General features: G+C 72.5%; 109 protein-coding genes and 1 pseudogene (1 of these 110 only partly in view). 60 read left to right on the top strand and 50 right to left on the bottom strand.

Annotation, left to right across the window (positions count from 1 at the left end; translation table 11 throughout):
- Positions 1 to 2248, top strand: partial view of a right-handed parallel beta-helix repeat-containing protein gene (locus OF819_RS11695; RefSeq protein WP_267243380.1) — the 3' portion only. Its footprint begins 221 nt before the window's first position; the window shows 2248 of its 2469 coding nt (coding positions 222-2469); its start codon lies beyond the left edge, outside the window; the stop codon is at positions 2246 to 2248.
- Positions 2249 to 2701: 453 nt separating this feature from the next.
- Here OF819_RS11695 and OF819_RS11690 read toward each other — a convergent pair whose 3' ends face one another.
- Positions 2702 to 5128 carry a hypothetical protein gene (locus OF819_RS11690; RefSeq protein ID WP_267243379.1) on the bottom strand — a complete coding sequence of 809 codons (2427 nt, stop codon included), beginning with the start codon at positions 5126 to 5128 and terminating at the stop codon, positions 2702 to 2704.
- Positions 5129 to 5269: 141 nt separating this feature from the next.
- On the opposite strand from OF819_RS11690, the gene OF819_RS11685 reads away from it, so the two are divergent.
- Positions 5270 to 5770: an SRPBCC family protein gene (locus OF819_RS11685; protein ID WP_267243378.1), complete on the top strand. Its 501-nt coding sequence runs from the start codon at positions 5270 to 5272 to the stop codon at positions 5768 to 5770.
- Between the two features lie 58 nt (positions 5771 to 5828).
- Positions 5829 to 6320 (top strand): SRPBCC family protein, encoded by a 492-nt coding sequence (locus OF819_RS11680; protein WP_267243377.1) that lies wholly within the window; start codon positions 5829 to 5831, stop codon positions 6318 to 6320.
- A gap of 67 nt (positions 6321 to 6387) precedes the next feature.
- On the opposite strand, the gene OF819_RS11675 is transcribed toward OF819_RS11680, so the two are convergent.
- The gene (locus tag OF819_RS11675; RefSeq protein ID WP_267243376.1) at positions 6388 to 7521 is read right to left on the bottom strand and encodes a PLP-dependent cysteine synthase family protein; all 1134 of its coding nucleotides are present in this window, start codon (positions 7519 to 7521) and stop codon (positions 6388 to 6390) included.
- A gap of 185 nt (positions 7522 to 7706) precedes the next feature.
- Here OF819_RS11675 and OF819_RS11670 point away from each other — a divergent pair, with 185 nt between their 5' ends.
- Positions 7707 to 8024, top strand: coding sequence for a hypothetical protein (locus tag OF819_RS11670; RefSeq protein ID WP_267243375.1), 318 nt, complete (start codon positions 7707 to 7709; stop codon positions 8022 to 8024).
- A 110-nt stretch (positions 8025 to 8134) separates the two neighbouring features.
- The gene (locus OF819_RS11665; protein WP_267243374.1) at positions 8135 to 8764 is read left to right on the top strand and encodes an ATP-binding protein; all 630 of its coding nucleotides are present in this window, start codon (positions 8135 to 8137) and stop codon (positions 8762 to 8764) included.
- A gap of 39 nt (positions 8765 to 8803) precedes the next feature.
- Here the strand turns inward: OF819_RS11665 and OF819_RS11660 are convergent, their stop codons facing one another.
- A complete protein-coding gene (locus tag OF819_RS11660; RefSeq protein WP_267243373.1) occupies positions 8804 to 9652 on the bottom strand; it encodes a YhjD/YihY/BrkB family envelope integrity protein in 849 nt (282 codons plus the stop codon).
- A gap of 155 nt (positions 9653 to 9807) precedes the next feature.
- Entirely contained in the window at positions 9808 to 11022 is a 1215-nt protein-coding gene (locus tag OF819_RS11655; RefSeq protein WP_267243372.1) for an ROK family protein, read from the bottom strand.
- Between the two features lie 624 nt (positions 11023 to 11646).
- Here OF819_RS11655 and OF819_RS11645 point away from each other — a divergent pair.
- The 3 genes from OF819_RS11645 to OF819_RS11635 are packed head-to-tail and all read left to right on the top strand — an operon-like array spanning position 11647 to position 14188.
- Positions 11647 to 13071, top strand: coding sequence for an MFS transporter (locus OF819_RS11645; protein ID WP_267243371.1), 1425 nt, complete (start codon positions 11647 to 11649; stop codon positions 13069 to 13071).
- Positions 13058 to 13801 (top strand): maleylpyruvate isomerase family mycothiol-dependent enzyme, encoded by a 744-nt coding sequence (locus tag OF819_RS11640; RefSeq protein ID WP_267243370.1) that lies wholly within the window; start codon positions 13058 to 13060, stop codon positions 13799 to 13801. The genes OF819_RS11645 and OF819_RS11640 overlap by 14 nt, the downstream gene beginning before the upstream one ends.
- Before the next feature lie 45 nt (positions 13802 to 13846).
- Positions 13847 to 14188 carry a DUF6332 family protein gene (locus OF819_RS11635; RefSeq protein ID WP_267243369.1) on the top strand — a complete coding sequence of 114 codons (342 nt, stop codon included), beginning with the start codon at positions 13847 to 13849 and terminating at the stop codon, positions 14186 to 14188.
- Between the two features lie 52 nt (positions 14189 to 14240).
- Here OF819_RS11635 and OF819_RS11630 read toward each other — a convergent pair whose 3' ends face one another.
- Entirely contained in the window at positions 14241 to 14942 is a 702-nt protein-coding gene (locus tag OF819_RS11630; RefSeq protein ID WP_267243368.1) for a TetR/AcrR family transcriptional regulator, read from the bottom strand.
- A 137-nt stretch (positions 14943 to 15079) separates the two neighbouring features.
- On the opposite strand from OF819_RS11630, the gene OF819_RS11625 reads away from it, so the two are divergent.
- Complete coding sequence (locus OF819_RS11625; RefSeq protein ID WP_267243367.1) at positions 15080 to 15529, top strand: nitroreductase family deazaflavin-dependent oxidoreductase; 450 nt, start codon at positions 15080 to 15082, stop codon at positions 15527 to 15529.
- Between the two features lie 162 nt (positions 15530 to 15691).
- Here the strand turns inward: OF819_RS11625 and OF819_RS11620 are convergent, their stop codons facing one another.
- Entirely contained in the window at positions 15692 to 16933 is a 1242-nt protein-coding gene (locus tag OF819_RS11620) for a geranylgeranyl reductase family protein (RefSeq protein ID WP_323748918.1), read from the bottom strand.
- A gap of 149 nt (positions 16934 to 17082) precedes the next feature.
- Between OF819_RS11620 and OF819_RS11615 the strand changes: the two genes are divergently transcribed.
- Positions 17083 to 18450 carry a dipeptidase gene (locus tag OF819_RS11615; protein WP_267243365.1) on the top strand — a complete coding sequence of 456 codons (1368 nt, stop codon included), beginning with the start codon at positions 17083 to 17085 and terminating at the stop codon, positions 18448 to 18450.
- Between the two features lie 425 nt (positions 18451 to 18875).
- Here the strand turns inward: OF819_RS11615 and OF819_RS11610 are convergent, their stop codons facing one another.
- Together OF819_RS11610 and OF819_RS11605 are read right to left on the bottom strand one after the other, a co-directional pair.
- Positions 18876 to 19916, bottom strand: coding sequence for an NUDIX hydrolase (locus OF819_RS11610; protein WP_267243364.1), 1041 nt, complete (start codon positions 19914 to 19916; stop codon positions 18876 to 18878).
- Between the two features lie 297 nt (positions 19917 to 20213).
- On the bottom strand, positions 20214 to 21188 hold the full coding sequence (locus OF819_RS11605; RefSeq protein ID WP_267243363.1) for an ROK family protein: 975 nt from the start codon (positions 21186 to 21188) through the stop codon (positions 20214 to 20216).
- A 297-nt stretch (positions 21189 to 21485) separates the two neighbouring features.
- Between OF819_RS11605 and OF819_RS11600 the strand changes: the two genes are divergently transcribed.
- Positions 21486 to 22472: a LacI family DNA-binding transcriptional regulator gene (locus OF819_RS11600; RefSeq protein WP_267243484.1), complete on the top strand. Its 987-nt coding sequence runs from the start codon at positions 21486 to 21488 to the stop codon at positions 22470 to 22472.
- Between the two features lie 192 nt (positions 22473 to 22664).
- Here OF819_RS11600 and OF819_RS11595 read toward each other — a convergent pair whose 3' ends face one another.
- From OF819_RS11595 to OF819_RS11575, 5 genes are all read right to left on the bottom strand, one after another.
- The gene (locus OF819_RS11595) at positions 22665 to 23954 is read right to left on the bottom strand and encodes a DUF6986 family protein (protein ID WP_267243362.1); all 1290 of its coding nucleotides are present in this window, start codon (positions 23952 to 23954) and stop codon (positions 22665 to 22667) included.
- Positions 23955 to 24120: 166 nt separating this feature from the next.
- On the bottom strand, positions 24121 to 25083 hold the full coding sequence (locus OF819_RS11590; RefSeq protein WP_267243361.1) for an electron transfer flavoprotein subunit alpha/FixB family protein: 963 nt from the start codon (positions 25081 to 25083) through the stop codon (positions 24121 to 24123).
- A gap of 55 nt (positions 25084 to 25138) precedes the next feature.
- Positions 25139 to 25933, bottom strand: coding sequence for an electron transfer flavoprotein subunit beta/FixA family protein (locus tag OF819_RS11585; protein ID WP_267243360.1), 795 nt, complete (start codon positions 25931 to 25933; stop codon positions 25139 to 25141).
- Positions 25934 to 26177: 244 nt separating this feature from the next.
- Positions 26178 to 26777 carry a flavin reductase family protein gene (locus tag OF819_RS11580; RefSeq protein WP_267243359.1) on the bottom strand — a complete coding sequence of 200 codons (600 nt, stop codon included), beginning with the start codon at positions 26775 to 26777 and terminating at the stop codon, positions 26178 to 26180.
- The gene (locus tag OF819_RS11575; protein WP_416370510.1) at positions 26774 to 27145 is read right to left on the bottom strand and encodes a TlpA family protein disulfide reductase; all 372 of its coding nucleotides are present in this window, start codon (positions 27143 to 27145) and stop codon (positions 26774 to 26776) included. The genes OF819_RS11580 and OF819_RS11575 overlap by 4 nt, the downstream gene beginning before the upstream one ends.
- A gap of 208 nt (positions 27146 to 27353) precedes the next feature.
- Between OF819_RS11575 and OF819_RS11570 the strand changes: the two genes are divergently transcribed.
- Entirely contained in the window at positions 27354 to 28070 is a 717-nt protein-coding gene (locus OF819_RS11570; protein WP_267243357.1) for a lysophospholipid acyltransferase family protein, read from the top strand.
- A 110-nt stretch (positions 28071 to 28180) separates the two neighbouring features.
- Here OF819_RS11570 and OF819_RS11565 read toward each other — a convergent pair whose 3' ends face one another.
- From OF819_RS11565 to OF819_RS11555, 3 genes are read right to left on the bottom strand one after another with little or no spacing between them, the layout of a single operon-like run.
- Positions 28181 to 29242: a threonine aldolase family protein gene (locus tag OF819_RS11565; protein WP_267243483.1), complete on the bottom strand. Its 1062-nt coding sequence runs from the start codon at positions 29240 to 29242 to the stop codon at positions 28181 to 28183.
- 23 nt (positions 29243 to 29265) lie between these two features.
- On the bottom strand, positions 29266 to 30024 hold the full coding sequence (locus OF819_RS11560) for an SDR family NAD(P)-dependent oxidoreductase (RefSeq protein WP_267243356.1): 759 nt from the start codon (positions 30022 to 30024) through the stop codon (positions 29266 to 29268).
- Positions 30025 to 30059: 35 nt separating this feature from the next.
- The gene (locus OF819_RS11555; RefSeq protein ID WP_267243355.1) at positions 30060 to 31520 is read right to left on the bottom strand and encodes a DUF6421 family protein; all 1461 of its coding nucleotides are present in this window, start codon (positions 31518 to 31520) and stop codon (positions 30060 to 30062) included.
- 384 nt (positions 31521 to 31904) lie between these two features.
- On the opposite strand from OF819_RS11555, the gene OF819_RS11550 reads away from it, so the two are divergent.
- Positions 31905 to 32588 carry a glycerophosphodiester phosphodiesterase gene (locus OF819_RS11550; protein ID WP_267243354.1) on the top strand — a complete coding sequence of 228 codons (684 nt, stop codon included), beginning with the start codon at positions 31905 to 31907 and terminating at the stop codon, positions 32586 to 32588.
- A 78-nt stretch (positions 32589 to 32666) separates the two neighbouring features.
- On the opposite strand, the gene OF819_RS11545 is transcribed toward OF819_RS11550, so the two are convergent.
- Positions 32667 to 33218, bottom strand: coding sequence for a GNAT family N-acetyltransferase (locus OF819_RS11545; protein ID WP_267243353.1), 552 nt, complete (start codon positions 33216 to 33218; stop codon positions 32667 to 32669).
- Between the two features lie 77 nt (positions 33219 to 33295).
- Between OF819_RS11545 and OF819_RS11540 the strand changes: the two genes are divergently transcribed.
- From OF819_RS11540 to OF819_RS11515, 6 genes are all read left to right on the top strand, one after another.
- Complete coding sequence (locus OF819_RS11540) at positions 33296 to 33694, top strand: VOC family protein (protein WP_267243352.1); 399 nt, start codon at positions 33296 to 33298, stop codon at positions 33692 to 33694.
- 271 nt (positions 33695 to 33965) lie between these two features.
- Positions 33966 to 34535 (top strand): DUF5134 domain-containing protein, encoded by a 570-nt coding sequence (locus OF819_RS11535; RefSeq protein WP_267243351.1) that lies wholly within the window; start codon positions 33966 to 33968, stop codon positions 34533 to 34535.
- Positions 34536 to 34627: 92 nt separating this feature from the next.
- Positions 34628 to 35581, top strand: a complete 954-nt coding sequence (locus OF819_RS11530) for a M56 family metallopeptidase (protein WP_267243350.1) — start codon at positions 34628 to 34630, stop codon at positions 35579 to 35581.
- 433 nt (positions 35582 to 36014) lie between these two features.
- Entirely contained in the window at positions 36015 to 36734 is a 720-nt protein-coding gene (locus tag OF819_RS11525) for a phosphatase PAP2 family protein (protein ID WP_267243349.1), read from the top strand.
- Positions 36731 to 37462: an HAD family hydrolase gene (locus OF819_RS11520; protein ID WP_267243348.1), complete on the top strand. Its 732-nt coding sequence runs from the start codon at positions 36731 to 36733 to the stop codon at positions 37460 to 37462. The genes OF819_RS11525 and OF819_RS11520 overlap by 4 nt, the downstream gene beginning before the upstream one ends.
- 182 nt (positions 37463 to 37644) lie before the next feature.
- Positions 37645 to 38280, top strand: a complete 636-nt coding sequence (locus tag OF819_RS11515; RefSeq protein WP_267243347.1) for a TetR/AcrR family transcriptional regulator — start codon at positions 37645 to 37647, stop codon at positions 38278 to 38280.
- Positions 38281 to 38335: 55 nt separating this feature from the next.
- Here OF819_RS11515 and OF819_RS11510 read toward each other — a convergent pair whose 3' ends face one another.
- A complete protein-coding gene (locus OF819_RS11510) occupies positions 38336 to 39856 on the bottom strand; it encodes an LVIVD repeat-containing protein (RefSeq protein WP_267243346.1) in 1521 nt (506 codons plus the stop codon).
- 178 nt (positions 39857 to 40034) lie between these two features.
- Here OF819_RS11510 and OF819_RS11505 point away from each other — a divergent pair, with 178 nt between their 5' ends.
- Both OF819_RS11505 and OF819_RS11500 read left to right on the top strand, forming a co-directional pair.
- A complete protein-coding gene (locus OF819_RS11505; protein ID WP_416370509.1) occupies positions 40035 to 40721 on the top strand; it encodes a DUF305 domain-containing protein in 687 nt (228 codons plus the stop codon).
- 110 nt (positions 40722 to 40831) lie between these two features.
- Positions 40832 to 42205: an FAD-dependent oxidoreductase gene (locus OF819_RS11500; RefSeq protein WP_267243345.1), complete on the top strand. Its 1374-nt coding sequence runs from the start codon at positions 40832 to 40834 to the stop codon at positions 42203 to 42205.
- Positions 42206 to 42719: 514 nt separating this feature from the next.
- Here the strand turns inward: OF819_RS11500 and OF819_RS11495 are convergent.
- Both OF819_RS11495 and OF819_RS11490 read right to left on the bottom strand, forming a co-directional pair.
- The gene (locus OF819_RS11495; RefSeq protein ID WP_267243344.1) at positions 42720 to 43070 is read right to left on the bottom strand and encodes an ArsR/SmtB family transcription factor; all 351 of its coding nucleotides are present in this window, start codon (positions 43068 to 43070) and stop codon (positions 42720 to 42722) included.
- A 151-nt stretch (positions 43071 to 43221) separates the two neighbouring features.
- Positions 43222 to 44301 carry an NADH:flavin oxidoreductase/NADH oxidase gene (locus tag OF819_RS11490; protein ID WP_267243343.1) on the bottom strand — a complete coding sequence of 360 codons (1080 nt, stop codon included), beginning with the start codon at positions 44299 to 44301 and terminating at the stop codon, positions 43222 to 43224.
- 269 nt (positions 44302 to 44570) lie between these two features.
- On the opposite strand from OF819_RS11490, the gene OF819_RS11485 reads away from it, so the two are divergent.
- The 4 genes from OF819_RS11485 to OF819_RS11470 all read left to right on the top strand — a co-directional run bounded on the left by OF819_RS11485 (position 44571) and on the right by OF819_RS11470 (position 48527).
- The gene (locus OF819_RS11485) at positions 44571 to 45656 is read left to right on the top strand and encodes a WD40/YVTN/BNR-like repeat-containing protein (RefSeq protein ID WP_267243342.1); all 1086 of its coding nucleotides are present in this window, start codon (positions 44571 to 44573) and stop codon (positions 45654 to 45656) included.
- A 107-nt stretch (positions 45657 to 45763) separates the two neighbouring features.
- Positions 45764 to 46441: a uracil-DNA glycosylase gene (locus OF819_RS11480; RefSeq protein WP_267243341.1), complete on the top strand. Its 678-nt coding sequence runs from the start codon at positions 45764 to 45766 to the stop codon at positions 46439 to 46441.
- Positions 46438 to 47454 (top strand): N-acetylglucosamine kinase, encoded by a 1017-nt coding sequence (locus OF819_RS11475; RefSeq protein WP_267243340.1) that lies wholly within the window; start codon positions 46438 to 46440, stop codon positions 47452 to 47454. The genes OF819_RS11480 and OF819_RS11475 overlap by 4 nt, the downstream gene beginning before the upstream one ends.
- Positions 47455 to 47594: 140 nt before the next feature.
- Positions 47595 to 48527: a sirohydrochlorin chelatase gene (locus OF819_RS11470; protein ID WP_267243339.1), complete on the top strand. Its 933-nt coding sequence runs from the start codon at positions 47595 to 47597 to the stop codon at positions 48525 to 48527.
- A gap of 95 nt (positions 48528 to 48622) precedes the next feature.
- Here OF819_RS11470 and OF819_RS11465 read toward each other — a convergent pair whose 3' ends face one another.
- Both OF819_RS11465 and OF819_RS11460 read right to left on the bottom strand, forming a co-directional pair.
- Entirely contained in the window at positions 48623 to 49708 is a 1086-nt protein-coding gene (locus tag OF819_RS11465; protein WP_267243338.1) for a lactonase family protein, read from the bottom strand.
- A gap of 87 nt (positions 49709 to 49795) precedes the next feature.
- Positions 49796 to 51304 carry an FUSC family protein gene (locus OF819_RS11460; RefSeq protein WP_267243481.1) on the bottom strand — a complete coding sequence of 503 codons (1509 nt, stop codon included), beginning with the start codon at positions 51302 to 51304 and terminating at the stop codon, positions 49796 to 49798.
- Positions 51305 to 51575: 271 nt separating this feature from the next.
- Here OF819_RS11460 and OF819_RS11455 point away from each other — a divergent pair, with 271 nt between their 5' ends.
- Together OF819_RS11455 and OF819_RS11450 are read left to right on the top strand one after the other, a co-directional pair.
- The gene (locus tag OF819_RS11455; RefSeq protein WP_267243337.1) at positions 51576 to 52058 is read left to right on the top strand and encodes an Lrp/AsnC family transcriptional regulator; all 483 of its coding nucleotides are present in this window, start codon (positions 51576 to 51578) and stop codon (positions 52056 to 52058) included.
- A 46-nt stretch (positions 52059 to 52104) separates the two neighbouring features.
- The gene (locus OF819_RS11450) at positions 52105 to 52824 is read left to right on the top strand and encodes an HAD family hydrolase (RefSeq protein WP_267243336.1); all 720 of its coding nucleotides are present in this window, start codon (positions 52105 to 52107) and stop codon (positions 52822 to 52824) included.
- Between the two features lie 309 nt (positions 52825 to 53133).
- Here OF819_RS11450 and OF819_RS11445 read toward each other — a convergent pair whose 3' ends face one another.
- Both OF819_RS11445 and OF819_RS11440 read right to left on the bottom strand, forming a co-directional pair.
- Positions 53134 to 53733, bottom strand: a complete 600-nt coding sequence (locus OF819_RS11445; RefSeq protein ID WP_267243335.1) for a DUF998 domain-containing protein — start codon at positions 53731 to 53733, stop codon at positions 53134 to 53136.
- 22 nt (positions 53734 to 53755) lie between these two features.
- Positions 53756 to 54178, bottom strand: a complete 423-nt coding sequence (locus OF819_RS11440) for a secondary thiamine-phosphate synthase enzyme YjbQ (protein ID WP_267243334.1) — start codon at positions 54176 to 54178, stop codon at positions 53756 to 53758.
- 118 nt (positions 54179 to 54296) lie between these two features.
- Here OF819_RS11440 and OF819_RS11435 point away from each other — a divergent pair, with 118 nt between their 5' ends.
- From OF819_RS11435 to OF819_RS11425, 3 genes are read left to right on the top strand one after another with little or no spacing between them, the layout of a single operon-like run.
- Positions 54297 to 55481, top strand: a complete 1185-nt coding sequence (locus OF819_RS11435) for an NAD(P)/FAD-dependent oxidoreductase (protein WP_267243333.1) — start codon at positions 54297 to 54299, stop codon at positions 55479 to 55481.
- Between the two features lie 18 nt (positions 55482 to 55499).
- Positions 55500 to 56939 carry a 2-oxoadipate dioxygenase/decarboxylase family protein gene (locus OF819_RS11430; RefSeq protein WP_416370517.1) on the top strand — a complete coding sequence of 480 codons (1440 nt, stop codon included), beginning with the start codon at positions 55500 to 55502 and terminating at the stop codon, positions 56937 to 56939.
- Positions 56936 to 58477, top strand: a complete 1542-nt coding sequence (locus tag OF819_RS11425; protein ID WP_267243331.1) for an aldehyde dehydrogenase family protein — start codon at positions 56936 to 56938, stop codon at positions 58475 to 58477. Before OF819_RS11430 ends, OF819_RS11425 begins: the two co-directional genes overlap by 4 nt.
- Before the next feature lie 86 nt (positions 58478 to 58563).
- Here the strand turns inward: OF819_RS11425 and mltG are convergent, their stop codons facing one another.
- Both mltG and OF819_RS11415 read right to left on the bottom strand, forming a co-directional pair.
- Positions 58564 to 59436, bottom strand: a complete 873-nt coding sequence (gene mltG, locus OF819_RS11420) for an endolytic transglycosylase MltG (RefSeq protein ID WP_267243330.1) — start codon at positions 59434 to 59436, stop codon at positions 58564 to 58566.
- Positions 59437 to 59500: 64 nt separating this feature from the next.
- Positions 59501 to 61330, bottom strand: coding sequence for an ABC transporter ATP-binding protein (locus OF819_RS11415; RefSeq protein WP_267243329.1), 1830 nt, complete (start codon positions 61328 to 61330; stop codon positions 59501 to 59503).
- 119 nt (positions 61331 to 61449) lie between these two features.
- On the opposite strand from OF819_RS11415, the gene OF819_RS11410 reads away from it, so the two are divergent.
- On the top strand, positions 61450 to 61908 hold the full coding sequence (locus OF819_RS11410) for a MarR family winged helix-turn-helix transcriptional regulator (RefSeq protein ID WP_267243328.1): 459 nt from the start codon (positions 61450 to 61452) through the stop codon (positions 61906 to 61908).
- A gap of 159 nt (positions 61909 to 62067) precedes the next feature.
- Complete coding sequence (locus OF819_RS11405; protein ID WP_416370508.1) at positions 62068 to 63582, top strand: Gfo/Idh/MocA family protein; 1515 nt, start codon at positions 62068 to 62070, stop codon at positions 63580 to 63582.
- Here OF819_RS11405 and OF819_RS11400 read toward each other — a convergent pair.
- A complete protein-coding gene (locus OF819_RS11400; RefSeq protein WP_267243327.1) occupies positions 63579 to 64370 on the bottom strand; it encodes a metal-dependent hydrolase in 792 nt (263 codons plus the stop codon). The genes OF819_RS11405 and OF819_RS11400 overlap by 4 nt on opposite strands.
- A 125-nt stretch (positions 64371 to 64495) precedes the next feature.
- Between OF819_RS11400 and OF819_RS11395 the strand changes: the two genes are divergently transcribed.
- Positions 64496 to 67018 (top strand): DEAD/DEAH box helicase, encoded by a 2523-nt coding sequence (locus OF819_RS11395; RefSeq protein ID WP_267243326.1) that lies wholly within the window; start codon positions 64496 to 64498, stop codon positions 67016 to 67018.
- Positions 67019 to 67158: 140 nt separating this feature from the next.
- Here the strand turns inward: OF819_RS11395 and OF819_RS11390 are convergent, their stop codons facing one another.
- Positions 67159 to 68385 carry an acyl-CoA dehydrogenase family protein gene (locus tag OF819_RS11390; protein ID WP_267243325.1) on the bottom strand — a complete coding sequence of 409 codons (1227 nt, stop codon included), beginning with the start codon at positions 68383 to 68385 and terminating at the stop codon, positions 67159 to 67161.
- 156 nt (positions 68386 to 68541) lie between these two features.
- Here OF819_RS11390 and OF819_RS11385 point away from each other — a divergent pair, with 156 nt between their 5' ends.
- Positions 68542 to 69213, top strand: a complete 672-nt coding sequence (locus OF819_RS11385; RefSeq protein ID WP_267243324.1) for a TetR family transcriptional regulator — start codon at positions 68542 to 68544, stop codon at positions 69211 to 69213.
- Positions 69214 to 69581: 368 nt separating this feature from the next.
- Here the strand turns inward: OF819_RS11385 and def are convergent, their stop codons facing one another.
- The gene (def, locus tag OF819_RS11380) at positions 69582 to 70157 is read right to left on the bottom strand and encodes a peptide deformylase (RefSeq protein ID WP_267243323.1); all 576 of its coding nucleotides are present in this window, start codon (positions 70155 to 70157) and stop codon (positions 69582 to 69584) included.
- 105 nt (positions 70158 to 70262) lie between these two features.
- On the opposite strand from def, the gene OF819_RS11375 reads away from it, so the two are divergent.
- The 5 genes from OF819_RS11375 to OF819_RS11355 all read left to right on the top strand — a co-directional run bounded on the left by OF819_RS11375 (position 70263) and on the right by OF819_RS11355 (position 74776).
- Complete coding sequence (locus OF819_RS11375) at positions 70263 to 71501, top strand: Mur ligase family protein (RefSeq protein WP_267243322.1); 1239 nt, start codon at positions 70263 to 70265, stop codon at positions 71499 to 71501.
- 28 nt (positions 71502 to 71529) lie between these two features.
- On the top strand, positions 71530 to 72258 hold the full coding sequence (locus OF819_RS11370; protein ID WP_267243321.1) for a type 1 glutamine amidotransferase: 729 nt from the start codon (positions 71530 to 71532) through the stop codon (positions 72256 to 72258).
- A gap of 139 nt (positions 72259 to 72397) precedes the next feature.
- A complete protein-coding gene (locus tag OF819_RS11365) occupies positions 72398 to 73423 on the top strand; it encodes a 6-phosphofructokinase (RefSeq protein ID WP_267243320.1) in 1026 nt (341 codons plus the stop codon).
- 162 nt (positions 73424 to 73585) lie between these two features.
- Positions 73586 to 74536: a cytochrome c oxidase assembly protein gene (locus tag OF819_RS11360; protein WP_267243319.1), complete on the top strand. Its 951-nt coding sequence runs from the start codon at positions 73586 to 73588 to the stop codon at positions 74534 to 74536.
- Positions 74537 to 74614: 78 nt separating this feature from the next.
- A complete protein-coding gene (locus tag OF819_RS11355) occupies positions 74615 to 74776 on the top strand; it encodes a hypothetical protein (protein ID WP_267243318.1) in 162 nt (53 codons plus the stop codon).
- Positions 74777 to 74779: 3 nt separating this feature from the next.
- On the opposite strand, the gene OF819_RS11350 is transcribed toward OF819_RS11355, so the two are convergent.
- Together OF819_RS11350 and OF819_RS11345 are read right to left on the bottom strand one after the other, a co-directional pair.
- The gene (locus OF819_RS11350; RefSeq protein ID WP_267243317.1) at positions 74780 to 75187 is read right to left on the bottom strand and encodes a subtilase-type protease inhibitor; all 408 of its coding nucleotides are present in this window, start codon (positions 75185 to 75187) and stop codon (positions 74780 to 74782) included.
- A gap of 165 nt (positions 75188 to 75352) precedes the next feature.
- Positions 75353 to 75877 carry a DUF6328 family protein gene (locus OF819_RS11345; RefSeq protein ID WP_267243316.1) on the bottom strand — a complete coding sequence of 175 codons (525 nt, stop codon included), beginning with the start codon at positions 75875 to 75877 and terminating at the stop codon, positions 75353 to 75355.
- A gap of 101 nt (positions 75878 to 75978) precedes the next feature.
- On the opposite strand from OF819_RS11345, the gene OF819_RS11340 reads away from it, so the two are divergent.
- On the top strand, positions 75979 to 76440 hold the full coding sequence (locus tag OF819_RS11340; RefSeq protein ID WP_267243315.1) for a DUF6479 family protein: 462 nt from the start codon (positions 75979 to 75981) through the stop codon (positions 76438 to 76440).
- On the opposite strand, the gene OF819_RS11335 is transcribed toward OF819_RS11340, so the two are convergent.
- Positions 76398 to 76622 carry a DUF5133 domain-containing protein gene (locus OF819_RS11335; protein WP_267243314.1) on the bottom strand — a complete coding sequence of 75 codons (225 nt, stop codon included), beginning with the start codon at positions 76620 to 76622 and terminating at the stop codon, positions 76398 to 76400. The two genes, OF819_RS11340 and OF819_RS11335, sit on opposite strands and share 43 nt — an antisense overlap.
- 274 nt (positions 76623 to 76896) lie before the next feature.
- On the opposite strand from OF819_RS11335, the gene OF819_RS11330 reads away from it, so the two are divergent.
- Positions 76897 to 77118, top strand: coding sequence for a DUF6381 family protein (locus tag OF819_RS11330; protein ID WP_267243313.1), 222 nt, complete (start codon positions 76897 to 76899; stop codon positions 77116 to 77118).
- A 137-nt stretch (positions 77119 to 77255) separates the two neighbouring features.
- Positions 77256 to 78212, top strand: coding sequence for a SigB/SigF/SigG family RNA polymerase sigma factor (locus OF819_RS11325; protein WP_267243312.1), 957 nt, complete (start codon positions 77256 to 77258; stop codon positions 78210 to 78212).
- Positions 78213 to 78261: 49 nt separating this feature from the next.
- Here the strand turns inward: OF819_RS11325 and OF819_RS11320 are convergent, their stop codons facing one another.
- Positions 78262 to 79662 (bottom strand): NADP-dependent succinic semialdehyde dehydrogenase, encoded by a 1401-nt coding sequence (locus OF819_RS11320; protein ID WP_267243311.1) that lies wholly within the window; start codon positions 79660 to 79662, stop codon positions 78262 to 78264.
- A gap of 135 nt (positions 79663 to 79797) precedes the next feature.
- Positions 79798 to 81678: a transketolase gene (locus tag OF819_RS11315; RefSeq protein ID WP_267243310.1), complete on the bottom strand. Its 1881-nt coding sequence runs from the start codon at positions 81676 to 81678 to the stop codon at positions 79798 to 79800.
- A 253-nt stretch (positions 81679 to 81931) separates the two neighbouring features.
- On the opposite strand from OF819_RS11315, the gene OF819_RS11310 reads away from it, so the two are divergent.
- Positions 81932 to 82321 carry a hypothetical protein gene (locus tag OF819_RS11310; protein ID WP_267243309.1) on the top strand — a complete coding sequence of 130 codons (390 nt, stop codon included), beginning with the start codon at positions 81932 to 81934 and terminating at the stop codon, positions 82319 to 82321.
- A 51-nt stretch (positions 82322 to 82372) separates the two neighbouring features.
- Here the strand turns inward: OF819_RS11310 and OF819_RS11305 are convergent, their stop codons facing one another.
- Both OF819_RS11305 and OF819_RS11300 read right to left on the bottom strand, forming a co-directional pair.
- On the bottom strand, positions 82373 to 82753 hold the full coding sequence (locus OF819_RS11305; protein WP_267243308.1) for a DUF2795 domain-containing protein: 381 nt from the start codon (positions 82751 to 82753) through the stop codon (positions 82373 to 82375).
- Positions 82754 to 82871: 118 nt separating this feature from the next.
- Positions 82872 to 83558 (bottom strand): HD domain-containing protein, encoded by a 687-nt coding sequence (locus tag OF819_RS11300; protein ID WP_267243307.1) that lies wholly within the window; start codon positions 83556 to 83558, stop codon positions 82872 to 82874.
- 101 nt (positions 83559 to 83659) lie between these two features.
- Between OF819_RS11300 and OF819_RS11295 the strand changes: the two genes are divergently transcribed.
- Positions 83660 to 84616 (top strand): GlxA family transcriptional regulator, encoded by a 957-nt coding sequence (locus OF819_RS11295; protein WP_267243306.1) that lies wholly within the window; start codon positions 83660 to 83662, stop codon positions 84614 to 84616.
- Between the two features lie 120 nt (positions 84617 to 84736).
- Entirely contained in the window at positions 84737 to 85444 is a 708-nt protein-coding gene (locus OF819_RS11290; RefSeq protein ID WP_267243305.1) for a lysophospholipid acyltransferase family protein, read from the top strand.
- Positions 85445 to 85465: 21 nt separating this feature from the next.
- Here OF819_RS11290 and OF819_RS11285 read toward each other — a convergent pair whose 3' ends face one another.
- From OF819_RS11285 to OF819_RS11250, 8 genes and pseudogenes are all read right to left on the bottom strand, one after another.
- The gene (locus OF819_RS11285; RefSeq protein WP_267243304.1) at positions 85466 to 86248 is read right to left on the bottom strand and encodes an urease accessory protein UreD; all 783 of its coding nucleotides are present in this window, start codon (positions 86246 to 86248) and stop codon (positions 85466 to 85468) included.
- Positions 86245 to 86922: an urease accessory protein UreG gene (ureG, locus tag OF819_RS11280; RefSeq protein ID WP_267243303.1), complete on the bottom strand. Its 678-nt coding sequence runs from the start codon at positions 86920 to 86922 to the stop codon at positions 86245 to 86247. Before ureG ends, OF819_RS11285 begins: the two co-directional genes overlap by 4 nt.
- Positions 86923 to 86954: 32 nt before the next feature.
- The gene (locus tag OF819_RS11275) at positions 86955 to 87617 is read right to left on the bottom strand and encodes an urease accessory protein UreF (RefSeq protein ID WP_267243302.1); all 663 of its coding nucleotides are present in this window, start codon (positions 87615 to 87617) and stop codon (positions 86955 to 86957) included.
- Between the two features lie 13 nt (positions 87618 to 87630).
- Positions 87631 to 89352: an urease subunit alpha gene (locus OF819_RS11270; protein ID WP_267243301.1), complete on the bottom strand. Its 1722-nt coding sequence runs from the start codon at positions 89350 to 89352 to the stop codon at positions 87631 to 87633.
- Entirely contained in the window at positions 89345 to 89656 is a 312-nt protein-coding gene (locus tag OF819_RS11265; RefSeq protein WP_267243300.1) for an urease subunit beta, read from the bottom strand. The genes OF819_RS11270 and OF819_RS11265 overlap by 8 nt, the downstream gene beginning before the upstream one ends.
- A 12-nt stretch (positions 89657 to 89668) precedes the next feature.
- Positions 89669 to 89971 carry an urease subunit gamma gene (locus OF819_RS11260; protein WP_267243299.1) on the bottom strand — a complete coding sequence of 101 codons (303 nt, stop codon included), beginning with the start codon at positions 89969 to 89971 and terminating at the stop codon, positions 89669 to 89671.
- Between the two features lie 197 nt (positions 89972 to 90168).
- Positions 90169 to 90451, bottom strand: a pseudogene (locus tag OF819_RS11255) (type II toxin-antitoxin system Phd/YefM family antitoxin).
- A 133-nt stretch (positions 90452 to 90584) separates the two neighbouring features.
- Positions 90585 to 91025: an ATP-binding protein gene (locus OF819_RS11250; RefSeq protein WP_267243298.1), complete on the bottom strand. Its 441-nt coding sequence runs from the start codon at positions 91023 to 91025 to the stop codon at positions 90585 to 90587.
- Positions 91026 to 91325: 300 nt separating this feature from the next.
- Between OF819_RS11250 and OF819_RS11245 the strand changes: the two genes are divergently transcribed.
- Together OF819_RS11245 and OF819_RS11240 are read left to right on the top strand one after the other, a co-directional pair.
- Positions 91326 to 92186, top strand: a complete 861-nt coding sequence (locus OF819_RS11245) for a helix-turn-helix domain-containing protein (protein ID WP_267243297.1) — start codon at positions 91326 to 91328, stop codon at positions 92184 to 92186.
- A gap of 103 nt (positions 92187 to 92289) precedes the next feature.
- On the top strand, positions 92290 to 92511 hold the full coding sequence (locus tag OF819_RS11240; protein WP_267243296.1) for a DUF397 domain-containing protein: 222 nt from the start codon (positions 92290 to 92292) through the stop codon (positions 92509 to 92511).
- On the opposite strand, the gene OF819_RS11235 is transcribed toward OF819_RS11240, so the two are convergent.
- Complete coding sequence (locus OF819_RS11235; RefSeq protein ID WP_267243295.1) at positions 92504 to 93649, bottom strand: 8-amino-7-oxononanoate synthase; 1146 nt, start codon at positions 93647 to 93649, stop codon at positions 92504 to 92506. The genes OF819_RS11240 and OF819_RS11235 overlap by 8 nt on opposite strands.
- 145 nt (positions 93650 to 93794) lie before the next feature.
- Here OF819_RS11235 and bioB point away from each other — a divergent pair, with 145 nt between their 5' ends.
- The 5 genes from bioB (at position 93795) to OF819_RS11210 (ending at position 98812) form a co-directional block, all read left to right on the top strand.
- Complete coding sequence (gene bioB / locus OF819_RS11230; protein WP_267243294.1) at positions 93795 to 94946, top strand: biotin synthase BioB; 1152 nt, start codon at positions 93795 to 93797, stop codon at positions 94944 to 94946.
- Complete coding sequence (locus tag OF819_RS11225) at positions 94939 to 96249, top strand: adenosylmethionine--8-amino-7-oxononanoate transaminase (protein WP_267243293.1); 1311 nt, start codon at positions 94939 to 94941, stop codon at positions 96247 to 96249. Before bioB ends, OF819_RS11225 begins: the two co-directional genes overlap by 8 nt.
- A 728-nt stretch (positions 96250 to 96977) precedes the next feature.
- Positions 96978 to 97697: a dethiobiotin synthase gene (gene bioD / locus OF819_RS11220; protein ID WP_267243292.1), complete on the top strand. Its 720-nt coding sequence runs from the start codon at positions 96978 to 96980 to the stop codon at positions 97695 to 97697.
- Between the two features lie 4 nt (positions 97698 to 97701).
- Entirely contained in the window at positions 97702 to 98067 is a 366-nt protein-coding gene (locus OF819_RS11215) for a VOC family protein (protein ID WP_267243291.1), read from the top strand.
- 61 nt (positions 98068 to 98128) lie between these two features.
- Positions 98129 to 98812, top strand: a complete 684-nt coding sequence (locus tag OF819_RS11210) for a class I SAM-dependent methyltransferase (protein ID WP_267243290.1) — start codon at positions 98129 to 98131, stop codon at positions 98810 to 98812.
- A gap of 43 nt (positions 98813 to 98855) precedes the next feature.
- On the opposite strand, the gene OF819_RS11205 is transcribed toward OF819_RS11210, so the two are convergent.
- The gene (locus OF819_RS11205; RefSeq protein WP_267243289.1) at positions 98856 to 99227 is read right to left on the bottom strand and encodes a fic family toxin-antitoxin system, toxin component; all 372 of its coding nucleotides are present in this window, start codon (positions 99225 to 99227) and stop codon (positions 98856 to 98858) included.
- Positions 99224 to 99481: a toxin-antitoxin system HicB family antitoxin gene (locus OF819_RS11200; protein ID WP_267243288.1), complete on the bottom strand. Its 258-nt coding sequence runs from the start codon at positions 99479 to 99481 to the stop codon at positions 99224 to 99226. The genes OF819_RS11205 and OF819_RS11200 overlap by 4 nt, the downstream gene beginning before the upstream one ends.
- Positions 99482 to 99597: 116 nt before the next feature.
- On the opposite strand from OF819_RS11200, the gene OF819_RS11195 reads away from it, so the two are divergent.
- The 6 genes from OF819_RS11195 (at position 99598) to mug (ending at position 105947) form a co-directional block, all read left to right on the top strand.
- The gene (locus OF819_RS11195; RefSeq protein WP_267243287.1) at positions 99598 to 100476 is read left to right on the top strand and encodes a TIGR03621 family F420-dependent LLM class oxidoreductase; all 879 of its coding nucleotides are present in this window, start codon (positions 99598 to 99600) and stop codon (positions 100474 to 100476) included.
- 75 nt (positions 100477 to 100551) lie between these two features.
- A complete protein-coding gene (locus tag OF819_RS11190; RefSeq protein WP_267243286.1) occupies positions 100552 to 101922 on the top strand; it encodes a hemolysin family protein in 1371 nt (456 codons plus the stop codon).
- A complete protein-coding gene (locus OF819_RS11185; protein ID WP_267243479.1) occupies positions 101919 to 102932 on the top strand; it encodes a hemolysin family protein in 1014 nt (337 codons plus the stop codon). The genes OF819_RS11190 and OF819_RS11185 overlap by 4 nt, the downstream gene beginning before the upstream one ends.
- Positions 102933 to 103008: 76 nt before the next feature.
- Positions 103009 to 103812, top strand: a complete 804-nt coding sequence (locus OF819_RS11180; RefSeq protein ID WP_416370516.1) for an SGNH/GDSL hydrolase family protein — start codon at positions 103009 to 103011, stop codon at positions 103810 to 103812.
- A 96-nt stretch (positions 103813 to 103908) separates the two neighbouring features.
- Positions 103909 to 105351: an adenylosuccinate lyase gene (gene purB / locus OF819_RS11175; RefSeq protein WP_267243284.1), complete on the top strand. Its 1443-nt coding sequence runs from the start codon at positions 103909 to 103911 to the stop codon at positions 105349 to 105351.
- Positions 105352 to 105383: 32 nt separating this feature from the next.
- The gene (mug, locus tag OF819_RS11170; RefSeq protein WP_267243478.1) at positions 105384 to 105947 is read left to right on the top strand and encodes a G/U mismatch-specific DNA glycosylase; all 564 of its coding nucleotides are present in this window, start codon (positions 105384 to 105386) and stop codon (positions 105945 to 105947) included.
- A 308-nt stretch (positions 105948 to 106255) separates the two neighbouring features.
- Here mug and OF819_RS11165 read toward each other — a convergent pair whose 3' ends face one another.
- Complete coding sequence (locus OF819_RS11165; RefSeq protein ID WP_267243283.1) at positions 106256 to 106669, bottom strand: hypothetical protein; 414 nt, start codon at positions 106667 to 106669, stop codon at positions 106256 to 106258.
- 176 nt (positions 106670 to 106845) lie between these two features.
- On the opposite strand from OF819_RS11165, the gene OF819_RS11160 reads away from it, so the two are divergent.
- Positions 106846 to 108003, top strand: a complete 1158-nt coding sequence (locus OF819_RS11160) for an ROK family transcriptional regulator (protein WP_267243477.1) — start codon at positions 106846 to 106848, stop codon at positions 108001 to 108003.
- A 25-nt stretch (positions 108004 to 108028) separates the two neighbouring features.
- On the opposite strand, the gene OF819_RS11155 is transcribed toward OF819_RS11160, so the two are convergent.
- Positions 108029 to 108796, bottom strand: coding sequence for a GntR family transcriptional regulator (locus tag OF819_RS11155; protein WP_267243282.1), 768 nt, complete (start codon positions 108794 to 108796; stop codon positions 108029 to 108031).
- A gap of 262 nt (positions 108797 to 109058) precedes the next feature.
- Entirely contained in the window at positions 109059 to 109943 is an 885-nt protein-coding gene (locus OF819_RS11150; RefSeq protein WP_267243281.1) for an RNA polymerase sigma-70 factor, read from the bottom strand.
- A gap of 170 nt (positions 109944 to 110113) precedes the next feature.
- Between OF819_RS11150 and OF819_RS11145 the strand changes: the two genes are divergently transcribed.
- On the top strand, positions 110114 to 110944 hold the full coding sequence (locus OF819_RS11145) for an alpha/beta fold hydrolase (RefSeq protein ID WP_267243280.1): 831 nt from the start codon (positions 110114 to 110116) through the stop codon (positions 110942 to 110944).
- Positions 110945 to 111084: the final 140 nt, after the last annotated feature.

Below are 111084 nucleotides of genomic sequence, written 5' to 3'. Positions count from 1 at the left end.
CGGGGTGCCGCTGACCGTCCGCGCCTCCGCCACCGTGCGGGATCTCCATGTGGAGGGCCAGGACACGGCCGCCCCGGCGCTGCTGGTCGAGGACGGCACCCCTGAGCTGATCGCACTGCGCATCGTCACCCGATCCGCCTCCGGTCTTGAGGTCCGCGGCGCCGCCCGGCCGACGGTGCGCCGCTGCACCGTCGACAATCCGGCGGGCGTGGGCATCGGCGTACTCGACGGCGCCGGCGGACTGTTCGAGGAGTGCGAGGTCGTCTCGGCCGGCCAGTCCGGCGTCTTCGTCCGCGACGGTGCGCACCCCCGCCTGGAGAACTGCCGTATCCACCACGCCGGCGGCGCTGGCCTGGCAGCCTCCGGGGAAGGCAGCGGCTTTGAGGCGATCGGCTGCGAGGTGTACGAGATCAAGGGCGCGGGCGTGCGGATCGGCGCGCGCGCCGGGGCGCATCTGACCGATTCGACCGTGCACCGCACCACGGCCGACGGCGTCACGCTCGACACGGACGCGGTGCTGACGCTGTCCGACTGCGATATCCACGACGTCCCGGAGAACGGGATCGATCTGCGCTCCCGGTCGGTCCTCACCCTCACCCGCTCCACTGTGCGCCGCTTCGGCCGCAACGGCCTGTCCGTGTGGGATCCGGGCACCCGCGTGGACGCCAACCAGTGCGAGATCCATGACAGCACCGGCGACTACCCGGCGGTGTGGGTCAGCGACGGCGCGAGCGCGGTCCTCGAATCGTGCCGGGTGCACGATGTGCCGGACGCCCTGTTCGTGCTGGACCGCGGCTCCCGGGTCGACGTCGTCGACAGCGATCTCAGCCAGGTCCGCAACACCGCGGTGTCGGTGAGCGACGGGGCGACGGCCCAGCTCGACGACTGCCGGATCAGCCAGGCGTCCACCGGGGCCTGGTTCCGCGACCACGGCAGCGGCGGCACGCTCAGCGCCTGCACCCTGGACTCCGTGCAGACCGGAGTGATCGTCACCAAGGGGGCGGATCCGGTCATCGAACGCTGCACCGTCACCTCGCCCGTGGAAGCGGGCTTCTATGTGTCGGCCGGGGGGCGCGGGACCTTCCGCGGCTGCCGGGTCACCGGCAGCTCCGGCTATGGATTCCATGTGATGGACGGCTGCCGTACGGCGCTGAGCCGGTGCCGCACCGAGCGGTGTGCGCGCGGCGGCTACGAACTGGGCGAGGACGGGGCGGCCTCCGTCGACGACTGCGCGAGCGACGAGAGCGCCATGCGGCACGCCCCGGCCGGGCCGCCGGGCGCCGGGGCGACCGGGCAGACCACGGCCGTGCTCACCGCGCAGCAGTCCCCCGGGCTGCTCTCGGCGGTGCCGGACCAGCGGCCGGCGGACGCCGCCCCGTCCGCTCCCGGGCCCTCCGGCGAACCCGCGCCCGGCTCCGCGCGCGACTCCGCCGCCGTGCTCGGCGAACTGGACGCGCTGGTCGGCCTGGACAGCGTCAAGCGGGAAGTCCGTTCCCTCACCAATATGATCGAGGTGGGCAGACGCCGGCAGGAGGCCGGCCTGAAGGCCGCCTCCGTCCGCCGCCACCTGGTCTTCACCGGCTCCCCCGGCACGGGCAAGACGACCGTGGCCCGGCTGTACGGCGAGATCCTCGCATCCCTCGGGGTGCTGGAACGCGGCCATCTGGTCGAGGTCTCCCGCGTCGACCTCGTCGGCGAGCACATCGGCTCCACCGCGATCCGCACCCAGGAGGCCTTCGACCGGGCCCGCGGCGGGGTGCTGTTCATCGACGAGGCGTATGCGCTGTCGCCGGAGGACTCCGGCAGGGACTTCGGCAAGGAGGCCATCGACACGCTGGTGAAGCTGATGGAGGACCACCGTGACGCGGTCGTGGTCATCGTCGCCGGGTACACGGACGAGATGGAACGCTTCCTGTCCGTCAACCCCGGTGTGGCCTCCCGCTTCTCACGGACCATCACCTTCCGCGACTACGCTCCCGAGGAACTGCTGCGGATCGTGCAGCAGCAGGCCGAGGAGCACGAGTACCGGCTGGCCGAAGGCACGGCCGAGGAGCTGCTGACGTACTTCACCCGGCTCCCCAAAGGCCCCGCCTTCGGCAACGGCCGCACCGCGCGCCAGACGTTCGAGTCGATGGTCGAGAAGCACGCGGGGCGCGTGGCGGCCCTCACGGAAGCGGACACGGACGCGCTGACGCTGCTGTATCCGGATGACCTGCCGGACCTGCCGGACCTGCCGGACCTGGGCTGAGCGGGGGTTAGCGGGCGGCCAGCAGGGCTTTCCCCCACCCCGCCCCTTCCCGAACCGGGGCTCCGCCCCAGCCCCCGTGCGGGGGCTCTGCCCCCGGAACCCCCGCGCCTCAAGCGCCGGCGGGGCTGAGTTTCTGGCCCCTTGCGCCTCAAGCGCCGGCGAGGCTGGATTGTGCAGCCCCCCGTGCCTCAGGCGTCGGCGGGCTGGGAATTGGCGCAGCCGAAATCAGCCCGTTGGGGGCACCTCCGTGGGGGCCCCCGGACGGAGTCTGGGGGAGGTAGCTGGGGGAGATTGAGGACACGGCCGAAGGCCGTACCGGGCTGGCGGCGCGAAGCTGCCGCCCTTGGGAGCGCGGGGCACCAGCCCCGCAGCTCCTCCCCCCCGGGGGGGTCTGGGGGCTCGCCCCCAGTTACGGGAAGGGGCGGGGTGGGGGAAAGCCCCGGCAGGCACCGCCTAGTGCGGCGACTGCCGCGGAACCGGCGGTGACAGCCGCTCCAGGAGCCAGGCGCGTTCGACCGCGAAGGCCGGGTCCGCCTGGTAGTCGGAGTGGCCGAGAACCGGCTCCGGCAGCGGATGGCGGTCGGAACGCCCATACGCGACCGGGTCCTTGAGCGCCTCGCGGTCCACCGTCCGCCGCCCGGTCCCGTCCGGCGGGATGAGCACCGGTCCGCCGATGGGGTCGGTGTGCCTGAAGAGGTTGCGCCAGACGTGCAGTTCGGAGCTCAGCCCCCGAAGCGCCGCCGGGCCGAAGTACGCGGGGAACCAGCGGCCGTACAGCCGCTCCAGCGGCGAGCCGTAGGTGAGCAGGGCGACCCGCCGCCGGGTGGCGGCGGGAAGCTGCCAGACGGCGGCGGCGGCCAGCACACTGCCCTGGGAGTGGCCGGAGATGACGAGCCGTCCGCCGGTGCGCGCGGTCCAGGTGCGCATGCGCCAGGTCAGGTCAGGGACCGCCCGCTCCGCGTAGCACGGCGGCGCGAAGGGGTGCGCGGCCCGCGGCCAGAATGTGCCCACGTCCCACAGGATGCCGATGGTGCGCCGCGCGGAGGCGTCCCGGTAGGCGCGGCGGCCCCAGGTGACGAAGAGCAGAAAGCCCACGCCGATCAGCCAGGAGCCCAGCGCCTGCACTGTGGTGGCCAGCGACTCGGTGAACGGGTGCGCATGGGCGAAGGCCCGTCCCGGCGCCTGCCCGCTGATCCACGCGCCGAAGACCGCGCCCGTCCCGAGCAGCAGCGTCGCCGCGGACACGGTGCCGACGATCCAGGGCGCGGCGTCGGTGAGGGCGGCCCGGGCGCGGACGCCGGCGATCCGCCGGGTGCGTACGGAGTCATATCGGCCGTCCCCGTTCTCACCGGCGGCGTCGCCCTCCGCGCCGTACTCCCCCTCCACGGTCCCGCGCAGTCGCCGGGCGGTCAGCCAGGTCCGCACGGCGAGCACGGCGGCGGGCACGAGCAGGACGAACAGCAGCACGGGGATCACCGACGCCTGCCAGCTCAGCAGCACCGGCGGGCCGGTGATGTCGCCTTCGTCGCCCATGCCGGGGGCGCCCGCGCCGTCCAGATAGTCGCCGACCCACTGGGCGAGTCCCCCGGTCATCACCCCGCCCAGCGCGCAGGACACCATCGCGACGGCCGGTCCGGCGAGCCCGTGCATAACGGTGCGGGGGTGGCGGGCCCGGCGGTGCAGGGCGAGTGCGGCGACCGCCAGGGCGACGACCAGGGCGCCCTGGGCCAGGGCGATCACACGGAATGCGACATCGCCGGGGAGCGTGCCCGCGGAGACCCACTCCGGGCGGGACCAGGAGGCGTACCCGGCGGACAGGACAAGGAGTGCGACGGCCGCGCCGGGCAGCGCCCGGACGGCGGCGCGGTCCAGGCGGGCGTCGATGCGGCGCTCACTGCGCCCGCGGCGCAGCACCACCCACACCACGGCCGCGCCCGCGATGGCGAGCGCTCCTTCCAGCAGCCGTCCGGCGGCGTCCAGTGCGGCGCTGTCCGCGCCGCGGTCGTGCCGGGCCGCGGCCCCCGCGACCGCGGCGGCGATCGTGAGCAGGCCGGCCGCCGTGTGCGCGGCGCGCAGCCGGGCGACCAGCCGCCGCCCGTACCAGAAGCCGGGCCTGCCGAGCACGGGCCGCACCGCTGGGCCGCCGTCGGCCGGCTCCCCTGCCCCCGCGTCGGCGTCGGCGTCGGCGTCGGCGTCGTCCGTGGGCGAGGCGTCCGGCTCTCCGGCAGGCGGGCGCTGGGACTCGTACGCACTCCAGGTGCGGTTGGAGAGGAACCACAGCAGGGCGACCAGCGCGGCGGGCACGACCGCGGCGACGGCCAGCCGGCGGCCCGGCTGCGCCCACCAGCTTCCCTGCGCACCGGAGAGAAAACCGAGCCAGGTCCGGCCCTCGCTGCAGCGGACCGAGCCCGCGCACTGCCAGGCGAACAGATCGAGCGTTACCTCGCAGGCGGCCGCGGTGAGCAGCACGGTGAGGCTGAGGGCGACAAGCCGCACCAGGGCCCCGTACAGCCGGGTGGTGCGATGGAGCCCTGCGGCGCGGGGGCGCATCCAGTGGGCGAGGTTGACCACCATGAAGGGCAGGAGCAGCAGCCACAGTGCGCGTGCGCCGTTGCCCGATGTGAGGTTGGACCAGCAGTACGCCTCCGGGATGGGGCGGTCACGGTACCGCTCGGGGTGCCGCTCCGCCTCCGCGTCGGCGACGCGCCGGAAGACGGCGGCGCGTTCGTCGCCGCTGATCCGGACGGTGCGCGGGTCGTCGAGCATCCCCTGCGGGGTGGCGCCGCCGACGCCGTGGACCAGTAACTCCAGTGCGGGCCCCTCGCCCTGTGGGCCGGAGGCGGGAAGGGAGGTCGGGCGCGTGGGAGACGCTGGCGGCACGGTCGACTCGCTCTCTGCGGGACGGTGAGGCGCAAGGTGCGGGGGCGGCACGGTCAGGATCCCGGACCGGGCTGCCGGGCACACGGGTATCACGGAATCTCCCCGCGTCCGGACGCCCGCCCCACATGCGACGATGCTGATGTGACGAGGAGTGTCTTCCGGCTTACGCGTGCCACGGCGCTGTCCGCGGAGACGGTCTGGCGGCGGGTCACCGACTGGCGGGCGCATGCCGCTCAAGTGCCGTTGACGTCCGTCACCGCGGTCATTTCCGGCGGTGCGGCCGCCGGGCGGCCGCCCACGGCGCGGGGCACGGCGCAGGGCACGGTGTTCACGGTGCGTACGGGTGTGGGGTGCGTGGGCGTCGACGACCCTATGGAGGTCGTCTGCTGGACGCCGCCCGCACAGGGACGTCCGGGGCGCTGCCGGCTGGTGAAGCGCGGAAGCGTCGTCAAGGGCTGGGCGGAGATCGAGGTGGTGCCGTCGCGGTCCGGGCCGGACGGCGGCTGTGTGGTCGTGTGGACGGAGGAGCTGTCCCTCCGTCCGCTGCCGCGGCTGCTGGACCCGCTGGTGGCACGGGTGGGGCGGCTGGTGTTCGGCCGGGCCCTCGACGGGGTGCTGCGCGGGCCCGGCGACGACATCTGACGGGTCGCCAGTTATGGTGAGCGGGCCCATCCGATCCCTCCCGGAGGAGGTACGGTCCATGGCTCGCCCACTCCGCGCTCTGCGCCCTGTGGAGCTTGACTTCCTCGCCACCGCGCCGGTGCGGCTGGTGTTCGCCGACGAGATCGCGGCCGCGCCCGACGCGGTGTACCGGGCGCTCGCGGACGATGTGGCCGGCTGGCCGCGCTGGTTCACGGCCGTCGTCGCCGCGCGGTCCACGCACCAGGGGGCGGGCCGCGAGATCCGCCTCAAGGGCGGCGTCGTCTTCGGCGAGACGATCCTGGCGGCTCAGCCCGGCGCGCGGTACGCGTACCGGGTGGACCAGACCAACGCGCCCGGCCCGCGGGCGCTGCTGGAGGAGTGGCGGCTCACTCCCGCCCCCGGAGGCTGCCGCGTGCAGTGGACCATGGCCGCCGACGGTCCGGCGCCGCTGCGGATCGCGATGCGCCTGGGGCGCCGGGGGCCGGGACGGGCCTTCACCACGGCGGTGCGCGGTCTTGAGCGCCTGCTCGCCCGTTCGCCCGCTCCCTGACCGGGGCCGGCACTCGCCCCGGGCAGTCCGGCCAGTCCGGTCGATCAGATCAGTCCTGTCGATCAGATCAGTCCGGCCACTTTCCGGTGGTGAGGAACTGCTCGACGGCCGCCGTGTACGGCGCGATGTCCAGGCCCTGCTCCGCCAGCCAGTCGTCGGAGTAGTACTTGTCGAGGTAGCGGTCGCCGGGGTCGCAGATCAGGGTGACGACGCTGCCCCGCTCCCCTCGCTGCACCATCTCGGCGACGATCTTGAGCGCGCTCCACAGCCCGGTGCCGGTGGAGCCGCCCGCCTTGCGGCCGATGACACGCTCCAGCGCCCGTACGGCCGCCACGGTGGCCGCGTCCGGCACCTTCATCATCCGGTCGATGGCCCCGGGCACAAAGCTGGGCTCCATCCGCGGCCGGCCGATGCCCTCGATCCGGGAGCCGCAGTCGCTGGCGGCGTGGGGGTCGTTGCGCGTCCAGCCGTCGAAGAAACAGGAGTTCTCCGGGTCCGGCACACAGACGCGGGTGTCGTACTGCATGTAGCGCACATAGCGGGCGATGGTCGCCGAGGTGCCGCCGGTGCCCGCCGTGGCGACGATCCAGGCGGGCACCGGGTAGCGCTCCAGCCGCAGCTGCTGGTAGATCGATTCGGCGATGTTGTTGTTGCCGCGCCAGTCCGTGGCCCGCTCGGCATAGGTGAACTGGTCCATGTAGTGGCCGCCGGTGCGTTCCGCGAGCGCCGCCGACTCCTCGTACATCGTGCGCGGGTCGTCCACGAAATGGCACCGCCCGCCGTGGAATTCGATCAGCCGGCACTTCTCGGCGCTGGTCGTGCGGGGCATCACGGCGATGAACGGAACCCCGATCAGCTTGGCGAAGTACGCCTCCGACACGGCGGTGGAGCCGCTGGACGCCTCGATGACCGGCTTGTCCGGCCTGATCCAGCCGTTGCACAGCCCGTACAGGAAGAGCGAGCGGGCGAGGCGGTGCTTCAGGCTGCCGGTGGGGTGGGTGGACTCGTCCTTGAGGTAGAGGTCGATCCCCCACTCCTCCGGGAGCGGGAAACGCAGCAGATGGGTGTCGGCCGAGCGATTGGCGTCGGCCTGCACCTTGCGCACGGCGTCCTTGAGCCACTCCCGGTATGCGAGGTCGCTGCGGTCCACGTCCACGGTGGCGGCCGCCCGGCCTGTCACTGACTGCTCACTGATGCTCATACGCGCCGTACCTCGCCTCTTCGCCGTCGGTCCACACCTGCAACAGTAAGCCCACGACCTGCGAAAACATTCACTTTGGGCATCCATAGGGGTCACTTGTGGGCAGCTGTCCCACACGCTCTGGTGCGTGGGCCGGTTGTTGTGCAGACTGCGAGCAGGAACCGGTGCGAAGGGGGCCTGAGCCGATGGAGATGACGGAGCCCGAGTTCCGTGCGACGGGTGTGCGGATCGAGCGGTGGCCGCGTTCGCTCACCAGGGCCGGCGAGGTGCTGATCAAGGATGGCAGGCTGGCGCTGCTGACCAGCTACGGCCGGGTGATCGACAGCGCCCCCCTGCGTGCCGTGCGGGCGGGAAAGCCCTGGTTCGCGGGCGGCGACAGCACGGTCGCCACGCTCAACGGCCACCGGTATCGCCTCACCATGGGGCAGGGCGGCAGCCGGATACGCGATGGCAGGGCGCTGGCCGGGCGCTTCCTGGAGGCGGTGCGGGGCGAGCGCCACTGAGCGTGCCCGGTCGGACGCCATGAGTTGCGCGGCGGCGTGCATGGGCCCACCCTGGCCTTACGCATCCGACCCTTCGTCTTCTTCCGGACCTCATTCGGGGAGTCGCAGCCGTGATCAGCCAGCCAAGCAGGCACTGCACGGTGGAGCTCCAGGCCCTGCCGTCGCGGATCGGTCAGGTACGCAGAATCATCTCCGCGCAGCTGCGCTACTGGCACCTCGATCCGCTGATCGACCATGCGGCGCTCGGCGTCACCGAGTTGCTGACGAATGTCCATCGCCATGCACAGCCGGACAAGATGTGCAGGGTGGAGCTGAAGTTGCTGCGGGGCGTGCTCCGGGTCTCCGTCCGTGATCACGATCCGCGTCTTCCCGTCCGCCATGGCGGAACCCTGACGGGTGCCGACACCTGTGCCAACGCCGGCGCCGGCGCCTGTGTCGGCACCGGCGCCGGCGGCGAAGGGGCGGAGGGCGCCGAAGAGGCAGGAGACGCCGACCCGTTCGCCACATCCGGCCGTGGGCTCGCCCTCATAGAGGCGATGAGCGAGAGCTGGGGCGCACGGCCGGACGGCGAGGACGGCAAGGTCGTCTGGTTCACGCTCGCCGCGCCGCCCCCGCCGCTGCCCCTGGCAGCCGCCCACCGGGCCCTGTACGGCGCGTCGACTGACGGCCCCTTCCCAGCGGAGGAGGACCAGCCGGGGCGGAGCGGCCCTGCGACCGCACGCTCGGCGGTGGCGGGCTGAGCGCCCTGTGCCCGCGGCCGCTCCGCGCGGCGGCGGCGCTCAGGGCACGCCGAACTCGCGGCTGATCCTGCGCTCGGTGCGGTGTTCGTGGATGAGCCGGCCGACGAGCGCCCCGCCGTAGACGACCACGCCGACGCCGACGAGCCAGGACTGGATGACCAGGACGGTCCCGAAGGGACCGTAGGTGACCGCGTTTGACGCGATCAGCGGTGAGAAGACGAGCTGGGAGAAGATCCGCAGCCCCAGCATCGCCAGCGCGGTGGTCACCGCTCCGGGCAGCAGCGCCCGCCACTTCACCCGCCCGCCGAGCAGCAGCCGCTGCGAGAGCCAGAAGAAGACGAAGGCGCCGATCAGATCGAGCAGCGCGGCTGCGAAGGTGCGCCAGCCCGCGTCCTCCGGGACCGGGGTGTTGACGAACGCGACCAGTGCGAAGATCAGCAGGGCCAGCCAGACGATATGCCGCCACATGGTGTGCCAGCGTGCGGTCGGCAGGTCCCAGACCCGCTCATAACCGGTCTGCACCACGGAGCCGAAGGTCAGCCCGAACACGGTCAGCGCGGCGAGCCCGAAGGCGGTGGTGCGCTGCAGCGCCTCGTCCGGGACCCCGAACAGCTCCCTGACCTCCTCCTGGGAGGCCTCCGAGACCCCCAGGGCCTCCCCCAGCCAGCGGGCGAACCCCTCGCCGCTGGCCGGGTCGGCCGCGGCGACCACGATGAGCAGCGGGACGAGCGTGAGGAACCCCAGCGCGGCGAAGCCCATCGCCCGGTGCATCAGCTCCATCTGGCGCGCCCGGTACCAGCCCAGCCCGACCGGCGACTCAAGGATCCTGCGGTGCAGGTCCCGGAGACGGTGGGCGTGGTGGGCCGCGCGGGCACGCCTGTGGCTCATACGTCCTCGCTACCCGCGAGACAGAGGCGACCCGCCCCCAGTGCGCCCGGACGGGTCACGGCCGATTCAGCCGATTCAGCCGATTCAGGTCGCCGCCTGCCGGCGGTTGAGGCGCGGGGTCCGTCGAGGCCGGGGTCCGGGGCGGAGCCCCGGGTTCAGGCGAGCGCGGCGAGGGGGTCGTCCAGCACCGGCTGCCACGCCAGCTCCGCCGCCCCCACCAGGCTGTTGTGGTCAAGGCTGCACGGCAGGATCGGCACTCCCCCGCTGCGCCCCCACAGGCTGCGGTCCGCGACCACGGCCCGCAGCCGCTCCGGGTCCGCGTCCAGGAGTTCGCGGTGCAGCCCGCCGAGGATGATGCGGTCGGGGTTGAGGATGTTGACCAGACCGGCGAGCCCGAGGCCGAGGCGGTCGATGAGTTCCTCGCAGGCGGCCCGTACCCCGGGGTCGTCGTACTCCCCGCGGAGCAGCTCGCGGGACTGCTGGAGCAGGGAGACCTCGGGGCCGGGCTCGCGGCCGGCCGCGGTGAGGAAGGCCAGCGGGTCGGCCTCGACGTCGAGACAGCCGCGGCTGCCGCAGTGGCACGGGCGGCCCTCGGGGTTGACGGTGAGATGGCCGACCTCGAGCGCCAGTCCGGAACTGCCGGTGTGCAGCCGGCCGTCGAGGACGAGCGCGCCGCCCACGCCGCGGTGCCCGGTGGCCACGCAGAGCAGATGCTGAGCGCCGCGTCCCGCCCCGTGCCGGTGTTCGGCCAGCGCCGCGAGGTTGACGTCGTTGCCGGTGAAGGAAGGCCCTTCGATGCCGGCCGCCCGTACCTGCGCGGCGAAGATGTCCCGCACGGGGGCCCCGGCCGGCCATGCCAGATGCAGCGGGTTGAGCGCGGTCCCCTCGGGTTCGGCGACGGCGGAGGGCACGGCGAGACCCGCGCCGACGCAGCGGCGGCCGCTCTCGCGCAGCAGGCCCGCGCCCGCCTGGACGACCTCGCCGAGCACCTGAGCGGGGTCGGCGGAGACGGTGACGCAGCCGGGCGCGGTCGCCACCATGTGCCCGCCGAGCGAGATGAGCGCGGCCCGGAAGCCGTCGGCGTGCACCTGGGCCGCGAGCACGACCGGCCCGGTGTCGTCGATGGCGAGGCGGTGCGAGGGACGGCCCTGGTGGCCCGCGGCGGCGGTCGGCCGCGAGTCGACGCGGATGAGGCCGAGCGCCTCCAGCTCCGCGGCCACCGCGCCGGCGGTGGCGCGGGTGACGCCCAGTTCGGCGGTGAGCACGGCGCGCGTGGGGGCCCTTCCGGTGTGCACCAGTTCCAGCGCGGGGCCGAGGGCGCTGCGCCCTCTCTCCAGCCGTGTTCTCGCCGTCGTCGCCTTGCCGTTCATGGGTGCGAGTCTCCCATGATCGGGCAATTGACCTGGCGGCCAGGCCGCCGCGGACCGCGCATGGCCTGTTTCGGCCCCTGGCCGCGGGGCACTGCGGGCAGCTCCACCGAGAAGCCTGGAGGCGGCATGGCACGCCGTACGAGCGGTACGAGCCGTACACGCGCATCCGGCTCCGAGCGGGACGCGGCGACCGTGCGTGCAGCAGCGTGTGGAGGCCCTCGGCGAGGGAGGCTGCCGGCGCTGTGACGAGCGGACGGCGACCCAGCCGGGCGAGGGTCCGAAGCTGCCTGCTGGAGTCGTACGGCGGCGATCTGCGCAGGCTCCGCGCACAGGCGGGCGGCGACCTGGACGAGCTGCGCGGTCTGCTCAGGCGGATGCCCGGCATTGGACCCGCGGGGGCGAGCATTCGTATCCGGACGGCAGGGCGCTGGAGGGGCGGAGCGGCTGGGTCTGCCGCACGACCCCGAGGCGCTGGCCGGTCTGGTCGCCGAGCGGGAACTCCCGGCGACGGCGGCCGCCTTGGTACGGGCCGTGTGACGGGCCGCAAGGGCAGTACGCGAGATGCGCCGCTGACGGCCCGTCGGCGAGTGGACGCCGACGGGCCATGGCCCCTATTCTGAATTTGTGCCGCTCATAAACAAACTCGGAACGGCCGTTCCCCCAGGCCCTGCCCCCGCAGCCCTCACCCGCCTTCGCACCGCGCTCACCGTCTTCTTCGCCCTCGACGGCTTTCTCTTCGCCGGCTGGGTCGTCCGGATCCCGGCGATCAAGCAGCAGACCGGCGCGTCCGCCAGCGACCTCGGGCTCGCCCTGCTCGGCGTCTCCGCCGGCGCCGTGGTGACCATGACGCTGACGGGCCGCCTCTGCCGCCGCTTCGGCAGCCGCCCCATGACGGTGGCGAGCGGCGCGCTGCTCTCGCTCAGCATCGCGCTGCCCCCGCTGACCCACTCGGCGCTCGCCCTGGGGCTGGTGCTGCTGGTGTTCGGCACCGCCTACGGCGCGATCAATGTGGCGATGAACAGTGCCGCCGTCGATCTCGTCGCCGCCCTGCGCAGGCCGGTCATGCCGAGCTTCCACGCCGCGTTCAGCCTGGGCGGGATGCTCGGCGCGGGCCTCGGCGGCCTGGTCGCGGGCGGGTTGAGCCCGGCGGCGCATCTGACCGCGCTCACCGGGGCGGGGCTGCTGGTGACCGCGGCCGCCGGACCCGCGCTGCTGCGTACCCCGCCGCAGGCCGCGCCGGAGGCCACCGCGGCCATGGACACGTACACGGGCGCGGGCGCGGGCGCGGGCACCGAGACGCCGACAGGTGCGAACGCATCGCGCCGCATGCCGCCCCGCACCCGCCGGATCGTGATCCTCTTCGGCGTCATCGCGCTGTGCACGGCGTACGGGGAAGGGGCGCTCGCCGACTGGGGGGCGCTCCACCTCGAACAGGACCTGCACGCCCACCCGGGTCTCGCGGCCGCCGGGTACTCCCTGTTCGCACTGGCCATGACCGCCGGGCGGCTCTGCGGCACGGCTCTGCTCGAACGGCTGGGGCAGACGCGCACCCTGGTGGCCGGGGGCGCGACGGCCGCCGCCGGCATGCTCCTCGGCGCGCTCGCCCCGACCGTCTGGGCGGCTCTGCTCGGCTTCGCCGTGACCGGCCTCGGGCTGGCCAATATCTTCCCGGTCGCGGTGGACCGGGCGGGCGCGCTCGCCGGGCCCGCGGGCGTCGCGGCCGCCTCGACGCTCGGATACGGCGGGATGCTGCTGGGGCCTCCCGCGATCGGCTTCCTCGCGGACTGGTTCTCGCTCCCCACGGCGCTGACGACCGTGGCGGCGCTCGCTGCCGCGGCCGCGGTCATCGGATACGGCTCACGCCGCCTTTCCGGGCCGGAGCGCGGGCTTTCCGGACCGGAGCACGGGCCCGGCTCCATGCGGCGCCAGGCCCGCACCGGCCAGGAGTTCCGGCACGGCGCGGAGCCCCGGCGCCCACGGGAGCCCCGCGCGCTCGCGTCGACGGACCACCGCAGCCAAGTGGCACAATCGCCGCATGGAGACGGCTGAACTGATCAAGTCCCTGGTCCGGGAGGGCCAGTTGCTGGCCGGAGCCGCGCAGGCGGCGGGCACGGCGGCCGCCGTGCCGACGTGCCCCGGCTGGACCGTGCGGGATCTGCTGCGGCACACGGGCATGGTCCACCGGTGGGCGACGGCCTTCGTGGCCGAGGGACTCACGGAGTTCCGCCCCGGCGACGGCGAGCCCGACCTCGACGGCGAGGCGCTGGTGGAGTGGTTCCGGGAGGGCCATGGACTGCTGGTGGCCGCGCTCAGTGAAGCGGCCGACGACCTCGAGTGCTGGACGTTTCTCCCCGCGCCCTCGCCGCTGGCGTTCTGGGCGCGGCGGCAGGCGCATGAAACCGCGGTGCACCGGGCGGACGCCGAGTGGGCACGCGACGGCAAGCCGGGGCCGGTGGCCGCGGGCTTCGCCGCCGACGGCATCGACGAGCTGCTCGGCGGCTTCCACGCCCGTTCGCACAGCCGGGTGCGCAGCGAGGAGCCCCGCGTGCTGCGCCTCCGGGCCGTCGACACGGGCGATGTGTGGACCGTACGGCTGTCGGCCGAGCCGCCCCGCGCCGAGCGCACGGACGACGGCCCCGCGGACTGCGAGCTGAGCGGTCCGGCCGACCAGCTCTATCTGACCCTGTGGAACCGCCTTCCGCTGACGGCGGTTTCGGTCACCGGCGATGCGGGCCTGGCCGAACTGTGGCGCGAGCGCTCGGCCATCACCTGGTCCTAGCGCCTCGTCTGGTCGTGGCCGAGGCGTGCGTGTGACACTACGGCCATGACCCAGCCCGCCAGGCGGACTCAGACCGACCGTGACGAGATCACGGTCGAGATCGGCTATGCGCTGTTCAGTGCGGCCTTCGCCGCCGCACTGGTCTTCGGAGCGGTCGCCGGGCCGGCCCTGGCCTTCGCGCTGCCGGATGCGCTGGAGGGGGGTCTGCCGGTCGTCGGCACGGCCGCCGCGGCCGTGGTGTTCGCGCTCCGGGTCGTGACGGTCCTGTGGCGCTTCGCCCGTGCGGCGCAAACGACGCGTACGGCTGCGATGCGCACGGCCCGCCCGGCGGCCGGAGGGAAGCCGGGCCAGCCGAGCCAGCCCGGCCTCACCGGGCCCGACTCATAGGCCGACGCCACCAGTTGGGCCCGCTCCCCGGTCCGAGGGCGGGCACGCACGCTCAGCGCCGCAGGCCGATGCCCTCCGCAAGGCGGGCCACGGCCTGGGCGAAGAAGGCGTCACGGTCCTCGATCACCCGGTGAAACTGGCCGAAGACCTCGAAGGAGATGAGCCCGAAGAGCTGCGCCCAGGCGGCGACGAGGGCGAGGGCGACGGCGGGCGGCAGATCGGGGGCGAGGTCCGCGGCGATCCGCGCCGCCTCGGGGCGCAGTTCGCCGGGGAGCGGCGGAGGGGCGAGCGCGTCCGCGCGACAGGCGTCACGGGCGATGGAGACCAGAGTGAGCCCGACGCGGGAGGCGGGCCCGACGGTGTCGCCGGGGGCGGTGTAGCCGGGCACCGGGGAGCCGTAGACCAGGGCGTACTCATGGGGGTGGGCGAGGGCCCAGGCGCGAACGGCGGCGCATACGGCGTTCCAGCGGTCTCGGGGGCCGAGGGCGCCCTCGCCCTCCCGGCCGTCGGCCAGCGCGGCCTCCGCGGCGGCGCCGACGGCGTCGTACGCGTCGACGATCAGGGCGGTCAGCAGGTCGTCGCGGCTGGGGAAGTAGCGGTACAGCGCCGAGGAGACCATGCCCAGCTCACGGGCGACGGCACGCAGCGAGAGCTTGGCGGCGCCCTCCTCCGCGAGCTGTCTGCGAGCCTCGCTCTTGATGGCCGTGGTCACTTCGATGCGGGCCCGCTCTCTGGCTCCTCGGATCGCGCTCATGCCGACAGTCTTCCATGGTTTCAGATCACCGCCCAAGAATGAGAGCAGTGCTCTTGCAAGGCTGCGGGTCCGGGTGCACACTGCTCTTGAGCGAGAGCAGTGCTCTCATATCAGGGCAGGCCGGGAGGCGGAGGGACATGGAGCAGACGCACTACATCAAGCCGGGACGATTCGACCGGGCCCTCAACGGCGCGGTGGGGTGGCTGGCGCGGCACGGCGTCAGCCTCATGGGCACGGCGGAGCTGTCGGTGCGCGGCCGCACCAGCGGGGAGTGGCGACGGCTCCCGGTGAACCCGCTGCCGTACGAGGGCGGGCCCTACCTGATCTCCGCCCGGGGCCACTCCCAATGGGTACGCAACCTCCGCGCGGCGGGCGGCGGCCGCCTGCAGACCGGCCGCAGGACCCGCCCGTTCACGGCCGTGGAGCTGCCGGACGAGGAGAAGCCGGAGCTGCTGCGGAGGTATCTCAAGCGGTGGGGCTGGGAGGTGGGCCGCTTCTTCGGCGAGGTGAACGCGGACTCCACCGACGCGGAGCTGCTGGCGGCGGCGCATCGGCACCCGGTCTTCCGCATCACGGTCACCGGGTGACGACCGACGTCCAAGGGGCGGAAGCCTCGCCGGTTGGGGCTCCGCCCCCCCCGGACCCGGTACGGCCTTCGGCCGTGTCCTCAAGCGCCGGACGGGCTGGATTTTCCAGCGCCGCTGGGGGCACCTCCGCCCAGGCCGCGCCGCCCAGGCCAGCACGGCGGGCTACCCCCCGCGCCGGTCCAGCGCGTCCAGCGCGCGGCGAGCGACCGCATGGGTGCGTACGAGCCCCGCGAGGCTCGTCGCGCCGCGCGTGATGTCCGTGAAGGCGCGCCACACCGGCCGGAAGCCGGTGATCGCCGCATGCAGCAGCCCGGGCCGGCGCTCGAAGACCGCGAGCATCCGGCGGCCCACGCTCATCTCCACACCGAGCGACGCCTTGACGGCGAAGGCGTAGTTCAGCGCCTGCCGACGCGCGTCCACCGCGTCGTGCGCCTCGGCGATCCGCGCCGCCCACTCGCCCGCGAGCCGCCCGGAGCGCAGGGCGAAGGAGATTCCCTCCCGTGTCCACGGCTCCAGCAGCCCGGCCGCGTCCCCGCACACCAGCACCCGTCCGCGGGACAGCGGGGAGTCATCGCTGCGGCAGCGCGTCAGATGCCCGGAGGAGATCGCGGGCTCAAAGCCCGCGAGGCCCAGCCGGGCGATGAAGTCCTCCAGATAGCGCTTGGTCGCCGCGCCCTCGCCGCGCGCCGAGATCACCCCGACGGTCAGTGTCCGGCCCTTGGGGAAGACCCAGCCGTAACTGCCGGGAAGCGGACCCCAGTCGATGAGCACCCGCCCCGCCCAGTCCTCTGCGACCGTCTCCGGAACCGGGATCTCCGCCTCCAGGCCGAGGTCGACCTGGTCGACCTTGACGCCGACATGGGCCCCTATGCGGCTGGCACTGCCGTCCGCGCCGACGACCGCCCGCGCCAGGACCGTCTCACCGCCCGTCAGCACCACGGCGACCGTGCGGCGGTCCGGCACGGCGGGCCCGTGCTGTTCGACCCTGGAGACGGTGACGCCCGTGCGCAGCTCCGCGCCCGCCTTCTGCGCCTGTTCGACCAGGCCCGCGTCGAACTCCGGCCGGTTGACGAGGCCGAACAGCATCCGCTTGGAGCGGCGCGTACGGGTCAGCCGGCCGTTCAGCGAGAAGGTGACCGCATGCACCCGGTCGCTCAGCGGCAGTTCGAACCCGGGCGGCAGGCTGTCGCGCGACGGACCGATGATCCCGCCGCCGCAGGTCTTGTAGCGGGGCAGCTCCGCCTTCTCCAGGAGCAGCACACGGCGGCCCGCGACCGCCGCCGCATATGCCGCCGAGGCCCCCGCGGGCCCGCCGCCGACCACGACGACGTCCCACACCTCCCCCGCCGGCTCGCCCGGCTCACGTTCCGCGCCCGCTCCAGCGGCCCCGTTCTCGCTGCTCACGATGTGTTTCTGCTCCCGATCCGACGCATGGCCCGTGCTGTTGCACGGCATCCTACGGCGCGGTCCCGCGATTCCGGCTGTGGGAGGATCGAGGACGCATTCGCCGTACACACATCACGGACAACGTCGCACCCACAAGGAGCGTGCCCATGACCGCCCATCCGATCGCCGAGACCGTCGTGTCCCTGATGCCCCGCGCGAAGGCGGAGCTCACGGAGCTGGTGGCCTTCCAGTCGGTGGCGGACCCCGCACAGTTCCCCAAGAGCGAATGCGAGGCGGCCGCCGCCTGGGTCGCCGGGGCGTTGCGCTCCGAGGGCTTCACCGACGTCGCCGTGCTGGACACCCCGGACGGCACCCAGTCCGTCTACGGCTTTCTGCCCGGCCCCGCCGACGCCCCGACCGTGCTGCTGTACGCGCACTACGACGTGCAGCCGCCGCTCGACGAGTCCGCGTGGACCACTCCGCCGTTCGAGCTGACGGAGCGCGCCGACGGCCGCTGGTACGGCCGCGGCGCCGCCGACTGCAAGGGCGGCTTCATCATGCATCTGCTCGCGCTGCGCGCCCTCAAGGCGAACGGCGGCGTGCCGGTCAACGTCAAGGTGATCGTCGAGGGTTCGGAGGAGCAGGGCACCGGCGGTCTGGAGCGTTATGCGGAGGCACACCCCGAGCTGCTGACCGCCGACGCCATCGTCATCGGCGACTGCGGGAACTTCCGCACCGGTCTGCCGACCGTGACCGCGACGCTGCGTGGCATGACGCTGATGCGGGTGCGGACGGACACGCTTGAGGGCAACCTGCACTCCGGTCAGTTCGGCGGCGCCGCTCCCGACGCGCTGGCGGCGCTCATCCGCGTACTGGACTCGCTGCGCGCCGAGGACGGCTCGACCACGGTGGACGGTCTTGACGCGCACATGGAGTGGGAGGGACTGCAGTACCCGGAGGAGGACTTCCGCAAGGACGCCAAGGTGCTGGACGGTGTGGAGCTGATCGGCTCCGGCACCGTGGCGGACCGCGTCTGGGCGCGCCCGGCGGTCACCGTGCTGGGCATCGACTGCCCGCCGGTGGTCGGCGCGACGCCGTCGGTGCAGGCGAGCGCCCGGGCGCTGGTGAGCCTGCGGGTGCCGCCGGGCCAGGACGTCACGGCGGCGGCCGAGCTGCTGGCGGCGCATCTGGAGGCGCACACCCCGTGGGGGGCGAAGGTGTCGGTGGAGCAGGTGGGGCAGGGGCACCCGTTCCAGGCGGATGTCACCAGCCCCGCGTACACGTCGATGGCCGAGGCGATGCGGGTGGCCTATCCGGACCAGGAGATGCAGACCGCCGGCATGGGCGGCTCGATCCCGCTGTGCAACACCCTGGCCGCGCTGTACCCGCAGGCGGAGATCCTGCTGATCGGGCTGAGCGACCCGGCCGCGCAGATCCACGCGGTGAACGAGTCCGTCTCCCCCGACGAACTGAAGCGGCTGTCGGTGGCGGAGGCGCTGTTCCTGCTCAACTACGCGGCCTCGAAGCAGGCGTAGCGAGACGGGCGCGGGCCGGGCGATACGGTCCGCCGGGCTGTCCCCCGGGGACCTGCGCCGGATGGTGCTGCGCCGGCCCCGCCGCCACTGCGGCCATGTGGCCGCGGCCGGGGAACTGGCGGACCGTCACCGCGCACCGCCCAGATCCTGGCGACGCACCGGCTGGACGCGCCTGGGGCTCCGCCCCAGACCCCGCTCCTCAATCGCCGGAGGGGCTGGATTTTCCAGGCCCCTCCGGCGTTTGAGGACAAGAACACCCCGCGGGCGATTGAGGCGCGGGGAGCCACAGACTCAAGCCCCGCCTGGGGGCACCTCCGTGGGGGTACCCCTGGGGGCACCCCCGGACGGAGTCTGGGGGAGGAGTCTGGGGGAGGTAGCTGGGGGAGATTGAGGCGCGAGGGGGCCGGGGCGGAGCCCCAGAGGCGTCAGGTCACCGGTGTGCCCGCCTCCAGGTTCAGCACCGTCCCCCGCTCCCGCGCCCGCAGCGCCCACCGCAGTCGCTCATAGCGCGCAGCCGGCAGCAGCTCCGCCGCCTCCCTCTCGTCCGCGAAGCGCCAGCCGCGCAGTTCGGCGCCGGGCAGCAGTACCCGGTGCGCGCCGACGCCGTGCGTCCGCAGCCGTCCGCCGTCGAAGAGCAGCCGGAGCCCGCCGAACCGCGGCGGCCGGGGCGGTTCCCAGTCGACGACCAGCAGCCGGGGCGGCTCATCGAGCGTGATGCCCAGTTCCTCGGCGACCTCCCGCATTCCGGCGCGGGCGGGCGCCTCCCCCGGCTCCACGATGCCGCCGGGGAACTCCCAGCCCGGCTTGTATGTGGGGTCGACGAGCAGCACCCGGTCCTGCTCGTCAAAGAGCAGCACGCCCGCTGCGAGGGTCTCGGCCGTGGGTTCCGGCGTCTGCACGATGGCGCAGGCCCCCGCCTCGCCGCTGTTCAGGGCGTCGGCGATCCGCCGCGCGGTCTCGGCGGGGCCGATCCGGCCGTTGTCGACGACATGGGCGTCCACGGCGATCCAGCCGAGGGCCTGGCGGTAGGGCTCGATATGGTCGTACGCCCACTGCCGTATGCGCTGTTCGGCGTCGGGGACGTCCGGCTCCTCACGGGCGGCGATCCGCTGGCGCAGGATCGTTTCCCCCGGGGAGAGGAGCATATGCCGGACCGGAATCCTGCGGGCGGCGAGGCCGCCGAAGATCTCGTCGCGGTACTCCTGCCGCAGCAGGGTCATGGGGACGACCAGCACTCCGCCCAGCTCGGCGAGGAGCCCGGCGGCCGTGTCGACGACGAGCCGCCGCCAGATCGGCAGGTCCTGGAAGTCGTTCACCTCGGCCAGCCGCTTGGCAGGCAGCAGACAGCGCATGCCGGCGCCGATCAGCTCCGGGTCGAACAGGGTGCTGCCGGGAATCAGGTCGACCAGCTCACGCGCCGTGCTGGTCTTGCCCGCCCCGAACGCGCCGTTGATCCAGACGATCACGGTTCCCCCTCTTCCGTAGCCCTCAGTGGATTGCCCGCAACACCCCGCAGTGAAAACCCGACTTCACCGACGCGCGCCGTCCGCGCCGCGGTCCGTCGCCGGAGCGCAGGAGACAAGGGGGTGCGGGATGCACCGTACGGTGTGGAAGCAGTTCCCCGTAGGGGACCGGCGTGGTCGCGCGGCAGAGCCCGCCGCCGACGCCAGAGCCGTCCGCGGCGCGCCGTCCGCCCCTCTGCCCGCACCCGATGAGTGCGGAGACGGCGGTGGCTTGTGCCGCCCGCGACGGCGACCTGCCGCTCAGGCGCGTCCGCCGGCGACGACGGGCGGTGTGACGCAGGTGCGCACGGCCGCGGCGGTCGCCGCGGCCGCCGCCCCGACGAGCCCCGCGTCCGTGCCGGTCAGCGCCGGGGCGACGGTCAGCCGCTGGACGAAGGACAGCGCGGCATAGTCGCGCAGCGCACGCCGCAGGGGGACGAAGAGGACCTCGCCCGCGCCCGCCACTCCCCCGCCGATGACCGCGATCTCGATCTCGACAAGGGTGGCCGTGGCCGCGATGGCCGCCGCGAGGGCCTGTGCCGCGCGTTCATAGGAGGCGGCGGCGATCCGGTCGCCGGCGCGGGCTGCCCGGGCCACCGCGGCCGCCGAGGCATCGCCGTCGGGACCCGGCCGCCAGCCGTTCTCCAGGGCGCGGCGGGCGATGTTCGGGCCGCTGGCGATCCGCTCGACACAGCCTCGTCCGCCGCAGGGGCACAGATCGCCGTCCAGGTCCACACTGATGTGCCCGATGTGTCCCGCGTTTCCGGTCGGGCCGGTGCGCAGCTCGCCGCCGAGGACGAGGCCGCCGCCGACGCCGGTCGAGACGACCATGCACAGCGCGTTGTCGAAGCCGCGGGCGGCACCCTGCCAGTGCTCCGCCGCGGTCATCGCCACGCCGTCGCCGACGAGCTCCGCCGGCAGCCCGCCCGTCGCCTCCCGTACCCGCGTGACCAGCGGGAAGTCCCGCCAGCCGGGTACGTTGACCGGGCTCACCGTGCCCGCGGAGGCGTCCACGGGTCCCGCGCTGCCGATGCCGACGGCCAAGGCCCGCGCCCACAGCGGCGAGGCGCTCAGCTCGGCCAGGACCGCGTTGACCGTCCGCATCACCGTCTCGCCGTCCTCCTGCGCGGGCGTGGGCCGCTGGGCCCGCAGCAGTATGTTCCCGCCGCCGTCCACCAACGCCCCAGCGATCTTGGTGCCGCCGATGTCGAGCGCGGCGACGAGGTCGGTATGCATCGGTGCGGTGTCCCCCCGGTGAGCTGTCGGACCTGCGGATCCGGGAACAGTCTCCATTGCCCTGACAACGTTGTCCAGGCCCTATGCTCGACGCCGCAGCCTTGCACATCAGATCCAACACCGACGGGCAGCCGCCGGACAACCACCCGGAGTCACCGGCTTGTTCCGGTGGCACGCACCGCCGTACGCCGCCTTACCGAGACAGGACAGCACACTGTGGGCAAAACCGACCGCCTTCCGTCGTCGCCGGGCCGTCGCCCCAGGACGCCCGAGCACCGCTACGGCAATCGGCCGACCATGAAGGACGTCGCGGCCAGGGCGGGCGTCGGCCTCAAGACCGTCTCCCGGGTCGTCAACGGCGAGCCCGGCGTCACCCCGGACACCGAGCGCCGGGTGCAGGAGGCGATCGAGTTCCTGGGCTTTCGCCGCAATGACAGCGCCCGTGTGCTGCGCAAAGGCCGCACCGCCTCCGTCGGGCTGGTGCTGGAGGATCTCGCCGACCCGTTCTACGGCCCGCTCAGCCGCGCCGTCGAGGAGGTCGCCCGCGCCCATGGCGCCCTGCTCATCAACGGCTCAAGCGCCGAGGACCCCGACCGGGAGCAGGAGCTGGCGCTCGCGCTGTGCGCCCGCCGCGTGGACGGGCTGATCGTGATCCCCGCCGGATACGACCACCGCTATCTGGAGCCCGAGATCAGGGCGGGGGTGGCCACCGTCTTCGTGGACCGGCCCGCGGGCCGGATCGACGCGGACACGGTGCTCTCCGACAACTTCGGCGGCGCCCGCGAGGGCGTGGCGCATCTGATCGCGCACGGGCACCGGCGGATCGGCTTCATCGGGGACCACCCGCGGATCCACACCGCCATGGAGCGGCTGCGCGGCTATCGCGCGGCGATGGAGGACGCCGGGCTGGACGTCGAGGAGCGCTGGGTGGCCCTCGGCTCGACGTCGCCCGACCGGGTGCGGCCGGCGGTCGAGTCGATGCTGGACGCGCCCGAGCCGGTCACCGCCGTCTTCGCGGGCAACAACCGGGTGACGGTCACGGCGGTGCGCGCCCTGGCGGAACGCGACCGCCGCACCGCGCTCGTGGGGTTCGACGACATCGAACTCGCCGATCTGCTCGGCATCACCGTCATCGCCCAGGATGCCGCGGCCCTGGGCCGGACCGCGGCGGAGCGGCTGTTCCGCCGCCTGGACGGCGTCAATGAGCAGCCGGAGTGCGTCACGCTCAAGACGACGCTGATACCCCGCGGTTCGGGCGAGCTCCCCCCGGCGGCTGCCACCTGACGCCCCCTGCCCCACAGGGCGGGCCCCTCGCCTCATGGGCGAGTGAGCCGAAGGGGTGCGCGGGTGCCGAAAGGGAGATCACCCGCAGGTCCCGAGGAACGAGGGACCGAGCATGATCGACCGTCGACAGACGCTCAAGCACCCCGTGGGGGCACCTCCCAGCGGTAGCTGGGGGAGAAGGAGCCACAAAAATCAGGGCGTGAGGTCCCCCCGCCGCGGCGCGGCGAAGCCGTCGAGGTCGGCGCGCGTCAGCCCGGTGAGGCGGGCGACTTCGGCGGTGTCGAGGGCGCCGCAGTCGATGCCCCGCAGCAGATAGGAGCTGAGCGCCTTGGCGGTGGCGGGCTCGTCCATGACGTCGCCGCCCGCCTGGTTGGCGTAGGCGGCGAGCCGGGCCGCGGCCTGCTCGCAGCCCTCGCGGTAGAAGGCGAAGACGGCCGCGTAGCGGGTCGGAAGGTGGCCCGGGTGCATATCCCACCCCTGGTAGTACGCGCGGGCCAGGGCGCGCCGGGTGAGGCCGTAGTGGAGCCGCCAGGCGTCGTGCACCTTCGGGGTGGGGCCGATGGGCAGGACGTTGGTGGAGCCGTCGGAGACGCGGACGCCGGTGCCCGCGGCGGCGACCTGCATCACGGCCTTGGCGTGGTCGGCGGCGGGGTGGTCGCTGGCCTGGTAGGCGGCGCTGACGCCGAGGCAGGCGCTGTAGTCGAAAGTGCCGTAGTGCAGTCCGGTGGCCCGGCCCTCGGCGGCGTCGATCATACGGGCCACGGCGGCGGTGCCGTCGGCGGCCAGGATGGCCTGGCTGGTCTCGATCTGGATCTCGAAGCCGATGCGGCCGGCGTCCAGGCCGTGGGCCTTCTCGAAGGCTTCCAGCAGCCGGACGAAGGCGCTGACCTGCTCGGGGTAGGTGACCTTGGGGAGGGTGAGCACCAGCCCCTCGGGCAGCCCTCCGGTCTGCATCAGGCCGGTGAGGAAGACGTCCAGGGTGCGGATGCCGCGGTCGCGCACGGGGGCTTCCATGCACTTCATGCGGATGCCCATGTACGGGGCGGCGGTTCCGTGCGCATACGCCTCCGAGACCAGCAGGGCGGCGCGGGCGGCGTGCTCGTCCTCCTCGGCGTCGCTCCGCCCGCCGTAGCCGTCCTCGAAGTCGATGCGCAGGTCTTCGACGGGCTCCCGCTCCAGCTTGGCGCGTACGCGGTCGTGTACGGGCGCGGCGAGCTCCTCGGGGAGGCCCAGCACGGCGGCGAACGCGGCCGCGTCGGGGGCGTGTTCGTCGAGCGCGGCGAGCGCGGCGGCGCCCCAGCCGCGGAGGGTGTCGGGGGCGAAGGCCTCGCCGGGGACGTACACGGTGTGGACGGGCTGACGGGTGCCGGGGTCTCCCGGGTAGCGGCGGGCGAGCTCCGCGTCCACCGGGGCGAGGGAGGCGCTGACCGCCTCGCTGACCGCTCCGGCGAGGCTTGTCGCCACCGTGTCCTGCTGGCCCATTCCCGCACCCTCCACAATCTCTCACTATTCCGCTGAACGGAATCTGAAATCCGTATGGTGAAGTTAATGCGCAGCGGTGACCTGCGTCAATGGTCGCCGCAACGGCGAGGGGCCGCGCGGCGGACACCCGCCACGCGGCCCCTGCGGCGCCAAGCGCCGGTCCGGCTCAGCCCTTGCGGGCCTTGATCTCCTCGGTGAGCTGGGGGACGACCTCGAAGAGGTCGCCGACCACGCCGTAGTCGACCATGTCAAAGATCGGGGCCTCGGCGTCCTTGTTGATGGCCACGATGGTCTTCGAGGTCTGCATGCCGGCCCGGTGCTGGATCGCGCCCGAGATGCCGGAGGCGATGTACAGCTGCGGGGAGACCGACTTGCCGGTCTGGCCGACCTGGCTGGAGTGCGGGTACCAGCCGGCGTCGACGGCGGCGCGAGAGGCGCCCACGGCCGCGCCGAGCGAGTCGGCCAGCGCCTCGATCACGGAGAAGCTCTCGGCGCTGCCCACGCCACGGCCGCCGGAGACCACGATCGCGGCCTCGGTCAGCTCGGGGCGGCCGGTCGACTCGCGCGGGGTGCGCGCGACGACCTTGGTGCCGGTGGCCTGCTCGGAGAAGGACACCGTCAGCGCCTCGACCGCGCCGGCGGCCGGAGCGGCCTCCACCGGGGCGGAGTTCGGCTTCACGGTGATGACCGGGGTGCCCTTGGAGACACGGGACTTGGTGGTGAAGGCGGCGGCGAACACCGACTGGGTGGCCACCGGGCCCTCATCGCCGGCCTCCAGGTCGATGGCGTCGGTGATGATGCCGGAGCCGATGCGGACGGCGAGGCGGGCGGCGATCTCCTTGCCCTCGGCGGAGGACGGCACCAGCACGGCGGCCGGGGACACAGCCTCGTACGCGGCCTGCAGCGCGTCCACCTTCGGGACGACCAGGTAGTCCGCGAACTCGGCGGCGTCGGCGGTCAGGACCTTGACCGCGCCGTGCTCCGCGAGCGTGGCGGCGGTGGCCTCGGCGCCGGAGCCGAGAGCGACGGCGACCGGCTCACCGATGCGGCGGGCCAGCGTCAGCAGCTCAAGGGTGGGCTTGCGGACCGCGCCGTCCACGTGGTCGACATAGACGAGAACTTCAGCCATGGGACTTCTTCTCTCCTGCTTACGAAGTGTGAGGGGGCAGTGGGTGGCCGAAGCCTCAGATGAACTTCTGGCCCGCGAGGAACTCCGCGAGCTGCTTGCCGCCCTCGCCCTCGTCCTTGACGATCGTGCCGGCGGTGCGGGCCGGGCGCTCGGTGGCCGACTCGACGGCCGTCCAGGCGCCTTCGAGACCGACCTCTTCCGCCTCGATCTCCAGGTCCTCCAGGTCCAGGGACTCCACCGGCTTCTTCTTGGCGGCCATGATGCCCTTGAAGGACGGATAGCGGGCCTCGCCCGACTGGTCCGTCACGGACACGACGGCCGGCAGGGACGCCTCAAGCTGCTCGGTGGCGGCGTCGCCGTCCCGGCGGCCCTTGACCGTTCCTTCCGGGCCGCCCTCGACGGAGACCTCGGACAGCAGCGTGACCTGCGGAACGCCCAGGCGCTCGGCGAGGAGCGCCGGCAGCACGCCCATGGCGCCGTCGGTCGAGGCCATACCGCAGATGACCAGGTCGTAGCCGGTCTTCTCGACGGCCTTGGCGAGCACCAGGGAGGTGCCCATGACGTCGGTGCCGTGCAGGTCGTCGTCCTCGACGTGGACGGCCTTGTCGGCGCCCATGGACAGCGCCTTGCGCAGCGCGTCCTTGGCGTCCTCGGGTCCGACGGTCAGCACGGTGATCTCCGCGTCATCCGCCTCTTCGGCGATCTGCAGCGCCTGCTCGACCGCGTACTCGTCGAGCTCCGACAGCAGGCCGTCGACGTCGTCGCGGTCGACGGTCAGGTCATCGGCGAAGTGCCGGTCGCCGGTGGCGTCGGGCACGTACTTCACACAGACAACGATCCTCAAGCTCACGCCGGCTCTCCTACTGCATCGTCACTACGTCACTAACGAACTGCCTTTGCACGCAGCATAGGCGTCCGATCAGGCGGATCCCGGTCGGGGCGGGCCGCGCTCCGAACGAAATATTACTCACCAGTACACCCATTGTATTTCCGGTAAGCAAGCGCTTGGGAGTGTGACCTTGCCAACGCTCCGTAACCGGCGGTCGCACCGGGACGCATACGACGTGCCCGCGCCCCGCCCAGGGGGGCCGGAATCAGTCACGCAGCGCGTTGAAGCGCCCCTGGCAGTAGAGGAGAGGACGGCCGTCGCCCGTGGGATCGCCGGACACCGCCTCGGCTATCACGATGCGGTGGTCGCCGGCCGGCACCCGGGCGACCACCCGGCACACCAGCCACGCCAGCACCCCCTCCAGCAGCGGTACGCCCTCGGGGCCCGTATGCCAGCGTGTCGGCGGGGCGAAGCGGTCCGCGCCGCTGCGGGCGAAGGTGGCGGCGAGATCCCGCTGATGCTCGCCAAGTATGTGGACGCCTATGTGTGCGGCCTCTTCCAGCACGGGCCAGCTGGAGGAGCCCGTGCCGACGCCAAAGGAGATCATCGGGGGCTCTGCGGCGACGGAGGTCAGCGAGGTGGCGGTGAAGCCCACGGGGCGCTCGCCCTGCGCGGTGATCACGGCGACGCCGGCGGCGTGCCGCCGGAAGACGGAGCGCAGCAGATCAGCGGAGCCCGGCAGCACGGCGTCGGACGCCGCGGCGTGGTCGCGCGCGGCGGGCAGGGCGGGTGCGGCGACGCCGGATGACTCTGCGCCCTCACGCGCCGCGGGCAGCGCGGCGTCGAGCCTGGACGGGGCCGTCATACGGCCCGCCCCAGCGCCGCGATCACATCGGCCTTGCGGGGCTGTCCCGCGGCCCGGACCACGATCCGGCCGTGCGCGTCGAGCACCAGCACGGTGGGCGTGGCGGCAATGCCCAGCTGCCGCACGAGCGGCAGCCGCTCCTCGGCGTCGATCTCCAGATGCGCGATGCCGTCGACCATGTCCGCGACCTCCGCGAGGGTGCGGCGGGTGGCGCGGCAAGGCTGGCAGAACGCGCTGGAGAACTGCACGAGCGTGGCCCTCTCCCCCAGCGCGGCCGCCCCCAGCGCCCGCGCGTCGAGCCGTGTGACGGCCCCCCGGCCGTGCGGCTCGCTTCCACTGTGCACTGAGCTCCTCCTTACCGTCCTCATGACATCCTGCACTGAACCGCTTCCCGCACCGCAAACATTCCCGCCAGTCGGTGACGCGACGTGACGAGAATCTCGCCCGCTGAAGCGCCAAGGGCTGGCCAGGACGGCGCACATAGGGCACGATCTGCGCAATGCCGAAAACCTACGGCTGCGTAACTTCGCCGGGAGAACACTCCTTCCCGGGGCATGATGAAAGGGTGTTCTCCTGATGGCAGAACTCGTCTACCGGCCGGTCATCGGCGCCGCACTGACGATGTTCAAGGCACTGGATCTGAAGATCGACACCCAGGGCTCCGAGCACATTCCGCGCACCGGCGGCGCGGTGCTGGTGAGCAACCACGTCAGCTATCTCGACTTCATCTTCACCGGCCTCGCCGCCCTTCCGCAGAAGCGGCTGGTGCGCTTCATGGCGAAGGACTCCGTCTTCCGGCACAAGATCTCCGGGCCGCTGATGCGCGGTATGAAGCACATCCCGGTGGACCGCGGACAGGGCGAGGCGGCCTATGCGCACGCGCTGGACTCGCTGCGCTCCGGCGAGGTCGTCGGGGTCTTCCCCGAGGCGACGATCTCGCAGTCTTTCACCCTGAAGTCGTTCAAGTCGGGTGCGGCCAGGCTGGCGCAGGAGGCCGGTGTGCCGCTGATCCCGATGGCGCTGTGGGGGACCCAGCGGCTGTGGACCAAGGGTCGCCCGCGCAATTTCAAGCGCAGCCACATCCCGGTGACGATACGGGTGGGCGAGCCGGTCGAGGCGCCGTCCGACCAGTACGCGGGGGCGATCACCCGCCGGCTGCGCGAGCGGGTGCAGGAGCTGCTGGAGGCCGCGCAGCGCGCCTATCCGGTGCTCCCGAAGGACGCGGGGGACACCTGGTGGCTTCCGGCGCATCTGGGCGGCACGGCCCCGGCGCCGGCCGCCGTACGGGACTGAGGGCGGGGCGCGGCCCGCTGAAAGCGCTGTGGTCCCCGCCCGGACGGGCGGGGACCACAGCGCTTTCAGCGGGCGGCCGCTCGGGCTCCAAGAGAGTCGCCGGGCGTCGCTCAGTGCGCCATCTCTTCCTTCAGCGCCTGGACGAAGGCGTCCACATCGTCCTCGGTCGTGTCGAACGAGCACATCCAGCGGACGTCGCCGGCCGCCTCGTCCCAGAAGTAGAAGCGGAATCGCTTCTGCAGACGCTCGCTCACGGCGTGCGGCAGCCGGGCGAAGACCGCGTTGGCCTGCACCGGGTAGAGGATCTCCACCCCGTCGACGGCCCGTACGCCGTCGGCGAGCCGCTGGGCCATCGTGTTGGCGTGGCGGGCGTTGCGCAGCCACAGATCGCGGGCGAGCAGCGCCTCCAGCTGCACCGAGACGAACCGCATCTTGGAGGCGAGCTGCATCGACAGCTTCCGCAGATGCTTCATCTGACGGACGGCGTCCGGGTTGAGCACCACGACGGCCTCGCCGAACAGCGCGCCGTTCTTGGTGCCTCCGAAGGTGAGGACGTCGACCCCGGCGGCGTTGGTGAACGCCCGCATCGGCACATCGAGCGAGGCCGCGGCGTTGGCTATCCGGGCGCCGTCGAGGTGCACCTTCATGCCGAGGCCGTGGGCGTGTTCGCAGATGGCCTTGATCTCGGCGGGCGTGTAGACGGTCCCCAGCTCGGTGTTCTGGGCGAGTGAGACGACCTGCGGCATGGCGCGGTGCTCGTCGTCGAAGCCCCACGCCTGCCGGTCGATCAGCTCGGGGGTGAGCTTGCCGTCGGGGGTGGGGACGGTGAGCAGCTTCAGTCCGCCCATCCGCTCGGGCGCGCCGCCCTCGTCGACGTTGACATGCGCGGACTCGGCGCAGATCACTGCGCCCCAGCGGTCGGTCAGCGCCTGCAGCGCCACGACGTTCGCGCCGGTGCCGTTGAAGACGGGGAACGCCTCGGCCGTGGGGCCGAAGTGGCTGTGCATCACGCGCTGGAGATGCCCGGTGTAGTCGTCCTCCCCGTAGGCGATCTGGTGGCCGCCGTTGGCGAGGGCGATGGCCGCCAGGATCTCGGGGTGCGCACCGGCGTAGTTGTCGCTGGCGAAGCCGCGTACTTCGGGGTCGTGGTGGCGTCGGGCGTCGGTCTTCACCGGTGTCCCGGCGCTCACCACGGTCACGGCTTGGGTGTCAGCCACAGGCGCTGTCCATTCACTTCCCCGGCGGGCCGGTCCCAGACTCCGGCGATGGCCTCGGCCAGCTCCTTGACGTCGGTGAAGCCCGCGAACTTCGCATTCGGGCGCTCGGCGCGCATGGCGTCGTGCACCAGTGCCTTGATGACCAGGATGGCAGCCGCGGCCTTGGGGCCGTCCTCGCCCCCTGCCTTGCGGAAGGAGTCGCCGAGCGCCAGCGTCCAGGCCTCGGCGGCGGCCTTGGAGGCGGCGTAGGCGGCGTTTCCGGCGGTCGGCTTGCTCGCCCCGGCGGCGCTGACCAGCACATAGCGGCCGCGGTCGCTGCGCAGCAGCGCGTCGTGGAAGGCGAGGGAGGTGTGCTGGACGGTGCGGATCAGCAGCTTCTCCAGCAGATTCCAGTCGGCCAGGTCGGTGTCGGCGAAGCCGGCGCTGCCCCGCCAGCCGCCGACGAGGTGGACCAGGCCGTCGATCCGGCCGAACTCCTTCTCGGTCTTGGCCGCCCATTCGCGGGCGGCGCCGAGGTCGAGCAGGTCGACGGTGTCTCCGGTGACGGTGGCGCCGCCATGCGCGTAACGGGCGGCGTCCACGGCCTCGGCGAGGCGTACGGGGTCGGCGTCGGAGCCGACGACCGTGGCGCCTGCCTCGGCGAGGCGCAGCAGGGTGGCCCGTCCGGCCGGTCCCGCCGCTCCGGCGACCGCGACGACGGCGCCCTCCAGGGGTCCGCCGTTGCCGTTTGCGTTCATGGACGTAGCCTCCTGGGTGCTGTGGGTACGCGAGCTCACGCGGCGGCCTGCCCGGCGCTCCGCGTCTCGCCTGCCGCCGTGGTCTGCGCCATGCGCTGCGTCGTGCTCTCTGCGGTGATGCCCTTCGTGGAGGCGATCACACCCTTGAGCTTTTTGGCCAGCGCCTCATAGAACATGCTGAGCGGAAACTCGTCCGGAAGCACGTCGTCCACGAGCTTGCGCGGCGGCTGGGTCAGATCGAGGGCGTCCGGGCCCTTGGCCCAGCGCGAGCCGGGGTGCGGGGCGAGATAGGAGGACACCAGCTCGTACGCGGCGAACCAGTGGACCAGCTTGGGGCGGTCGATGCCGTCGCGGTAGAGCTTCTCGATCTCCGCGCAGAGCTGGTTGGTGACCTGCGGGGCCCGCTCCCAGTCGATCTTGAGGGTGTTGTCGGTCCAGCGCACCACATCGTGCTTGTGGAGGTAAGCGAAGAGGAGCTGGCCGCCGAGGCCGTCGTAGTTGCGCACCCGGTCCCCGCTGACGGGGAAGCGGAACATCCGGTCGAAGAGGACCGCGTACTGCACATCGCGTCCGTGCTGGTTGCCCTCGGCCTCCAGCTTCACGGCCTCCTTGAAGGCGGTGAGGTCGCAGCGCAGCTCTTCCAGGCCGTACATCCAGAACGGCTGGCGCTGCTTGATCATGAACGGGTCGAAGGGCAGGTCGCCATGGCTGTGGGTGCGGTCGTGGACCATGTCCCACAGGACGAATGCCTGCTGGCAGCGCTCCTGGTCGCCGACCATCTCGCGGATGTCGTCGGGGAGCTCCAGGCCGAGGACGCGGACGGCCTCCTCGGTGACGCGGCGGAAGCGGGCGGCCTCGCGGTCGCAGAAGATGCCGCCCCAGCTGAACCGCTCGGGGGCCTCGCGGACGGCGATCGTCTCGGGGAAGAGAACGGCCGAGTTGGTGTCGTATCCGGCGGTGAAGTCCTCGAAGGTGATGCCGCAGAAGAGGGGGTTGTCATAGCGGGTGGCCTCCAGCTCGGCGAGCCAGTCGGGCCAGACCATGCGCAGCACGACCGCTTCGAGGTTGCGGTCCGGGTTGCCGTTCTGCGTGTACATGGGGAACAGCACCAGGTGCTGAAGGCCGTCCACGCGGTCGGCGGCGGGCTGGAAAGCGAGCAGCGAGTCGAGGAAGTCGGGCACGCCGAAGCCCTGGTCAGCCCATTTGCGCAGATCGGCGACCAGCGCGCGGTGGTAGGCGGCGTCGTGCGGGAGAAGCGGCGAGAGCTCCTCAACGCCCTTGATCACCTGCTCCAGCGCGGCGCGGGCGGCGGCGCGCTCGGGGGCTTCCTCGGCGGTGAAGTCGATCGATCCGTCCTTGGACTGCCACGGGCGGATCTGCTCGACGGCATTCTTGAGCGCCGGCCAGGCCGGGTGCTCGATCACCGGGTCGCCTTGGGGTGCGGCCCCGTGGGATACACCTCCGGCTGGGGTGTCCTGCACAAGAATTTCCGTCATGTCACTTCCTCCACGGGAGAACCTCGCGTCACCACACCGTATCCAGCACCGGATTCCCATACAAGAGGCCCCATGGAAAATACTCTCGTTCACACCCCCTTGTCGCCGCAGTTTTTCCTGCGAGCAACCCTGTCAACGCTCGCTTCTGCGAGACGACAGGGTTGCAGGGCATCGGGGGCGGGGGCGCGGCAAGGCGGGGCCCGCCATGCGTCGCGGACCGTTCGTCAAGGCATACGGGACGCGCCCACGGGAGAGTGACCGCGTACGGCACACCCCGTGCGGGACCGGGTTCACCGCCGGACGGGGCGGTTAGGCTCCGTGCTGCCGCGCGGCCGCCGGCGGTCGGCGGCCGTGGGAGCCGCCGTCGACGGAAGCGAGAGAATCTTGACTTTCCTCACCATCGGTCACCGCGGAGTCATGGGCGTCGAGCCGGAGAACACCCTGCGCTCGTTCGTCCGCGCCGAGCGGTCCGGCATGGACGCCATCGAACTCGATCTGCATCTCAGCAAGGACGGCGCGCTGGTCGTCATGCACGACGCCGACGTGGACCGCACGACGGACGGAAAGGGGCCCATCGCCGAGAAGACCCTCGCGGAGCTGCGGGAGCTGGACGCGGGCCAGGGCGAGCGCGTTCCGCTCTTCGAAGAGGTGCTGGACGCCGTGCGCTCCCCCCTCCAGGCGGAGATCAAGGATAGGGCGGCGGCCCAGGCGCTGGCGGAGGTGATGCTGCGCCGCGATCTCACCGACCGCATCGAGGTGTCGTCCTTCCACGACGACGCGGTCGCCGAGATCGCCCGGCTGGTGCCGGGCGTGCGCACGGTGCTGGTCGCCAGCCGCTGGGGCGCCGACATCGTGGACCGGGCGAAGGCGGTCGGCGCGGGCGCGCTCGCGCTGAACATCCGGCGGCTGACGCTGGAAACGGTCGAGCGCGCACGCGGCGAGAAGCTGCGGGTGATCGGCTGGGTGGTGAACACCCAGGATCATCTGCGGCTGGTGCGGGCCCTGGAGCTGGACGGCGCGACGACCGACTTCCCGGAGATCAGACGCACGGGCCGGTTCACGGCCTGATACGCCGGCCGTTCCGCGGCGGCTCGCCGGGGGCTTGCCGGGGGCTCAGCAGGGGTTCGCCGGGGGCGTCAGGGCGCGTCAGGGCAGTTCCTTGACCAGCAGCTCGAAAGCCAGGTCGGCACGCTGGGGTATGCCGAAGCGCTCGTCGCCGTACGGGAACGGGCTGAGCCGTCCCGTACGGCGGTAGCCGCGCCGCTCGTACCAGGCGATCAGCTCCTCGCGCACCGAGATCACGGTCATATGCATCTCGCGCACACCCCACTCCTCGCGCACCGTGCGCTCCGCCTCGGCGATGATCCGGCGGCCCAGGCCCGCCCCCTGGAGTTCGGGCCGGACCGCGAACATGCCGAAATAGGCGGCGTCACCACGGTGCTCCAGCTGGCAGCAGGCGATCAGCTCGCCGTCCCGCTCGACCGTCAGCAGCCGGCTGCCGGGCTTGGCGATCACCTCGCGCACACCCTCGGGGTCCGTCCGCTGGCCGTCGAGCAGATCCGCCTCGGTGGTCCAGCCGGCCCGGCTGGCGTCACCGCGGTACGCGGACTCGATCAGCGGCACAAGCGCCGGCACATCGGCCTCGACCGCATCGCGATAGGTGAGTTCGCCGGCACTCGAGGGCGGTGCGGTGTCCATACAGCTACTCTCCGTCGTCCGTGGTCGGTTGAGACGGTCTTGAGCCTAACCCCGCCGACGGGCTTACTGTTTGGACCATGGTTCATGTGCTGAGCAGCCGGACCCTGCTGCGTCCTGCGGACCCCGAGCGGTCCCGGCGGTTCTACGGGGAGCAGCTGGGGCTGCCGGTCTACCGGGAGTTCGGCACCGGCCCGGAGCGGGGCACGGTCTACTTCCTCGGCGGCGGTTTCCTGGAGGTGTCCGGGCGGCTGCCGGCCGCGGAAGATCCGCGGGCCTCACCCGCTGTGCAGCTGTGGCTCCAGGTCGAGGACGCGGCGGCGGCCCATGAGGAGCTGACGGCGGCGGGCGTGACGGTGCTGCGCGAGCCGGTGCGGGAGCCATGGGGGCTGATCGAGATGTGGATCGCCGACCCCGACGGCCATCGCATCGCCGTGGTCGAGGTTCCCGCAGACCATCCGCTGCGCTACCGCCCCTGAGAGACGGCCGGCGGGGGCCCGCGCGGCTGGCGGGCGCGCGGCTCGGTCGGCGTACGGGCCGGTGTGCTGGGTGCGGTACGGGGTCGGTACGGGGTGCCGCGCGGTCGCCGCGCATATCGCGGCACCGGCGGAGGGTGGCCTTCCGCTGGGGCCGGGGCGGAGATGGGCTCGATTCGCAGCCCCGCGCCCCCTTCGCACGCCTGTGCGCTCGCGTAGGCCGCCTCCAGACGGGCATCGACTCCTCGACACGGTCGAAGGGGGGAGGTGCACCGTGCATGGACCGGCGGCGGTCGGCTGGCTGCTCATGGCGCTGTGCGGCGCGACGGGCGGGTACTGCCTGCTGCGGATGCGCCGCTGCGCGGGCACGGCACGCAAGGCGGCCGGCAGCGAGGCGCTGATGAGCATCGGCATGGCCGCGATGGCGGTGCCGACCGCGGTGTTCACCCCGCCGGAGTGGACCTGGGCGGTGTACGCGCTGGTGTTTGGCGCGGTCGCACTGCCGACCCTGCGTACCGCGCTGCGCAGCGCACACCATCTGCACCATCTCGTCGGCTCGCTGGCCATGGTCTATATGGCCGCGGTGCACCCGGCGAGCCCGTCCGGGCACGGCGCTCATACCGTCGGAAGCCATCCGGCCGGAGGCGCGCCGCTGCTGACCGGGGTGCTGCTCGTCTACTACACGGTCTATGTGCTGCGCGCCGGCCCACGGCTGATACCCGTGCCCGCGGCGGCGGGCGCGGCGACGCCGCCCTCGGCGGCCTGGGCGGCGCGCCCGGAGCTGGCACTGGCCTGCCAGGTGTCGATGGGGCTGGCGATGCTGGCGATGCTTCTCGCTCTGTGAGACGCGGCCTCTCGGAGTGCAAACCGTGGCGTGCGTCACTTGAAGCGCGCGGCCATACCCCCGGGTAGGCGTGCGCTCATAGGGTGGGCGGCATGGTGGTCTCCCTTGCGCTGCTCTCGCTCGGCGCGCTGGTCGCCGTCGTCGCCCCGCGCCTGCTGGCCAGGGCCGAATGGGCGGAGCGCGAGCCGGTGGTGGCGCTGTGGGTGTGGCAGTGCGCCGTGGCCGCCGTGCTGCTGTCCTTCGCCCTGTCGATGACGTTCAGCGCAGCCGCCGCCTGGCAGCTCGTGCGAGGCCAGGTCTTCGCCCCCGCCCCGCACGCTGTCGTCGAGGCCTATGCCCTCGCCGCCCATGAGCCATGGTCCGCGCTGCTGGCGGTCGCCCTGGCCTGCGGCGGCCTGTGGACGGCGGCGATGCTGGCGCGGGAGATCCGCCGGGCGCGGCTTCGGCGCAGGGGGCGGCGTGCGGAGCTGCTGGCGCGCTCGCCGCTGCTGCCGGGGGAGAAACCGGGCGGGGAGCCGCTGGTCGTGCTGGAGGGCGAACGGCCGGACGCCTGGTGGCTGCCGGGCGCCACGCCCCAACTCGTCGTCACCACAGCGGCGCTGCGCCGCCTGAAGGGCCGTCAGCTCGATGCGGTGCTGGCACATGAGCAGGGCCACGCACGCGCGCGGCACGACTGGCTGCTGCACTGCTCCGGGGCGCTGGCCGCCGGGTTTCCGCAGGTGCCCGTGTTCGCGGCGTTCCGGGACGAGATGCACCGGCTGGTGGAACTGGCCGCCGACGACGTGGCGTCGCGGCGCTTCGGCCGGCTCACGATCGCGCTGGCGCTGGTCGAACTCAACGAGGACCGGGGGGTGTTCGGACCCTGCCCGACGCCCGAGGCGCAGCTGCCGCAGCGGGTGAACCGGCTGCTCGCCCCCACTCCGCGGCTCACCGCGGGCCGCCGGCTGAGGCTGACGGCCGCGGCCGCGCTGGTGCCGGTGGTGCCGCTGCTGGTGGCGTTCGCGCCGGGCCTGCGGGCGCTCGGCCAGAGCGTTCTCTTCCCATAACTGGGGGCTCCGCCCCCAGACCCCGTTCCCCGAGGGCTCCGCCCCCGGACCCCCGCGCCTCAATCGCCGGCGGGGCTGGATGTGCTGGCTCCCGCGCCTCAAACTCCCCCAGATTCCTCCCCACAGACTCCGTCCGGGGGTGCCCCCAGGGGGACCCCCACGGAGGTACCCCCAGGCGGGGCTGACTGTGCGCTGCCAACGTCGGCGGTGCGGGGGTTTGGCGCAGCCAAGTCAAGCCCGTTGGGGGCGCCTCCCGGACCGGGTCTGGGGGAGTTTGAGGACACGGCCTTCAGGCCGCACGGGGGTCTGGGGGCGGAGCCCCCAGTTTCGGGAAGTGGGGGTCCCCCACGCCCCCAGGGCGTAGGGGGAGGGTGGGGGCAAGACCGCCGGGCGCGGCCTGGCGGCGCGACGTGGGAGCGGGGAGGATCTCCGCATGCACCTGCTGCATCCGGAGGCCCGTCCCGTCACCGCGGCCACCGCAGCCCGCGGCCCGTATCTCGCGGTGTGCGCCGCCGCAGCGGCCGCGCTGACGGTGCTGGTGGCCGTCGACTGGGCCCCGCTGGTCTCCTTCGACCGGGCGGTGGCCGGGGCACTGCACCGGTCGGCGGTCGCCGAGCCCGGCTTCACCCGGCTGAACAGGGTGCTGTCGGACTGGGTGTGGGACCCGTGGACGATGCGTGCGCTGACCCTCGCCGCGGCCGTCTGGCTGTGGGCGCGCCGCGAGCGCCTGCTGGCCGGGTGGTTCGCGGCGACGAGCGCGCTGGGCACGGCCGTCCAGCAGAGCCTGAAGTCGGCGGTCGGCCGGGAGCGCCCACGCTGGGCGGACCCCGTCGACTCGGCCGAGTACGCCGCTTTCCCCTCCGGTCATGCGATGTCCGCGGCGGTCGCCTGCGGGCTGCTGGTGTGGCTGCTGCGCCGGGAGGGCGTGCGGGGGCGGCCGTGGGTGTGGTGTGCGGCGGCCGCTGCCGTGTCGGTGGCCGGGGTGGGCTTCACCCGGCTGTATCTGGGCGTGCACTGGCCCTCGGACGTGGTGGCCGGCTGGCTGCTGGGGGCGCTGCTGGCCGGGCTGGCCGCCGTCTCGTATGCCTGGGCCGGACGCGCCTTGACCCGTTTGCGGCGGGCGGGGCCGACCGGCGAGGATCCGGGGCCATGACGATCAAGGGTGTGCTCTTCGACTTCTCCGGGACGCTGTTCCGCGTCGAGTCGGCGACCGACTGGCTCCGCGCGGCGCTCGACGCCCGCGGGCAGCGGCTCGACGCGGCGGAACTCACCCGGTGCGCCCAGGGGCTCGAAGCGGCGGGGGCGCTGCCCGGCGGCTCGTCTCCGCAGCGGATGCCCGATGAGCTGTCCGAGCTGTGGCGCACGCGCGATATGAGCGGGGAGCGCCACCGGGCGGCGTACACGGGTCTCGCCCGCCAGGTGGAGCTGCCCGACGAGGGGCTGTACGACGCCCTGTACGACCGGCATATGTCACCGGACGCCTGGAGCCCCTATCCGGACGCGGCCGGGGTGCTCGGCGCGCTGCGCGAACACGGGCTCGCAGTGGCGGTCGTCAGCAACATCGGCTGGGATCTGCGGCCGGTCTTCCGCGCCCATGGGCTGGACCCGCTGGTGGACGCCTATGTCCTGTCGTATGAGCACGGTGTCCAGAAGCCGGACGCCCGGCTGTTCGGCACGGCCTGCGAGGCGCTCGGCCTGAATCCGCGGGAGGTGCTGATGGTCGGCGACGACCGCAGGGCGGACGGCGGGGCAGCCGCGCTGGGCAGCGCCGTGCACTTCGTGGATCATCTGCCGGTTCACCGGCGGCCCGAGGGCCTGCTCCCGGTGCTGGACCGCGCCGGGCTCGCCCGGCCGTCGCCAGGGTCGGCCGCTCCCCGCTGAGCAGCACAGAGCCGTCGGACCGGACGGCCAGAGAGAGAATGAAGGCAGGGCAAAGCCGCCCGAACCGGACGATCCCCCGCGTCGCCCGGTTCAGGCGGCATCCCCGCTGCCCGAGCCATGGCACCGGTACAGCAGCCGCGCTGAGTATATTGGCTCGGAGCCAGTCAACGCAGGAGTCAAGCATGTCCCCGCGGAGCCCATCGGTCAATGAAGAGCTCCGCCGTCGTTCCCGGGAGCGACTGCTCCAGGCGACGGTCGATCTGGTCGGCGAGCGCGGTTACGAGGCGACGACGCTGGGCGACATCGCCGATCGGGCGGGCGCGGCACGCGGGCTGGTGTCGTACTACTTCCCGGGCAAGCGCCAGCTGCTGCAGTCGGCGGTGCACCGGCTGATGCATCTGACCCTGGAGGCGGCGCTGGAGCGGGAGCCTCGCTCCGAGGACGGCCGGGAGCGGCTGGCGCGGGCGATCGACGCGATCCTGGGGCTCGCCGTCGACCGGCCGCTGCTGATGCGCACCCATATGTCCGGGGTGCTCCAGGCCGAGGGCTTCGTGCAGTGCCCGGAGCAGCAGCGGCTGGCGTTCCTGCTGCGTGACACCGTCGAGCGGTACGGCTCACGGGACGTCGACGCGGACTATCCGATGCTGCGTGCCCTGCTCATGGGCGCGGTGTTCGCGGTGCTGCTCCCGGGGGCGCCGATGCCCCGGGAGCGGCTGCGCGCCGAGCTGTTCCAGCGGTACGGGCTGGACTGGGAGCTGGGTGTCCCGCCGGGCGAGAGGCCGCCCAGCGAGACGGCGGCGGAGGCGGTGCGCCGCTGAGATCCTGCGCCACTGAGATCCTGCGCGGCTGAGATCCTGCGCCGCTGAGGGTGGCTCAGCCCCGGAAGGGGAAGAAGTCGCGGAAGTAGTCGGGCTGGGTCTGGACGTTCAGCTCGTCCATCCGCAGCCGCTTCGCCCAGTCCGTGCGCCGGTCGTCGATCCGCAGCACATCGAGGCCCTTGGCGATGTCGTTCGAGTAGATATGGCCGTTGTAGTAGTACGCCGACCAGGAGCCGCCGCCGCGCAGGGTGTCCGCGCTGAGCGGGCCGCGTTCGAAGTAGGCGATCTCCTTGGGCCGCCGGGAGTCGGTGAACTCCCATACCGAGACGCCGCCCTGATACCAGGCCTGGACCATGATGTCGCGGCCGGGGACCGGGATCAGCGAGCCGTTGTGGGCCACGCAGTTCTCGGTGTCGGCCTGATGCCTGGGGATCTTGAAGTAGCTGCGGAAGACCAGTTTGCGCTTGGCCCCCCGGCCGACGATGTCATAGACGCCGTCCGCGCCGCGGTCCGGACCGACCTCGGCGTTGCAGGTGGCCGCTCCGCCGCCGCCCAGCTCATCGGTGAAAACGACCTTGTCCGCCCGCTGGTTGAAGGTGGCGGAGTGCCAGAAGGCGAAGTTGACGTTGTCCTGGACGCGGTCGATGACGCGGGGGCGTTCCGGGTTTCTGATGTCGAACAGGATGCCGTCGCCCATGCAGGCTCCGGCGGCCAGCTTCTTGGCGGGCAGCACGGTGATGTCATGGCAGCCGGTGGTCTTGGCCACGCCGGGGTTGGTCGGTCCGCCCGGGTTGCCGCCGCCGTCCGGGCCGTCGCCGGGGAACAGCACCGGGAAGGCCACGACCCTGGCCCGCTCGGGCGCCGTGCGCGGCACCCTGATGACGGAGATCCCGTCGTGCGGCGGCTGGCAGTCGGGGAAGGCGGCGTTGGGAGAGTACGAGGAGACGTACACGTAGACGTTGCGCCGCTCGGGCACCAGGGTGTGGGTGTGCGAGCCGCAGGCGGTCTCGACCGAGGCGATATAGCGGGGGCTGCGCTTGTCGCTGATGTCGAAGATCTTGATGCCCTCCCAGGAGGACTTTTCCGTCGCGGGCTGCGTGGTGCTGTTGCAGGAGTCGTCGCTGCGCGAGGAGTCGGTGGACAGGAAGAGCAGCTCGCCGGAGACGGAGACGTCGTTCTGCGAACCGGGGCACAGGACCTGTGCGACGGTCCGGGGCGACTTCGGATCGCTGATGTCGAAGATCCGGAAGCCGTCGTAGTTCCCGGCGTAGGCGTATCGCCCTTGGAAGGCGAGGTCCGAGTTGGTGCCCTTCAGCGCGTCTTTGGGGATGGCGGCCAGGTGCTCGATGTTGTCGCTGTGGACCACCTCGTCCACATCGGGTATCTCCCCCGCGGCGATGGCGGCGCGGGTGTCGGCCGCCTGCTGCGCGGTGATGTCCTGCTGGACGGGTGAGTCTCCGGGGTCGGGGGTGGCGGCCGCGGGTCCGGCTGTCAGCAGGGCGGCGAGGAGACCGGCGGCGGCTGTCGCCACGCCCAGTCGTCTGCGCCGTACGCGGGTGGTGTGCAACGGGGTCACTGCGTCCTCCCTCGGTCCGTTCGCGGTGGAACGGTTCACGGACCCCGGCAGTATCGTCCCCTGCATGGACATATCAACAGTGGGCAATGGAGACGTCGTGCGGACGCCCTGAGAGCAGCCGTCCGCAAGCGCGCAGCACGACCCCCAACCACCACAAGTGCCCCAGGAGGTCCGCGTGTTGAACCGCCGCAGAACGCATGTATCCCGCCCGCGCCTCGCCCCCCTCGCCCCGCCCGCGGCCGCCGCGCTGCTCGCCTCGGCCCTGCTCGCCCTCACCGGCTGCGATGCGGAGCCAAGCGCTCCCGCCGAGGCCAAGGGGACTGCGGGCCCGTCCGTGGTGGCGCCGGGCAAGCCCGGTGAGCCGGCCAGGACGCTGTCCCCCGAGGAGGCCGCGAAGGCCACCCCCGACGACAGTCCCAACGCGGCGGACTTCAGCTATACGCGCATGATGATCGTCCACCATGCCCAGGCGCTGACCATGACCGGCCTGGTCCCGGAGCGTGCCGCGTCCGCGCAGGTCAAGAGGGTGGCGAAGCGGATCGCCGCCGCCCAGAAGCCGGAGATCGGCGCGATGGAAGCATGGCTGAAACACAACGGCGGGGACCAGCAGCCGGACTCTGGCCATGGCCATGACCACGGCCTGATGCCGGGCATGGCGACCGAGGCGCAGCTTGAGCAGCTGCGCGCGGCCCGCGGCAAGGCCTTCGACGAGCTGTTTCTGAAGCTGATGATCACTCATCACCAGGGGGCGGTCACCATGGCCGCCGAGGTGCTCTCGGAGGGGAACAACGTCCTGATCGAGGAGATGGCGGCCGATGTGATCGCCCAGCAGACGAGCGAGATCAACCGGATGCGCGCCATGTGACAAACCAGAGGGACGTGACGGCGGTGGCGCGCCGGGCGGCCGGGACACTCCCCAGCGCCGTCGCGCGGTGCGATGCTGGAAACCCCACCCCGTGGGAAGGAGCGCCCCTCGTGCTTCGCGTCGCCGTCGTCGGATCGGGCCCCAGCGGGGTCTACACCGCCCAGGCTCTCGTACAGCAGTCGGCGGTCCCGGATGTGCACGTCCATGTGCTGGACCGGCTGCCGTGCCCGTACGGCCTGGTGCGGTACGGGGTCGCGCCCGACCACGAGAAGATCAAGTCGCTGCAGAACAACCTCAGGACCGTACTGGAGCACGAGCGGATCGACTTCGTCGGCAATGTCGAGGCGGGCGCGGGCGGGCTCGGCCCCGAGCGGCTGCTGGAGCTCTACCACGCGGTCGTGTACTGCGTCGGGGCGGCGCGGGACCGGCGGCTCGGCGTGCCGGGGGAGGATCTGCCCGGCAGCCACTCGGCCACCGACTTCGTCTCCTGGTACAGCGCGCACCCGGACGCCGCGGGCGGCGCCTTCGGCCTGGACGTGCGGTCGGCCGTGGTGATCGGCGTGGGCAATGTGGCGGTCGACGTGGCCCGCATCCTGGCGCGCGAGGCGGGAGAGCTGCAGGGCACGGACATGCCGCACCCGGCACTTGACGCCCTGGCCGGCAGCCGGGTGCGCGAGGTGCACATGGTGGGCAGACGCGGCCCCTCGCAGGCGAAGTTCACCACCAAGGAGCTGCGGGAGCTGGGCGCGCTGCCCTCGGCCGCGGTGGCCGTCGACCCGGCGGAGCTGGCGCTGGATCCCGCGTACGCCGATCCGTCCGGGGAGGCGTGCGCCGCGCTCCCGGCGGTGAACCGCCGCAACCTCGGCGTCGTACGGGGCTGGGCGCAGGCGCAGGCCGCGCGGCGGGAGGAGACCGCGCGGGACCGCCGGATACGGCTGCGCTTCTTCCTGCGCCCGGTCGAGCTGCTGGAGGGGGACGGGCGGGTCAGGGCCGTACGGTTCGAGCGCACCGAGCCGGACGGGGCGGGCGGGGTGCGCGGCACGGGGGTATACGAGGAGATCGAGGCGCAGCTGGTGCTGCGGGCGGTGGGCTACCGGGGGACGCCACTGCCCGGACTGCCGTTCGACGAGCGGCGCGGGACGGTGCCGCACACGGCCGGACGGGTGCTGCGGGACGGGACGCCCTCGCCCGGGGAGTACGTGGCCGGGTGGATCAAGCGCGGGCCGACCGGTGTGATCGGCACCAACCGGCCGTGCGCGAAGGAGACCGCGGCGTCCCTGCTCGCGGATGCGCCGGAGCTGGCGCGCCGGGCGGTGGCGGACGATCCGCTCGCCCGGCTGAGGTCGTGGGGCTGCTGTCCGGTGCTGTGGCCGGGCTGGCTTGCGATCGAGTCGGCGGAGGCGGCGCTCGGGGCGGCGCTGGGCCGGCATATCGTCAAGATCCCCGACTGGCCGGGCCTGTTGCAGGCGGCGACGGCGCGCTAGGGCCCCTCCCGGCAGGCTGTGCCCTGGCGCGCGCCGGCCTGCACGCACTCCCCTGGGCCTTGCGGGCCCGGGAGGCGCCCCTGCGCCGCGTGGCCGAGAGCCCAAGCAGCTCCGCTACGAGGACTTCCGGCCGCCTTGCGATGGCACGCACCGGACGACGCTCCTTTGCGGGCCAGCATTGCCGGTCGCGGCACTAGGTCGCGTCGTCAGAGTTCCGTCTGCCGGGCGGCGTCTGGTGCGCGCTCCCTCTGGGCCCTGCGGGCCCGGGAGGCGCCCCTGCGCCGCGTTGTCGTCAGTCGCCAATGCCCCCATGGACTCTCTCCCAGCCTTCGGCCGGGGGCGCACCCGGCGCCAGACGCCTTCCGGGCGGACGACGCCACTTCGACGACACCCCCTGGCGGGCGCGGGGCAGACGGCCGGACGATGGCCCGTCGGCGGGGGTCCGTCAACCGTCCGCGGTCCGCCGCCCGGCGGTCCGTCCGCCGCGCGGGGGCCCTCCGCCGTCCGGTGCCGGTCAGACGGCGAGCCGGGTCTCCTCCTTGCCGGCCGCCTTGAGGACGGCGTCCAGCAGCCCCGGGAAGAGCGCGTCCAGATCGTCCCGGCGCAGGGCGTTCAGCTTCGCCGTACCCCGGTAGAACTGCCGGATCACCCCGCTCTCCCTGAGCACCCGGAAGTGGTGCGTGGTCGTGGACTTGGTGACGGGCAGCTCGAAGTACGAGCAGGACAGCTCGGATTCGGCCGAGGCCAGTTCGCAGACGACGCGCAGTCGCATGGGGTCCGCGAGCGCGTGCAGCACGCCCTCCAGGCGGATCGCCGCGGGCTCGGGGTGTTCGAGCACCCGGCTGCCGCCGGTCTCACGGGTCATATGGCTCCACTCCTGTCCACTCCCGCCCATGCCTCGATGCGGCCTTCGGCGCTCGACGCCTCCATCGTACGAGAGTCACCGTAGTACGACGGAGGTCGCATCGGGTCACTGCCGCTCACCGCAGGCTGCCGCTCACTGCTGGCGGAGGTTCTCAGACCGAGCGGTGGTACTGGGCGGGCACATGGACCTCGCCGCCCAGCTCACGGGCCGCCTGCCGGGCCCAGGAGGGGTTGCGCAGCAGCTCACGTCCCAGCAGCACGGCGTCCGCCTCGCCATTGGCGACGATCTTCTCCGCCTGCTCCGGCTCGGTGATCAGCCCGACCGCGGCGACCGGCAGGCCGGTCTCTTCCCGCACGCGGGCCGCGAAGGGCACCTGATAGCCGGGACCCGTGGGGATGCGCACCCGCGGCGCGTTGCCGCCGCTCGACACATCGAGCAGATCAACGCCGTGTTCCCGGAGCAGCGCCGCGAAGCGCACGGTGTCTTCGGGCGTCCAGCCCGCCTCTTCGAGCCAGTCGGTGGCGGAGATCCGGAAGAACAGCGGCAGCTCGTCGGGCCAGACGTCGCGGACGGCGTCCACCACCTCCAGGGCGAAGCGGGTGCGGTTCTCAAAAGAGCCGCCGTAGGCGTCCGTACGGTGATTGCTGTACGGAGAGAGAAACTCCCCGATCAGATATCCGTGCGCGCCATGGATCTCGGCGACCTCGAACCCGGCGTCCAGAGCACGGCGGGCCGCCTCCGCGAAGTCTTCGACCACCCCGGCCAGCTGGGCTTCGGTCAGCTCCTCGGGCACCGGGTGGCCGTCGTCGAAGGGCAGCGGGCTGGGGCCGACGGGCCGCCAGCCGTGCTCGTCGGGGCCGACGGGCGCGCCGCCCTGCCAGGGGAGTCCGGTGGACGCCTTGCGCCCCGCGTGGGCGAGCTGGATGCCGGGGACGGCGCCCTGGCCCTTGAGGAAGCGGGTGATCCGGCGCAGCGTCGCGACCTGCGTGTCGTTCCAGATGCCGAGGTCTCCGGGGCTGATCCGGCCCTCGGGGCTGACGGCGGTGGCCTCCAGCAGGATCAGCCCGGCGCCGCCGGTGGCGCGGGCGGCGTAGTGGGCGAAGTGCCAGTCGTTCGCCACTCCCGTGTCCGACCCCGACATCGCGGCGCTGTACTGGCACATGGGGGCCATCCAGACGCGATTGGGGACGGTCAGCGAACGCAGCGCGTAAGGCTCGAACAGGGCGCTCATGGGGACTCCGTTTCACGGGCGGGGCCGGGGTTCACGGGCGGGGCCGGGCGGCCCCTTGTACGAGAAGAACCGTACTACGAATCTCATCAAATTACGAGAGTCATCGTACAAAGGCCCCGGGAGGCCGTTCGGAAGCTCCGGAAGCCCGGACGCGCGGTGCCGATGAGTTTCCTGATGCGCGGAAGTCATCCGTGTTGTACTCCGTACTGAGGAGGCACTCCGCGCCTAGGGAGGCACTCCGTGCTGCTCAAGAACAAGAGGTGTCGGCGATGACCGATGTTCTTCTGACCGTAGGCACCCGCAAGGGACTCTTCATCGGCCGCAGAAGGGCCGGCACATGGGAGTTCGAGGGGCCGCACTTCAATGCGCAGGCGATCTACTCCATCGGCATCGACACCCGCAGAGCCGCCCCGCGCCTCCTCGTCGGCGGCGACAGCTCCCACTGGGGCCCTTCGGTGTTCCACTCCGACGACCTCGGCAGGACCTGGACCGAGCCCGCACGGCCCGCGGTGAAATTCCCCCAGGACACCGGGGCCTCCCTGGAACGGGTCTGGCAGCTCCATCCCGCCGGGCTCGACACCCCGGACGTGGTGTACGCGGGCACGGAGCCGGCCGCCCTGTTCCGCTCCGCGGACGGCGGCGAGACCTTCGAGCTGGTCCGCCCCCTGTGGGAGCACCCGACCCGCTCGAAGTGGGTGCCGGGCGGCGGCGGGGAAGCCGTGCACACCGTCGTCACCGACCCGCGCGACCCGGACGCGGTCACCGTCGCCGTGTCGACCGCCGGAGTCTTCCGCACCCGCGACGGCGGAGCCAGCTGGGACCCGTCCAACCAGGGCGTCTCCGCGGTCTTCCTGCCCGACCCGCACCCGGAGTTCGGACAGTGCGTCCACAAGATCGCCCAGGACGCCGGCAATCCGGACCGGCTGTATCTGCAGAACCACTGGGGCGTCTACCGCAGCGACGACGCCGGCGCGAGCTGGACCGACATCGGCGCGGGCCTGCCCTCCGACTTCGGCTTCGCCATGGCCGCCCATCCGCACCGCCCCGACACCGCCTATGTCTTCCCGATCAACGCCGACGCCGACCGGGTGCCCGCGGGACGGCGCTGCCGCGTCTACCGCACCCAGGACGCGGGCGCGAGCTGGGAGCCGCTCACCGCGGGGCTGCCCGAGGGCGAGCACTTCGGCACGGTGCTGCGCGACGCGCTGCGGACCGACGACGCCGACCCGGCGGGCGTCTACTTCGGCAACCGCAACGGCGAGCTGTACGCCAGCGCCGACGACGGGGACAGCTGGCAGCAGCTCGCCCGGCATCTGCCCGATGTGCTCTGCGTGCGGGCGGCGGCCCTGAGCTGACGGCGACCCCGACGGCCCCGGCGACGGTCCCGGCAGCGGTGGACGCGGCCGAGACCGACCGGCTCAAGTTGAAATCTCCCGCCGCTCGACCAGTAGAGTGACGCTCCGTGGCAGCACGACCGTTGAGAGAAATCGTCGAGCCGGGCTGGGCCGAGGCCCTCGCGCCGGCGGCCGAACGCATCGCCGCGATGGGCGACTTCCTGCGCGGGGAGATCGCCGCGGGGCGCACCTATCTGCCATCCGGGCCGAATGTGCTGCGCGCCTTTCAGCAGCCGTTCGACGAGGTCCGGGTGCTGATCGTCGGCCAGGACCCGTATCCCACGCCCGGTCACGCGGTGGGGCTGAGCTTCTCGGTGGCGCCCGAGGTGCGGCCGCTTCCCGGCAGCCTGGAGAACATCTTCCGGGAGATGCACACGGACCTGGGCCTGCCCCGCCCCGCCAACGGCGACCTCACCCCCTGGACCCGGCAGGGCGTGCTGCTGCTCAACCGGGCGCTGACGACCGCGCCCCGCAGGCCCGCCGCCCACCGGGGCAAGGGCTGGGAGGAGGTCACCGAGCAGGCCATCCGGGCGCTCGTCGCCCGCGGCAAGCCCCTGGTGTCGGTGCTGTGGGGACGCGACGCGCGCAATCTGCGGCCACTGCTCGGCGAGTTCCCCGCCGTGGAGTCCGCGCACCCCTCCCCCATGTCCGCGGACCGCGGCTTCTTCGGCTCACGCCCCTTCAGCCGCGCCAACGACCTGCTGGTGCGGCAGGGGGCGCAGCCCGTGGACTGGCGACTGCCATGACCTGGGTGCTCGGCGTCGACTCCGGCGGCTCGGGGCTGCGCGCCGCGCTGGCCCCGGCCGACGACGTCACCCGCGCCGTAACGGCCGTATCGGATGAACCGGTGCGCACCGGTCCGGACGGCGCCGACGCCGGGCATCTGCTGCGGCTGCTGCTGCCGATGGTCCGCTCCCTGCTGCTCCGCGCCGGAGACGGCGCCATCGCGTCGGCCGTGCTCGGCGCGGCCGGGATGGCCTCGCTCGGCGGGCCGTTGCGCGCCAGGCTGCCCGACGCCCTGAGCGCGGAGCTGGGGGTACGGAGTACGGCGCTGGCGGCCGACGGGGTCACCGCCTACGCCGGAGCGCTCGGCCAGCGGCCGGGGGCGGTCGTCGCGGCCGGCACCGGAATGATCGCCCTGGGCACGGATCTGTACGCCTGGCGGCGCGCCGACGGCTGGGGCCATCTGCTGGGCGACGCGGGCGGCGGCGCCTGGATCGGACGGGCCGGTCTTGAGGCGGCGCTGCGCGCCCACGACGGGCGGCGCGGCGGCTCGGCGGCGCTGCTCGCACGGGCCGAGGCGGCGTTCGGCCCGGCCGAGGAGCTGCCGGAGCGCCTCTATCCACGGCCTGACCGGCCCGCTGTCCTGGCGTCGTTCGCCCCTGAGGTCGCCGCGTGCGCGGATGACGACCCTGTGGCGGCCGCCATTCTCACCGCCGCCGCACGCCATATCGCGGACACCGCCGCGGCCGTGTGCCCACCGCCAGCCCGGGGCGGAGGGGCGACCCGGGGTGGGCCGTCGGGTGAGGGCGTCGAAATCGCCCTCACCGGGGGGCTGTTCAAGCTGGGCGAAGCGCTGCTCGCGCCGCTGCGGCGCGAGCTCGCCGCGCAACTGCCCCATGCCCGGCTGACGTCCACGGCCGGGGATCCGCTCAGCGGGGCGCTGCTGCTGGCGTCCGCCCTGCACTCCGGCGATCTGCGGCTGCCGCCGCATCCGACGCTGCTGTATCTGCCGGGGGCTGCGGCGACGGCCAGTTGACCGCACGTACACCCGGCGGACACCGAACGCGCCCCCGGACGAAGCCCGCGGCAGGATCCATCGGGCATATTCGGACAGATGTCATGGGGTTGGCCCCTCCCCGAACAGCCGCACCGGCAAAACCAGTAGCATGCGGCCGCATGAGCTCCCCCACTGGGCCCGCATCCGGCCTGCCTGTACGAATGCCGCGACCCCGCCAGCCCGGTCGGCACCGCCGGCCGGAGCCCGTGACGGCTCCCGAGGGCGCGCCCGCGCTGATCCTGGCCGTGCCCGGCACTCCCGAGCCCGGCACGCGCAGCCTGGCCGAAGAGGTCATAAGCATCGCTCGGTCCGAGCTTCCCGGTCTTGAGGCGGCCATCGGCTACCTCGACGGCGACGACGCCGAACACGCTGAATACCCCGCCCTCGCCGCCGTTCTCGCGCACACGGCGCGGCGGCGCACCGAGCGGTTTGAGATCGCCAGGGCCGCCGGCCGTGAGGTCGCCGAGCCCGAGGGCCCCGCGGCGGTCGTGGTGCCGCTGCTGGTCGGCCCCGATGCGTCGCTGACCGGCCGGATCCGTCAGGCCGTCGCGGACAGCGGCGCGAGTGCGGAGCTGACCGATGTGCTGGGCCCGCACCCGCTGCTGGCCGAGGGCCTGCACGTCCGCCTCTCCGAGGCGTCGCTGGCGCGCGCCGACCGCGCCAGGCTGTTCACCGTGGCCACCGCTGCTGACGGCATCATCCTGGCGACGGTCGGCGGTGAAGAGGCCGTCCAGGCCGCCGGCATCACGGGAATGCTGCTCGCCGCCCGGCTCGCCGTGCCGGTGATCGCCGCGGGTCTGGACCAGGAGGGCGCGGTCACCGCCGTCGCCGAGCAGCTGCGCGGCGCGGGTTCCGTGCAGCTGGCGCTGGCCCCCTGTCTGGTCGGCCCGGAGCTGCCCGAGGGGCTGTTGGACTCCGCCGCCAAGGAGGCGGGCTGCCCGGCGTCCGAGGCTTTGGGCGCCTATCCGGCGATCGGCAAGCTGGTGCTGTCGCAGTACGCGACCACGCTGGGCATAGCCCCGCAGCAGCCGCAGGGCGCGCCCGCTCGCTGAAACCGCTCAAACCCCGTACCGCACTTCACCGCAGGGCCCGCACCCGCCGATCACCCGGCGGGTGCGGGCCCTGCGGCCTGCCCGGACGGGGCCGGTCAGACGAAGGTCACACAGGACGCGGCGGGAGCGGCGAACGACCCCGCCCGCCGCGGGATTCCGCCGTCCGCGTCGATGTCGACGTCGAACCAGGTGACGTCCCCGGAGCGCTCGTTGGCCGCATACAGCCTGCGGCCCGCCGGGTCGAGTGCCAGATCACGCGGCCAGCGGCCGCCGCAGCCCACGACGGCCGTCAGCTCGGGCCGCTCCGGGCCCGCGTCGAGCGAGAGGACGGAGATGACGTCGGGGCCGCGGACCGCGGCCCACAGCCGGCGGCCGTCGGGCGAGGCGACGGCCTCGGAGGGGTAGGCGGGCCCGGTGAGGCCGTCCGGGACGAGCGGATGCTCGCCCACCGCCTTCAGCAGACCGCCGGCCGCGTCCCAGCGGCAAACGGTGACGACGGGATTCAGCTCGCCGACGACGTAGACGTGTGTGCCCGCCGGGTGGAAGACGAGATGGCGGGGCCCGACGCCGGGCCGCAGGGCGGTCTCGGCATGCGGGGTGAGCGTGCTGGTCAGCGCGTCCAGGGCGTGGACGTACACCCGGTCCGTGCCGAGGTCCACGGCGAGCACCCAGCGCCCGGTGGGGTCGGCGACCGCCTGGTGGGCGTGCGGGCCGGCCTGCCGGTCCGGGTCGGGGCCGCTGCCGTGGTGGCGCAGCACCGCGCCGACCGGCTCGGGCGCGCCGTCCGCCCCGATGGGCAGCACGCTCACGCTGCCGGAACCGTAGTTGGCGGTCACCAGCCGGTCCGCGGCGAGCGCGAGGTGTGTGGGGCCCGCGCCGCGCACCGGCATGCGCCGCCCGATCGGCCGTGGCACGGGCCCGGTGACGTCGAAGGCGGCGACCGCGCCGTCCTCCGTCTCGGAGACCGCGTAGAGCACGGTGCCGCCGAAGGCCGCACCCGCCGCGAGATACGAGGGGTCGGCGACGGCGTCGCTCACCCCCGTCTCCGTGAGCGCGCCGGTGTCCGGGTCCACGGCTGCGGCGATGACGCCCCGGCCCCCGGCCGAGGTGAACGACCCGATGAACGCCCGTACGGCAGATGCCCGGACGGTGTTCGCCCCTGCGGGGCTGGTGCGGCCCATTGCTTCCCCTCTCCGCCTGCTGATGCGCTGCCGACGCTAGCAGGCGGTCTAGACCAAAGCAGGGGGTGTTGAGAAGGTGTCAGCTTCTCAGGCCGCGGGCGCGAGCGGGGCGCGCGGTGAGGTGCGCAGCGGAGTGGACAGCTCCGTGAGCGCCCTCTCCAGTCCGTGCAGATGGCTCAGGGCCGCCTCGGCGCCGGGGTGGTGCGGCGGCAGCGCCGGCGCCCCGGCCGTACGCGTGGCAAACGAGCGGGCCCCGGAGGGCACCAGCGCGTGCACCGCCTCCTCGACGCGGTGGCAGGCGGCGGCCAGCCGGGCGTCATGCGAGGCGTCGGGGTCGCCGGCCACCTGGACCAGACCGCGGACCTCTCGGGCGCAGTCGTCGAGCAGCGCGATCACCTGACGGGCGCGGGCCTTGCGGGCGCGCAGCGGGCTGAGCGGGTGGACGAGCGGGGCGAGCGCCAGCCGTACCCGGCCCAGCAGCAGCTCCAGCTCGGCGGCCAGCGGCGCGGGGTCGGCCTGCTCGTCTCCGGCCAGCCGGCGGGCGGCCGCCGCGGTGCAGCCGTGGACGCAGCTCAGGGCCCGCTCGATCCAGGCGTTCGTGGCGGCATGGGTGGTGACGGGCAGCACCAGCGCCACGCCGAGGGCCGCGCCGAGCGCGCCGACGGCGGTCTCCTCGAAGCGCAGCAGAAGCAGACCGGGGTGCAGCACGCCCAGCAGACCGTACAGCAGGCCCGCCATCACGGTGACGAAGAACATCATCCAGCTGTACGAGGGCGCGGCGGTGTAGAAGATGCCGAAGACGCAGACCGCGACGAGCGCGGCGGTCGGCGCGGGCGCTCCGCCGAGGGGGATGGCGATCAGCAGTCCGGCCGCGATGCCGACGACGGTGCCGACGACCCGGCGGAAGCCGCGGACGAGCGTCTCGCCGCGCGAGGCGGTGTTGACGAAGATCCACCATGCGGTGCCGACGGCCCAGTACCAGCGTTCGTCGGAGATCAGCTGTCCTGCGGCGATGGCGAAACCGCATGCGGCGGTGGCCTGGAATGCCTGCCGGGTGGTCGGGCGGGCCAGCCCGGTCCCCGGCAGCGGGGCGGGCGGTGCGGGCGGCGGGGTACGGCGCTCGATGGGCCACAGTCCGAAGCGGACCGCGGAGGAGGCCGCAAGCGCCAGCGCCCCGGCGCCGTACAGCTCGGGCAGCTGGGCCGGCACGGCGTGCAGAAACTGCGTGACGAAGAACATCATGAACGCGAAGATGCCCAGCGCATGCCCGCGCGGCCCCCAGCGCCTGGCGTACACGCCGCAGAACACCACCGCGAGCCAGACGGCGGCGCGCAGCAGCGGCTGTCCGTGCAGGACGGTCGCCAGCGCCAGCACGGGGAAGCCGGCCAGCGGCAGCAGGGCCGTGGTGACCGCCTGGCGGCGCACGGTGGCGTCGGTGACCGTGAACAGGGCGAGCAGGGCGGCCAGGCCGCCGGTGATGGAGGCGACCAGCGACAGCCCGGCGAGTTCCGCGGCGGCGACGGAGAGGCCGACGCCCAGCACGGCGCGCGTGGAGGTGCGCAGCCGCAGCCGCCCCGGGTCGGGGGCGGTGAACATCCGCTTCACGCCCATGCTCACCTTCTTCGCGCCCTTCGCTTCGATCACCTTGATCACGTGGCCGTCCCGCCCCCTGTCCTCGCGACATCCCTCTGAGACACGGCAAAGGCGCCGCGGGACCGGTACGGCCTCCTCGCCGTCCGGCGCTGCGGCGCCATCTCTTCCCTCAGGAAAGCACCAGCCTGGTCAGTGGCTCAACTGAGGCGGTGCACACTGAGCCAATGGCATAGTGGAGAGGAGGTCGGGCAATCCAGAAGGAGGCCAACGGACCATGGCGGTCGATGCACTGGACACACGCATCCTGCGACTGCTGATCGAGCAGCCGCGCACCTCCGTGCGCGAGTACGCCCGGATACTGGGCATCGCGCGCGGCACCCTCCAGGCGAGGATCGACCGGATGGAGCGGGACGGCGTGATCATGGGCACGGGGCCGGTCCTCTCCCCCGCCGCCCTGGGGCATCCGGTGCTGGCCTTCGTCCACATCGAGGTCACCCAGGGGCATCTGGACGAGGTCGGCGATGCGCTGGCGGCCGTACCGGAGATCATCGAGGCGTTCTCGATCACCGGCGGCGGGGATCTGCTGACCCGTGTCGCCGCACGGGACAACGGCCATCTGGAGGATGTGATCCAGCGGCTGATCCAGCTGCCGGGCGTGGTGCGCACCCGTACGGAGATGGCGCTGCGCGAGCGGGTGCCGCACCGGCTGCTGCCGCTGGTGGAGTCCGTGGGGCAGGCGGCCGGCGACCGCCGCTGACAAGCCGCCCGCGCACCGGCCGCCGCCGCTTGGCATGCTGGACGCCATGAGCACGGCGGTGATCTTCGATCTCGACGGCACGCTGGTGGACAGCGAGCCGAATTACTACGAGGCGGGGCGCAGGGTCCTCGCCGAACACGGCGCGGGGGGCTTCAGCTGGGAGCAGCACACGCGCTTCATCGGCATCGGCACCCGTGAGACGCTCGCCGCCCTGCGGGCGGAGCGCGGCATCGACGCCTCGGTCGAGCAGCTGCTCGCCGCGAAGAACCGGCACTACCTCGCGCTCGCGGCCGCCTCCACGGAGGTCTTTCCGCAGATGCGGGCGCTTGTGGAGCGGCTGTCCGCGGAAAGTGTGCCGATGGCGGTCGCCTCCGGCTCCTCGCGTGCGGCGATCGAGGCGGTGCTCGCGGGCACCGGACTGGACGCGTATCTGCCCGTCGCCGTCTCCGCGGAGGAGGTCGCCCGCGGCAAGCCCGCCCCGGACGTCTTCCTCCGGGCAGCCGCCCGGCTGGGCGCCGCCCCGGCCGACTGCGTGGTCCTGGAGGACGCCCCCGCGGGCGCGGCGGCGGCGTATGCGGCGGGGATGCGGTGCATCGCCGTGCCGTATCTCCCCGGCACGGCCGGCGACCCGGCGTTCGCGACGGCCGATCTGCTGTTCGCGGGCGGCCAGGAGGCGTTCACGGCCGAGGCGGCGTACGGCTACGTCCTCGGCCGGCCCGCGGGGCACGGCTCGTCCCCGCGCAACTCGTCCCCGCTCGGGGGGTGACCCGCTCGGGACATAACCGCGCGGACCGTAACCGCGCGGCCCGTCCCCGCGGGTCGTGACCCACCCGGGGGGGCCGCCCGGGGGTGACCGCCCGGGCCGTAAACCGCTCGGCTCGTTACCGCGCAACCCGTCCCCGCTCGGGGGGTGACCCGCGCGGGACATAACCGCGCGGGCCGTACCCACGCGGGTATGTAACCGCGCGGGGCGTAAACCGCGCGGCTCGTCCCGCGCGGGTCGTGACCCACTCAGCGGACCGCTCGGGACGTGACCGCTCGGGGGTGACCGTCCGGCTCATAACCGCGCGGGACGTCACTGCGAAGGGTCTTCGCCGTCGGAGTGCCGGAGGCAGGAGGCGACGACCACCGCGGGCCACAGGGACTGCATGCCTGTCACAAGCCGTTCGGCCACTCCGGCAGCCCCCTGCCGGTTCATCTCGACGAGGAACCAGGCCGCGCCGAGCAGCATCAGCGCGGTGGCCGCGATGGCGGGCGCCGGCCGCAGTCCCCATGGGGCGGCTCCGCCCCGCCCCGCGGCCAGCACCGGCCACACCGCTATGAAAACAAAGCCGACCGCGGCGACCGCCCCATGGCTCAGCGACCCCCCGCTGCTCGGCGCCGGGAACAGGGTCACCGCCATCGCCGCCACTCCGCCGCCGCCCAGTGCCACACGTCCGGCGAGCGCGGCCGGACGCAGACCCCAGGCGGTCAGCAGATAGCAGACGCCCAGGGCGATCAGCGCTCCGGTCATCACCCAGAACCCGGCAGCCCCGTAGGACGCCAGGACGCTGATCGTCTCGGTCGCGGGATCGTAGGCGGGCCCCTCCAGCAGTGCCGCGGTCGTCCAGCCTCCCACCAGCAGGACGGGGGCACACCCCGACGAGACCAGGGCCCATCTGGGAACAGATCGCACCAGCGCACCGTAAAGCGCTTCGCTACCCCAGGAAGCTCAACCGCACCTGACGCTCCAGATTGTCCTTGTTGGTGTCCACCAGACAGACGGACTGCCAGGTGCCCAGCTCCAGTCGCCCGCCGAGGACCGGCAGGGTGGCGTGCGGCGGCACAAACGCGGGCAGGACGTGGTCGCGGCCGTGGCCCGGGCTGCCGTGACGGTGCTGCCAGCGGTCGTCGGCGGGCAGCAGCGTGTGCAGGGCGGCGAGCAGGTCGTCGTCGCTGCCCGCGCCGGTCTCGATGACCGCGATCCCGGCGGTGGCGTGCGGCACGAAGACATGGAGCAGCCCGTCCCGGCCGCCCGCCACCTCGCGGAGGAACTCCTCGCAGGAGTGGGTCAGATCGGTCACCGTCTCCCGCGAGCCGGTGGCGATGGTCAGGGTCGTGGTGGTGAAGGCGTCTGGCATGCCCCCATCCTGCCGCCCCGCGCCCGGCCCGCCGAACAGCCGCTGGGGGTCCGTCACGGCTCGCGGCGTCAGGACGGCGCCATGGACGCGATGAGTCACAGCCGCCACGCTTGTCCCTATGAGCCTGACGCGGGAGAGGGCGGGGGAGAGCGCGGAGGCCGTCATCGTCGGCGGCGGCGTCATCGGGGCGAGCATCGCCTTCCATCTCGCCGAGGCCGGGGTCGAGGACGTCCTGCTGCTGGAGCGGGACGCACCGGCGTCCGGGTCCTCCGGAAAGCCGATCGGCGGCATCCGCGCCCAGTTCTCCGATCCGCTCAACATCCGGCTGGGGCAGCGCAGCCTGGCGGCGTGGCGGGCGTTCCCGGACCGCCCCGGCGCGGAGATCGGCGTCGAGAGCGTCGGCTATCTGTTTCTGCTTGCCGCAGAGGCCGATGCCGCCGCCTTCCGCGGGGCCGTGGACGTCCAGCGGGAACTGGGCGTGGACAGCGCGCTGCTCACGCCCCGTGAGGCCCATCGGCTGTGCCCGTATATCGAGCCGCGCGCCATCGTCGCCGCCGCCTACTCCCCCGACGACGGTTTCGCGCTGCCGGGCGCGGCCGTGCACGGCTATCTGACGGCCGCACGCCGTCTCGGCGCACGCGTGCGCACCCACTGCGCCGTCACCGGTCTTGACCGCGACGGCGACCGGATCACCGGCGTGCGCACGGAGGCGGGGACGGTGCGCACCGGGACGGTGATCTGCGCCGCGGGCGCATGGTCCGCGCAGATCGGCGTCATGGCGGGGGTGGAGCTGCCTGTCACCCCGCTGCGCCGGCAGATCGCGCTGACCGGTCCGCTGCGCCCCGCGCCGCCGCGCATCCCCTTCACCCTGGACTTCTCCTCCACGCTCTACTTCCACAACGACACGGCCGACGGGCTCGTCCTCGGCTTCTCCGACCCCCGTCAGCGGCCGGGCTTCGAACGGGAGTTCAGCCCGGAGTGGCTGGAGCCGTTCCGGGCCGCGGCACGGCTCCGCGCCCCGGCGCTCGCCGGGATGGCGGACGCCGGGGGTGGCTGGGCGGGGCTGTACGAGATGACGCCGGATCGCAATGCGCTGATCGGCCAGGCGGCGGGGATCAGCCGTTTTCTGTACGCCACCGGGTTTTCCGGGCATGGATTCCTGCAGGCGCCCGCCGTGGGCGAGATCGTCCGCGATCTGTTCCTCGGCGCCCCGCCGCCCGTCGATGTGCGCCCGCTGTCCGCGGACCGCTTCTCGGGCGGCGCGGGGGACGCCGCCGTACGCCCGGAGGCCCACATCATCTGACCGCGACTGGAGGTCCGCATCGTGTCCGTGCCGATCCCCGCATGGCGGCTGCGTGCCGCGTTCGCCCGCCGGCTTTCCGATATGTACGGACGGGAGGTCCCCGCGTACACCACGCTGCTGGAGGTCTCCGCCGAGGTCAACGACGAGGTGATCCGCCGGGGCGGGGACGCGGGGCGGCTGGGCGGCATCGAGCGGGTCACCGCCGAGCGCCACGGCGCGATCCGGGTGGGCACGGGGCGTGAGATGCGCCAGGCCGCGCAGATCTTCGCCGCGCTGGGCATGGAGCCGGTCGGCTTCTACGATCTGCGTGAGGCGGCCGCCAGCTCCGTGCCCGTGGTCTCCACGGCCTTCCGCCCGGTCGACGCCGGCGAACTGGAGCGCAATCCGTTCCGGGTGTTCACTTCGCTGCTCACCTCGGCCGACCGGCGCTTCTTCGACGCCGGGCTCCAGGCGCGGCTTGAGGCCTTCCTCGGCCGCCGTGAGCTGTTCGCCCCCGAGCTGCTCGATCTCGCGGTCCGGGCCGAGCGGGACGGCGGGCTCGACGAGACGTCGGCGGAACGGTTTCTGACGCTCGCCGTGGCGTCGTTCGAGCTGTCCCGGGAGCCGGTGGACCGGGCCTGGTACTCCGAGCTGGAGAAGGTCTCCGCGGTCGCGGCCGACATCGGCGGGGTGGGCAGCACCCATGTCAACCACCTCACGCCGCGGGTGCTCGACATCGACGAGCTGTACCGGCGGATGGCGGACCGCGGCATCACGATGATCGACCGGATTCAGGGCCCGCCGCGCTGGGACGGCCCGGATGTGCTGCTGCGTCAGACGTCGTTCCGGGCGCTGGCCGAGCCGCGGCGCTTCCGGGAGCCGGACGGCACGGTGACGACGGGTGAGCTACGGGTGCGGTTCGGCGAGGTGGAGGCACGCGGCATCGCGCTGACCCGGGCCGGCCGGGCGCTCTACGACGAGCTGGCCGACGAGCCCGCCGAGCGCTGGGCCGCCCGCTTCCCCGGCAGCGAACGCCGGCTGGCCGCCGAGGGCATGGCGTATTTCCGCTATGAGCCGGCCGCCGGCCGTCCGCGGCGGGGCGGCCCTCCGCCACGCGACCTCGCCGGGCTGCTGGACGGGGGCTGGCTGGAGGCCCGGCCCATCGTCTACGAGGACTTTCTGCCGCGCTCCGCGGCCGGGATCTTCCAGTCCAACCTCACCGACGAAGGCGTGCGCGACGCCTCGCGAAGCGGCGTCCACTACGACCAGCAGTGGCTGTCCGGCGTGCTGGAACGGCCCGTGCACGACCCGTTCGCGCTGTACGCCGCACAGCAGGAGACCTCCCTGCGGGACGCCTGTGCCCGCCTCTCGCTCCCCTTCCCCGAGCTGCCCGGCTTTCCCGTACTGCCCGCACCGCCCGTATCCCCCGCACCGCCCGTGCCCCCCGTACTTCCCGAGGACCGTGAGGACGCATCGTGACCCCTGACACCGGCCTGTCTCTCCCCCGCACCGAGGATCTGCGCCGCCGCGCCGAGGAGCGTCTGGCCGCCTGCGGCGTGCGGCTCGGCGCGCGGGGCGGCGCGCTCACCGCCCGTACCCCGCTGACCGGCGGCACGCTGTGCACGCTGCCCGCCGCCTCCCCTGAGCAGGTGGAGGCGGCGGTGGGTGAGGCCGCCGAGGCGTTCGCCGCCTGGCGGATGCGGCCGGCCCCGGCACGCGGGGCGCTGGTCAAACGGCTCGGTGCGCTGCTGAGCGAACACCGGGAGGACCTGGCGGAGCTGGTGACCGTCGAAGCGGGCAAGATCCGTTCCGAGGCGCTCGGCGAGGTGCAGGAGATGATCGACATCTGTGACTTCGCCGTCGGCCTGTCCCGTCAGCTGTACGGGCGGACCATGGCCAGCGAGCGGCCCGGCCACCGGCTGTCGGAGAGCTGGCATCCGCTGGGCGTGGTCGGGGTGATCTCGGCGTTCAACTTCCCGGTGGCCGTCTGGTCCTGGAATACGGCGGTCGCGCTGGTCTGCGGTGACACGGTGGTCTGGAAGCCGTCGGAGCAGACCCCGCTGACGTCGCTCGCCTGCGATGCGCTGCTCGCCCGCGCGGCGGCGGACACGGGCGCTCCGGCCGGGGTGCACCGGCTGGTCCTCGGCGGCCGGGAGACGGGTGAACGGCTGGTCGACGACGCGCGGGTGGCTCTGGTCAGCGCCACGGGTTCGGTGCGGATGGGGCGCGAGGTCGGCCCTCGGGTGGCCGCCCGCCTCGGCCGGCTGCTGCTGGAGCTGGGCGGCAACAACGCGGCGGTCGTCACCCCGTCCGCCGATCTCGATCTGGCGGTCCGCGGGATCGTGTTCTCCGCGGCGGGCACGGCCGGGCAGCGGTGTACGACGCTGCGCAGGCTGATCGTGCACGAGGAGGTCGCAGAGACGCTGCTGGAGAAGGTCGTCCATGCGTACGGCCAGCTGCGGGTCGGCAACCCGCTGGCGGAGGGGACGCTGGTCGGGCCGCTGATCTCGGACGCCGCCCGGGAGTCCATGGCCGAGGCGCTGGCAGCGGCGCAGGCGGACGGCGGCAAGGTGCTGACCGGCGGTGACCGGGTGCTTCAGGCCGAGGCGCCGCAGGCCGCGTATGTGCGCCCCGCGGTGGTGCGGATGCCGGCGCAGACCGCGGTCGTACGGCGGGAGACGTTCGCCCCGATCCTCTATGTGCTGACCTACCGGACGCTGGACGAAGCGCTGGCGCTGCACAACGACGTGCCGCAGGGGCTGTCGTCGAGCATCTTCACCGGCGACCAGCGCGAGGCGGAGCGTTTCCTCGCCGCGGACGGCTCAGACTGCGGCATCGCCAATGTCAACATCGGCACGTCGGGTGCGGAGATCGGCGGGGCGTTCGGCGGAGAGAAGGAGACCGGCGGCGGGCGGGAGTCGGGCTCGGACGCCTGGCGGGCGTATATGCGGCGGGCCACCAACACGGTGAACTACTCCGACAGTCTGCCGCTCGCCCAAGGGGTGAACTTCCTCTGACATCGCCCGTCGGCGCGTACGCCGCCGCGGAGCGTGGTGGTGACCGGCCGGGCCGCCGACCGCTGCTGCTGATGCTGCTGCTGTGATCAGCTGTCGGCGTCGGCTGTGGCACGGGCGCTTCTGCGGTTGGCGTTGAACTCCTTCACATTGCGCTGGTGTTCCGCATAGTCGGCGGTGAACCGGGTGTCCCCGGGGGCGACGGTGACAAAGTAGATCCAGTCTCCCTGCGGCGGGTTGAGCGCCGCACGCAGGGCCTCCTCGCCGGGGTTGTCGATCGGGGTCGGCGGCAGCCCCAGGCGCAGATAGGTGTTGTAGGGGCTGTCGAGCCTGGTGTCTTCGATGCTGGTGTCCAGGGTGGAGCGGTTCAGGGCGTAGTTGAGGGTGGAGTCCATCTGGAGCGGCATGCCCTGCTCCAGCCGGTTGTGGATGACCCGGGCGACCTTGCCCATGTCGTCGGCCGTGTCCGCCTCGGCCTGCACGATGCTGGCGATGTTGACGGTCCGGTAGAGGCCTGCGCCGGAGCGCTGTGCGCCGCCGCTGATGCTGTCGGCGGCGAATCGCTTGTTGGCGGTGTCGACCATATAGGTGAGCAGGCCGGCCGGGGTGACGCCGGGGTCGAGGGGGTAGGTGGCGGGAAAGAGATAGCCCTCCGGGTTTCCTTTGGCCTCGGCGGGCAGCTTGAGATCGGCGGTGGCGGCGGCCTTCCGGGTGGTGCCCGAGGGCTTGCCCAGCGCCTTGTCGACGGCCTGGTACACCTGTGCGGCACGCCAGCCTTCGGGGATCAGCAGGGTCCGGCGTTTCTCCGGCTGCTTCTCGGGTTTCGGCTCCAGTTGGACCAGCAGGGGGATCAGTACGGCAGCACAGACCGCGGCGGCCGCGACGGCGATCAGGACCAGCCGGCCACGGCGCGTCAGACGCAGCCTGCGCCTGGACCGTGCCGGCGGGGGCTCGTACATCATGGGGGCACGCTAGCCGCCCGGCGCACCTGATCCCGGCACCCGGCGCGCGGCGCACCCGCGTCCCTCACCCGGCTTCAGGAAGCGGCGGGGCGGCGGCGGTCGTCAGCCGGGCATCCCGGCGCACCAGGGCCGCATAGCGGCCGTTCCGCTTGAGCAGTTCCCGATGGCTGCCCCGCTCCGCCACCCGTCCGCCGTCGAGGAAGACGATCTCGTCGGCGTCGCGGACGGTGGACAGCCGGTGGGCGATGGTGATCGTGGTGCGGCCGGCCGAGAGCGCGTCGACGGCCTGCTGCACGGCGTGTTCGGTACGGGTGTCGAGGGCGCTGGTCGCCTCGTCGAGGATCAGGACGGGCGGGTCGCGCAGGATGGTGCGGGCGATCGCCAGACGCTGCTTCTCGCCCCCGGAGAAGCGGTAGCCGCGCTCGCCGACCAGGGTGTCATAGCCGTCGGGCAGGGACATGATGTGGTCGTGGATCTGCGCGGCCCGGGCGGCCGCCGCAAGCTCCTCGTCGCTCGCGTCGGGCTTGGCGAAGCGGAGGTTCTCGGCCACGGAGGCATGGAAGAGACAGGTCTCCTGGGAGACCACTCCGACGGCCCGGGCGAGGGTGTCGAAGTCGAGGTCGCGCACATCGACTCCGTCGAGGGTGACACGGCCCGAGGTGACGTCGTAGAGCCGGGGCACCAGATAGCTGAGGGTGGTCTTGCCGGAGCCGGTGGGGCCGACGACCGCCAGCGAGGCGCCGGCGGGGACGGTGATGTCGATGCCGTCGAGTGTGGGGCGCGGCTGGGCCGTGTCATAGGCGAAGTTCACTCCTTCGAAGCGCACTTCGCCGAGGATTTTGCCGAGCCGCACGGGCTGGTCCGGCTCGCTGATCTCGACCGGCAGATCGAGGTATTCGAAGATCCGCTGGAACAGGGCGAGTGAGGTCTGCATCTGCACGCCGGTGGAGAGCAGGCTCACCGCCGGCCGGAACAGCCCTTGCTGGAGCGAGACGAAGGCGACCAGGGTGCCGAGGGAGACGGCTGGCCCGCCGGTCTGGAATGTGAGCCCCGCCGCCCAGTAGATGACGGCGGGCATGGCGGCCATGACGATGCCGATGGTGGCCATCCGCCAGCGGCCCGCCATGCTGGAGCGGACCTCAAGATCGACGAGCCGGTCGGACTCCGCCGCGAAGGAGGCGGTCAGCGAGTCGGCGCGGCCCATGGTGCGGCCGAGCAGGATGCCGCTGACGGAGAGCGATTCGGTGACCGTGGCGGCCATGGCGGCCATCTGCTTCTGCCGCTGGGTGGTGATCTTCTTGCGCTCCCTGCCGACGCGCCGGCTGATCGCGACGAACACCGGCAGAAGCACCAGCGACACGGCCGTCAGCCGCCAGTCCAGGGCGAGCATCGCGACGACGGTGGCGACCACCGCGGTGAGATTGGAGACCAGGGAGGTGGCGGTCGAGGTGACCGTCGCCTGCATGCCGCCGATGTCATTGGCGATGCGGGACTGGACCTCGCCGGTCCTGGTCCTGGTGAAGAAGGCCAGCGGCATGCTCTGCAGCCGGGCGTAGACGGCGGTGCGCAGATCGTGCATGACGCGCTGGCCGACGGTGGTGGAGATCAGCGTCTGGAGCACTCCGAAGACGCTGTTCATCACCGCCGTGAGGATCATGCCCAGCGCGAGCAGGCTGAGCAGACCGGTGCGGCGCTCCGGGATGGCGGTGTCCAGGATCTCGCGCAGCAGGAACGGCGAGGCGACGGAGACGAGCGAGGCCGCGGCGACGAGCAGCACGACGACGGCGAGCCGGCCGCGATAGGGGCGGAACAGACGCAGGATCCGCCGCACGTCGGCCGGCGGCTGACCGGCCTCTTTCGGCGGGGGTGTCCAGGAGTCGGGTTCTCGATGCATGGGCTCCTTTGCGGGCTCCTCTACTGGGTCGGATGCGGCACACGGCCGAGGTGGCCATTGAGACCCTAGCTCATTGTTACCTAGCTTCACAATGAGCTGTATCCTGATAGTGTTCCCGTATGAGCGCCCCCGACCCCGACGGCCTGCTGGCCGAGCAGCTGCTGCGGCTGACGCGCCGGCTCCATCGCAGTCAGAAGCGGCAGCTGGAGTCGGCCGACATCGCCATCACTCCCGCCCAGTCGCGGCTGCTGCGCATCGTCGCGCACTACGACCGGCCGCCGCGGATGGCCGATCTGGCCGAGCGTCTCGAAGTGGTCCCCCGCGCGATCACCAGCCTCGTCGACGGCCTGGAGGCGAGCGGCTGTGTGCGGCGGGCGCCGGACCCCGACAACCGCCGGGTGATCCGCATCGAGCTCACCGACACCGGGCGCGCCGTGCTCCGCGCGCTGCGCAGGGCGCGCCGCGCCGCGGCGGAGGACATCCTGGCCCCGTTGACCGCCGAGGAGCGGGCGACGCTCGGAGGGCTCCTCTCCACCCTGGTCGACGGCCGGGGCCAGGCCGCTGCTGACGGAGGCTGACGGAGCCTCAGCGGCGGCGCGCGGCGGACCAGGCAGTCCAGGTAATCCAAGTAGTCCAAACCACGCTCTTGCACAGAGCAGTTCTGACCTCCAGGGTCCCTACCGAGGTTCATGATGCTTCATGACCCGGCCGCGCAACGTCAGTCCCCTGGAGGCTCGATGAACGACGCAGCACCTCGGAACCCCGGTGACAACGACCGTACGGAGGCCGGCGACGCCGCCGACGCCGCCTCGATGAGTCGCCGCTCGGTCCTGCGGACCACCGCAGGCGCAGGGCTCGGGCTCGGCGCCCTCGGGGCCTCGTCGGCCTCGGCCGCCCCCGCCGCATCACCCGCCCCGGCCACCGCTTTCGCCGCCGCGCCCGGCGACGGCTCCGCTGCCGACGACCGAGGCGACGAGGCCGCCGTACCGCCCCGTCGCGGCCGGACCATGGCCGGCGTCCCCTTCGAGCGGCGGAGCACCGTGCGGATGGGCATCATCGGCCTGGGCAACCGGGGCGACGCCATGATCGGCCTCTTTCTCGCTCTCCCGGGGGTCCGCGTGGCCGCCCTGTGCGATCCCGTCAGGGAGAAGGCCGAACGCGCCGCGGCCAAGGTGGTGAAGGCCGGCCAGCCCGCGCCGGCCCTCTACACCAAGGGGGAGAACGACTACGAGAACCTGTGCGGGCGCGGCGACCTCGACTTCGTCTATGTGGCCACCCCCTGGGACACCCATGCCGCGATGGCCGCGTCCGCGATGGTGAACGGCAAGCACGTGGGCGTCGAGTGCCCCCTCGCGATGCGTCTGGACGATCTGTGGCGGCTGGTGGACCTCTCCGAGCAGACGCGGCGGCACTGTATGCAGCTGGAGAACTGCTGCTACGGCAGAAACGAGATGCGGGTGCTGCGGATGGCGCACGCCGGCAGATTCGGTGAGCTGCTCCACGGCGCGGGCGCATACAACCACGATCTGCGGGACCTGATGTTCTCAGCGGACTACTACGAGGGGCCGTGGCGGCGGCTGTGGCACACCCGGCTGCGCGGCGACCTCTACCCGAACCACGGCTTCGGACCGGTCGCCAACTACATGGACGTCAACCGTGGCGACCGTGCGGTGAGCATCGCGAGCCTCGGCACCCCGGCGCTGGGACTCGCCGAGTACCGCAGTGCCCATATGCCGCCGGGCGACCCCAGCTGGAAGGAGACGTACATCGGGAGCGACCGGACCGTCAGCCTGGTCCGGACGGCGAAGGGCCGGGTCATCCGGCTGGAGCACGATGTGTCCACACCGCACCCCTACAGCCGGATCAACAGCCTCGGCGGCACCAAGGGCGTCTTCGAGGACTACCCGGCCCGCATCTATCTGGAGCCCGATCACAGCGGCCATCAGTGGGGGGACTTCGGGGCGTACGCCGACTGGGACCACTGGCTGTGGAAGGAGCACTCCAACCCGCCCGGAGGCCATGGCGGAATGGACTACATCATGGTCTACCGGCTGATCCAGTGCATGCGGCTGGGGCTGACGCCTGACTTCGACGTGTACGACGGGGCGACCTGGACGGCCCCCGTCCCGCTGAGCCATGCCTCGATCAAGGCCAATGGCGCGCCGCAGCAGATCCCGGACTTCACCCGGGGCGAGTGGCGCAAGGCCCGGGCGGGTGTGGACTCCCCCCGGCCGGCCGGGGTGGCGACCTAGATCACATTCAGCGCCGCCGCGCCGCCCACGCCGCCCAGGAGCATGAACACCGGCATCAGAACCTTCAGCTCGACCCAGCTGCCCGCGCGGAAGCGCATCGCCTTCGGGGGGCCGACCGGGTACCAGCGCTTTTTGCCGATGGGTATCGGCCACAGGACGGGGCAGCCGGAGACGGTGAGGGCGTCGCCGATGTCATGGACCAGGGCGCCGAGGACGATCGGGAGGCCAAGCCACAGATACTCCTGGCCGGGCGCGGTGAACAGCCAGTCCGCGCCGTTGCCCGGCTTGTCCAGGACGCCGGCCAGGATCCATGCGCTGGTCGCGCCCAGCAGCCACACCAGGACGTCGCTGGAGACCCGCGCGGCGCGCCACAGCAGTCCCTCCACGGCCAGCACCAGGTGGACGAAGAGGATCGCGAGGACCGCCCAGCGGCCTCCGGTGACCGCGAGGGCGGAGGCGCCCGCGCCGATCAGCGCCGCCCACAGCCAGGTGTGCGTCAGGGTGCGGTGCCCGCCGGTCCTGCGCGGGTCGCCGGGTTTCCTCGTCGCCTTGTACACGGCGTACGACAGCTTGTCGACGATCTCGCACAGCCAGCGGGACACGGGCCCGAAGGCTCGGGAGATCGTCGCCGCCTTGTGGTCGAGGTCCGGCGCGAGCGCCGCGCCCGCGCAGATCAGCGCGCCGACGACGAGCACCGGCCATGGCATCGGATGCCCCGCCGCGGCGACGGCCGCGCCGACGCCCAGCCAGGCGGCCGCCCCGGACAGTGAGTGCGCCGGTCCCATCATGTGCTGTTCCCGCCCCAGTGTTGTTGTGGTCCCGCTCAGTTGACGGGCCGGTCGACACGGCAGCGTACCGTCCGTGATCTTCCTGCCGACGACCGGTTCCCGCATCCCGGGGTGGGACAGGCAAGATGGAGGGCGTGACCCTTATCGATCAGCTGCCGCCAGACGCCGACCCCGATGCCCTCTTCGAAGCCTTCACCTCATGGGCTTCAGGCCGGGGCATCTCCCTCTACCCGGCTCAGGAGGAGGCGCTGATCGAGGTGGTCTCCGGGGCCAATGTGATCCTCTCCACCCCCACCGGCTCAGGAAAGAGCCTGGTCGCGGCGGGGGCGCACTTCGCGGCGCTGGCCCGTGACGAGGTGACCTTCTACACCGCCCCGATCAAGGCGCTGGTGTCGGAGAAGTTCTTCGACCTGTGCAAGCTCTTCGGCACGGAGAACGTCGGCATGCTGACCGGCGACGCCTCCGTCAACGCCGACGCCCCGGTGATCTGCTGCACCGCCGAGGTGCTGGCTTCGATCGCGCTGCGGGACGGCAAGGACGCGGACATCGGCCAGGTGGTGATGGACGAGTTCCACTTCTATGCGGAGCCGGACCGCGGCTGGGCGTGGCAGATTCCGCTGCTGGAACTCCCCCAGGCGCAGTTTGTGCTGATGTCGGCGACCCTCGGCGACGTCTCGATGTTCGAGAAGGATCTGACGCGCCGCACCGGCCGGGAGACCGCCGTGGTGCGCTCCGCGACCCGCCCGGTGCCGCTGTCGTACGAGTACCGGACGACGCCGATCACCGAGACGCTGACCGAGCTGCTGGACACCAAGCAGGCGCCGGTGTACATCGTGCACTTCACCCAGGCCCAGGCGGTCGAGCGGGCGCAGTCGCTGATGAGCATCAATATGTGCACCCGCGCGGAGAAGGACCAGATCGCCGAGCTGATCGGAAACTTCCGTTTCACCACCAAGTTCGGCCGGAATCTCTCCCGGTATGTGCGGCACGGGATCGGGGTGCATCACGCGGGCATGCTGCCCAAGTACCGCCGGCTCGTCGAGAAGCTCGCCCAGGCGGGCCTGCTGAAGGTGATCTGCGGCACCGACACCCTCGGCGTCGGTGTGAACGTCCCCATCCGCACGGTGCTGTTCACGGCGCTGACCAAGTACGACGGCAATCGCGTCCGCACGCTCCGCTCCCGTGAGTTCCACCAGATCGCGGGCCGTGCGGGCCGGGCCGGATTCGACACATCGGGCTTTGTCGTCGCCCAGGCGCCCGAGCATGTCATCGAGAACGAGAAGGCGCTGGCGAAGGCGGGGGACGACCCCAAGAAGAAGCGGAAGGTGGTCCGCAAGAAGGCCCCGGAGGGCTTTGTCGCCTGGTCGCAGAACACCTTCGAGAAGCTGATCGCCTCCGACCCGGAGCCGCTGACCTCGCGTTTCAAGGTCACCCACGCCATGCTGCTGTCGGTGATCGCCCGCCCGGGCGACGCCTTCCAGGCGATGCGCACACTGCTGGAGGACAACCACGAGCCGCGCAGGCAGCAGCTGCGCCATATCCGCCGGGCGATCGCGATCTACCGCTCGCTGCTGGACGGCGGGATCGTGGAGCGGCTCGACGCCCCCGACGCACAGGGCCGGATCGTCCGTCTGACGGTCGACTTCCAGGAGGACTTCGCCCTCAATCAGGCGCTGTCCACGTTCGCTCTCGCCGCCTTCGAGCTGCTGGACGCCCAGTCGCCGTCGTACGCGCTGGACATGGTGTCGGTCGTGGAGTCGACGCTGGACGACCCGCGGCAGATCCTGGCCGCCCAGCAGAACAAGGCGCGCGGCGAGGCGGTCGCCGCGATGAAGGCCGACGGGGTGGACTACGAGGAGCGGATGGACCGGCTCCAGGACATCTCGTACCCCAAGCCGCTGGAAGAGCTGCTGTGGCACGCCTACAACCTCTACCGGAAGTCGCATCCGTGGGTCGGCGACCACCCGGTCTCCCCCAAGTCGGTCATCCGGGACATGTACGAACGCGCACTGTCCTTCACCGAGTTCACCTCGTTCTACGAGCTGGCCCGCACCGAGGGCATCGTGCTGCGCTATCTCGCCTCCGCCTACAAGGCGCTGGACCACACGATCCCGGACGATCTGAAGACCGAGGACCTTCAGGACCTGATCGCCTGGCTGGGCGAGATGGTCCGCCAGGTCGACTCCAGCCTGCTGGACGAGTGGGAGCAGCTCGCCAACCCCGAGGTGGAGACCGCCGAGGAGGCCCAGGAGAAGGCCGACCAGGTCAGGCCGGTCACCTCCAACGCCCGCGCCTTCCGGGTGCTGGTGCGCAACGCCATGTTCCGCCGGGTGGAGCTGGCGGCGCTGGACCAGGTGGCGGAGCTGGGCCGGATGGACGCCGAGTCCGGCTGGGACGAGGACGCCTGGGGCGAGGCCATGGACGCGTACTGGGAGGAGTACGACGACCTGGGCACCGGCCCTGACGCCCGTGGACCGCGGCTGCTGTCCATTGAGGAGGACCCCGACCACGGGCTGTGGCGCGTCCGGCAGACCTTCGCCGACCCGAACGGCGACCATGACTGGGGCATCAGCGCGGAGGTCGATCTGGCGGCCTCCGACGAGGAGGGCCGGGCGGTGGTCCGGGTCACCGACGTCGGCCAGCTGTGAAGCTGTGATCGTCGACGTGGCGGCGATCGAGGCGCTGCCGGGCGCCTGACGGCGACGGGCGACGAGCGACGGGCCGGGGGCCGCGCTGGGCGTCCCCGGCCCTTTCGTGTGCCGCGTGCGCTTCGTGCGGGCGCGCCGCGTCAGCGGATCGGCATGCCGGACAGGGTACGGGCGATCACCAGGCGCTGGATCTCGCTGGTGCCCTCGAAGATGGTGTAGATCGCCGCGTCCCGGTGCATGCGCTCGACCGGATACTCGCGGGTGTAGCCGTTGCCGCCGAGGATCTGGATCGCCTGCGCGGTGACCTTCTTGGCGGTCTCGCTGGCGTAAAGCTTGGACATCGAGCCCTCGGCGGCGGTGAAGGGCTTGCCGGCCGTGGCCATCCAGGAGGCACGCCACACCAGAAGGCGGGCGGCGTCGATCTGGGTGCGCATATCGGCGAGCTGGAAGGCGACACCCTGGTTGTCGATGATCGGGCGGCCGAACTGGGTGCGGGTCTTCGCATAGTCGAGCGCGACCTCGTACGCGGCGCGTGCGGTGCCCACCGCCATCGCGCCGACGGCGGGGCGGGAGGCCTCGAAGGTGGCCATGGCGGCGTTCTTCACCTTCTCGCCTCCGCTGCCGGCCTGCTCGCGGGCGCGGGCGAGGCGTTCGTCGAGCTTCTCCTTGCCGCCGAGGAGGCAGTGGCCCGGGACCCGGACGTCCTCCAGCACCACTTCGGCGGTGTGGGAGGCGCGGATGCCGTGCTTCTTGAACTTCTGGCCCTGGGTGAGGCCGGGGGCGCCCGGCGGCACGATGAAGGAAGCATGGCCCTTGGATCCGAGCTCCGGGTCGACGACGGCGACCACGACATGCACGTTGGCGATGCCGCCGTTGGTGGCCCAGGTCTTGGTGCCGTTGAGGACCCACTCGTCCTTGGCCTCGTCGTACACGGCGCGGGTGCGCATGGAGGCGACGTCGGAGCCCGCGTCGGGTTCGGAGGAGCAGAAGGCGGCGAGCTTGACGTCGTCGGCGTCGCCGTACATCTGGGGGATCCAGGTGCCGATCTGCTCCTCGGTGCCGTTGGCGATGACGCCGACCGCGGCGAGGCCGGTGCCGACGATGGACAGGGCGATGCCCGCGTCGCCCCAGAACAGTTCCTCCATCACCATGGGGATGCCAAGGCCGGTGGGGTCGAAGAACTGCTGAGCGTAGAAGTCCAGTGAGTAGATGCCGACTTTGGCCGCCTCCTGGATCACGGGCCAGGGGGTCTCCTCACGCTCGTCCCACTCCGCGGCGGCCGGGCGGATCACGTCCGCGGCGAATCCATGCAGCCAGTCGCGTACCTGTCGCTGGTCGTCGTTGAGTTCGAGCGTGAACTCGCTCATGTCCCCTCCTGCTCTGCCCGGCGGCCGCCGGTGCGTTACCTGCGGTAACAGCAGTCTGTTACCGGCAGGTAGCCACTGTCAACCGGCCACCTCCGACGGCCGGAGTGTTACGTTGCGCGGGCGTCACGCAATCGCACGGGCGGGGAGACACGGCTCATGGAGAGCACACGGCAGACGGCGGCTCAGGTTCAGACCCAGCAGCGGTCCGCGGCGGACCAGCGGCGGCGGGAGCTGCTGGAGGCGGCCGACCGGGTCGTGCTCCGGGACGGCCCCAAGGCCTCGATGAACGCGATCGCCGCGGAGGCGGGCATCACCAAACCCATCCTCTACCGGCACTTCGGCGACAAGGGCGGGCTGTACCGGGCACTGGCCAAGCGTCATACCGACGCGCTGCTCGACGCGCTGCGGGCGGCGCTGGACGCGCCCGCGGAGCGCAGGCAGCGGGTCGAGGCGACCCTCGACACCTACCTCGCGGCGATCGAGGCGCGGCCCCAGGTCTACCGCTTCCTGATGCACCCCGCGGAGGAAGCGCCCCCCTCCGAGCAGGGCGAGCAGAACTTCGACGTCGGCCGCCACTCCGCCCCGCTGCTGCGCCGCCTCGGCGAGGAGCTCGCCAAAGTGATCGAGGACCGGGTGGACCTCGGCCCGGAGAGCCAGCGGCTCGCCCGCGTATGGGGCCACGGCATCGTCGGAATGATGCACGCGGCGGGCGACTGGTGGCTGGGCGAACGCCCCTGTTCACGGGATGAGTTGGTACGGAGTCTGGCGGATTTGCTGTGGGGGCGGTTGGCGGTGGCGGGTGACCGCGAGGGCGGAGCGGTGTTCTGACTCACTGGGGCTCCGCCCCAGACCCCGCTTACGGGGGCTCCGCCCCCGAACCCCCGCGCCTCAAACGCCGGCGAGGCTTGATTTGCGGCCCCGCGCGCCTCAAACGTCAGCGAGGCTGGGTTTGCGCCCCTCGCGTGTTCAAACGTCGGCGGGGCTGGATTGTGCAGCCCCGCGCGCCTCACACACCAGCGGAGCTGGACTTCCGGCCCCTGCGCCTCAAGCGCCGGCGAGGCTTGAGGGCAGCCTCATTGCCGGCGGGGCTGGGATGTGGGGCAGCCAAATCAAGCCCGTGGGGGCACCTCAGCGGTAGCTGGGGGAGCTTGAGGACACGGCCGAAGGCCGTACGGGGTCTGGGGGCCTGCCCCCAGTTACGGGAAGTGGGGCCCCACGCCCAGGGCTGGGGGGAGGGGTGAGGGGAACGCCCGCCGCGCGGCCCGCAGGGTGCGGGCGCGGCGCCAGCCGGTGAGGCGGTCGGGGTAGACCAGGCCGTCCAAGTGGTCGCACTCATGCTGCAGGCAGCGGGCGAAGAAGCCCGTGCCCGCCACCCGCACCGGCTCACCTTCCGCCGTGACCCCCTCCACCACAGCGTGGTCGAAGCGTTCCGTGGGGGCCTCCAGGCCAGGCAGGGACAGACAGCCCTCGGGCCCCCGGACGCGGACGCCGTCCGCCTGCACCAGGCGGGGGTTGACGATATGCCCGAGGTGGCGGACGTCCTCGTCGTCGGGGCAGTCGTAGACGAACACCCGCAGCCCCACGCCGACCTGGTTCGCCGCAAGCCCCACACCGTTCGCCGCGTACATCGTCGCGAACATGTCCTCGACCAGCCGGGACAGCTCGGGTCCGAAGTCCTCGACGGGTGCGCAGGGGGTGTGCAGCACGGGGTCCCCGTACAGGCCCATGGCCCTGACGAGTCCGGAACTGCCGGGGATCGGCCGGTTTCGCATGGCGATCAGCGTACGACCTCCACATCTCCCGCGACGCCGCGATTCGGGCGCTGGAGCGGACCTCGATAGGCTGAGCGCGGACCGACGCAAGGAGGATCAAGGACGATGTCAGGCAACTCGGAGCCCCTGACGCCGCGGGCGAAGCTGGCCGTGACGGCCGGCCGGGCCGCGGCCGCGGTGTCGCGCGCCGCGGGGCGCGGCAGCGGATCGGTGATCGGCGGCCGGGTCGCGCTCAAACTCGACCCGGATCTGCTGGGTCGGCTCGCGCAGCACCTGGACGTCGTCCTGGTGTCGGCGACCAACGGCAAGACCACCACGACCCGGCTGATCGCCGAGGCGCTGCGCGCCAGCGGCGAGGTGGTCTCCAATGCGCTGGGCGCGAATATGCCCGCGGGCATCACCTCCGCGCTGGCCGGCGGCTCGGACGCCAAGTACGGCGTGATCGAGGTCGATGAGAAGTACCTCTCGGGCGTCGCTCGCGATGTGACCCCGAAGGCCATCGCGCTGCTCAATCTCTCCCGCGACCAGCTCGACCGCGCCGCCGAGACCCGCATGCTGGCCGAGAAGTGGCGCGAGGGCCTGGCCGGCAACAAGGCCACGGTGATCGCCAACGCCGACGACCCGCTGGTGGTGTGGGCCGCGTCCTCCTCCCCGAACGTGGTGTGGGTCGCCGCCGGCCAGGAGTGGAAGGACGACGCCTGGTCCTGCCCCTCCTGCGGCGGTGTGATGCAGCGCCCGGGAGACGACTGGTTCTGCGGCGAGTGCGGCTTCCGCCGTCCCGCCCCGAGCTGGGTGCTCAGCGGGGACCATGTACTGGACCCGCACGGCAGCGCCTGGCCCATCCACCTTCAGCTGCCGGGCCGCGCCAACAAGGCCAACGCCGCCACCTCCGCCGCGGTCGCGGCCTGCTTCGGGGTGCCGCCGCAGGTCGCGCTGGAGCGCATGTACCAGGTGCAGGCCGTCGCGGGCCGCTATGACGTGGTCTCCTTCCTGGGCCGTGATCTGCGTCTCCTCCTCGCCAAGAACCCGGCGGGCTGGCTGGAGACCTTCTCCCTGATCGACCAGCCCCCGGCCCCGGTGATCCTGTCCGTCAACGCCCGCGGCGCCGACGGCACGGACACCTCCTGGCTCTGGGATGTCGACTACACCCGTCTCGCCGGGCACCCGATCTTCGTCATCGGCGACCGCAAGCTGGACCTGGCGGTCCGGCTGGAGGTCGCGGGACTGGACTTCCGGGTCTGCGAGAGCGTCGACGAGGCGGTGCAGCTCGCGCCGCCCGGACGCATCGAGGTGATCGCCAACTACACGGCCTTCCAGGATCTGCGCCGCCGGGTCGGCAACTGACGCCACGACGGCGAGGAGGACTTCACCCATGAGCGACAACAGCCTGCGTCTGGTCTGGGTCTACCCGGATCTGCTCAGCACCTACGGAGACCAGGGCAATGCCCTCGTCGTGGAGCGCCGCGCGCGCCAGCGCGGCCTGGACGTGGCGCGTCTGGACGTGCGCAGCGACCAGCCGGTGCCCACGTCCGGCGACATCTATCTCATCGGCGGCGGCGAGGACCGGCCGCAGCGGCTGGCCGCCGAGCGGCTGCGCCGTGACGGCGGGCTGAGCCGGGCCGCCGCCAACGGCGCGATCATCTTCTCGGTCTGCGCCGGCTACCAGATCCTGGGCCATGAGTTCATCAACGACCTCGGCGAGCGTGAGCCGGGCCTCGGCCTGCTGGATGTGGTCTCCACGCGCGGCGAGGGCGAGCGCTGCGTCGGAGATGTGCTGGCCGACATCGATCCGCGGCTCGGTCTGCCGCAGCTGACCGGTTTCGAGAACCACCAGGGCGTCACTCATGTCGGCCCTGCCGCCCGCCCCTTCGCTCGGGTGAAGCTGGGCCGGGGCAACGGCACGGGCGACGGCACGGAGGGCGCGTACAACGACACCGTGTTCGGCACGTATATGCACGGCCCGGTGCTGGCCCGCAATCCGCAGATCGCGGATCTGCTGCTCAAGCTGGCGCTGGACGTCAACGCGCTGCCGCCGGCGGACGACCGGTGGTACGAGGCGCTGCGCGCCGAGCGCATCGCGGCGGCGACGCAGCCCGTATGACGGCTGACATGCTCAGCTGAGCGACGTCCAGCAGTCGGACGCCCGGTTCGGCCCCGTCACCGTCCGCCGGTAGGGTGGCGGGGATCCAACCGGACGACGTGGTCCGGGTGTCGGCCCACGTTGCAAAGGTTTTCGGGCTATGCGCATTGGTGTGCTCACCTCCGGCGGCGACTGCCCCGGTCTGAACGCCGTCATCCGCTCCGTCGTGCACCGCGCCGTCGCCGACCACGGCGATGAGGTGATCGGCTTCCACGACGGCTGGAAGGGCCTGCTGGAGTGCGACTACCGCAAGCTCGACCTGGACGCGGTGGGCGGCATCCTGGCCCGCGGCGGCACGATCCTCGGCTCGTCCCGGGTGCAGCCCGCGCATCTGCGGGACGGCGTGGAGCGGGCCAGGGGGCATGTGGCCGAGCTGGGCCTGGACGCGATCATCCCGATCGGCGGCGAGGGCACCCTGAAGGCCGCCCATCTGCTCTCCGAGGCCGGGCTGCCCATCGTCGGCGTGCCCAAGACCATCGACAACGACATCGCCGTCACGGATGTGACCTTCGGCTTCGACACGGCGGTCGGCGTGGCGACCGAGGCGCTGGACCGGCTGAAGACGACCGCCGAGTCCCATCAGCGGGTGCTGATCGTCGAGGTCATGGGGCGGCACACCGGCTGGATCGCGCTGCACTCCGGCATGGCGGCGGGGGCGCACGCCATCGTGGTGCCGGAGCGGCCCTTCGACATCGAGGAGCTGACCGCCCGGGTCGGCGAGCGGTTCTCCGCGGGCAAGAAGTTCGCGATCGTCGTGGTCGCGGAGGGCGCGAAGCCCCGTGAGGGCACGATGCGCTGGGACGAGGGCGGCAAGGACATCTACGGGCATGAGCGGTTCGCGGGCGTGGCCCGTCAGCTCTCCGTCGAGCTGGAGCAGCGGCTCGGCAAGGAGGCCCGTCCGGTGATCCTGGGCCATGTGCAGCGCGGCGGCACGCCCACCGCGTACGACAGGGTGCTCGCCACCCGCTTCGGCTGGCATGCGGTGGAGGCCGCGCACCGCGGCGAGTTCGGCATGATGACGGCGCTGCGTGGCACGGACATCGTGATGGCGCCGCTGGCCAGGGCCGTGGAGACCCTCAAGACCGTCCCGGCGGAGCGGTACGCGGAGGCGGAGTGCGTGCTCTGAAGCGAGCGCGCGCCGTGAGACCCGTACACATCTGAAATTCGTACACATCTGAACGAACCGCCCCCGGTCGCCGACGCGATCGGGGGCGGTTCTACTCTGGTCCGGACAATTGGGCGCGGATGGGCCGCGCCCCGTGGAAGACGTCCTGGCGGGAGTGCAGAGATGGATCACAGCGGGCACGGCATGATGATGGATCTGCCGCCGTTCACGCTGGGACGGGGGCTTCAGTTCGCCCCGGACGCCTTCTTTCTGATCGGCTGTCTGCTCGCTCTCTTTCTGTACGGCTGGGGTGTGGCGCGGCTGCGGCGGCGCGGCGACTCCTGGCCGGTCAGCCGGACGGTGTTCTTCACGGCCGGCGTGCTGACCATCGCGCTGGTGATGTGCACCAAGCTCAATGAGTACGGCATGGTCATGTTTAGCGTGCATATGGTGCAGCACATGATCATCAGCATGCTGTCGCCGATCCTGCTCCTGCTCGGCGCTCCGGTCACCCTGGCGCTGCGCGCCCTGCCGGTCGCCGGGCGGGGCCGCAAGGGGCCGCGTGAGCTGCTGCTGGCGCTGCTGCACAGCCGCTATCTGCGGGTGATCACCCATCCCGCGTTCACGATTCCGATGTTCATCGCCAGCCTGTACGCGCTGTACTTCACCCCGCTCTTCGACTTCCTGATGGAGTCGAAGACCGGGCATGTGGCGATGATGGTGCACTTCCTGGCGGTGGGCCTGATCTTCTTCTGGCCGATCATGGGCGTGGACCCCGGTCCGCACCGGCCCGGCTATGTGATGCGGATGCTGGAGCTGTTCGCGGGCATGCCCTTCCACGCCTTCTTCGGCATCGCGCTGATGATGGCGAGCGAGCCGATGATCAGGACCTATGAGAACCCGCCGGCCTCGCTGGGGATCGACGCCCTGTCGGACCAGAACGCGGCGGGCGGCATCGCCTGGGCGTTCAGCGAGATTCCGTCGGTGCTGGTGCTGATCGCGCTGATCTACCAGTGGTACCACTCGGAGCAGCGGGCGGCCGTGCGCACGGACCGGGCGGCGGACCGGGACGGGGACAAGGAGCTTGAGGCGTACAACGCATACCTGGCGTCGCTGCAGGCCCGCAGCCAGTAGGGCAGAGCGGGTGGCGCACCGCCCCCCTTCCGGGCGACCATGGCTGGGAACGGCCGCGGCCGTCGGAGGAGGGCGGACATGTCCGGATCCACGAAAACGATGGGAGCGCTGACCGTCGGGTCACTGGTGGTCGTGACGGCCTACTCGGCGGCGCTCGGGAGCAACGGCTGGCTCTGGTTCGGCTGGTTCGTCCTGCTGATGGTCACGGTTGGGGTGATCGCGTCACGCTCCAGCACATGAGTTTCAGAACCGGAACACGGCTCCGGTCGCGGCATCCAGTTCACAGGGGTTCGGGTAGGTCTTCTGCCAGGCGACGGTCTGCCCCTTCCACACGCCGACAGCCCGGGCGGTCACCGGGTCGTACTCCTTGGTGCAGATCTGCGGGTCGCCGGGCAGCCGTGCGAAGTCGCCTTCGGCCTCGCTGACCGCCTCGCAGGCGCCCACGGCGTCCGGGTGCGGACCGCTCGGCTCGGGGTGGCAGGTCAGAAGCACCCCGCGCAGCCAGGTGCGCTCCGGGTCGGACACGGTCAGCCACAGTCCGGGGCGGCGGTCGGGCGGAGGGTCGGTCGCGGCGTGCCCGGCGGCGGTTCCGGCCGCGGTCGCGGTGACGGCGATGAGAGCGGCTGCGGCGAGGGAGACGCTGCGTTGCATCGTTCGTACTCCTCGTGGCTCGATCGGCACATCCAGGCAGCCCCCGCGTCCGGGCGGGTGCAAGCAGCCGCACCGTGGCGGCGGCCCCGCGGCTGGCGGAATCGCCCGTACGGACGTCCGCCGTGCTCGCCCGTGCGGCCGCGCGCTCCCTGGGCGTCCACCGCATCACCGCACCTCGCGTTCGCGGGCCGGGGCCTTTCTGGCGCCGCGGCGCAGGGCGAGGCCGGGGATGGCGAACCAGCACAGGACGAACCACAGCACCATGGCCATGACCAGCCATACGGCGAGGGAGTCGGCCAGCACCACCCGCAGAATCAGCAGCAGGGCCGACGCCATGGTGCACAGCAGGAGCACCAGCCCGACCAGCGTCAGCCGCGAGGCCCATTCGACGGTCTGCACCTTCAGCCTGCGGCCCGTGAGCAGCCGGTGGAAGGAGACGGGGCCGATCAGGACGCCGGTGGTCGCCGCCCCGAGCATGACGGTGACGACATAGATCGTGCGGTCGGTCTGGCTCAGCTCCGCGAAACGCGGATGGAACGCGACGGTGAGCAGAAAGCCGAAGAGAATCTGCACACCGGTCTGGACGACGCGCAGCTCCTGCAGGAGTTCGGCCCACAGGCGGTCGGCACGCTCCTCCGGCGTCTCGCGCCGGCCCCCGCTCAGCGGGCCTGACCTGCTCGCCTGCGGCATCACAGCGGCTCTCCCCTCAAGGCTCCCCGGGGGCTGTCGGGCCGCCGGGTACCCGTCCTGGGCGGAAACATGGCCGGGGTGCGGTTGGGTACTCGGTGTCCATGAGCACGATGAGCACACTGAGCAGTGTGGAGAACCTTGTGGCCGTCGAGCAGGCGGCCAAAGGCTTCCTGTCCGGGATCGCTCCGTTCGCCGTGGGGCTGGCCCTGATCGTTCTGCTGGCCGGCGCCACCTGGTGGGACCGCAGACGCAGGGAGCGGGAGTCCGCCTCGCCGACCCCGCAGGAGCAGCCGCACCCTCCCCCCCGGCAGACGCATATCGAGGAGCCCGGCCCGCATGCGCACACGGACTTCCCGCCTGACCGCCGGCTGTTCCCCTACGAGCTGAGGGGGCACGGCAACGAGGCGTACCCGCCGGAGGAGCCACCGCCGGAGCAGCGGGAGGAGGAGCCGCCCCCGGCCTCCGGGGAAGCTTCCGGAACAGCCCCCGGAGCAGCCTCCGGGACGGCATCCGGAACGGCTCAGAACGGCCCTGACGAGCGCGGGCGCGCCGCCCCGAGGTAGGCCTCCGCCTCGGCGACCGCCTCCTGGGGCGTGCGGCGGCCCATCAGCACGCACAGCGTGTAGGCGAGATCGTCCCGCCGGCGGCGTGTGTGCGGGTCCCGGGGCTCGGCCTCCGCCAGGCACTCCCACGCCCGGTACCGGTGGAGCAGGGCGCTGAGCAGCGCCTTGTCCGGCAGAAGCACGGCTGCCTCCCGATATGTGACCCCACTGCTGCTCCTCTCCCCCAGGACCGGCGAACGGGCCACGCCCGGTGGGGTCCTTTCCCAGGGGCTGGCTCCTCCACCTTGCGCCGGTCACCCTCTGTCCGCAATTCGGAACGGTGGGCAATGATCGTCAGTTATTCACATAATTGCGCATCTGAGGAGGTCAGCGGGTGTTTGCCGGGTTTTGCGGGTGGGCATCCGCCCAGTGCCGCCGCCGCAGAGCACACCGAGGGGCGGTACGCAGGAGGGCGTGATGACCGATCCGCGAGAAGCCCGTATCCACGCGGAACATGAGCGCGACAAGGCTGAGCAGCTGTTCCAGCGGGCACGCCAGTCCACCGACCCCCAAGAGGCCGAGCGGCTGCGCTACCGCGCGGAGCAGCTGCGGGAGCGGAGCGAGGCGGCGCTCCGCGCGACATCGCAGGACGAGCCCGGAGACATCCGGGGAGAAACACCAGGAGAGCAGCGCCGGTAAGCGACACGAGTGACGGCCGCCCTTTACCCGACCGATGCGAACGGGCAAAAAGGAATAATCTGGTGGGAAAGCTCTGGCGACGGTCCCGCTGCAGCCAGCAGCGCCGGCCTCACTGCCTTCACCCCCGGAGGCGCCCCATGGCCACCCGCGCGCTCGCAGCTCCACCCGAGAGTCCCGACCCGGTACGCCCGTCCAGCGCCGACGACGCACGGGCGCTGTCGACGTGCCTGTTCCAGCGGCTGCGCACGCTGGAACCCGGCACGCCCGACTACGCGTATGTGCGCGACACCCTCGTCGAGCTGAACCTCACCCTGGTGCGCTATGCGGCCTCCCGGTTCCGGCACCGCAGCGAGCCGCTGGAGGACATCATCCAGGTGGGCACCATCGGACTGATCAAGGCCATCGACCGGTTCGACGTGGACCGGGAGGTCGCCTTCTCCTCGTTCGCGCTGCCCACCATCGTCGGGGAGATCAAGCGGTTCTTCCGGGATGCGAGCTGGACCGTACGGGTGCCGCGGCGTCTGCAGGAGCTGCGCATCGACACCGCGAGGGCGTACGACACTCTGGAGCAGCGTCTGGAACGGCCGCCGACGACCGCGGAGTTGGCGGCACACCTGGGCATCAGCGAAGAGGCGGTCACGGAGGGGCAGCAGGCGGCCAACGGGTATGTCGTCCGCTCCCTGGACGCGCCCGACGACGGCGAGGACTCCTGTTCCGGTTCGCTGGAGCGCCGGCTGGGCGAGGAGGACCACGCTTTTGACGTCATCGAGTGCCTGGAGTCGCTGCGTCCGCTGGTGGCCGGGCTGACCCCGCGGGACCGCGCCATCCTGTCGATGCGCTTCGGCGAGGAGCTGACGCAGTCGGAGATCGGGGCGCGGCTGGGGCTGTCGCAGATGCATGTGTCACGGCTGCTGGCGCGCACCCTGTCGACCCTGCGGGCCGGGCTGCTGGAGGACGGCCCGCCGCAGGCGCCGTGCCCGCAGAGCGACGCCTCGCCGGACGGCGGGCAGGCCGCCGACGACGCCGCGGACGGGCAGGCGGCCCGCGAGACCCAGGCGGCCCGGGTGGCCCGGGTGGCTCGGGCGGCCGGCTGAACGGTCTGCCGCCCGCCTCGGCGCGTGCCGGACGGCCCGCGCCCGCCGATCAGTCTCCGGCCGCCGCGTACCAGACCGTGGTGATGTTGCAGAACTCGCGGATGCCGTGGCCCGACAGCTCACGCCCGTACCCCGAGCGCTTCACCCCGCCGAACGGGAACGCCGGGTGCGAGGCCGTCATGCCGTTGAAGAAGACGCCGCCCGCCTCCAGATCCCTCGAACAGCGCCGGATCTCGTCCTCGTCACGCGTCCAGACGTTGGAGCTCAGCCCGAAAGGGCTGTCGTTGGCGACGGCGAGCGCCTCGTCGAGGTCCGCGGCCCGGTAGAGGGCCGCCACCGGGCCGAAGGCCTCCTCACGGTGGATCCGCATCCGCGGAGTGATCCCGGACAGCACGGTCGGCTCGTAGTACCAGCCGGCGTCACGGCCTGGTGGCCGCCGTGCGCCGCACAGGGCGTTCGCCCCGCCGCGCAGCGCGTCGTCCACCAGCTCCTCCAGATCGGCGCGGCCCTTCTCGGTGGCCAGCGGCCCCACGTCGGTGGTGTCGTCGAGGGGGTCGCCGACCTTCAGCGCACGCATGCCTGCGGTGAAGCGCTCCGCGAAGGCGTCGTACACCTCGGTGTGCACGATAAACCGTTTGGCGGCGATGCAGGACTGGCCGTTGTTCTGCACCCGGGCGGTCACCGCCGTGCTCGCCGCCTTGTCGAGGTCCGCGGACGGCAGCACCACGAAGGGGTCAGAACCGCCCAGTTCCAGAACCGTCTTCTTCACCTCGTCGCCCGCGATGGCGGCGACGGAGCGGCCGGCCGGCTCGCTCCCGGTCAGGGTGGCGGCCGCCACCCGGTCGTCGCGCAGGACGCCCTCCACCGCGCCCGAGCCCACCAGCAGCGTCTGGAAGCAGCCTTCGGGGAAGCCCGCGCGGCGGAACAGCTCCTCCAGATACAGGGCGGTCTGCGGCACGTTGGAGGCGTGCTTGAGAAGCCCGGCGTTGCCCGCCATCAGGGCGGGCGCGGCGAACCGCACGACCTGCCACAGCGGGAAGTTCCACGGCATGACGGCGAGGATCACGCCCAGCGGCCGGTAGCGCACCACGGCCCCGGAGGCGCCGGAGTCCTTCACATCGCTCTCGTGCGGATACTCGTCCGCCAGCAGATCCGCCGCCCTGCCGGCGTACCAGCGCATCGCCTTCGCGCACTTGGCCGCCTCTGCGCGGGCCGCCGTCACCGGCTTGCCCATCTCTGCGGTCATCAGCCGGGCGACGTTCTCCCGGTCGGCGTCCAGCAGACCGGCCGCCTGGGTGAGCAGTCTCGCGCGCTGCTCGATCGGAGTGGTGCGATAGCCCTGGAACGCCGCGGCGGCGGCCGCCACCCGGCTTTCGATCTCCTCCGGTCCATGCTCCCGGAACGTCTTGAGGGTTTCCCCGGTGGCGGGGTTCACGGTTGCGATGGGCATGGCCTCAAGCCTCCTCGGTGCCGATACGGCGACCCTCGCGTGACGACGACCCACCCGCAACACGGCGGCGCGCCCACAGGCCGGAAGGGCCTGCCCGCAGCCCGAAAGGGCCGTGCCCACAGGCAGGAAAGTCCCTCAGCGCACCACCGCCGTCTCCACGAGCAGCTCGACCGCCGCGGCGACGGCGTCCGCGTCGATGCCGGCCTCCCTGAGCTGCTCCTCGGGCGTCGCCGAGCCGGGCATATGCCGTACGGCAAGCCGCACCAGCCGCGGCATGGGCCGCCCGTCGGAGAAGACCTCGGCGACGGCGTCGCCGACGCCGCCCTCGGGCCGATGGTCCTCGACGGTCACCAGACAGCCCGTGTCGGACGCGGCGGCGTGCAGGACGGCCGCGTCGGCCGGCTTGACGCAGTAGAGGTCGATGACGCGTACGGGGATGCCGGCCTCGCCCAGCCGGTCGGCGGCCTTGAGGCACTCGTGGACGGCGACGCCCGCCGCGACCAGCGTCACCCGGTCCGCCCCGGAGTGCCGCAGCACCTTGCTGCCGCCGATGGGGAAGTGCTCGTCGGGGCCGTAGAGCACAGGGGTCTTGCCGCGCATCGTGCGCAGATAGCGGATGCCGTCGAGGTCCGCCATCGCCGCCACGAGCCGTGCGGTCTGATTGGCGTCGCACGGCTGGAGCACCGTGCTGCCGTGCACCGACCGGAACATCGCAAGGTCTTCGAGGCCCATCTGAGAGGGCCCGTCCTGGCCTACGGCGACGCCCGCGTGGGAGCCCACCAGACACAGCGAGGCCCGCCCGACGGCCGCCATCCGGATGAAGTCGTGCGCCCGCGTGAGGAAGGCGGCGAACGACGAGGCGTACGGCAGGAATCCACGCGCCTGCAGCCCGACCGCGGCCGCCGTCATCTGCTGCTCGGCGACATAGCACTCGAAGAAGCGGTCGGGGTGCTCCTCGGCGAAGAACTGCGTGCGTGTGGAGTCGCTGACCTCGCCGTCCAGGGCCACCACATCACGCCGTACGGCCCCGAGAGCGGCGAGCGCCCTGCCGTACGCGTCACGGGTGGCGACCTCCTCCCCGACATCGTACCGGGGAAGCTCCGGCTCGCCAGGGGCGGCGGGCGCCGTGGCGGGCACGGCCGGGGGCGCGGCTGCCTCGACCCGCAGCGAACGGCGTCCGCCCAGCTCCGCGATGGCGGACTCCGCGTCCTGGAGGGGCTTGCCGTGCATGCCCTCGCGGTCCTCCACGGACGCCACGCCGCGGCCCTTGCGGGTGGCGGCCAGAATCGCCGTGGGCCGTCCCCCGGTGGTGGTGGCCTCTTCGAAGGCGCGGTCGACGGCCGTGACGTCATGGCCGTCGACCTCGACGGTATGCCAGCCGAAGGCCCGCAGCCGCCGGGCGTAGGCGTCCAGATCGTGCTGGTGGCGGGTGGGGCCGCGCTGGCCCAGCCGGTTCACGTCGACGATCAGGGTGAGCGCGTCCAGCCGCTCCGCGCCCGCGTACTCGACGGCCTCCCAGACCGAGCCCTCCGTCATCTCGCTGTCGCCGGACAGCACCCACACCCGGTAGGGGATCTTCTCCAGGCGCTGGGCCGCGAGCGCCATGCCGACGGCTGCCGGCAGCCCCTGGCCGAGCGACCCGGTGGCCACGTCCACCCACGGCAGCCGGGGCGTGGGGTGGCCCTCCAGCCTGCTGCCGTGCCCGCGGTAGGTGCGCAGCTCCTCCTCGCCGACCGCGCCCGCCGCCCGGTACATGGCGTACAGCAGCGGCGAGGCATGCCCCTTGGAGAAGATCAGCCGGTCGTTTCCCGGATGGTCGGGGCGGCTGAAGTCATAGCGCAGATGGTGCGCCAGCAGGACCGCGACAAGTTCGGCGGCGGACATCGAGGACGTGGGGTGGCCCGAGCCGGCCAGGTCGGCGACGCGGACGGCGTCCACCCTGAGCTGCTGGGCCAGCTCGGTCAGAGCGAGCGCGCCGGCGGCGCCGCCGCTCTCGCGCGGATCGGTGGCGGTCATATCACTCCTCGGGCTGGATCAACTCCGGTGAGCAGGACAGCGCGGGTCAGGGACACACGGCGAAGGATGACGATGCGTGATCGGGCGGTGTGCGCTCTGCTCACCAGCGGCTCCCCCGTACACCTCGGAGGGATGGGCTGTCCGCGTGCCCAGGAGCGCGCCCCCCAAACAGCTCCGTACGGGCCCCGGCTCGGCTCGCCAAGGCGCGGGTGCGGCGCGAGGCTGGAGACGGAAGGAAGGGAAGGGAAGTGCAGTGATCAGCACACACGATTTCGCACCGGAGGTCGTCGTCACGCTCAGCGGCTGCAGCAAGGAGGACGCCGGCGCCGTCTTCGAGGTGCTGCGCCGGAACTTCGCCTCGGACCGGGCGGCGGACGACGTCCCGCAGGAGGTGGTGGAGGGACACCCGACGGTATGGACCGGCACCTTCGAGGTCGCCCCGCCCGCCTCACCCGGCCCGCCCCCCGGCGCGGTGCCCCTGCACGCGGCCGTGACGGCCGAGGTCCAGGGCGGCTACTGGGCGGTGGACCGGCTGCGGGAGGCGCTGGACTCGGCGTTCCGGGTGACGGACGAGGGTATGGCCGCGGGTGACCAGGAGAAGGACGTCCAGCTGAGACTGGAGTCGCGGGGCGCGGAGGGCTGACCGGCGCTTGAGGACCGGGGGGTCTGGGGGCGGAGCCCCCAGTTGCCCTCCCTAGCGCGACTGCCGCGCCAGCGTTCTGATGATCTCCGCCGCGCTGGTGTACGACCCCTGCGCCGGAAGCGCGTTCACCATGCGTATCAGCCGGTCAGGCGCATGCCTCTCGGTGAGAATCCGTACGAGGTCGACGCGGGTGGCGGGGAACGCCGTCCGCCCGAGGTGCCGGCCCAGCTCGGTCTCCAGCGTGTGCGCGGGCTGCAGGAACTCCCACGCGCCGATCGGGCCCGACGCGATGTCGGGGTCGTCGTCCGCGGCGGGCTCCACATCGTGCCACTCCTCCGCGCGGGTGGGGTGGCCGGAACGGAGCAGGCCCTGCAGCTCATGCTTCATCTCTTCGTCCTTGTGGACGCTGAGCCGGTTGCTGCCTCGCTGCATGTCACCCTCCTCGATCTCCTCGACGGTCGGGTTCGCTGTATGTACCCAATCCTGCGCGTATCACGCAAACCGTGCACGGCGATGGCGGGGGGGGCGCGCCCCATGCAGTTGATCGTTCTCAGGGGGACCCGCTGACGACGGGGCGGTCGCCCCACCCGGCATGGGCGATCAGGTCGTGCCAGTCGGGCAGCGCGCCGTCGGGCAGCGCGCGGCGCAGGATCTGGCCGGGGAAGCTGAGGGGGCTGGCCTTGGCGGGGTTGGCGAGCGCCTGCCGGGTGATCAGCTCCGTCATCGCGTAGGCGAGGTTTTCGCGGGGAAAGGCGGCATGGACACGGTCGGCGAAGCCGCGGGGCAGCTGCTCCTTGTCGCGGCCCAGGGCGTCGGCGGCGATGCCCGCCTGGGCCAGGGCGGCCTCCGGGCCTTTGCGGGAGGCGATGCCGTCCGAGGTGTGCAGGGCGATCGCGTCCCACACCACGGAGACGGCCTGCTCGTCGACGCCGTGGTCGCGCAGAAAGCGGGCGGCCAGGTCGGCGCCGTCCACCTCGAACCGCTGGTCGCCATTGCCCTGCTCGGACAGCCCGAGGTCGTGCAGAACACAGCTGACAAACAGCAGTTCGTCGTCGTAGTCCGCCCCGGCGGCCAGCCCGCGGCAGCCGGCGAGCGCCTGGGCGAAGAGATAGCCGCGCACGCTGTGCCGGAAGATCACGGCGGGTTCCGCCTCCTCGGCGAAACGCAGCGCGCTGCGGGCCAGCTCCGTGCGGGGCAGGTCGAAGCCGTCGTACACGGCGGGCAGGGCAGAAACCACGGGGAGAACTCCTTGTGCGATCAGGGGAACGATCTCGATCCTGCGGCCCTTGTGCGACCCCGGCCAGTGGCCATCGTGCCCCTGTCCGCTAAATTCTGGCCATGTCTGTGGTGGCTGTTCTCGCGCTCGACGGCGTTGTCCCCTTCGAGCTGTCCGTGCCGGGCCAGGTGTTCGGGACCGCCAATCAGGCGGCCGGGGCCGCGCACTATGAGATCCGCGTCTGCGCCCCGGGCGGGGCGGTGACCACATCGGCCGGGCACGGCGCGTTCCGGATACGCACGTCCCATGGTCTGGAAGGGCTCGACGGGGCTGGCACCGTCGTCATCCCCGGCCACGACGGCTTCCTCACCCCGCCGTCCCGCCCGGTGATCGAGGCGCTCCTGCATGCGGCCGGGCGCGGGGCCCGTCTGGCCTCGGTGTGCATCGGGGCCTTCACCCTGGCCGCCACCGGGCTGCTGGACGGGCGGCGGGCCACCACCCACTGGCAGTACGCCGGTGAACTGGCCCGCCGCCATCCGAACATCGAGGTCGACGCGAGCGTCCTCTTCATCGACCATGAGCATCTGATCACCTCAGCGGGGGTGGCCGCGGGGCTCGATCTGTTTCTGCATCTCGTCCGGCGCGACCTCGGCGCGGATCTCGCGGCCGCCACCGCCCGCCGTGTCGTCATGCCCCTGCAACGCGACGGCGGCCAGGCCCAGTACATCGAGCACCCCCGCCCCGAGGCCCGCTCCCCGGGGCTCCAGCCGGTCCTGCACTGGATGGAGGCCAATCTCCACCGGCCCCTCACCCTCAAGGACATCGCCGACCACACCGCGGTCAGCGTGCGCAGCCTGAACCGGCACTTCCGGGCCCAGACCGGCACCACCCCCCTGCAGTGGCTGCTGCGCGCCCGCATTCACCGTGCCCAGCAGCTGCTGGAGACGAGCGATCTGTCCATCGAGCAGATCGCCGCCCGCGCCGGGTTCGGCTCCCCCTCCACGCTGCGCCACCACTTCACCCGTCACACCGGCACCTCCCCCCACGCCTATCGCACCGCCTTTCAGCAGCGGGCATGACCGGAGAAACGTCTCCAGCGACGCTGTACGGGCAGACGCCCACCCTGGGACAGAATTGTCTGATTATTCGTCAGGAGCGCACAGCGCCAGAGGCCCGTCCACTCGAGCAGGGAGCAAGCCGTGTTCTACTACGTGCTCAAATACGTCCTCCTGGGCCCGCTGCTGCGGCTGCTGTTCCGGCCGAGGATCGAAGGGCTTGAACATCTGCCCGCGGAGGGCGCGGCGATCGTGGCGGGCAACCATCTGTCGTTCTCGGACCACTTCCTGATGCCGGCGATCATCCGCCGGCGCATCACCTTTCTGGCCAAGGCGGAGTACTTCACCGGTCCGGGGGTCAAGGGGCGGCTGACCGCGGCCTTCTTCCGCAGTGCGGGACAGATCCCGGTGGACCGCTCCGGCAAGGAGGCGGGGCAGGCGGCCATCCGGGAGGGGCTGAAGGTGCTCGGCAGGAAGGAGCTGCTCGGCATCTATCCGGAGGGCACCCGCTCCCACGACGGCCGGCTCTACAAGGGGAAGGTCGGAGTGGCGGTGATGGCGCTGAAGGCGGGTGTGCAGGTGGTCCCCTGCGCCATGGTGGGGACCTTTGAGATCCAGCCGCCGGGTCAGGTGCTGCCCAGGGTCAAGCGGGTCACGGTGCGGTTCGGCGAACCGCTGGACTTCTCCCGCTATGCGGGCATGGAGAACGAGAAGGCCGCTCTGCGGGCGGTCACCGACGAGATCATGTACGCGATTCTCCGGCTGTCGGGGCAGGAGTACGTCGACCGGTACGCCGCCGAGGTGAAGGCGGAGCTGGAGGCGGCGAAGAAGGCATCCCGGCACAGGAGCTGACCGTGTCGCCGGCACCCGGGGTCACGGCGTCGCGTCCAGTGCCTCCAGCACCTCCGCGAGCACCTCGTCCAGCACGCGCCGCAGCTCACGGGCGTCGGGTGCGGCGGCCGTGACCAGCAGGCCCGGCCCGGCGAGCGGGGCGAGCACCGCGGATTCGCCCAGCAGCCGCGGCTCTGCGGGCTTCTCCTCCAGCGCCGGGTCCACGAGCAGGAGCTGGCCCGCGGCCCGCAGACCGCCGAGGACCGCGGGGCCGTCCCAGCCGCCGGGCGCGCCGGGGCCGTAACGCAGCTCCTGGTCGAGCAGGGGCCGGCCGGCGCGGCGGACGGCCAGCCGGGTGGCGAGGGCGCCGGGCTCCTCGCCGTACCGCCCGAGGATCTGCTCTTCGCGCAGCACCAGCCGGGCGGCAGCCGCCAGCTCCACGCGGGTGTGCATCCGCAGGTCGCTGCCGGCGGCCGAGATGAGCTGCTCCGGCAGCCAGCGCAGTTCGGCGTCCTCGCCCACGGTCAGGTTCACGTCGTAGCGGGCTGGTTCCCGGGTCCGGCCAGGCAGGGCGAGGGTCGCGGCGGCGGAGTCGACGGTGAGCCGCGCCCCGTCGCGTACCTCCGTGACGATGGCGAGCCGGTCGCCGCCGAGCGGTGCGCTCATCGCTCCGACGACGGTGACGCGGGTGTGCGGGCGCGGGCCGCTTGCGCGGGAGTACGGGCCGGTCGCGCGGGTGCGGCGCAGCGCGAGGGGGCCTTCGCCGCGGAGCACGGGCAGGCCGTCGCGCTCGGCGACGATGCGGGCTGTGGCGTCGAGGCTCATGCGGTCCAGTCGGCGAGCCTGGCGCGCACCCAGTCGGCGACGGGCGCGACGCCGTCCTCGCCCCGCAGGGAGGTGAAGGCCACGGGGAGCGCGCCCCGCTGTTCCTTGGCGTCGCGCTCCATGCGGCCGAGGTCGGAGCCGACGTGGGGCGCCAGATCCGTCTTGTTGATCACCAGCAGGTCGGCGGTGGTGACGCCGGGGCCGCCCTTGCGCGGGATGTCGTCGCCGCCGGCGACGTCGATGACGAAGATCTGGGCGTCGACGAGGCCCTTGGAAAAGGTCGCGGTGAGGTTGTCGCCCCCCGATTCGACCAGGATGAGGTCGAGGGGGCCGACGGTTTCCTCCAGTTCTTCGACGGCTTCGAGGTTGGCGGAGATGTCGTCGCGGATGGCGGTGTGCGGGCAGGCGCCGGTCTCCACGGCCTGGATGCGCTCCGGCGGCAGCACCGCGTTGCGGAGCAGGAACTCGGCGTCCTCGCGGGTGTAGATGTCGTTGGTGACGACGGCGATGGAGAGCCGGTCGCGCAGGGCGCGGCAGAGCGCGGCCACGGTTGCGGTCTTGCCTGAGCCGACGGGTCCGCCGAGACCGATCCGCAGGGCGCGCCGGGCGCCGTCGGGCCGTATGGCGTCGGCGCTGACGGCTGTGGTGGCGTCGTGGTCGTGACCGAGGTGCATGGTGCGGCTCCTGTCGGTTGAGTGTTCACGGGCTAGGAGGCGAAGAGACGAACCGGCCAGGCCGCGTGCTGCTCCGCCGTGATGTCGAGCAGCGGGGCCGAGGCCGCGGGCAGTGCGTCGATGCCCTGGCGGGCGGCCAGGGCCGCGTCGGCGGCCACCTGGTCGAGTGCCGGGGCGAGCCGGGCGAGGACGGCGGTCGCCTGGAAGGGGTCGAGGCCGAGCAGCCGCACCGCCGCCGTCGCGGGGCCGCTGACCGTCTCGTACGCGACGCAGTGCGCGGCGTCCTCGGGGCCGAGGCCCGCCGAGCGTGCGGCGACGCCGAGGACGACCGGCTGGTGCGCGCCGCGGGGGCGGGCCGCGGCGAGCGCGTCGAGCCCGGGGCCAGGCCAGACGGCGCGTGCGGCCCGCATCATCTGCCGGCCGAGTCTGCGGGCAGCCGTGCGCAGTGCGGGTGAGGGGGTCCTGGCGTCGGCGGCGTCGTCGAGGGCGAGCGGGTCGAGGCCGGCCGCGGCCGCGGCGGCCAAGGCCGCGGAGGTGAGGCCGGCGGTGTGCAGGCGGCCCCGGCAGAAGTTCTCCAGTTCCTCGGCGTTCCGCAGCCGCCCGGCCTTGACGGCTGCTTCGGCCCCGCCGGAGTGTGCGTGTCCTCCGGCGGGGAAGCGTCCGTCGGCGAGTACGAGGAGGGCGGCCCGGCTCATCGGCTCCGTCCCATCAGAACAGGAAGTACCGCTGGGCCATGGGCAGTTCCGCCGCGGGCGCGGGTTCGACGGCTTCTCCGTCGATGGTGACGGTGAAGGTGTCGGGGTCGACCTCGACGCGCGGGCGGGCGTCGTTCTCGCGCATGTCGGCCTTGGTGACGCCGCGGGTGTTCTTGATCGGGACGAACTCCTTGTCCAGACCGAGGCGTTCGGGGAGGCCGTCCTCAAGCGCCGCTTCGGCGACGAAGTTGCACGATCCGGCGGTCGCCGCCCTGCCGAGCGCCCCGAACATGGGGCGGGGCAGCACCGGCTGCGGTGTGGGGATGGAGGCGTTGGCGTCACCCATCTGCGCATAGGCGATCTGCCCGCCCTTGATGACGAGCTGTGGTCTGACGCCGAAGAACGCCGGCTCCCAGAGCACGAGGTCGGCGAGCTTGCCGGTCTCCACCGAGCCGATCTGGTGGTCGAGGCCCTGGGCGACGGCCGGGTTGATCGTGTACTTGGCGATATAGCGGCGTGCCCGGCGGTTGTCGGCGCGGCCGTCTCCGGGCAGGGCCCCGCGGGCCCGCTTCATCACATGCGCGGTCTGCCAGGTGCGCATCACGACCTCGCCGATGCGCCCCATGGCCTGGGAGTCTGAGGAGATGATCGAGATCGCCCCGAGGTCGTGCAGGACGTCCTCCGCGGCGATGGTGGAGGGCCGGATGCGGGACTCGGCGAAGGCGAGGTCCTCGGGGACGGCCGGGTTGAGATGGTGGCAGACCATCAGCATGTCGAGGTGTTCCTCGACGGTGTTCACGGTGTGCGGCCGGGTGGGATTGGTGGAGCTGGGCAGGACGTGCGGCTCGGAGACGACGGTGATGATGTCCGGGGCGTGTCCGCCGCCCGCGCCCTCGGTGTGGTACGCGTGGATGGTGCGGCCCGCGATGGCGGCGAGCGTGTCGCCGACGAATCCGGCTTCGTTGAGGGTGTCGGTGTGGACGGCGAGCTGGACGCCGGTCTCCTCGCACACGCCGAGGCAGGCGTCGATGACGGCCGGGGTGGCCCCCCAGTCCTCATGGATCTTGAATCCGAGGGCGCCTCCGCGGAGCTGGGAGTGCAGGGCCTCGCGGGACATCGTGTTGCCCTTGCCGAGCAGTCCGATGTTGACGGGGTACGCCTCCAGGGCGCCGAGCATCCGCCCGATGTGCCAGGGGCCGGGGGTGACGGTGGTGGCCTTGGTGCCTTCCGCCGGTCCGGTGCCGCCGCCGACGAGGGTGGTGATGCCGCTGGCCAGGGCTTCGTCGACGAGTGTGGGCGAGATGAAGTGGACATGGGCGTCGATCGCGCCCGCGGTGAGGATCTTGCCGTTGCCGGCGATGACTTCCGTCTCGGGGCCGATGACGAGGTCGGGGCAGACGCCGTCCATGGTGTCGGGGTTCCCGGCCTTGCCGATGCCGGCGATGCGGCCGTCGCGGATGCCGACGTCCGCCTTGACGACGCCCCAGTGGTCCAGGACGACCACGCCGGTGATCACGGTGTCGGGGGCGCCGTCGGCCCGGGTCGCACGGGACTGGCCCATGGACTCGCGGATGACCTTGCCGCCGCCGAACACGGCCTCGTCCCCGGCGCGTCCGGGGCCGCCGGAGCGGTCCTCCTCGATTTCCACGAGCAGGTCGGTGTCGGCGAGCCGGATGCGGTCGCCGGCCGTGGGTCCGAAGAGATCCGCGTAGACCGCGCGGTCGAGCTCAGTCATCGAGACCGCCTCCGGTCTCCCCGCGCAGTCCGGGGACGGTGCGCCGTCCGGCGAGGGGGATGAGTTCGACGTCGACGGGGATGCCCGGTTCAAAGCGGACGGCGGTGCCGGCGGCGATGTTCAGCCGGGTGCCGCGGGCCGCGGCGCGGTCGAAGCCGAGGCCGGGGTTGGCCTCGGCGAAGTGGTAGTGGGAGCCGACCTGAACGGGCCGGTCGGCGGCGTTGAGCACCGTGAGCCGGGTGACCGGCCGGCCCTCGTTGAGTGCGATGCGCCCTTCGCCGTACAGGATCTCTCCGGGGATCATCCGCGGCCTCCCTCAGACGATGGGGTCATGGACGGTGACCAGCTTGGTGCCGTCGGGGAAGGTGGCTTCGACCTGCACATCGTGGATCATCTCGGGGATGCCGTCCATGACGTCGTCGCGGGTGAGCACCTTCCGCCCGGAGGCCATCAGCTCGGCGACGGTGTGGCCGTCGCGGGCGCCTTCGAGGATGTGCGAGGTGATCAGCGCGACGGCCTCGGGGTGGTTCAGGCGGACACCGCGGGCCTTGCGCTTCTCCGCGACGTCCGCCGCCACATGGATCAGCAGTCGTTCCTGTTCGTGCGGGGTCAGTTGCACCAGTCCACCTCACTGTTCACGGGCCCAGACGAGGTCTGGGCGCAGCGGGACCCTAGCCGACGTGAAAGCGGTCTTTGCCTGGACACGGGCGACTGCGGGCCGGCGGTTGAACGTTAGGCGGCAAGTTTTTCCGGCGCGTTAACTGATCTTGGGTTGTGGCAGGTCCGCGGGGTGGAGGCGGTACGGGACTGCGGCGGTCACTCGCCGCGGAGGGGATCGCGGTGCCGGGCGGCTAGGCCGAACCGGGGCCGTTTCGCCGGGGGCGGACGGGGGTGTGCCCAGCGAGGAGACCGACGGGACGGCCGGCTCGCCGGCGGCCTCGGCCGACTGCTCCAGACGCTCCAGGTCAGCGGCCGAGACCAGGGCGACCAGGGGTTTGCCGTGCCGGGTCACCACCACTCGCTCGCCGCCGTAGACAACGCGGTTGATCAGATCGGCGAGCTCCGCCCTGGCTTGCGTCACCGGAATCTCGTAGGCCATGGACGGCGAGCGCCGGGCCCGCCGGGTGACCGTGCCGCCGCCGTCGACGCGCTGACGGCCTGCCGGCCGCCGGGGAGCGCCGCGCGGCTCGCGCTGCGGTCAGCGCGTGCCGCAGCCGGCTGGCGCGCTGCGGTCAGCTTGTGAGCGGGGCCGCCGCGCCCGCCCAAGGCAGGGCGATCCAGACCGTCTTGCCGCCCTCGGGGGTCGGGGTGACCGAGAGCTGGCCGCCGCACTCCGCCGTGAGGGTGCGGATGATGACCATCCCGCGGCCGTTGTCCTGCCGTACGGCCGCGGGAAGTCTCTGCGGCCAGCGCGGATGACTGTCGGTGACGCCGATGCGCAGCTTCTCGTCGCGCTCCAGCCGGACGTCCACGGTGAAGGTGGGCGACTGGCCGAAGGTGTGCTGCACGGCGTTGGTGGCGAGTTCCGAGACGATCAGCCGTACGGTGTCGACTGCTTCCGCCTCTTCCGGCAGTCCCCATTCGGAGACGACGTCGGTGACGTACCGCCGGGCGACGGAGACCGAAGCCGGATCGCTCGGCAGAGTGACGGATGCTTCCTGGTGGTCTGCCATGGCGACACTGTCCCTTTCCCACCGGGGCCGGGCTCCGACTCGTAGCGGATCAATGCGAGGACGGCCACGGATTGCGCTATGGGCCCAGACTGCCACCTGCCATGCCATCAGGTGCGGCGATCCACCAAGATATGCATATATCTGTCGCTCGATGCGGTGAACTCTGCGACGGAAGACCGTATTTGGGCGCACACTCGGGGACGCGAGACCGGCATTTTGAGCCAGGAGCGCCATGCGCACCATGAGCGCTGTGAGCGCCGTGTGCGTCAAGTGGCCTGAGTGGCTGAGGAGGAGCGCCTGATGAGACAGGGTCCAGCGGTGCGCCGCCGCCAACTCGGGGTGGAGCTGCGGGGGCTGCGCCAGACCGCGGGTCTCACCAGCCGCGAGGCGGCCCGGCTCGCCGGCTGGCACCAGTCGAAGGTGAGCAGGATCGAGACCGGCGCCAGCGGGGTCAGCGCGGCGGATGTGACGCTGCTGCTGGATGTGTACGGGGTCGGCGACGCCCGGCGGCGCGCACTGCTGAAGACCCTGGCCGGCGCGGCGGCGGACAGCGGGGGCGGGGGCTGGTGGCATGCCTACCGGGGACTGCTGCCCGCGGAGTACCGGGACTTCATCTCGCTGGAGTCGCAGGCCAGTGCGGCCCGCACGGTCGAGACCTGTGTGGTGCCGGGTCTGCTGCAGACGGCGGACTATGCGCGTGCGGTGACCCGGGCGACGCTTGAGCGGCTGCCGCCGGCGACCGTGAACTCCCTGGTGGAGGTGCGGATCGCCCGCCAGTCGGTGCTGGTCGCCGAGCGCCCGCTGACGCTCAGCGCGGTGCTGGACGAGGCGGTGCTGCGCCGGGAGGTGGGCGGACGGGCGGTGATGCGCGCCCAGCTGCGGCGGCTGGCGGAGCTGGCCCGACTGCCGTGCGTCCGGCTGCAGGTGATGCCGTTCTCGGCCGGCGGCTACGCGGGCCTTGCGGGTCCTTTCGTCATCTTCTCCTTTCCGAACATTTCTGATCTGGATGTGGTCGTAATAGACCACTTGACGAGTAGCCTCTGCCTTGAGCGGAAAGAAGAGCTTGAGGTGTACAGCGCCGCCTTCAGCGCGATGCAGGCGCGCGCCCTCTCTCCCGAGGACACCTTGGAACTCATCGGGCGGATCAACGACGATCCGTGAGCCACTGCCGAGAACGATCCGTACACCCCGGTGGAAAACAGCGGAACGCCGGGCCGCCCCGGCTCGGCGCCGTTCAGGCCCTCACCCCAAGGAGGCACCCCCCATGCCCGATCAGCAGGAAGGCCTTCAGCAGCGCGCTTTAACCTGGCGGCGCAGCAGCCGCAGCGTGGCCAAGGGCAACTGTGTCGAGGCGGCCAGGCTGCCCGACGCCTCGCTGGCCGTCAGGGACTCCAAGGATGTCTCGCGCCGTCCGCTGCGGGTGTCCTCCCGCGCCTGGGAGCGGTTCCTGGCCGCTCTCGACGACGGGAGCGCTGGGATCAGCTGACCGGAGCCGTCCCGACGATTGTGGCGACGGCCTGCTCCACCTGCTGATCCGTCAGATCGGCGCGGGCCGTCAGCCTGATGCGTGAGATGCCGTCCGGCACGGAAGGCGGACGGAAACACCCCACCGCAAGCCCGTTCGCGCGGCAGTCGGCGGCCCAGCGCACGGCGTCCTCGGGCGAGGGCGCGTGCACGGAGACGACTGCCGCGTCCGGGCGGGCGGCGGTGAACCCCTCGCCGGTCAGCCGCCGGTGCAGCGTCCGGGCGACCGCACGGGTCCGGGCGGGCAGGGCGGGTTCGAGGCGCAGTACGCGCAGGGCGGCCAGCGCCGCCCCCGCCGCCGCCGGGGCGAGCCCGGTGTCGAAGATGAAGCTGCGGGCCGTGTTGACCAGATGGCCGATCACCCGGGCCGGGCCGAGGACCGCGCCGCCCTGGCTGCCCAGCGACTTGGAGAGCGTCACCGTGGCGACCACGCCCCGGCGGCCCGCGAGCCCGGCGGCGTGCGGAGCGCCCCGGCCGCCTTCGCCGAGGACGCCGAGGCCGTGGGCGTCGTCCACCAGCAGCCCCGCGCCCGCCTCCGCGCAGACAGCCGCAAGCGCGGCCAGCGGGGCCGCGTCGCCGTCCACGGAGAACACCGAGTCGGTCACCGTCACCGCGCGCCGCCCCGGATGCGCGTCAAGCGTTTTGCGTACGGCGTCGACGTCCGCGTGCGCGACGACCTCGGTCTCGGCGCGGGAGAGCCGGCAGCCGTCGACGATGGAGGCGTGGTTGCCCGCGTCGGAGACGATCAGCGCGTCACGGCCGCTGAGCGCGGTGACGGCGGCGAGGTTGGCGGCATACCCGGACGACAGCACCAGTGCCGCCTCGAAACCGCAGAAATCGGCCAGCTCCCGCTCCAGCTCCGCGTGCAGGGCGGTGCTGCCGGTGACCAGCCGGGAGCCGGTGGCGCCCGCGCCCCAGGTGCGGGCCGCCTCCGCGGCCGCCTCGGTGACCTCGGGGCGGCGGGTCAGCCCCAGATAGTCGTTGCCCGCGAGATCGAGCAGCCCGCCGTCCGCGGAGCGCGGCCGGAGCGTGCGCACCAGCCCGGCCCGTTCACGGCGGCGCGAGGCGTCGTCGATCCAGTCGAAAGGATCCTTCGGCATGGTGGTCCGGTCCTTTTGTAGGCAGCGCACAGACCCTAACCGGGGTCACTCGAGGAGCGGATGTGGCCATACACACACCTCAAAGATGCTCCGTTGTGGGGTTCCTCCTTGGCCGCGGCGTGTGCGGTACGTCAGGATCTGCGTCATGGACCTGCTGAACACGCTGGTGGAGAAGGGGCTGCGGCGCGAGCCGCCGACCCGTGACGAGGCGCTCGCCGTGCTGGCGAGTTCCGACGACGAGCTGCTCGACGTGGTGGCCGCGGCCGGAAAGGTGCGGCGGAAGTGGTTCGGGCGGCGGGTGAAGCTCAACTATCTGGTCAATCTCAAGTCCGGGCTGTGCCCGGAGGACTGCTCCTACTGCTCTCAGCGGCTCGGGTCCAAGGCGGAGATCCTCAAGTACACCTGGCTCAAGCCGGACGAGGCGTCCGAGGCGGCGGCGGCCGGGGTGGCCGGCGGCGCCAAGCGGGTCTGCCTGGTGGCGAGCGGCCGCGGGCCGACGGACCGCGACGTCGACCGGGTGTCGCAGACCATCGAGGCGATCAAGGAGCAGAACGAGGGCGTCGAGGTGTGCGCCTGCCTCGGGCTGCTCTCCGAGGGCCAGGCGGAGCGGCTGCGGGCCGCGGGCGCGGATGCGTACAACCACAACCTGAACACCTCTGAGGCCACATACGGGGACATCACCACCACCCACACCTACGCCGACCGGGTGGAGACGGTCCAGCAGGCGCAGCAGGCGGGCCTGTCGGCGTGCTCAGGTCTGATCGCGGGCATGGGCGAGAGCGACGAGGACCTGGTCGACGTGGTGTTCGCGCTGCGCGAGCTGGACCCGGACTCGGTGCCGGTGAACTTCCTCATCCCCTTCGAGGGGACGCCGCTGGCCAAGGAGTGGAACCTCACCCCGCAGCGGTGTCTGCGGATCCTCGCCATGGTCCGTTTCGTCTGCCCCGATGTGGAGGTGCGGCTCGCGGGCGGCCGCGAGGTGCATCTGCGCTCGATGCAGCCGCTGGCGCTGCACCTGGTCAACTCGATCTTCCTCGGCGACTATCTGACGAGCGAGGGCCAGGCGGGCAAGGCGGACCTGGAGATGATCGCGGACGCGGGCTTCGAGGTGGAGGGCGCGGGGACGACCACGCTGCCGGAGCACCGGCTGCACGGACAGGGCGGCGGCTGCGGGTCGGTGTGCGGATCGGAGCCGACGGCTGCCGCGGAGCCGCCCGAGGAGCAGCCGGCCGCCCGGACGGATCTGGTGGCCGTACGCCGCCGCGGCGCCGGCACCGACCTCGCGCCCAATGCCTGAGCCGCTGTCCCCCCGCGAGCCGCTGTCCCCCGCCGAACTGCTGGCGCTGGACCGGGCGCACGTCTGGCATCCGTACGGCCCCATGCCGGGCCGTACGGACCCGCTGGTGGTGCAGTCCGCATCGGGTGTCCGGCTGCGGCTCGCCGAAGCGGTCCACGGCCGATGCGAACTGATCGACGGGATGTCGTCCTGGTGGTCGGCGATCCACGGCTACAACCACCCGGTGCTCAACGAGGCGGCGCGCGGGCAGCTGGAGCGGATGAGCCATGTGATGTTCGGCGGGCTCACCCATGAGCCGGCCGTGCGGCTGGCTGCCCGGCTGGTCGAGATCACCCCCGAGCCGCTGGAGCATGTCTTCCTCTGCGACTCGGGGTCGGTCTCCGTCGAGGTCGCGGTCAAGATGTGCCTGCAGCACTGGCGTTCGCTGCGGCGGCCCGAGAAGCGGCGGCTGCTGACCTGGCGCGGCGGCTACCACGGCGACACCTGGCAGCCGATGTCGGTCTGCGACCCCGAAGGCGGGATGCACGGCCTGTGGTCGGGCGTGCTGCCGGAGCAGATCTTCGCGGACGCGCCGCCTGCGGAGTACGAGCCCGCGTACGCCGACGCTCTGCGCGCGCTGATCGCCCGCCATGCCGGGGAACTGGCCGCGGTGATCGTGGAGCCGGTGGTGCAGGGCGCGGGCGGGATGCGGTTCTGCTCGCCCGCGTATCTGCGGGTGCTGCGGGAGGCGTGCGACGAGCATGACGTGCTGCTCGTGTTCGACGAGATCGCCACGGGCTTCGGGCGCACCGGCGAGCTGTTCGCCGCGGAGCACGCCGGGGTCAGCCCCGATGTGATGTGCCTCGGCAAGGCGCTGACCGGCGGCTATCTGACGATGGCGGCGACGCTGTGCACCCCGCGGGTGGCCGAGGGCATCTCGCGCGGCGAGGTCCCCGTGCTGGCGCACGGCCCCACGTTCATGGGCAACCCCCTGGCGTCCGCCGTCGCCTGCGCCTCCATCGATCTGCTGCTCGCCCAGGACTGGCGTCAGGAGGTCAAGCGCATTGAGGCGGCGCTGCGGGACGGGCTCGCCGGGGCGAGGGACATTCCGGGTGTACGGGACGTCCGTGTGCTGGGCGCGATCGGCGTCGTCCAGCTGGACCACGACGTCGACATGGCGGCGGCGACGCGGGCCGCGGTGGGCGAGGGGGTGTGGCTGCGGCCGTTCCGCGACCTGGTCTACACGATGCCGCCGTATGTGACGGGGGATGAGGACATGAGCCGGATCGCGGCGGCGGTGGCCGCCGCGGCCGCGGCGGGGTGACCTCCGGGGCGGAGCCCCGGGCCCCGGGTGTCGCCCCACCCACCCCGCCCGCGGGCGCGGGCCCCGGCGCCCGGCGCCTGCGCTCGGGGCGTCGGCCTCGGGGCGGGCACTCGTCCCACCCACCCGCCCGATCGCCCCACCCCCCGTCCGCGGGCTCCGGGGCGCGGCGTCTGCGCTCGGGATACCGGCCTCGGGGCGGGGCACTCGTCCCACCCACCCCCAATCACCCCACTCCGCGGGCGCGGGCAGGGGCAGCCCGGGGGCGGGGGGTCGTCGCCGCCCCGCAGCGCGAGCAGAACGGCTCCGAGGGGCTGCCGTTGCCCCTCGGGGCCCCCGGGGGGCAGTCCGTGGCAACGGCTGCCGCTCGCCGCGGTGGGAGCAGGGGCAGGGCCCCCGGGCCACCGCCTAGGGAGTGTCGTCGAAGCAGCGTCGTCCGCCCGGAGGGGCGGGCCGGACGGCGTCCGGTGCTGCGATCTCCCCCGCGCCCGAAGGGCCGCGGGGGAGATCGCAAGGCGGAGGATGGGAGCACCCCCGGCCCAAGGCTGGGGGAGAATCCATGCGGGCATCAGCGACTGACGACAACGCAGCGTGGGGGCGCCTCCCGGGCCCGCAGGGCCCAGGGGGAGTGCGTGCCAGACGCCGCCAGGCAGACGGGACTTTGCGCACCGGGAGCAGGAGGCAGTCGTCGGCCCTTGGGGCGTATGGGGACTGAGGTGAGGGAAACGCATATGGGAATCGTCGTTGTCACGGGGACCGGGACCGAGATCGGGAAGACCGTGGTCACCGCGGGGCTCGCCGCGCTCGCGCGGCGGCAGGGGCGCAGCGTCGCCGTGCTGAAGCCCGCGCAGACCGGTCTCGTACCCGGTGAGCCGGGCGACGCCCAGGAGGCCGCGCGGCTCGCCGGGGATGTGGCGGCCGTGGAGCTCGGCCGGTTTCCCGAGCCCCTGGCGCCCGCGACGGCCGCGCGGCGTGCCGGTGCGGCGCCGGTGCGCCCCGAGCACGCGGCCGCCGTGGCCGCGGAGCTGGCGCAGCGGTACGACCTGGTGCTGGTGGAGGGCGCGGGCGGACTGCTTGTGCGGTTCGACGACGACGGCGGCACGCTCGCCGACGTGGCCCGGCTGCTCGGCGCGCCGGTGCTGATCGTCGCACCCGCCGGTCTCGGCACGCTCAATGCGACCGCGCTGACCGCGGAGGCCCTGCGCGCACGGCGGTTGGAGCCGCTCGGCGTGGTGATCGGCAGCTGGCCCGCGGAGCCCGATCTCGCATCGCGGTGCAACCTGGCCGATCTGCCTCAGGCGGCCGGCGCGCCGCTGCTCGGCGCGGTGCCGGAGGGAGCCGGCGCGCTGCCGGCGGACGAGTTCCGCGCGCAGGCCGCACACTGGCTCGCGCCGCCGCTCGGCGGGACCTGGGCGCCGCCCGAGGCGGCTGCGCCCGGCCCCGTACGCTGATCCGATGCGCACTGCACGCACTGCACGGATCGACGAGATCGTCTTCGACTGCCATGACCCCTCCCGTCCGGTCCGCTTCTGGGCCGCCCTCCTCGGGGGCGACCCGGTCGACCGGGCCCCCGACTGGTCGTATGTCGACCCTCCCGGCTTCGCCCGTGTCGCCTTCCAGCGCGTCCCCGAGGCGAAGTCCGCCAAGAACCGGCTGCATCTGGATCTGGACGCGGGCGACGTCGACACGGCGGCGGACGAGGCCGTGCGGCTCGGCGCGCGGCGCGTGGGGGCAGTGGTGACCGATGAACAGGGGCGGTTCCAGGTCATGCGGGACCCGGAGGGGAATGAGTTCTGCTTCGTCGGCGGCACGGAAGGCTGACATCGGCCGCGCCGGGGGACAATGACGGTGACGTCCCGCCGCCGCCCCCTGGAGGTCCGCGATGTTGCCGCGCAGCTCGAAGATGCCCCGGGACGCGGTTCACCATCCCGTCTTCGCCCGCTTCTACGCCAAGTGGAGCGTGACGGCCGACGAGAAGGGCGGGGTGGCGGCCTACCGGCATGAGCTGCTCGCCGGGCTCTCGGGCCGGGTGATCGAGATCGGCGCGGGCAATGGCCTGAACTTCGCGCACTACCCGTCGTCGGTCAGCGAGGTCGTCGCGCTGGAACCGGAGCGCATGCTGCGGAAGCTGGCACTGGAGGCGGCTGTGCACGCCGAGGTGCCGGTGGATGTGGTGCCGGGTGTGGCGGAGGCGCTGCCGGTGAAGAGCGAGGCGTTCGACGCGGCTGTGGCGTCGCTGGTGCTGTGCACGGTACGCGATGTGCCGCGGGCGCTGGGCGAGCTGCGGCGCGTGCTGCGGCCCGGCGGGGAACTGCGGTTCTTCGAGCACGGCCTGGCCCCGGGCCGTGGACTGGCCGGATGCCAGCGGGCGCTGGACCGGACGGTGTGGCCGCTGCTCTTCGGGGGCTGTCATACGGCTCGGGACACGATCGCCGCGATCGAGGCCGCGGGCTTTGAACTGGGCGATTACCGCAGGTTCCGGGTACCGGAATCGGGGCCGCCGCTTCCCGCGTCCCCCTGCGTCCTGGGCACGGCCCGCCGTCCGCTGCCGGACGCGGATGCCTGACACCGCGGGGAGGCGTCCGCGGGTCCGGCCGGAGGGCCCCGGGTCAGAGAGTCCAGCGGCGCAGCTGCTTCGCGATCGCGCGGACGTCCGCGTGGTCGTCCCTGATCAGTCGGGCCAGGTCTCTGACCTGCTCGGGAGAGGTGGCGACCTTCAGACCGGAGGCGACGAGATAGCCGTACGCGACGGCGCAGGCGAACATCGCGTTCGAGTGCTCCAGCGCCGGTACGTGCAGCAGGAGTTGCAACAGGGCTGCGGCCCGCGCATAGGGGTCCGCATAGACCTGTACGCCGAATATCTCCGCCTCGTGCCGGCTGACCGCGGCGACGAGGGCGCCCCAGTCGACGACCTGCGGATCGCCGGGCGTCTTATGCTCCGCGATCATCAGCAGCCAGGCGAGGTCGATCCGCAGGCTCACCGCCGGCCGGGACGGCCGCCCCCGCCGGGGCCGCCAGGTCTCGCCGGGTCGCCGAGCTCCTCGGCGAAGACGGATTCGTACTGCTTCATGAAGTCCGCCGCCGCCTCGACGAAAGTGCGCCCCGCCTCGCCGGCGTCCTGCTGGACGAGCTCCTCGATATAGCGGTTCACGCTGATGCCGCGCTGCGTCGCCCGCTCCCGGGCCGCCGCCGCGGTCGTCTCGTCCACGCGCACATTGAGCTGTGTCTTGGCCACGCTCACACGCTAGCGCGCAGACGCTAGCACTCACAAGAGAAGCGCGTACGCGAGTTCGACCGGATGGGATCCGGGGAGGCTGCCTACAGCGGCTCACAGCCTGTCAAGGAGGTTTCATGGAACGGCCGTTCCGGTTCGGAGTGAATATGCTGACGCCCTCTGATGGCGGCGAGTGGGGCAAGCGGTGCAGACGCGCCGAGGAGCTCGGCTACGACGTGATCCTCGTCCCCGACCATCTGGGGATGCCCGCGCCGTTCGCCGCCTTGGTCGCCGCCGCCGACGCGACGACACGGCCCCGCGTGGGGACCTTCGTCCTCAACGCGGGATTCTGGAACCCGGCGCTGCTCGCCCGGGAGGCGGCCACCGCGGACGCCCTCACCGGCGGCCGTCTGGAGCTGGGGCTCGGGGCCGGGTATGTGAAGGAGGAGCACGACCGGGCGGGGCTGCCGTTCCTCTCCCCCGGCGGCCGTGTCGGCCATCTGAGGCGCACGGTCGAGGAGCTCGACCGGCTGCTCGGCGACGCGGCCCATCAGCCGCGGCCGGTCCAGGGGCCGCGGCTGCCGCTGCTGATCGGCGGCAACGGCGACCGGGTGCTGCGGCTGGCCGCCGGGCGGGCGGCGACCGTGGCCTTCACCGGCGCCCGGGAGGGCAGGGACGGCCTTGCCGCGCTCACGGCCGAGCAGCTCGACGGAAGGGTCGCGGCATACCGGGCCGCGGCCGCCGGACGGACGACGCCGGCCGAGCTGAATCTGCTCCTCCAGACGGTCGTGATCACCGACGACCCCGCCTCCGCCGTTCGGCCGATGCTCCGGCACGCACCCCATCTGGACGAGGAGGAGCTGCTGGCGCTGCCGGTGCTGGCCGTCGGCACGGTCCGGGAGATCGCCGACCGGCTGCGGTCCCACCGGCGGCGGTACGGATTCTCGTACTTCACCGTGCTCGACCCCGCCATGGAGACCTTCGCCCCAGTGATCGAGGAGCTGCGCGGCAGCTGACCCGCGGCCCGCCGCCCGGACGCCCGTACGCGCGTTTCCTCCGTCCCTGCCGGACCATGGGACGGAGGTGAACCGATGACCGAAGTGCTCCTGCTGTTCGTGGCGGTGCTGCTCGTACTGGCGTGCGGGGCGTTCGTCGCGGCGGAGTTCTCCCTCACCACGGTCGAGCGCGGCGATCTCGAACGGGCGGCCGAGCGGGGCGAGCGGGGCGCGGCCGGCGCGCTCAGGGCCGTACGGAGTCTGACCTTCCAGCTCTCCGGGGCACAGCTCGGCATCACGGTCACCAATCTGGTGATCGGCATGCTTGCCGAGCCGTCGATCGCCCGGCTGATCCGGGGGCCGCTCGAAGGACTCGGCGCGTCCAGCTCCATGGCCTCCTCCGTCGCCCTGGTCATCGGCACGGCGCTGTCCACGGTCGTCCTGATGGTCGTCGGCGAGCTGGTCCCGAAGAACTGGGCGATCTCCTCGCCGCTGGCGGTCGCCAAGGCGGTGGCCCCGCCGCACCGGATGTTCACCGCCGTCTTCCGCCCGCTGATCGGCCATCTCAACAATGAGGCGAACCGGATCGTACGGCGGCTCGGCATGGAGCCGACGGAGGAGCTGGCCTTTGCGCGCAGCCCGCAGGAGCTGATCGCCCTGGCCCGCCACTCCGCCCGGCAGGGCGCGCTGGAGGCGGACGCCGCCGAGCTGTTCGTACGCACCCTGAGCCTGCCGGAGCTGACGGCGGAGAATGTGATGACCCCGCGTGTGCAGGTCATGGCGCTGGAGGTGACGGCCACGGCGGAGGACGTCGCCAATGCGACACGGGCCACCGGGCTGTCCCGCTTCCCGGTCTACCGGGACACCCTCGACACGGTCGTGGGCGTCGCCCACATCAGGGATGTGCTGGCGGTGCCGGCCGCCGAACGGATCCGGCACGGGGTCTCGGAGCTGCTGCGCGAGGCGGTGCTCGTGCCAGCCTCGCTGTCGGTGGACCGGCTGCTGGACCGGCTCTCGGGCCGCTCCTCGATGGCGGTCGTCATCGACGAGTACGGCGGCACTGCGGGGGTGGTGACCCTGGAGGACATCGTCGAGGAGGTCGTGGGCGAGGTACGGGACGAGCACGATCCCCACGAGACGCCGGACCTGGCGGCGGCGGGCGAGGACGCGGACGGCAGGGCGCTGTGGTCCGCGGACGGCGCGGCGCGCATGGACCAGCTGGAGCGGATCGGGCTGCTGGCGCCGGAAGGGCCGTACGAGACGCTGGCCGGGCTGATCGCCACCGTGCTGGGGCGCATTCCCGAGGAGGGCGACGCGATCGAGCTGGCGGGCTGGCGGCTGGAGGTGGCCGACGCCTCGGGCCGGCGCGCGGCCGGCGTGCTGCTGCACGCGCCGCCGTCGCCGGGCGGCGCGGGCGGTCCGCACCCCGGTGAGACGGCAGGCGGGCAGGGGGACGCGCCGTGGTGATCGCCCTTCAGCTCGGCATCGGTCTGCTGATGCTGATCGTGAACGCCTTCTTCGTCGGGGCGGAGTTCGCGCTGATCTCCGTCCGGCGCAGTCAGATCGAACCGGCCGCCCAGGCGGGAGACCGCCGTGCCCGCAGCGTGCTGTGGGGTCTTGAGCATGTCTCCGCGCTGCTCGCGGCCGCCCAGCTGGGCATCACGCTCAGCACGCTGGTGCTCGGCATCGTGGCCGAGCCCGCCATCGCCCATCTGCTGGAGCCGCTGTTCGACGCGCTGGGCATGCCGCACGGCCTGATCCATCCCTTCTCCTTCGTCATCGCCCTGACAGCGGCGACGTATCTGCACATGCTGCTCGCCGAGATGATCCCCAAGAACATCGCGCTCGCCGAACCCCAGCGGTCCGCGCTGCTGCTGGGCCCGCCGCTGGTCGCCCTGGCACGGGCGCTGCGGCCGGTGATCTTCACGGTGAACGCGTTCGCCAACGCGCTGCTGAAGCTGTTGCGCGTGGAGCCCAGGGACGAGGTCGCGGCCGCGTTCTCCGACGACCAGCTGGTCAGGCTGGTGCAGGACGCGGGCGAGGCGGGGCTGCTCGACGACCGGGCGGCCGAGCGGCTGCGGGACGCCCTGGAGCTGGGCCGGCGGCCGGTGCGGGAGGTGGCCTCGCCGCTGGAGGAGGTGGTCTGCGCACCGGCGGGGACGACTCCGGCGCAGCTGGAGGCGCTGTCGGCGCGGTCGGGATTCTCCCGCTTCCCCGTGGTCGACGCGGGCCGGCGGATCCTGGGCTATCTGCATGTGAAGGACGCCTTGGACGCGCCGCGGCGGGATGCGCCGTTCCCGGTGCCGGCGCTGCGGCCGGTGGCCCGGGTCCGCGGGACTGCCCCGCTGGACGATGTGCTGACGGCGATGCGGCGCAGCCGTACGCATCTGGCGGCGGTGCTGGACGAGGAGGACCGGCCGCAGGGGCTGGTGACGATGGAGGACGTGCTGCGCGAACTCGTGGGGCGTCCCGGCTGACGCCCGCGGGCGGCGGCTGTGGAACGCGCCCGGACCGCTGCGGCATACCGAACGGTATGATCAGTCCGCCATGGAGATGACCGACAGGCCGACAGCCCCGTACACGAGCACAGCCCACTACACGAGTTTTGTCGCGATAGGCGATTCATTCACGGAAGGGATGTCGGATCTGCTGCCCGACGGCTCCTACCGCGGATGGGCGGACCTCCTGGCGGCCCGCCTCGCCGCCCGCACCCCCGGTTTCCGGTACGCGAACCTCGCCGTGCGGGGCAAGCTCATCGGGCAGATCGTCGAGGAGCAGGCAGACCGGGCCGCGGCCATGCGGCCGGATGTGATCACCCTGGTGGGCGGGCTGAACGACGCCCTGCGCCCGAGCTGCGACATGGGGCGGGTGCGGGCGCTGCTGGAGCAGGCCGCGGAGCGACTCGCGCCCAGCTGCCGGCAGCTCGTGCTCATGCGCAGCCCGGGCCGCCGCGGCCCCGTCATGGAACGCTTCCGCCCGCGCATGGAGCAGCTGTTCACGCATGTGGAAACGGTGGCCGCACGCCACGGCGCGCTGGTCACGGACCTGTACGGGGCCGAGGTCCTGGGCGATTCGCGGATGTGGGACGCCGACCGGCTGCATCTCACGGCCGAGGGGCACCGCAGGGTCGCCGAGGCGGTATGGCAGACGCTCGGCCTGGAGGCGGAGGAAGACTGGCGCGCCCCGCTGCCGCCCGCGGCGCGTCCCGCCTGGACGGCACGGCGCATCGAGGATCTGCGGTTCGCCCGCCGCCATCTGGGCCCCTGGATCGGGCGTCGGCTCACCGGCCGCTCCTCCGGCGACGGCCTCCCTCCGAAGCACCCGGAGCTGCTGCCGTACGAGCCCGGGGCCGTCTGAGGCCCGGACGTCCCCGGCCGCCGCCCGGGCCTCGTAGCAACGCACAACCGGGGCCATGGCGCTGGCCTGCACAAACCGCCAGTAGACTCTGTGCACGTGACTGCCTCGTCTGCGAAGCCCCGCATCCCCAACGTCCTGGCCGGCCGCTATGCCTCCACGGAGCTTGCCTCCCTGTGGTCCCCCGAGGAGAAGGTCAAGCTGGAGCGCCGGCTCTGGCTTGCGGTGCTGCGCGCACAGAAGGACCTCGGAATCGAGGTGCCCGAGGCGGCCCTCGCCGACTACGAGCGCGTGCTCGACCAGGTCGACCTCGCGTCGATCGCCGAGCGGGAGAAGGTCACCCGGCACGATGTGAAGGCGCGCATCGAGGAGTTCAACGCGCTCGCGGGCCATGAGCATGTGCACAAGGGCATGACCTCCCGCGATCTGACGGAGAACGTGGAGCAGCTGCAGATCCGGCTCTCGCTGGAGCTGATGCGCGACCGCACCGTGGCGGTGCTGGCGCGGCTGGGCCGGCTCTCCGGGGAGTACGCGGAGCTGGTCATGGCCGGGCGCTCGCACAATGTCGCTGCACAGGCCACGACCCTCGGCAAGCGCTTCGCAACGGCGGCGGACGAGCTGCTCGTCGCGTACGGGCGGCTTGAGGACCTGCTCGGCCGCTACCCGCTGCGCGGCGTCAAGGGGCCCGTCGGCACCGCCCAGGACATGCTGGACCTGCTGGGCGGCGACCCCGCCAAGCTCGCTGAGCTGGAGCGGCGGATCGCCGCGCACCTGGGCTTCGCGCACGGCTTCACCTCCGTCGGCCAGGTCTATCCGCGCTCCCTGGACTACGACGTGGTCTCCGCGCTGGTGCAGCTGGCCGCGGCCCCCTCGTCCCTCGCCAAGACGATCCGGCTGATGGCCGGGCACGAGCTGGTGACGGAGGGCTTCAAGCCCGGGCAGGTCGGCTCCTCCGCCATGCCGCACAAGATGAACACCCGCTCGTGCGAGCGGGTGAACGGCCTGATGGCCGTCCTGCGCGGCTATGCCTCGATGACCGGCGAGCTCGCGGGCGACCAGTGGAACGAGGGCGATGTCTCCTGCTCCGTGGTGCGCCGGGTCGCACTGCCGGACGCGTTCTTCGCCTTCGACGGGCTGCTGGAGACGTTTCTGACGGTGCTCGACGAGTTCGGGGCGTTCCCGGCGGTGGTGGCGCGGGAGCTGGACCGGTATCTGCCGTTCCTGGCCACGACCAAGGTCCTGATGGGCGCGGTGCGGGCCGGGGTGGGCCGTGAGGTCGCCCATGAGGCGATCAAGGAGCATGCCGTCGCCTCAGCGCTGGCCATGCGTGAGCAGGGCGCGGAGCGCAATGAGCTGCTCGGCAAGCTGGCGGCGGACGAGCGGATTCCGCTGGACCGGGCGGAGTTGGACGCGCTGATGGCCGACAAGCTGTCGTTCACGGGCGCGGCGGCCGACCAGGTCGCCGCGGTGGTCTGTCGTGTCGAGGAGATCGTCAAGCAGCACCCGGAGGCCGCGGGCTACACCCCGGGGTCGATCCTCTGACCCGCCGCCCGCCCCGCCTGCCGACCCGCCGTCTGACCCCCGCGGACCTTGCGGCCGCCCGCGACCGCACCGTCCCAGATGTGGCCGCGGACGGCCTGTCCGTGCTGTTCTGCGGCATCAACCCCAGCCTGATGTCGGCGGCCACCGGCTTCCACTTCGCCCGGCCCGGCAATCGCTTCTGGCCGGTGCTGGAGCTGTCGGGCTTCACCCCGCGGCGGCTGCGGCCCGAGGAGCAGCACGAGCTCCTCTCATACGGGCTCGGCATCACCAATGTGGCCGCCAGGGCGACGGCACGTGCGGACGAGCTGACCGCCGACGAACTCCGCACGGGCGGCGCCGCCCTCCGGGCCAAGGTGGAGCGCCTCCGGCCGCGCTGGCTGGCCGTGGTCGGCGTCACCGCCTACCGCACGGCGTTCGACGACCGGACGGCCCGGATCGGCCGCCAGGAGCGGGTGATCGGCGACAGCCGGGTGTGGGTGCTGCCGAATCCGAGCGGGTTGAACGCGCGGTGGACGGCGGAGACGATGGCGGAGGAGTTCGCCCGCCTGCGGGTGGCTGCGGACGGGTTTGCTCCCCCTCCCCTCCCCTTCCCGTAACTGGGGGCAAGCCCCCAGACCCCCGTACGGCCTTCGGCCGTGTCCTCAAGCGCCGGACGGGCTGAATTTGGCCGCACCAAATCCCAGCCCGCCGACGTTGGCAGCCCACACTCAGCCCCGCCTGGGGGTACCTCCCAGCGGTAGCTGGGGGAGCTTGAGGCGCAGGAGCCAGCACATTCAGCCTCGCCGGCGCTTGAGGCGCAGGGACCAGAAACCCAGCCCCGCCGGCGTTTGAGGCGCGGAGGTCCGGGGGCGGAGCCCCCGGTTACGGGAAGGGGTGGGGAGGGGGAAAAATCCCGCACGGCCCCCTACGGCGGCGCGTCCCCCGCAACCAGCACCAGCACCCCCACCCCCCGCTCCCGATCCCGCCTCGCCGTGCCCACGGCTATCCAGCGGTCGCCCGCCTCCCAGGCGTGGACGTAGTCCACAAGGTGGCTCAGCGCGGCCCAGGAGGCCGGGATGGAGTCCCCCGAGGCGCTGCGCACGGACAGGGACCACAGGGTGAACGGATCCGCCCGGCCCCAGCGCGCGCTCAGCAGCGCCACCAGCGCATCGCACTCCGCCTCACACTGCTCGCACGCCTGTTCCCATGACATATCCTCCGCCGCGCCCCCGGACGCGTCGCCGCCGCTCAGCTCCACCAGGTGGTAGCCGGGTCCGTCCTCGGCGAACGCCCGGGTGCGCAGCAGGTCTATCTCGGCGAGCCGGTCCGCAGCGGTCATGCCGTCAGTAAACCGGTCGGCACTGACATATGGCGTTCCGTCAGATGTACGGCCGTCGCGAGCGCTCACTTCCGGCCACCCCTGTCACGGCTCCCTCGCCCCCTGCGCCACTCGCCGCGCTCGCGACCAGCGAGTACCATCCGCGTGACATGCGCTCGAGCTGGGAGGACACAACGGTGGGGCGGCTGACCGGCGGGGATCCGTCGCTGCTGCGGCGGATCAATTCCGCGGTGGTACTCCATGCGCTGCGTGGCGCGGGCACTCCCACGCTGACCGATCTGACCCGTATCACCGGTCTGTCCCGGCCGACGGTGGAGGGCGTGGTCGAGGGGCTCATCGGGGACGGTCTGGTGGTGGAGGCGGCTCCGGAGGAGGGCGAGGCCCGGAGGCAGGGCCGGCCCGCGCGGAGGTTCCGCTTCCGGGCCGAGGCGGGGCATCTGCTGGGGGTCGAGATCGGTGCGCACCGGGTCGCGGCGCTGCTGTCGGGGCTGGACGGACGGATCATCGGCGCGGGCTCCCGAGAGGTGTCCGAAACCGCCTCGGCGGACGAGCGGCTGGAGCGGGTGCGGTCGGCGGTGACCGATGTGCTGCGGCGGGCCGGTGTGGCACGGGGCAGCCTGCGGGCGGTCGGGGTCGGTTCGCCCGGGATCGTGGAGGCGGACGGCACGGTGCGGCTGGGGACCGCGCTGCCCGGCTGGACGGGGCTGGCCCTGGGCGAGCGGCTTCGCCGGTCGTTCCGCTGCCCGGTGCTGGTGGAGAACGACGCCAACGCCGCCGCCGTGGCCGAGCACTGGAAGGGCGCGGCTACGGACTCCGACGACATCGTCTTCGTACTGGCGGGACTCAGCCCGGGGGCCGGCTCGCTGATCGGGGGGCGGCTGCACCGGGGCTTCGGCGGCGCGGCGGGCGAGATCGGCGCCCTGCATCTGCTGGGGCGTGAGGCGACCCCGGAGACGCTGCTGTCGACGACGGACGAGCCGCTGCATCCGCTTGACGAGCAGGCGGTGGCCCGCGTCTTCGCGCTCGCACGGCAGGGCGACGCCCGCGCGCAGGCGGCGGTGAACCGTTTCATCCAGCGGCTGGTGCACGATGTGGCGGCGCTGGTGCTCGCCCTCGACCCCGAGGTGGTGATCGTGGGCGGCTGGGCGGCGGGCCTCGACGGCGTGCTCGATCCGCTGCGGGCACAGCTGTCGCGGTTCTGTCTGCGCCCGCCCCGGGTGACGCTCTCGCTGCTGGGTGAGGCGGCGGTGGCGACGGGCGCGCTGCGGCTTGCGCTGGATCATCTGGAGGAGCAGCTCTTCGCCGTGGAAGGGTCGGTGACGGGGCGGCGATGACCGCCCGCGCGACCCGTGAGCGGCCTCAGGAGGCCTGTCGCCGCTGCCCGTGGTGGCTGATTTCCAGGTCTCCGAAGTCGCCGAAGGTGAGCCGGCAGGTGTCGGCCCGGTAGGTGGCGACGGAGACGGCCGCGGTCCGGCCGCCGGAGAAGTACCGGGTGGTGACGACGAGCACCGGCGCACCGGGCAGCCGGTCGAGCTCCTTGGCGTCGTCGGCGCGTGCGGAGCCCAGCTCGACGGCGCGGTCCTGCCCTTCGAGGGTGAGGCGCTGGAGCTCACGCAGAACCGACCGGGCGCGGGCGGGACCCGAGGGGACGTCGACGACGGCCGGCGCGGCGGGAACTGACGCAAGGGGCACATACAGCAGTTCGGCGGCCACCGGCTGGCCCTGACTGAGGCGCAGACGGCGCACCGTGTGGGCCTCTTCGCCGTCGTCCGCGTCAAGCAGCCGGGCCACGGAGCAGGGCGGCGGCGCGGTCGTGCAGCCGACCGGCTGCCAGGCGTCCTGTCCGGCGCCGGGCCAGCCGTGCCGGGGGGTGGAGACGTCCACGCCCATGCGGGGCGGGGCGACGGTGGTGCCGACGCCGCGGCGGCGCTGCAACCGGCCTTCCAGCTCAAGCTGTTCGAGCGCCTGCCGGAGCGTGGCGCGGGCGACGCCGAACCGGGCGGCGAGGTCGCGCTCGTTGGGCAGGATCTCCCCCACCGCGAAGTCCGAGTCGAGCGCTTCGCTGATCACGGTCTTGAGGTGCACATACTTAGGCTCCGGCACTGTCTCCAGCTGCGTGGTCCCCACCCTGATCCTCCGCCAATCGCCCTGCCAGCGGCGGCTTTGCCGCGCCCTTTTTCGCGCCTTTGTTTATTAAAGGTTCCTGCACTAACTCTGTGACCATAGGACGGCGCACACCCTTGGTCAAGACCAATCCAGCGCAGCTTACTCAGTGAAACGGCATGATGCCGCTGCGTGTTCGGACGGCGGCGGGAAGGTGGCGGAAAAGAATCTCGCAGCCGCTCCGGCCATGGCGTCCGGCCTGCGGATTCGGCTCGCGTGCGGGGATTCAGCCCACGGGCAGGGAGGCCAGCTTGTCGGGATTGCGGATGACGTAGACGCATTGAATGCGTCCGTCCCTGATTGCCAGCTGGAAAACACTGTCCGGCTTTCCGCCCGCCAGGGCGAGCAGCGCGGGCGCGCCGTTGATCTCGACGAAGCGGATCTCCAGTTGCCCGACGGACTGCTGGGACACGGCGGCGAGGAAGCGGCCGACCTTGTCGGCGGTCTCCAGGACGCGCAGCGGGGCCTTGGCCTTGCCGCCGGAGTCCCCGACAAGCCGGACGTCCGGGGCGAGCAGCGTCAGCAGCGCGTCGAAGTCGCCGCCGGCGGCCGCGGCGAGGAAACGCTCGGTCAGCTCGCGGCACTGGACGGGGTCGACGTCGTAGCGCGGTCTGCGCTCCTGCACATGGCGGCGCGCGCGGCCGGCGAGCTGGCGCACGGCCGCCTCGGAGCGGTCGAGGGCGGCGGCGATCTCTCCGTACGGGAAGGCGAACGCCTCGCGGAGCACGAACACGGCGCGCTCCAGCGGGGAGAGTGACTCCAGGACGACGAGGACGGCGAGGGAGACCGAGTCGGCCAGCGCGGCCCGCTCGGCGGCGTCGGGGGCGGCGTGGGCGACATCGGTGACGACGGGTTCGGGAAGCCAGGGGCCGACGTACGACTCCCGGCGCGAGGTGATCTGCCGCAGCCGGTCGACGGCCAGCCGGGTCGTGACGCGGACCAGGTAGGCGCGCGGCTCGGCGACGCCGCCGCGGTCCCCGGCCGACCAGCGCAGCCATGCTTCCTGGACCACGTCCTCGGCGTCGGCCACTCCGCCCAGCATGCGGTAAGCCACTCCGGTCAGGAGGGGGCGGTGCTCTTCGAAGACGTCGGTCACGGTGTCGGTCGCCACGGTTCCATCCCAGCACACCCGTTCAGGCTCGGCACAGCGCGGTGTGAATGACGCGTTCGGCCTCTTGAGCCCTATGCTACCGAGCGGTAATTGTTACTGACAGTCCGTCTATGTTCATGGGTGGGTCCAGGGTTCAGCCCATGGACCGGTTCATGGGTCAGGAGCGCAGTATGGCCGCAGAGATCTCGTTCCCCGTCGACACTCCAGCCGGCAGCCGCGCCCTGACGGTGACCTATGAACGCGCGGGGGCCGGTGAGCCGCTGCTGCTGCTGCACGGGATCGGGCACCACTGGCAGGCGTGGGAGCCGGTGCTCGCCGTTCTGGCCGCGGAGCGCGATGTCATCGCCATCGACCTGCCGGGCTTCGGGACGTCGACGGCGCTGCCGGAGGGAGTGCCGTACGACCTGGAGACCGTGGCGACGGTGCTCGGCCGTCTGTGCGAGGCCCTGGGGGTGGAGCGGCCGCATGTCGCGGGGAACTCCCTCGGCGGGCTGCTGGCCCTGGAGTTGGGCCGCGAGAAGCTCGTACGGTCGGTGACGGCGCTGTCGCCCGCCGGGTTCTGGACGGAGGCCGAGCGGCGCTACGCGTTCACCACGCTGCGGGCGATGCGGATCGGGGCGCAGACGATGCCGCCCGCGCTGGTCGAGCGGCTCTCCCGGTCGGCGGCGGGACGGGCGGCGCTCATCAGCAGCATCTACGCCCGGCCGGGGCGCAGATCACCCGAGGCGGCCGTCGCGGAGACGCTGGCGCTGCGCAACGCCACGGGGTTTGAAGCGACGCTGGTCGCGGGAGGGTCGGTGCTGTTCACGGACGACATCCCGGATGTCCCGGTCACCATCGCCTGGGGCACGAAGGACCGGTTGCTGCTGCGGCGGCAGGGGGTGCGGGCCAAGCACGTCATCCCCGGCGCGCGCCTCATCCGGCTGCCGGGCTGCGGCCATGTCCCGATGAGCGACGACCCGGCGCTGGTGGCCCGGGTCATCCTCGACGGCAGCCGGTGACGTGTCACCGGTGACCCCCGTCAACCGGTGACCGTCAACCGGTGCACGCCGGGGGGCCTCATACGCGGCCGCGCGCGGGCGGAGGCGGGGGCGGGCACTCTGGCGCCGCGGCTGCGGGCTCGGCCGGGCGCACGGCCTGC

Source organism: Streptomyces sp. PR69 (assembly GCF_026420845.1).
Lineage (GTDB): Bacteria > Actinomycetota > Actinomycetes > Streptomycetales > Streptomycetaceae > Streptomyces.
This window is presented reverse-complemented; position numbering and strand designations above follow the sequence as displayed.

Bases quoted from the DNA above. Each gene is read 5' to 3' on its own strand.
- OF819_RS11595 (WP_267243362.1), bottom strand. From the start codon at position 23,954: ATGGGCCAGCAGGACACGGTGGCGACAAGCCTCGCCGGAGCGGTCAGC.
- OF819_RS11320 (WP_267243311.1), bottom strand. From the start codon at position 79,662: ATGCCCATCGCAACCGTGAACCCCGCCACCGGGGAAACCCTCAAGACG.
- OF819_RS11440 (WP_267243334.1), bottom strand. From the start codon at position 54,178: ATGCCAGACGCCTTCACCACCACGACCCTGACCATCGCCACCGGCTCG.
- def (WP_267243323.1), bottom strand. From the start codon at position 70,157: ATGCGAAACCGGCCGATCCCCGGCAGTTCCGGACTCGTCAGGGCCATG.
- OF819_RS11520 (WP_267243348.1), top strand. From the start codon at position 36,731: ATGACGATCAAGGGTGTGCTCTTCGACTTCTCCGGGACGCTGTTCCGC.
- OF819_RS11210 (WP_267243290.1), top strand. From the start codon at position 98,129: ATGTTGCCGCGCAGCTCGAAGATGCCCCGGGACGCGGTTCACCATCCC.
- OF819_RS11655 (WP_267243372.1), bottom strand. From the start codon at position 11,022: ATGAACGGCAAGGCGACGACGGCGAGAACACGGCTGGAGAGAGGGCGC.
- OF819_RS11475 (WP_267243340.1), top strand. From the start codon at position 46,438: ATGACCTGGGTGCTCGGCGTCGACTCCGGCGGCTCGGGGCTGCGCGCC.
- OF819_RS11395 (WP_267243326.1), top strand. From the start codon at position 64,496: ATGGAGGGCGTGACCCTTATCGATCAGCTGCCGCCAGACGCCGACCCC.
- OF819_RS11575 (WP_416370510.1), bottom strand. From the start codon at position 27,145: ATGAGGACGGTAAGGAGGAGCTCAGTGCACAGTGGAAGCGAGCCGCAC.
- OF819_RS11410 (WP_267243328.1), top strand. From the start codon at position 61,450: ATGAGCGCCCCCGACCCCGACGGCCTGCTGGCCGAGCAGCTGCTGCGG.
- OF819_RS11490 (WP_267243343.1), bottom strand. From the start codon at position 44,301: ATGAGCGCCCTGTTCGAGCCTTACGCGCTGCGTTCGCTGACCGTCCCC.
- OF819_RS11640 (WP_267243370.1), top strand. From the start codon at position 13,058: ATGGAGACGGCTGAACTGATCAAGTCCCTGGTCCGGGAGGGCCAGTTG.
- OF819_RS11630 (WP_267243368.1), bottom strand. From the start codon at position 14,942: ATGAGCGCGATCCGAGGAGCCAGAGAGCGGGCCCGCATCGAAGTGACC.
- OF819_RS11615 (WP_267243365.1), top strand. From the start codon at position 17,083: ATGACCGCCCATCCGATCGCCGAGACCGTCGTGTCCCTGATGCCCCGC.
- OF819_RS11545 (WP_267243353.1), bottom strand. From the start codon at position 33,218: ATGGACACCGCACCGCCCTCGAGTGCCGGCGAACTCACCTATCGCGAT.
- OF819_RS11360 (WP_267243319.1), top strand. From the start codon at position 73,586: ATGGATCACAGCGGGCACGGCATGATGATGGATCTGCCGCCGTTCACG.
- OF819_RS11600 (WP_267243484.1), top strand. From the start codon at position 21,486: ATGAAGGACGTCGCGGCCAGGGCGGGCGTCGGCCTCAAGACCGTCTCC.
- OF819_RS11590 (WP_267243361.1), bottom strand. From the start codon at position 25,083: ATGGCTGAAGTTCTCGTCTATGTCGACCACGTGGACGGCGCGGTCCGC.
- OF819_RS11285 (WP_267243304.1), bottom strand. From the start codon at position 86,248: ATGAGCCTCGACGCCACAGCCCGCATCGTCGCCGAGCGCGACGGCCTG.
- OF819_RS11530 (WP_267243350.1), top strand. From the start codon at position 34,628: ATGGTGGTCTCCCTTGCGCTGCTCTCGCTCGGCGCGCTGGTCGCCGTC.
- OF819_RS11485 (WP_267243342.1), top strand. From the start codon at position 44,571: ATGACCGATGTTCTTCTGACCGTAGGCACCCGCAAGGGACTCTTCATC.
- OF819_RS11460 (WP_267243481.1), bottom strand. From the start codon at position 51,304: ATGTTCACCGCCCCCGACCCGGGGCGGCTGCGGCTGCGCACCTCCACG.
- OF819_RS11540 (WP_267243352.1), top strand. From the start codon at position 33,296: ATGGTTCATGTGCTGAGCAGCCGGACCCTGCTGCGTCCTGCGGACCCC.
- OF819_RS11670 (WP_267243375.1), top strand. From the start codon at position 7,707: ATGGAGATGACGGAGCCCGAGTTCCGTGCGACGGGTGTGCGGATCGAG.
- OF819_RS11415 (WP_267243329.1), bottom strand. From the start codon at position 61,330: ATGCATCGAGAACCCGACTCCTGGACACCCCCGCCGAAAGAGGCCGGT.
- OF819_RS11455 (WP_267243337.1), top strand. From the start codon at position 51,576: ATGGCGGTCGATGCACTGGACACACGCATCCTGCGACTGCTGATCGAG.
- OF819_RS11560 (WP_267243356.1), bottom strand. From the start codon at position 30,024: ATGAACGCAAACGGCAACGGCGGACCCCTGGAGGGCGCCGTCGTCGCG.
- OF819_RS11315 (WP_267243310.1), bottom strand. From the start codon at position 81,678: ATGACCGCCACCGATCCGCGCGAGAGCGGCGGCGCCGCCGGCGCGCTC.
- OF819_RS11145 (WP_267243280.1), top strand. From the start codon at position 110,114: ATGGCCGCAGAGATCTCGTTCCCCGTCGACACTCCAGCCGGCAGCCGC.
- OF819_RS11465 (WP_267243338.1), bottom strand. From the start codon at position 49,708: ATGGGCCGCACCAGCCCCGCAGGGGCGAACACCGTCCGGGCATCTGCC.
- bioB (WP_267243294.1), top strand. From the start codon at position 93,795: ATGGACCTGCTGAACACGCTGGTGGAGAAGGGGCTGCGGCGCGAGCCG.
- OF819_RS11495 (WP_267243344.1), bottom strand. From the start codon at position 43,070: ATGACCCGTGAGACCGGCGGCAGCCGGGTGCTCGAACACCCCGAGCCC.
- OF819_RS11660 (WP_267243373.1), bottom strand. From the start codon at position 9,652: ATGAGCCACAGGCGTGCCCGCGCGGCCCACCACGCCCACCGTCTCCGG.
- OF819_RS11275 (WP_267243302.1), bottom strand. From the start codon at position 87,617: ATGAGCCGGGCCGCCCTCCTCGTACTCGCCGACGGACGCTTCCCCGCC.
- ureG (WP_267243303.1), bottom strand. From the start codon at position 86,922: ATGCACCTCGGTCACGACCACGACGCCACCACAGCCGTCAGCGCCGAC.
- OF819_RS11605 (WP_267243363.1), bottom strand. From the start codon at position 21,188: ATGCATACCGACCTCGTCGCCGCGCTCGACATCGGCGGCACCAAGATC.
- OF819_RS11365 (WP_267243320.1), top strand. From the start codon at position 72,398: ATGCGCATTGGTGTGCTCACCTCCGGCGGCGACTGCCCCGGTCTGAAC.
- mltG (WP_267243330.1), bottom strand. From the start codon at position 59,436: ATGATGTACGAGCCCCCGCCGGCACGGTCCAGGCGCAGGCTGCGTCTG.
- OF819_RS11225 (WP_267243293.1), top strand. From the start codon at position 94,939: ATGCCTGAGCCGCTGTCCCCCCGCGAGCCGCTGTCCCCCGCCGAACTG.
- OF819_RS11625 (WP_267243367.1), top strand. From the start codon at position 15,080: ATGGAGCAGACGCACTACATCAAGCCGGGACGATTCGACCGGGCCCTC.
- OF819_RS11325 (WP_267243312.1), top strand. From the start codon at position 77,256: ATGGCCACCCGCGCGCTCGCAGCTCCACCCGAGAGTCCCGACCCGGTA.
- OF819_RS11370 (WP_267243321.1), top strand. From the start codon at position 71,530: ATGAGCGACAACAGCCTGCGTCTGGTCTGGGTCTACCCGGATCTGCTC.
- OF819_RS11570 (WP_267243357.1), top strand. From the start codon at position 27,354: ATGGCAGAACTCGTCTACCGGCCGGTCATCGGCGCCGCACTGACGATG.
- OF819_RS11680 (WP_267243377.1), top strand. From the start codon at position 5,829: ATGGCTCGCCCACTCCGCGCTCTGCGCCCTGTGGAGCTTGACTTCCTC.
- OF819_RS11295 (WP_267243306.1), top strand. From the start codon at position 83,660: ATGTCTGTGGTGGCTGTTCTCGCGCTCGACGGCGTTGTCCCCTTCGAG.
- OF819_RS11195 (WP_267243287.1), top strand. From the start codon at position 99,598: ATGGAACGGCCGTTCCGGTTCGGAGTGAATATGCTGACGCCCTCTGAT.
- OF819_RS11525 (WP_267243349.1), top strand. From the start codon at position 36,015: ATGCACCTGCTGCATCCGGAGGCCCGTCCCGTCACCGCGGCCACCGCA.
- bioD (WP_267243292.1), top strand. From the start codon at position 96,978: ATGGGAATCGTCGTTGTCACGGGGACCGGGACCGAGATCGGGAAGACC.
- OF819_RS11580 (WP_267243359.1), bottom strand. From the start codon at position 26,777: ATGACGGCCCCGTCCAGGCTCGACGCCGCGCTGCCCGCGGCGCGTGAG.
- OF819_RS11330 (WP_267243313.1), top strand. From the start codon at position 76,897: ATGACCGATCCGCGAGAAGCCCGTATCCACGCGGAACATGAGCGCGAC.
- OF819_RS11375 (WP_267243322.1), top strand. From the start codon at position 70,263: ATGTCAGGCAACTCGGAGCCCCTGACGCCGCGGGCGAAGCTGGCCGTG.
- OF819_RS11350 (WP_267243317.1), bottom strand. From the start codon at position 75,187: ATGCAACGCAGCGTCTCCCTCGCCGCAGCCGCTCTCATCGCCGTCACC.
- OF819_RS11675 (WP_267243376.1), bottom strand. From the start codon at position 7,521: ATGAGCATCAGTGAGCAGTCAGTGACAGGCCGGGCGGCCGCCACCGTG.
- OF819_RS11245 (WP_267243297.1), top strand. From the start codon at position 91,326: ATGAGACAGGGTCCAGCGGTGCGCCGCCGCCAACTCGGGGTGGAGCTG.
- OF819_RS11240 (WP_267243296.1), top strand. From the start codon at position 92,290: ATGCCCGATCAGCAGGAAGGCCTTCAGCAGCGCGCTTTAACCTGGCGG.
- OF819_RS11385 (WP_267243324.1), top strand. From the start codon at position 68,542: ATGGAGAGCACACGGCAGACGGCGGCTCAGGTTCAGACCCAGCAGCGG.
- OF819_RS11270 (WP_267243301.1), bottom strand. From the start codon at position 89,352: ATGACTGAGCTCGACCGCGCGGTCTACGCGGATCTCTTCGGACCCACG.
- OF819_RS11180 (WP_416370516.1), top strand. From the start codon at position 103,009: ATGACCGACAGGCCGACAGCCCCGTACACGAGCACAGCCCACTACACG.
- OF819_RS11435 (WP_267243333.1), top strand. From the start codon at position 54,297: ATGAGCCTGACGCGGGAGAGGGCGGGGGAGAGCGCGGAGGCCGTCATC.
- OF819_RS11405 (WP_416370508.1), top strand. From the start codon at position 62,068: ATGAACGACGCAGCACCTCGGAACCCCGGTGACAACGACCGTACGGAG.
- OF819_RS11165 (WP_267243283.1), bottom strand. From the start codon at position 106,669: ATGACCGCTGCGGACCGGCTCGCCGAGATAGACCTGCTGCGCACCCGG.
- OF819_RS11345 (WP_267243316.1), bottom strand. From the start codon at position 75,877: ATGCCGCAGGCGAGCAGGTCAGGCCCGCTGAGCGGGGGCCGGCGCGAG.
- OF819_RS11355 (WP_267243318.1), top strand. From the start codon at position 74,615: ATGTCCGGATCCACGAAAACGATGGGAGCGCTGACCGTCGGGTCACTG.
- OF819_RS11555 (WP_267243355.1), bottom strand. From the start codon at position 31,520: ATGACGGAAATTCTTGTGCAGGACACCCCAGCCGGAGGTGTATCCCAC.
- OF819_RS11635 (WP_267243369.1), top strand. From the start codon at position 13,847: ATGACCCAGCCCGCCAGGCGGACTCAGACCGACCGTGACGAGATCACG.
- OF819_RS11515 (WP_267243347.1), top strand. From the start codon at position 37,645: ATGTCCCCGCGGAGCCCATCGGTCAATGAAGAGCTCCGCCGTCGTTCC.
- OF819_RS11340 (WP_267243315.1), top strand. From the start codon at position 75,979: ATGAGCACGATGAGCACACTGAGCAGTGTGGAGAACCTTGTGGCCGTC.
- OF819_RS11305 (WP_267243308.1), bottom strand. From the start codon at position 82,753: ATGCAGCGAGGCAGCAACCGGCTCAGCGTCCACAAGGACGAAGAGATG.
- OF819_RS11250 (WP_267243298.1), bottom strand. From the start codon at position 91,025: ATGGCAGACCACCAGGAAGCATCCGTCACTCTGCCGAGCGATCCGGCT.
- OF819_RS11470 (WP_267243339.1), top strand. From the start codon at position 47,595: ATGAGCTCCCCCACTGGGCCCGCATCCGGCCTGCCTGTACGAATGCCG.
- OF819_RS11400 (WP_267243327.1), bottom strand. From the start codon at position 64,370: ATGATGGGACCGGCGCACTCACTGTCCGGGGCGGCCGCCTGGCTGGGC.
- OF819_RS11190 (WP_267243286.1), top strand. From the start codon at position 100,552: ATGACCGAAGTGCTCCTGCTGTTCGTGGCGGTGCTGCTCGTACTGGCG.
- OF819_RS11215 (WP_267243291.1), top strand. From the start codon at position 97,702: ATGCGCACTGCACGCACTGCACGGATCGACGAGATCGTCTTCGACTGC.
- OF819_RS11450 (WP_267243336.1), top strand. From the start codon at position 52,105: ATGAGCACGGCGGTGATCTTCGATCTCGACGGCACGCTGGTGGACAGC.
- OF819_RS11265 (WP_267243300.1), bottom strand. From the start codon at position 89,656: ATGATCCCCGGAGAGATCCTGTACGGCGAAGGGCGCATCGCACTCAAC.
- OF819_RS11390 (WP_267243325.1), bottom strand. From the start codon at position 68,385: ATGAGCGAGTTCACGCTCGAACTCAACGACGACCAGCGACAGGTACGC.
- OF819_RS11235 (WP_267243295.1), bottom strand. From the start codon at position 93,649: ATGCCGAAGGATCCTTTCGACTGGATCGACGACGCCTCGCGCCGCCGT.